The sequence below is a fragment of the Microbispora sp. NBRC 16548 genome (assembly GCF_030268985.1).
In the GTDB taxonomy this organism is placed as follows: Bacteria; Actinomycetota; Actinomycetes; order Streptosporangiales; family Streptosporangiaceae; genus Microbispora; species Microbispora catharanthi.
This window is the reverse complement of record NZ_BSSF01000021.1, coordinates 1-97,800: the sequence shown is the minus strand read 5'-3', so window position 1 is coordinate 97,800 and position 97,800 is coordinate 1. Positions and strand designations below refer to the sequence as shown.

Genomic DNA, 97,800 nt, shown 5'->3' with positions numbered 1-97,800 from the left:
CCACGAGCCGCCGGTAGAAGTCGAGCCCGCGCCGGTTCACCGGTCCGCGGCCGTCGGGCAGCACCCGCGGCCAGGCCACAGAGAATCGGTAGGCCCCCGCCCCCAGGTCTTTCATGAGATCGACATCCTCTTGCCAGCGGTGATAGTGGTCGCAGGCGAATTCACCCGACTCGCCCCCTGCCACCGCGCCGGGCACCCGGCAGAAGGTGTCCCAGATCGAGGGCCCCCGGCCGTCGGTGTCGACGGCCCCCTCGATTTGGTACGCCGCGGTGGCCGTGCCCCACACGAAGCCGGCGGGAAAGGTCCGCCGTATGGCGAGGCGTTCGTCGGTCGCCGTCATTCCCTGTTCGCTCCAGGTTCCGTGCCCGCTTCGATGAACAGCCCGGACACGGCAACAGGCCGTGCGGGCGATGGGACCGTTCCCCCGAAGGCCGCGGGACCCGCCGAGCCGTACGGCGGGCACACACGCGGGCAGACGGAGTTCCGCAGCGGACACCTGAACTCCCTCGCAGGAGAAAGGGAAGCGGCTGCGAGACACGACAGCGGCCGAGCCCGTGGCAACGAGAAAGCGCCGGCCGATGCTCGCCATCACACATAAGGGGACGGGGAGTTGTCAAGTCACGAAAACGTGACGGGAGGAAATTCCGATTACTGGTTGACGAGCTTCCCGGCGGTTGCCTATTTTGGGGAAACCGGTTGCATGAAACCGGTTACAGCGAGATGCGATAGCGTTTGGTCCGTGGCAACGATCAGAGAGCTGGCGCGCCTGTGCGGCGTGTCTCCGGCGACCGTCTCCCGCGTGTTCAACAACCCCGAGGTGGTGAACGCGAAGACCAGGGAGCAGGTCCTGCGGACGGCCCGCCAAATCGGCTACCTGCCCAACGAGTCCGCCCGCACCCTGGCCACCAAGAAGTCCTTCATGGTCGGCCTGGTGTGGGATACCGACCACCGCCGACCCGGCTGGCGGCACCCGTTCTTCCAGGAAATCCTCATCGGCCTGAAGACGGCGCTCAGCGGGCGCGGCTATCACCTCCTCATGCTCGCCACCAGCGGGGACACGAGCGGGGAGAGGACGGAAGACGCCTACGTGCGCGCCGTGCGCAGGCACAACCTGGACGGCGTCGTGATGATAGACAGCGGCACCTGGGATCCCTCAATGCGGCGGCTGTCCGAATCGGGCGTCCCCTGCGTCAGCCTCGACCGTCCCGTCGAGGGTTCCCGCGCCACATACGTGACCTCGGACAACGCGGGCGGCGCCCGCCTGGCCGTACGGCACCTGCACGAGCGGGGACGGCGAGCCATCGCCACGATCACCGGCCCGGCACACACGCGTCCGGGCGCCGAGCGGCTGCGGGGCTACCAGGACGAGATGTCCCGGCTGGGGCTGCCGCACCGTCCCGAGCTCGTGGTCGAGGGCGACTTCTACCTGTCGGGCGGCCACGCCGCGATGCGCCGCCTGCTCGAGGCGGACGAGCGGCCCGACGCCGTGTTCGTCGCGGGCGACGAGATGGCCGTCGGCGCGCTGCGCGCGATCGGGGAGGCCGGTCTGAAGGTGCCCGAGGACATCGCCCTGGTCGGGTTCGACGACATCGAGGTGGCCGCGCTCGTGCCGCCGGGCCTGACGACCGTCGCCCAGGACAAGGCCGGATTCGGCACCGCCGCCGCGGAGGCGGTGGTCTCGATGATCAACGGTGCGGACGCCCCGCCGCCCCGGATCCTGCCGACGACACTCGTCGTGCGCGGCTCCAGCACGCCCCCGCTCTGACCCCCTCCGCCCGCCCGTGGGCCGGAACACGCGCGCTGTCGCGGCCCAGGCCCCCCTCTCCGCCCGCCTGGGGCCGGACATCCGTGCCGGCCTGGGCCGCGAGCGGCACTGCCCGCGCGCTGAGCCGCACCGGACGCTCCCGCACGGGGTATCGCCCTCTCTGAGCGTTCTGGATCGCTGTGCTCCCGGAGGCGCTTATCGTGATGAGGCACCCATCACCCTTGACCCTCCGGGGGACTTCTGTGTCCGAGCAGTCCTGGCCTGTCCGCATCCGTGCCGAGTTCGCGCAGCGCGTCCTGGACCTGCGGCATCAGCATCCCGGGATCCTCGCCTCGCTGGACCAGCACATGACCGCCGTCAAGCACGCCATCGCGGAGCTGGGCGAGCGGGTCGGGCCGGCCTCCCTGCTCGCCTATCTGATCGGCTATTGGGACGGCGCGCGGGAGAAGGGCTGGCGGGCGCCGGGACCGGAGCAGCCGCTCGACTTCGCCACCCTCCGCATGACCGCGGTCTGCCTGCTGCTCGACGCCGCGGCCGAACCCGCCTGACTCCCCACCGCTTCCGGCACAGCGGCGGGGCGCCCCTCCCGGTGAGGGACGCCCCGCGCGACTGAAGGGCTCACCGGCGCGGCGACGGCGGCTCCTCCGGGGGATTCGGCCGGGAGGAGGTGGGCCGCGCCACCTCACCCGGCGCGTCCTGCGGCATCAGTGGGGTTCCGGGGGCGCCCGGAGGGACCGCGCCCGCCGGGGGGATGGGAGTCGTCGGCGCGCCCGGAGCGACCGGCGGCGTGCTCTCGGGGTACGCGGGCCGGCTCGCCCGCGCCTCCCCGGCGCCCTGCGCGCCCGGGATGTTCCCGCCGACGTTCTCCGGCCGCACGGCGCTCTCCGGCTGCGCGGTGTTCTCCGGCTGCGCGGTGTTCTCAGGCTGCGCGGTGTTCTCCCGGGACGCGGTGCTCTGCGGGTACGCGGTGGAGGCCGACTGGGCGAAGGCCCCCACCCGCTGCCGCGGCTGCTCGGGCCGCGGCACGGCGGCGGTCTCCATCGCGTCGGCGCGGCCACGGCTGTAGGCCGCGGCCTGGGCGCGGATGGTGTCGGTCTCGGCCTCGGCCCGGTTCAGCCAGTGCTCCCAGCGCTGCTGCATGGGCCGGACCAGGCCGCCGCCGACGCCGACGACGAGGATGCCGGCCATGGTGGCCAGGATCGCGATCAGCACGGGCGTCGTGACGGTGGTCGCGACCTCGATCTGGTTGAGCGCGGCGATGACGCCGAGGCCGATGATGAACACCGACGCGATCGTGGCCAGCGCCCGGCCGTACGACAGGGAGCCCAGAGCGGCGGTGACGATGTCCTTCACGGCCCTGGCGATGGCGGTCGCGACCACGATGATGACGATCGCCACGGCGGCCTTGGGCAGCCACGCCACCACTCCGGCGAGCAGGTCGCTGACGGGGTTGGGCCCGAAGACGGAGAAGGCGATCTGCAGCGTGATCAGCAGGATCGCGTAGTAGACGAGTTTCGCGAGCAGGTCGGACGCGTCGTACTTGCTGCGCGCCAGCGCCCGTCCCACGGCCCCGCGTTCGACCCACCGGTCGAACCCGACGCGTTCGAGTACGGCGTCCACAACCTTCCGCAGTGCCTTGGCGACCAGCCAGCCCACCACGAGGACGACGACGAATGCGAGGAACTTGGGGACGAACGTGGCGACCGACGACCAGGCGTCGGCCACTCCTCTTCCCCAGTCGACCGGAGCGGCCATGGGTCCTCCTGTTGAGAGCCTTCCACGACATACGAGGCCCACGGCTACCCGGTGATCCGCGTCTCATACCCGATCCGTGTCCGGCTCGGCACTCAAAGCTTCCCGTATGCTGTACGGTACGACGTACGACAGGAAGGGGCACATTCCGTGTACGAGCCGAGCAACGAGGAACTGAAGAGCGTCGAGGACTGGTTCGCCCAGTACGACGCGCTCGCCGAGCAGGGGGCGATCGAGCGGCTGGCCGACCTCGCGGTCTTCCCGATGAACCTGGCCACCGACGTGCCGGGCGGCTTCGCGACCGTACGGCAGTGGACGCGCGAGGAGTACGTCGAGGCGATGCGGGAGGCAATGGGCGGCGGAACGGCGGGGCTCGACCTGGAGTCGGCGAGGACGCCGCACTTCCTCAGCCCCAACCTGGTGTTCGTGGAGACCACGGCGACGATGACGGTCGAGGGCCGGCGGGAGAGCATGCACTACGGCGACCTGCTGGTGCGCACTGAGGACGGGTGGGCGTTCCAGACGATGGCACAGGGCGGCTGGGGCCACGGCTGGCCGCCCGCCCGGCGCGGCTGACCGGGCAGAGGGCCCGGAAAAGACAAACCGCCGACGCGACCGCGGCGCGGTCAGCCTTTCCCGTGTCGCGAAGGGACGGTGATGCCCGCCCGAAAGGGTGCCGCACCTGGCGGTCGAGGACTGGGACAGGCAGATCGACCTGAACATCAAGTGCGCCGGCCGGAGGCATCTGCGGCCGGCACAGCACAGACATGCGGGGTCGTGCCCGGCTGCGCCTCCCTGTTCCCGGTCGGCGCACAATCGATCAGCCATGGACCGCCAGGGTTCGGACGTAGGCGCGCCACCCCCCGTGCGTGGTGATGTCGGCCGCGCCCCGCAGCCCTTCCGGAGCGCAGAGGAAGCCGGGCACGTTCGTGCCGTCGGCCAGTTCGACCTGGCCCAACGTCATCGGGCGGGGAAGGGCCGTGAGCAGGTCGCCCAGCCCTTCGGCGGGAAGTTCCCACACCTCGCACTCGATGGCCGCGCCGTTATCGGGGACTCGGACGAGCCCGGGTTTGGGCGGGTCGGTGGTCAGGGCGTGCATCCGGTAGCGCGCGGCGGTCGTGGTGGTGGCCACCAGGCGGGCCCCGCGCATGGTGAGCTCGTGGTTGAGCGGTTGTCCTGACAGGTGCGCGCCGACCACGGCCAGGCGGGCGGCCGGCTGGAGCAGCCGGGCGATGGCGGCCAGGTCGTCGTCGGCGTGGGCCCGGCCGACCAGCATGACCCCGTACGGAAGCCCGTCCACCTGTCCGGCGGGTACGGCGAGTGCGCACATGTCGAAGAGGTTGACGAAGTTGGTGAAGCGGCCGAGGTCGCTGTTGACGCCGATGGGGTCGGCCGCGACCTGCGCCAGGGTGGGATGGCGGGGAGTGACCGGCAGGAGCAGGGCGTCGCGGTCGCCGAGCAGGGACAAGGCCCGCTCGCGCAGTGCCGCGAGCCGTTCCAGGTCGGCGAACAGGCGGTGGGCGGGCAGGTCGCGGGCCGCGGTGATGATGGAGGCGACAGTGGGGTCCAGGTCCGGGCCGCCTTTGCCGACGAACGCGCCGACGGCGGTGTAACGCTCGGCGACGAAGGCCCCCTGGTAGAGCAGCGCGGCGGCCTCCAGGAAGGGGGCGGGGTCGATCGGGTGGATCTCGACGCCTGCCGAGGCCAGCCTGCCGGCCGTGGTCTCGAACGCCTCGGCCCAGCCCGGGGCCAGCGTGCCGAGGCCGGCGGTGGCGGGCACGGCCAGCCGCCAGGGTCCGGGGCGGCGGGCCGGGCGGGACGCGGGCAGTGCGGAAGGGGCGGTCATGAGGGCCAGGGCCTGCTGGACCTCGGGGAGCGTGCGGGCGAAGACGCTGACGCAGTCCAGGCTCCGGCAGGCCGGGACCACGCCTTCGGCGGGGATCAGGCCGCGGGTGGGCTTGAGCCCCACGATGCCGTTGAAGGCGGCGGGGACCCGGCCCGAGCCCGCGGTGTCGGTGCCGAGCGCGAGGTCGGCCAGGCCGAGCGCGACGGCGACCGCCGAGCCCGAGCTGGATCCTCCGGAGATCCGGTCCGGGTCGGTGGCGGCGCGCACCGCGCCGTAGGGACTGCGGGTGCCGACCAGCCCCGTGGCGAACTGATCCAGATTTGTGGTGCCGAGCACGATCGCACCGGCCCCGCGGAGCCGAACCACGGCAGGGGCGTCGGCGTCCGGGCGGTAGGCGTAGGAGGGGCAGCCGGCGGTGGTCGGCAGCCCGGCCACGTCGATGTTGCCTTTCACGGCCAGCAGGCGGCCCGCGAGGGGAAGGTGCTCGCCGCCCGCCACCCGGACGTCCACGGCGGCGGCCTCGGCCTCCACCTCGGCCCGCGGCCGCAGGTCGATCCAGATCTCCGGACGGTCCGTCTCGGCGATCCGGGTGTAGGCCCTGCGGACCCGTTCCAGTGCCGTCTCAGCCACGATCACTCCTCAGCACCACCAGCGGGACGCCGGCCTCCACCTGGTCGCCGGGGCCGACCAGGACCCGTTCGACCACGCCGTCGGCGGGGGCCAGGACGGCGGACTCCATCTTCATCGCCTCCAGCACGATCAGCGGCTGCCCGGCGGCGATCCGCCGGCCGGGCGTGACGCTGATCTGCCAGACGCTCGCGGTGAGCTCCGCTTCCACCACCTGGCAGCCCGGTGGGAGCTCCAGCTCGGTCTCGGCCTGGCCTTTGGGCTGCTCCGCCCGGTCGAACTCGCCCGACGCCTGCCAGGCCGCCCGCTCGGCGGCGAAGGCGGCGGCCTGCCGTTCGCGGAAGGCCGCGATGGAGTCGGCGTGCTCGACCAGGAAGCGCTGGTAGTCGGCGAGCCGGAACACCCCTTCTTCGATCTTGGGTTCGATGCGCCCCGCCGCCAGGTCGGCGCGTAGTTCCAGCAGCTCTTCCGCCGTCACCGGGTACCAGCGGATGCGGTCGAAGAAGCGCAGCAGCCAGGGGGATCCGGGCTGGAACGCGCCGCGTTGCTGCCAGCTCGACCACACCTGCGTCGTACGGCCCACGAACTGGTAGCCGCCCGGTCCTTCCATCCCGTAGACGCACAGGTAGGCGCCGCCGATGCCGACGGAGTTCTCGGCGGTCCAGGTGCGGGCGGGGTTGTACTTGGTGGTGACCAGACGGTGCCGGGGGTCGAGCGGGGTGGCCACGGGAGCGCCGAGATAGACGTCGCCGAGCCCGAGGACGAGGTATTCGGCGTCGAAGACGATGCGGTGGACCTCGGCCACGTCCTCCAGGCCGTTCACCCGGCGGATGAACTCGATGTTCGACGGGCACCAGGGCGCGTCGTCGCGCACTCCCGCCATGTAGCGGGCGATGGCCTCCCGGGTGGCGGGGTCGTCCCAGGACAGGGGCAGGTGGACGACGCGGCTGGGCACCTCCAGCTCTCCGGTGGGCGGCAGACCGGCCTCGATGCGGAGCAGTTCGGCCAGCAGGTCGCGCTGAGAGAGCGCCGCCGGGTCGAGGTGGATCTGAAGCGAGCGGATGCCGGGGGTGAGGTCGACGACGCCGGGCAGGTCTCGGGCGGCGAGCGCCTCCGTCAGGGCGTGCACGCGCATGCGCAGGCCCAGATCGAGCTCCATCGGCCCGTACTCGACGAGGATGTTGTCGTCCCCGCTGCGCCGGTAGGTGACGCAGGGCCGCTCGCCGGTCTCGGGAAGGCGGTGAAGCACGCCGCCGTCGCCGGGGACGCCGATCGCGGGGGGCACGGGGACGAAGGTGACGGTGTCTCCGGGCCGCAGCTGCCCGAGTTTCCAGCGTTCGGAGCTGACGACGGTGGCCGGGCAGACGAACCCGCCGAGCGACGGGCCGTCGGGGCCGAGCACGACCGGCATGTCACCGGTGTAGTCCACGGCGCCCACCGAGTAGGGCGTGTCGTGGATGTTGGAGGGGTGCAGTCCCGCCTCGCCGCCGTCGAGGCGGGCCCAGCGCGGTTTGGGGCCGATCAGGCGGACGCCGGTGCGGGCGGAGTTGTGGTGGACCTTCCACTGGGCGGCGTAGAAGTCGCGGATGTCGTCGTCGGTGAAGAACTCGGGGTTGGCGTGCGGGCCCTCGACCACGCCGATCCGCCAGGCGTGCCCGAACTCGGGCCGCTCCCCTGTTTCGGCGCTGCCGGGGGCGAGGCGTCCCCCGTGCCTCAGGTATCCCCCGTGCTTGAGGGATCCGTGCAGGACGTCTCCGGCGCGCAGGGCCCGGCCGCCGTGGCCGCCGAACCCTCCGAGTGTGAACGTCGCGGCGCTGCCCAGGTAGGCGGGGACGTCGAACCCGCCCGCCATCAGCAGGTAGACGCGCAGTCCCGGCCCTTCGGCGGCGCCGATGTCCAGCATGCCGCCGGCGGGCACGGTGACCGGCTCCCACTGGGGGACGGGCGCGCCGTCCACCGTGACGGGTGCGGGCGCGCCGGTGACGCAGACGGTGGTGGTGTGGCTGAAGCGCAGCGCCGGGCCGCGCAACGTGCACTCCAGTCCGGGTGCGCCGGGGTCGTTGCCCAGGGCGGAGTTGCCGTGCCTGAAGGAGCGGTCGTCCATCGGTCCCGACGGCGGCACGCCCACCTGCCAGTAGCCGGTCCGTCCCGGCCAGTCCTGGACGGTGGTGAGGGTGCCGGGCCGCACCACCTCGATCCGGCGGGAGCCGTCGGTGAGCCCGGCAAGGGTGGCGGTGCCGTGCGTGGCCGCCCGCACGGAAGGATCGTCTACGGCGGCGCGCAGCAGCCCGAGGTTGGTCTCGACACCGTTGATCCTGGTCTCGGCCAGCGCCGCGGCCAGCCGGTCCAGGGCCTGTTCCCGGTCGGCGCCGTGCGCGACGACCTTGGCGAGCAGCGGGTCGTAGGCGCTGCTCACCTGCGTACCCGTCTCCACCCAGCCGTCCACCCGCACGCCCTCGGGGAAGGCGACGCGGGTGAGCAGGCCCGCGCTGGGCCGGTGGTCGCGGCTCGGGTCCTCGGCGTAGACCCGGGCCTCCACTGCGTGGCCGGCGGCCCCGGGCGGGGTCCGCAGGGCGGCGTGCACGTGGCTCGCGTCGCCCTGGGCCAGGCGCAGCATCCATTCGACCAGGTCGACGCCGTAGATCGCCTCGGTGACGGGGTGCTCCACCTGCAGGCGGGTGTTGACCTCCAGGAAGTACGGCTCGGCGCGCACCGGGTCGTAGATGAACTCGACGGTGCCCGCCGACCGGTAGCGCACCGAGGCGCACAGGCCTGCGGCGCTGTCGGCGAGTCCGGCCCGCACCAGCGGCGGCAGGCCGGGGGCGGGGGCCTCCTCCAGCACCTTCTGGTGACGCCGCTGCAGGGAGCAGTCGCGGTCGCCGAACGTGACGACGTTGCCCATGCCGTCGCCGAAGACCTGGACCTCGACGTGCCGGCCGCCCTCGACCAGGCGTTCCAGGAACAGCCCGGCCGAGGCGAAGCTCGCGGCGGCCGTGCGCTGCACGCTCTGCCACGCCTCGGCCAGCTCGCCGGCGTCGCGGCAGGCGCGCATGCCGATGCCGCCGCCTCCGCCGGTGGCCTTGAGCATGACCGGGTAGCCGACGTCCTGTGCGGCGCTCAGGGCCGCGTCCAGGTCGGGGAGCAGGCCGGTGCCGGGGAGCAGGGGCACGCCGGCCCGCTCGGCGGCGGCGCGGGCGGTGTGCTTGGTGCCGAACAGGTCGAGCTGCTCCGGGGTGGGTCCGACGAAGGCCAGCCCGGCGGCTTCGACCCGGCGCGCGAAGGCGGCGTCTTCGGACAGGAAGCCGTAGCCGGGGTGGATGGCGTCCGCGCCGCTGTCCAGGGCGGCGCGGAGCACCCGGCCGGCGTCCAGGTAGCTCTCCCGGGCGGGGGCGGGGCCGAGCCGTACGGCGTGGTCGGCCAGGCGGACGTGGGCGGCGCCCCGGTCGGCGTCGGAGTAGACGGCGACCGTGCGCAGGCCCAGGCGGCGAGCGGTGGCGATGACGCGGACGGCGATCTCGCCCCGGTTGGCGATGAGGAGGGTGTTCATCGGACCGTCATCCGCACGGGCGTGGGGTCGAAGCCGTTGCACGGGTTGTTGATCTGCGGGCAGTTGGAGATCAGGACCAGCACATCGGTCTCGGCCCGCAGCGTGACGGCGAGGCCGGGAGCGGAGATGCCGTCCACGATGCCGAGCGTGCCGTCGGGCTCGACCGGGACGTTCATGAACCAGTTGATGTTGCTGACCAGGTCGCGTTTGCCGAGCCCGTGGCGGCTGCCCTCGATGAGGAAGTTCTCGACGCAGGCGTGCTGGGAGTAGGTGTGGTGTCCGTAACGCAGCGTGTTGGACTCCTTGGAGCAGGCGCCGCCGACGGTGTCATGGCGGCCGCAGGTGTCGCCGACGACGGTCATCAGCGGGGTGTGCTCGTTGGACAGCAGCACGCTGCCGGTGGTGAGGAAGATGCTGCCCTGGGCGTGGATGGTGTCGGGGGCGCTGTAGCGGACGGCGGTGTCGTGCGCGTCGTACAGCAGGCAGTCGACGGCCTGGTTGCCGCCGAGGTCGGTGATGGTCAGCTCCTGCCCGGCCCGGATGATCGCCGACCAGGGGGCACGGGCGGGTACGGTCGCATCGAACACGGGCACATCGAGCGCGGGCACGTCGAGCGCGGGCACATCGAGCGTGGGACGTCGGGCACGGTCATCGGGTCACCTCGGCGGTGTTGAGGAAGGCGCGGCGGCCTTCGGGGCCGGCCTGCCACAGGGGGTCGCCGGGGCCGGTGGGCCGGGCGCGCCAGGCCAGGACTTCCAGCGGGGTGCAGGTGTAGGCGGGGCGGGGGTCGACGGGGTGGGCGGTGTTGGCGATGAGCACGGTCAGCGGCATCTCGGCGCGCAGGGTGACGGACGCCCCGGGCCCGGCTGAGCCGGTGAAGGTCAGGCCGCCGTCGGGGCCGACCCTGACCCCCTGGAAGAAGGAGATCGACGGGGGCAGGTCCCGGGGCTGGAGTCCGTGCTTGGCGGCGGCCAGCTTGAACAGCTCGCGCCCGGCGGGGGCGGGGCCGTGCGGGGAGCCGTCGCCGTAACGTTCGGTGTTGCGCCGAAGGGTGGAGGCCCCGCACATGGTGTCGTGGCGGCCGGAGGTGTCGGCGACCACGGAGGCCAGCACGCGGCCCTGGTCCGACAGCAGCAGGTGGCCTTCGCCGAGGTAGGCGTTCCACAGCACCTTGACGGTGTCGGCGACGTTGAGCCGTTCCCAGGGGCGGCCCTCGACGAAGAGCAGCAGGTGCGCGCAGGCGTCGCCGGCCAGGTCGGTGAGGCGCAGCTCGGTGCCCCGGGCCAGCACCTTGTGGGTGTAGCCGCCCCCGGCCACGGTTTCGGCCCACACGAGGTCGGCGGGGTCGACGCCGTCGGGCGGGGTGGGCCAGTCCGAGGCCGGGAGCACCGGCATGGTGTCGCTTGTGGTGCCTTCCTGTGCTCGGGCGTGCTCGCGCGCGCCGTAGGTCGTGCTGGTCGCCATGACGCGTTCTCCTCTGGGGGGTTAATTTCTGTCGCACGACAGAAATTAGGCGGCGTGTGTTTCCTCTCACGCGCCCCCGGGTTTCCCGCCTGTTACCGGAAGCGCACAGCCGCGGCGGCCGGTTGGAGGTGTGCGAGGATCGTGCGGTGAGTGCCCGTTCCACCGCGCCCGGTTCCAGCGCGTCCGGCTCCACCGCGTCCGGCTCCACCGCGCCCGGTTCCAGCGCGCGAAGGGTCGGCAGGCCGCGAGCCGTTGCGCGGCCGCGAACCGAGCTGAGCCCGCGGGAGGAGATCCTGGCGGCGGCGGCGGAGCTGTTCACGACGCACGGCTACGCCGCGACCTCGACGAGGGCGATGGCCGAACGGGCCGGGATCAGGCAGGCGTCGATCTACCACTATTTCGACGGCAAGGAGGACATCCTCGCCGAACTGCTGGAGAGCACGGTGCGGCCCTCGCTGGAGACCGCCGGCGCCCTGACCGGCGGTACGCCGGAAGAGCGGCTGTGGGAGCTGTGCCACTGCGACGCCAGGCTGCTCTGCTCGGGCCCGCACAACCTGGGCGCGCTCTACCTCCTGCCCGAGGTGCGCACCGAGCGGTTCGCCGCCTTCCGGCGCATGCGCGGCGAGCTCAAGGACACCTACGCGCGGCTGCTGGCGGCCACCACCGCCGGCGCGGCGCTGACGCCCGCCGACCGGGCGCTGCGCACCGATCTGCTGTTCGCGCTGATCGAGGGCGTCATCCTGATCCGCAGGGACGCCCCGGGCGAGATGGCCGCCGACGCCCTGGAGACGCTGGCGTCCGCCACCGCCGACGCGGCGCTACGCCTGGCCGGCGTTCCCGACCGGGATCTGCCCGACCTGCGCAAGACGGGCCGCGGGCCGGCGTAGCCGCCGGTAGAGCGCGCCCAGAGCGACGACCGCCACCAGGAAGAGCAGGGTGAACCACTGGAAGAACCAGTGGCCGGTGATCGGGGCGTACACCTCGGCCCTCGGCCAGGCCAGGTTGACCATCATCGCCAGGCCGTAGCAGAAGGCCAGCGCGTTGACCGGCAGGCCCCAGCGGCCCATGCTGAACAGCCGGCTGCCGTCCTCGTCGAACCCGCCCGGCGCCCCGCCCCGCCAGCCGCCGCGCAGGCGCTGGAGCAGCAGAGGGCCCGTCACCATCGCGTACGCCAGGTAGAGCAGCACGATGCAGGTGGTGCCGATGGCCAGGAACGCCTCGGGAGAGGCGAAGTTGAGCAGCAGGATGGCCGCCGCGGCCACCCCGGTGACCAGCGCCGGCCCGGTCGGCATCCCGGTGCGGCGCGAGACCCTGGACAACGCGCCCGATAAGGGCATCGCCCCGTCGCGCGCCATGGAGAACAACATCCTGGTGGCGGCCGTCTGGATCGCCATGGTCGCCACGGTGATCGCCAGCACCACGTCGGCCAGCAGCAGCTTGCCCACCCAGTCGCCCAGGCTGCTGGTGAGCACGTAGGACAGGCCCTCGGCGGCCAGCCTTCCGTCGGTCAGGCTGGGAGCGGCGAGCAGACCGGCGAACAGGATGAGTCCCCCGAGCACCCCGGCCGCCGTGAGCGCGGTCAGGATGGTCCGCGGGGCGACCCGCCGGGGGCTGCGGGTCTCCTCGCTCAGTTCGCCCGCGCTGTCGAACCCGATGAGGACGTACGCGGCGGTGAACGAGCCGACCAGCAGCGCGCCGATGGCCCCGCCCTGCCCGCCGGTGCTGAACGTGACGCCGGGACCGTGCTCGGCGTGGGTGAGCAGCAGCACGACGATGAGAATCGCGCCGACGATCTCGGCGGTGACGCCGATGCTGTTGATCCGGGCGAGAACGCGGTTGTCGACGACGTTCACGGTGGTGGTGAGCGCGAGCAGGACCAGGCCGAGAATCGCGGCGTTGGCCGCTCCCGTGGCGGTGGTGGGCGCGGGATCGCCGCCGACGAGCTGGAAGCCCGGCCAGATCGCGGGCAGCACCACCTGCAGGGCGAGCGCCGCGGCGGCGATCACGACGATCTGCCCGAGAATCATGATCCACCCGGCGAACCAGCCGAACGTCGCCGTGCTGAGCCGGGTGGACCACTGGTAGATGGAGCCGGAGATCGGATAGCGGGCGGCCAGCTCGGCGAAACACAGGGCGACCAGGATCTGTCCGGCCAGCACGACGGGCCAGGTCCAGAAGAAGGCCGGACCGCCGAAGGCGTACCCGAAGGCGAAGAACTGAAAGACCGTGGTCAGTACGGAGATGAAGGAGAAGCCGGCGGCGAAGGAGGCGTACCTGCCCATGCTGCGGTGCAGCTCCTGACGGTAGCCGAACGTCTGCAGGGCGCTCTCGTCGGTGGGAGGCGAGGAAGGGACGGTGACGGCCATCGGGGCTCCGGGCGCTGGGGGGATTTCTGTCGGTTGACAGTTATTTACGGGGCCGTCGTTTCCGCGTCGTCACGGGCACGTTCATCCGCCGTAACGCACTCCTCACCGCTCGCAGCGGCCCGCCGAGCCCTCGACGAGGGGGCGATGTGGTGCACTCCGGAGGGTTGTATAAGCTTCCTATGTAAATTCGGTTCCCGTCCGGAGGAACACCTGTGTCCGTCACCCCGAGCGCCGATCCCCCCGAGGAGTCCCAGGCGGTCGCGGCCGTCCTGGACGACCTCGCGGTGCTCGCCGTACGGCGGCTGTCCGCGCAGAGCGACCTCAGCCTCACGGCCGCGACGACCCTGTCGTACCTGGACCGCAACGGCCCGGAGCGGCTGAGCGTCCTGGCCGCGCGGCAGGCCGTCACCCAGCCGTCGATGACCCAGCTCGTGCAGCGCCTGGAGCGCGAAGGCCTGGTATGCCGGGCGGTCGACGACCTCGACGGCCGCGCGGTGCGGGTCAGCGTCACCGACGCCGGCCGGGCGCTGCTGGCCGAGCGGCGCCGGCGGCGCAGAGAGCGGCTCACCGAGATGCTCGGCACGCTGTCCCCCGGCGAGCTGCGTGAGCTGACGCGGGTCGCCGGCGAGTTCCTCCCCCTGCTTCGGCGCCTGCTCGAGGGCACGGCGGACGAGTAGGGATCAGGGCGCTCCCCCTCGCTAATTACCAGGAGGTCCGGTGAGCTCTGCTCATGCCCCTGTCTCCAACCCGTTCAAGCAGCCGAAGGCGGTGTGGGCCGTCGCCTTCGCCTGCGTGATCTCGTTCATGGGGATCGGGCTGGTGGACCCGATCCTGCCCGCCCTCAGCACGAAGCTGCACGCCACGCCCAGCCAGGTGTCGCTGCTGTTCACGAGCTACCTGGTCGTCACCGCCGTGGCGATGCTGGTCACCGGGTGGGTCTCCAGCCGGATCGGCGCCAAGCGCACCCTCATCGTGGGCCTCGCGCTGATCGTGGTGTTCGCCGCCCTCGCCGGGACGTCCGGCGGCATCGGCGGCATCGTCGGCTTCCGCGCCGGCTGGGGCCTCGGCAACGCCCTGTTCATCGCCACCTCGCTCGCCGTCATCGTCGCGTCGAGCAGCGGCGGCTTCGCCGGAGCGATCATCCTGTACGAGACCGCGCTCGGCGTCGGCATCGCGGTCGGCCCCCTGCTGGGCGGCGTGCTCGGCGGCATCAGCTGGCGCGGCCCGTTCTACGGCGTCGCGGTCCTGATGGCGATCGCGCTGATCGCCACCGTCACCCTGGTGCGTCCGACGCCCACGCCGGCGGCGAAGACCGGCATCGCGGCGCCGATCAAGGCCCTGCGTCACCGCGGCCTGCTCATCCTGGGCCTGACCGCGCTCTGCTACAACTGGGGCTTCTTCACCGTGCTGGGCTACGCGCCCTACCCGATGGAGCTCGACGAACACCAGCTCGGCCTCGTCTTCACCGGCTGGGGAATCCTCGTCGCGATCTTCTCGGTCTTCGGCGCCCCGCGGCTGCAGGCCCGCTTCGGCATCGCCCGCACGCTGTACGCCAACCTCGTGCTGTTCAGCCTCGACATCCTGGTGATCGCGCTGTTCACCGACAACCGGATCGCCGTGATCTGCGGCGTGATCGTGGCCGGCGTCTTCATCGGCGTCAACAACACGGTCACGACCCAGGCGGTCATGACCATCTCGCCCGTGGAGCGGCCCATCGCCTCCGCGTCGTACGGTTTCATCCGCTTCATCGGCGGTGGTCTCGCGCCCTTCGTCGCGGGCAAGCTCGCCGAGCACTTCGACAGCCGGCACGCGCCGTTCTACATGGGGGCCGCGGCCGTGCTCCTCGGCGCGGTCGTCCTCACCACCGCGCACCGGCAGCTCGGCGAGGCCGAGCGCGCCCAGGCGGCCGAGGCGGCCGCCGCCGACCCGGCCGCCGCGCGGCGGGAGGAACTGGAGGAGGAGGCCCTGGCCGAGGACCTCGGTTCGGCCACCTGATCGAGGCGCCGGGGGGGCCGGGCGCGGCGGCAGTCAGATCCGGGTGAGCAGGTCCGGGGTGAGCGCGGCGACCCCGGCGCAGCCGGAAAGGGCCAGGGTGAGATCGGTCTCCGCCAGCACGCAGCGGATCACATGCTCCACCCCCGCCTGGCCGTCCAGGCCCAGCCCGTACGCGTACGGACGGCCGAGCAGCACGGTCCTGGCGCCGAGCGCGAGCGCCTTGACGACGTCGTCCCCGGTGCGGATGCCGCCGTCGAACAGCACGGTGAGCCGGTCGGCCACGGCGTCGGCGACGGCCGGAAGGGCGTCGGCCGCCCCGATCGAGCCGTTGACCTGGCGTCCGCCGTGGTTGGAGACGACGACGCCGTCCACTCCGGCGTCGGCGGCCAGGCGGGCGTCGTCAGGGTGCAGGACGCCCTTCAGCACGATCGGGCCGTCCCAGTGCTCGCGCAGCAGCGCGAGGTCCGGCCACGTCTTGCCCGGGTCGCCGAACATCCCCACGAAGTGCAGTACGGCGGCGTTCGGGTCCTCGTGCACGGGCCGGGCGAGCCCGGCCTGGAACGCCGGGTCGGTGAAGTAGTTGGCGGTGCCGACGCCCCGCAGGAACGGCAGGTAGGCCTGGTCGAGGTCGCGAGGCCGCCAGGCCAGCAGCGGCGTGTCGAGGGTGACGACGAGCACGGTGAACCCCGCCGCCTTGGCCCGGGCGAGGAAGCTGAGGGTGACCTCGCGGTCCTTGCCCCAGTAGAGCTGGAACCACCGCTCGCCGTCCCCCATGGCCGCCGCGACGTCCTCCATCGGCGTGCTGGAGGCCGACGACAGGATGAAGGGCACGCCGGTCGCGGCGGCCGCGCGGGCGGCGGCCCGCTCGGCCTCCGGATGCATGATCGACAGCACGCCGATCGGCGCCAGTGCCAGCGGCGCGGGCAGCCGCCTGCCCAGCACGGTCACCGACAGGTCGCGTTCACGCACGTCGCGCAGCATCCTCGGCACGATCCGCCAGCGGTCGAGCGCCTCGCGGTTGGCGCGCTCGGTGCGCCCGCTGCCCGCGCTGCCGGCGACGTAGCCGACCGGACCCGGCCCGAGCCGCCTCTCGGCCATCTCCTCCAGCCGGGTCAGGTCGGTCGGCAGCCGGGGCACGGCCCCGGTCATGCCGCTGAGATAGATCTCGTACTGGAAGTCCGCCCAGCTCATCGCGCTCGCCCTCGCTCCGCTTCCACCCGGCCGTCGCCCCGGCGGCTCCTGCCGAACACATTATCGGGAACCGATCATCGGGCCCCGCGCGCCAGGTGGGGGTTTGCGGCGCGGGACGTGAGGCGTTCCCAGTTGCGGTGGGCGTCGCGGCCATCGGCCGGGAACAGACCCGGCGGCGGGTCGTCGAGGCCGCCGCCGGGTGGGTTCCGGCCCCTGGCCGGGGACGGCGATCAGCGAGGGCCGGGGGCGCGGCGGAAGGCGACGGGCTGGCTCTCGCGGCCCGGCACCACGAACCAGCACTCGCCCGTGCCCTCGCTCGCCAGCAGCGAGAAGAACGCGTCGACGACCGTCTCGACGTCGAGGATCGGGAACTTCAGCTCGTCCAGCAGCGCCTTGGCCTCGGCGTCGAGGATCGCCGTGTCCGCGAACGACGGGCACAGCCCCTGCACCCGGACGCCGAGGGGCTCCAGTTGTGGGCCGAGCGAGCGGACGAGCCCGACGACCGCGTGCTTGTTGGCCGCGTAGACGGGATCGGAGGGGATGCCCACGATCCCCGCCATGCTCGCGGTGGCCACGATCACGCCCCCGGCCCGCATCGCAGGCAGCGCGGCGTGCACGCCGAAGACGACGCCGTCGAGGTTGACCCCCATCGCGCGCCGGTAGCGGGCGAGGTCGAAGTCCTCGCCGAGCCCGAACCCCGAGGCGACTCCCGCGTTGAGGAAGGCGAGGTCGAGCCGCCCGTGCCGCTCGACCGCGAGCGCGACCGCGGCCTGGTTGTCCTCCAGCCGCGACACGTCGGTCCGCACGAACGCGGCGCCGATCTCCTCGGCGGTGCGCGCGCCGGCCTCGGCGTCGACGTCGGCCAGCACGACATGCGCGCCGTGCACGGCCAGGCGGCGGGCGACACCCGCGCCGATGCCGCCCGCGCCCCCGGTGACGAGCGCGACCTTGCTGGAGATGTCGTCGGTGTTCACAGCGGCAGTCCTCCCGTTGCGGCCCTGGTCGAGCCGGTGGCCCGGTACGCCTCGATGGTGCGCTCGGCGATGCGCATCTGGTGGATCTCGTCGGCGCCGTCCGCGAATCGCGCCCATCGCGCGTGCTGGAACATGTGCGCCAGCGGAGTGTCGGTCGAGTAGCCGAGCGCCCCGTGGACCTGGATGGCCCGGTCGACGATCCGGTTCAGGCTGTTCGCCACGAAGTGCTTGGCCATCGAGACTTCGGTGCGGAAGTCCTCACCCTTGTCGATCTTCGAGGCGGCGTGCAGGACCATGAGCTTGCACTGGTAGAGCTCCATGGCGGAGTCGGCGATCATCCACTGCACGCCCTGCTTGTCGGCGAGCGGCGATCCGTGGCTGAACCTGTCCAGCGCCCTGCCCACCATCAGGTCAAGGGCCGTCTCCGCCTGCGATATCCACCGCATGCAGTGCGCCAGCCGGGCCGGACCGAGGCGGTACTGGCCCAGCCGGTGGCCGTTGCCCCGCCCGCCGAGCACGGCAGAGTCCGGCAGGCGCAGGTCGGTGATGACGATCTCGCTGTGGCCGGTAGAGCCGTGCATGGTCTCGATCTCGCGTACGTCGTTCCAGCCGTCGGCGGGCAGGTCCACGAGGAAGGCCGTGTTGGCGCCCCGCGCGCCCTCCGGCAGGTCGAACTCGGTCTTGGCGATCAGGATGGCGAAGCCCGCCCTGCGGGCATTGGAGATGAACCACTTGTGCCCGTTGATCACCCACTCGTCGCCGTCCTTCACGGCGCTCGTACGGATGAGGGTCGGGTCGGAGCCGGCCACCTCGGGCTCGGTCATCGCGAAGCACGACATCTTCACGCCGTCGAGCAGCGGTCGCAGGTAGCGCTCCTTCTGCTCGTCGGTGCCCCAGTGGAGCAGCGTGTGCATGTTGCCCTCGTCGGGGGCCGCGCAGTTGAGCACCCACGGGCCGAGCCTGGTCTTGGCCGCCTCGGCCTGCACCATGGCCAGCTCGACGTGGCCGAGGCCCATGCCGCCCCATTCCTTGGGCATGTGCGGCAGCCAGAGCCCCTCCTGCTTGGCCCTGCGGCGCAGGTCGAAGATCGTGCGCAGGTACTCCTCGCGGGTGAGGACCTTCTCCTCGGAGTCCTCGAACGGCTTCACCGCAGGGATCACCGTCTCCTGGACGAACGTCCGCACCCGCGCGCGTATCTCCTCGTGCTCGGGAGCGAGCGTGAAGTCGATGGCCATGGCCCTCCCTCGGGCACGATAATGCGACTTACACGTCAAATAATGCGATCGCCTGAAATACCGTATCCTTTGGCCGTACGAGCGACAAGGGAGGCACGATGGCGGCGGAGACCACGGTCCGGAGGCTCGTGGACGCCGCGGAACGCCTGTTCGCCGAGCGCGGCATCGACGCGGTGTCGCTGCGCGAGATCAACGCCGCCGCCGGGCAGCGCAACTCCACCGCGCTGCAGTACCACTTCGGCGACCGCGCCGGGCTGCTGAAGGCGGTGCTCGCCAAGCACCGCCCGGAGATCGAGGCACGACGCCACCAGCTTCTGGACGAGTACGAGGCACGCGGCCCGCTGCCGCAGGCCGACGCCCTGCGTTCGCTCGCCGCCGCGCTCGTCCGCCCGGCCGCCGCCAAGCTGGCCGACCCCGACGGCGGGCGGGACTACCTGCGCGTCATGGAGCAACTGGTCCACCGCGTGCCGCCCAGCCTCCCCGAGGACGGCGGCGGCAGCATCGACCGCTGGCGTGAACTGGTCGCCCCCCTGCTTCCCGAGGCCGCCGTACGCCTGCACCAGCGCTTCATGGCGATCCGCATGACGTACGTCGAGCTGGCCCGCCGGGCGAGCGGCCCCCCGGCCCGGGACGACCGCCTGTTCACCAGCCATCTGATCGACGTGGTCTCGGCGGTCCTCGCGAGCGAGGTATCCGACGAGACCGCCCGCCTCCTCGCCGAACGCGAGCAGCGCCCCTGAGACCACAGCGCCCGGCCGAGGGAAACGCCTCTCCGCAGTGTCACCGAACCGCTTGACGGCACATCACGCCATGGCATCCAATAGTCACGGTCGGTGACAAGAGGTCCAGGGGACCTCTTCCCGGGCGACCGGGATAGCCGACCTCATTCATGCGGTGCCCCAGGGAGTCGCCATCGACGCCAGATGCGGCCGTGTGTGACTTTCAAACCATTTGCACGGCCGCCGTTCCAGATTGCGCTGCACCGCCCACAAGGCATAGTCGGCTACTTGAATACCCCACGTGCTTTGTGCGTCCCACACGCAGAGCACGACATCTCGATCTGCCGACAAATCCCGACAAACCTCAGCAAGCGCCTGCCGGGCGTTCATGACCCGTCGGTTCGCGGTAAGCGTAGCCACGATCACATACAGCGTGTCGCCCGGCTTACTGATAAGCGGCAGCAAACCCCTGAAATGCGCATACCACGCCAGTTTGTACAGCCAATATGATCGTTCGCGTACCGATGGATGAGCCCTGGCCTTGCACAGGAAGGTTACGTCGAGTCGCGGCCGTTGCCGCCCGACAAGATCGAAGACTTCATCACGCGTCGCACGCGAGTCGTCCTTCGCGTGGAGACCCCTGGGCAGTCGGACGCCGCGCCTCTCCAAATCACAGCGCAACCGCAAGCCCTCCCAGACCTCCCGGCCATGCTCTCCGCGAAAAATAGCGGTACCGAAGCCGAAATAAGCGCTCGCGCCGACCGTTCCGCCCATATCCATGTTACCGGTTTCGTCGGCATACATGTAGATCTCCGCCATATAGTCCACTCACTCTCAGCGATAGCGGAAATCTTCCCTATCACATGGATCACGATTGACCCGTGCAATAGGAAGCAGGCCGGCATGACGGTGGCGCGGAAGATCACTCGCTGGGCCGCGGGCGGCATGACCGTCGCCACCGCCACCGCCCTCACTCTGGTGCCCGCGGGGCCGGCGCAGGCGTATCCCAAGGGGTCGTGCGGGCAGTCGTACCGCAAGGTGGCCAGTTATCCGCTGACCCAGGGGGCCAAGGACGGGAAGTCGTACGGCACCGTCACGCTGTACCAGAGCCCCACCGCGCACGCGAAGTGCGCCATCGCCCGGGTGGCGCCCTCCTCCATCGGCAAGACGAGCTACCTGTACGTCGAACTCTTCGTGGACAGGAACCGGAACAAGAAGTACGACGGCCCGGACAAGGCGGCCGCCAGCGGCAGCGAGAAGTACAAGTGGTTCGCGGGCCCGGTGCACATCTACGGCGTCGACCACCGGTGCGTCCGGTTCGCCGGGGCGGTCAGGATCGGCTCCAAGCCCCTCGCCCGCGGCGGCACCCCGGCAGGCAAGTGGATGTACTGCGGCTAGACCCTCAACGCAGGGCGCGGGTGAGGGCGGAGACGCGCTCGGCACGGGCCCGGCGGCTGAGTGCCGCACGGGGCACGACGGTGTCGAAGCCGTGGAAGGCCCCCGGCCAGAGGTGGAACTCGACCGACACCCCGGCCCGGGCCAGCCGCAGCGCGTAGTCGGCGCACTCGTCGCGGAAGACCTCGAGCTCGCCCACGTCCACGTACGCCGGGGGAAGGCCGGACAGGTCGGCGGCCCGCGCGGGGGCGGCGTAGACCGGCACGTCCTCGCCTCCGGCGGCGTCGCCGAGCAGGGCCGCCCAGCCGAACCGGTTGGAGCCGCGGTTCCACGTCACGGCGTCCTCGAAGGAGCGGCCGGAGGTGGTGATCTCACGGTCGTCGAGCATCGGGCACAGCAGGAGCTGGAAGACGAGCGCGGGCCCGCCGCGGTCGCGGGCGAGCAGCGCGGTCCCCGCGGCGAGCCCGCCGCCGGCGCTCACGCCGCCCACCGCCAGCCGGCCGGCGTCGACGCCGAGATCAGCCGCGTGGGCGGCGGTCCAGGCGAGACCGGCGTGACAGTCCTCCACGGGCGCGGGATGAGGGTGCTCGGGTGCGAGCCGGTAGTCCACCGACACCACCACGCAGCCGACGCGACGCACGTACGACCCGGCACGGGCGTCGTCCGCCTCGGGGCTGCCGAGCACCATGCCGCCGCCGTGGATCCAGTACACCCCCGGCAGCGGGCCGTCCTGGGCGGCCGGCCGGTAGACGCGCAGCCGCAGGTCGCCGCCGGGGCCGGGGACGACCACATCCTCGACGCGGACTCCCTCGCCCACCGGCTGCGCCGCCACGGCCAGGCCTGCGGCTCGCCGGGCCCGCAGCTCCAGGAGGTCCTCGTACGTCGCGTCCGACAGGTTCGCGGACGCGGGCGGCTCCCGCTCGACGGCCGCCCTCAGCTCGGGGTCGAGGTTGGGGTGCATCCTCAGCCTTTCAGTCCCGTATGAGCCAGCCCCTCGATGAACTGCCGCTGCGCCACGACGAACACGACCAGCACCGGGATCGCCGTCATCGAGGCCGCGGCGAGCTGCACGTTCCACATCGGGCCGCCGTACGCGTCGACGAACTGCGTGAGCACCTGCGGCAGCGTGAACTTCTCCGGGGACGACAGGTACACGATCGGTTCGAGGTAGAGGTTCCAGGAATGGAGGAAGGTGAAGACGGCCACCGCGCCGAGGGCGGGCCGGGCCAGCGGCAACGCCACCCGGGCGAACGTGCCGAACCGCCCGAGACCGTCCACCCGGGCCGCCTCCTCCAGCTCACCCGGCAGGCTGATGAAGAACTGCCGCATGATGAACGTGGCCAGCACGCTCGGCGCGCCGAAGATCGGCACCAGGATCAGGGGCCAGTGGGTGTCGGTCAACCCCCACCCGTTGAACAGCTGGAACAGCGGCACGATCGTGACCTCGCTCGGGATGAGCAGGCCGAGCAGCACGACGAAGAACAGTACGTTCTGCCCGGGGAAGCGGATGCGCGCGAAGGCGTACCCGGCCAGCGCCGCGACCGCCATCGTGCCGGCGGTCACCACCAGCGCGATGTAGAGGCTGTTCCAGTACTGCTGCGCGAACGGCTGGAGCTGGAACACCTGCCGGTACGCGGTGACGTCCCACCGGCCGGGCAGCAGCGACGGCGGGAACGCGAAGATGTCGCCGACCGGCTTGAACGACGAGGTGACCATCCACCACGTGGGGAAGACGAACGGCACGCAGAGCACGCACAGCAGCCCGTACACCGCGGTCTTCGCTCTACGACTCATTGAAGACCCACTTCCTGCGCATCCGCCACTGCACGAGGGTGAGGGCCGCGACGATCGCGAACAGCACGACCGACAGGGTCGCGCCGTACCCGAAGTGGTGGAACTGGAACGCCTGCTGGTACAGGTAGTAGACGAGCACGGTGGTCGACATGCCGGGACCGCCCTGGGTGAGCACCGCGATCTGGGCGAACACCTGGAGCGACCCGACCACCGTGATGATCGACGTGAGCAGGATCGTGGGGCTGATCAGCGGGATCGTGATCCGCCGGAACCTGGTCCACGCGCCCGCGCCGTCGAGCTGGGCGGCCTCGTAGAGCTGCTTGGGCACGCCCTGCAGGGCGGCCAGGAACAGCACCATGTTGAGGCCCACGTTCTTCAGCACCTGCACGACGATCACCGAGACCATCGCGGTGGCCTCGCCGCGCAGCCAGTTCGGCCCGGTGACGCCGAACGCGCCGAGCACGCCGTTGATACCGCCGTTCGACTGGAGCAGGAACTGCCAGACGATCGTCCAGGCGACCAGCGACACCACGACCGGCGAGAAGAACAGCGCCCGGAAGAACGTCGTGCCGCGCAACCGCTGGTTGAGCAGCACCGCCAGCAGGAGGGCCAGGCTGAGGTTGAGCGCCACCAGGCCCACGGAGAACAGCGCGGTCGCCCACAGCACCGAGCGCAGGTTGGCGTCGCCGAGGAGCTTGGCGTAGTTGTCGCCGCCGGTGAACTGGAAGGTGCCGGCCAGCACGTTCCACTCGTGCAGGCTGTACCACCCGACGAGCGCCAGCGGCAGCAGCACGAACAGGACGCTTCCGGCGAGCTGGGGGGCGATGAACAGGTAGCCCGCGAGCACGTCCCGGCGGCGGGTGTTCCAGAAGGGGACCCCGCGGGTGGCGGCCCGTGCCGTCACCCGCGAGTCGATCTCCGTCACCGCCACGTCACGCGCCCAGCATCGGCTGGATCTTCGCGCAGACGCCGTCCAGCACGGTCTTGACGTCGGCGCCGGGCTGCCACAGCGGGTCAAGCGCCGCCCTGACGGTCTGCGCCAGCTCCGCCTGGCCCGCGTGGTTGGGCTTGACCACGCCCTTGGCGATGCCGTCGATCACCACGCGCTGCAACTGCTCGGGCTTGAGCAGCGGGTTGCTCTTGGCCAGCGTCTCCGAGGTGAGCTGGGCGGCCCGCGGCGGCGGGAAGTACGCCGCGAGCTTGGCGGAGTTGGCCGGGTCGGTGAAGAAGGCGAGGAAGTCGGCCGCGAGATCGGCGTGCGGGGAGTTCTTCAGCACGCCGATGCCGGCCTGCCCGAACACGGCGTACTCCCCCTTGGGCCCGGCCGGCAGCGGCACCAGGTCCCATTTGAACTTCGCGTCCTGCAGCAGCGACGCCCGGGAGATCTGGGTGATCGTCATGGCGGCCTCGCCGGCGAAGAAGTCCACGCTGGTCCCGGGACCGGGCAGGGCCTTGTCGGTGAAGATCGCCTTGTGCAGGGTCGTCATCGCCTCGACCATCTCGGGGCTGTCGAACTGGCAGGTCCTGCCGTCGTCGCTCCACGCCCTGGCGCCCCAGCCACCCCAGAACGAGGCCAGGTTGTCCCAGTTCTTGTAATCGAAGTCGCGGATGATCAGACCTCCCTTGCCCTCCTTCTTCGCCACCGCGGCGTTCATGGCCAGGGCCTCGTCCCAGGTCCACTTCCCGGCCTTGATCAGTTCCTCGGGGGTCTTCTGCCCGGCCGCCTTGAGCAGGTCCTCGTTGACGAACACGCCGAAGGGCGAGGTCGAGAACGGGTAGGCGTACAGCTCGCCGTCCTTCTCCCACAGCTTCGTCGCCGCGGGGGTCAGGTCGGCCAGGTCGTAGCCCTGCGCCTTGCCGAGCACACCCTTCAGCGGCACGAGCGCCCCGGAGGAGACGAAGTCGGGCGCCGAGCCCTCCAGGATCCAGGCGAGGTCGGGGGCCTTGCCGCCGGCGATCTGGGTGGTGAGCGTGGTGGTGTAGCTCTCGAACGGGATGGGGTCGAACTTGATCTCCCCGGCGTCCGGGTGCGACTTCCGGTATTCGGCCGCGATCTCGTTGAACAGCTTCAGGTGGGCCTCGTTGGAGGTCCAGATCGTCATGCGGAGCGGCTGCGGGCCGCTCGCCGCCGGCGCGGCGGCGTTCCCGCCGCCGCACCCCGTGGCGAGCAACGCGGCCGTCGCGAGGGCCGCCAGCCTCCCGAGTGGTTTCATCGTCGGTCTCCTTACCGTGCGTCCCCCGACGTTCGTGATTTTCAGTAGCCGGCGACCTGCGGCCAGCGGAGCTCGACGCCGTCGTCCGTCAGACGGCGCTGGTAGTCGTCGAGGAGGGTGTCGCCCTCGCGTACGGCGTGCGGGGTCGTGCCGCGGTCGAGGCAGAAGGCGGCCAGCGCGCCCGCCGCCTCGCCGATGTTCCACTCGACCGGATGCAGCCGGTACGCCCCGTTGGTGATGTGCGTGGTGCCGATGTTCTTGCCGGCGGGCAGCAGGTTGGTCGTCCGCCGGGGAATGAGCGCCCCGAGGGGGATCTCGAACGGCGAGCAGCCCACGTCGATGTAGTTGTCGCCGCCCGTGCTCGGGTGGAGGTCGATGCGGTACATCCCCACGCCCACGGAGTCGGCGTACCGGACCGCGCCCTTGTCGCCGCGTACGGCGAGGGACAGGTCCTGCTCGGCCACCGTGTAGAGGGCCCTGATGCGCCGCGACTCCCGGATGTAGGCGGCCTGGGCGAGACCGTCGGCACCACCGGTGACGTCGCCGCGCAGCCGCAGGCCGGGGTAGCCGGTGCCGCCGTCCGGCCGGGGCGCCTCGGTCTGCAGCCAGTAGAGGACCGACAGCGACAGCTCGCGGGCCGCGGCGAGGTGCCTGCCCGCGTCCGGGACGTCGATGACCGGCCCCTCGAGGTAGTCGATCATGGGCCAGTTGACGAGCGTGATGTCGCTGTCGTACGTGCCGGGGACGAAGTTGCGCCGGGCGGCGATCCTGCGGAAGGTCCACAGGTTGGCGTCGCCGGGACTGAGCCGCTGGTCGGCCACCACCGACAGCGGATCGTCGTCGGGGTTGGGGGTGAACGACCGCTCGACGATCTCCAGGGTGCGGGGGTGCGGGCAGCGCCACGACAGCAGCCGGTCGCCCCAGAAGGGCGGCTGATACTCCCGCCAGAACCCGTAGGAGGCGGGCCTGTCGATGGTGTGGTCGCCGTCGACGTGGTCGATCGCGAAGCACACCGAGACCGCCTGCATGTTGAGCGGCTGCGCCTCGGCGGGCGCGCTCGGCTCCCCGGTCTCGGCCTGCGACTCGAACCCGGTGACGTACTCGGTGCCGGTCATCGGCAGCAGTTCGCCGGTCTCGGTGGCGTCGAGCACGTACGGCGCCGTGACCGTGGTCCTGCCGCCGCCGTCGCGGTGCTCCACCGTCACGCTCGTCACCCGGTCGCCGTCCACCTCCGCGGCCACCGGCCGGTACGGCTGGAGCACCCGCAGCCGTCCTGACCCCCGGTAGGGCGCCAGCATCGCCTCGATGACGGCGACCGCGACCCTCGGCTCGTGGCACAGGCGGCTCACGTGTCCTGCGCCGGGGTTCAGCTCGCGCCAGGCCCGGGACCGCTCGGTCAGCGGATAGTGGTCCCGGTAGTAGCGCCGGATCCCGTCGCGCAACGCCCGGTAGCTCGCCGTCACGCCGAACCGCTCGACCCACGAGTGCTCGTCCGGCGGCACCGCCTGGCTGGTGAGCTGGCCGCCCAGCCAGTCGTGCTCCTCGGTGAGGACCACGGTGCGGCCGGCCCGCAGCAGGGCCAGAGCGGCGGCGACGCCGCCGAGCCCTCCGCCGACGACCAGCGCGTCCGCCGTTGTCTCGCTCACGTGCGATTACCTTCCTTCCTCGGACCGTGCGGGGGCGAGGGTCGATCCCTCCACGAACTCGCACGGCAGCAGTTCCTGGGGCGTTCCGCCGCGTTCGAGCACCTGGGCGAGCAGTTCCACGGCCCTGCGGCCCATCTCGCGCCGGGGGATGCGGAACCCGGTGAAGTCGATCTCGACGTGGACCGGCCGCGTGGGGGCGCCGAGCGCGAGGATCGACAGCTCGCCGGGCACGTCCACGCCGCGCTCCCTGGCGGCCTGCACGATCGCGACGCCGTCCGCGGACTCCTCCACGAACGCGGCGGTCACGCCCGCCGCGGCCAGGTCGTCGAGGACGTCCCCCGGCCCGCGATCGGCCACCGGCACGTGGATCCACTCCGTCCCGACGGCGGCGACCGCCTCGCGGAAACCGCGCATGCGATCGGCCGGGGACTCCGCGCCCGTCCCGGCGCCGACGTAGGCCAGCCGCCGGTGGCCGAGGCCGTACGCGCGCTCGACCAGCGCGCGTACGGCCGGCGGGTAGTCGGCCCCGACGTACGGCACCGGCCCGCCCGCGTCGTCGCGGCGGCCGACCGACACGAAGGGGATGTTCTCGGTCAGCAGGCGGGCCAGGTCGTCGCGATCGACCCTGCGGCCGAGCAGCACGCATCCGTCGGCCAGCCGGATGCGGCTGTCGGCGTTGAAGATCCGCCGCCGCTCCCCCGACGCCTTGGCGCTGGTGAACAGCAGCAGGTCGCAGCCGATCTCCTCGGCGCACTCCTCGATGCCGACGAGGAACGGGTGGTAGAAGTCGGCGCTCGCCGTCGGGAAGACCGCCTCGTAGGTGAACACGCCGAGGATGCGGTTGCGCCGCTCCGCGAGCCGCCGGGCGACCGGGTCGGCGACGTACCCGGTCTCGCGGATCACCCGCAGCACGCGCTCGCGGGTCTCGGGCGCGATCCGCACGTCCGCGTCGGACCGGTTGTTCAGCACCAGCGAGACCGTGGTCTGGCTGACACCGGCCATGCGGGCGATGTCCTGCTGGGTGAGGCGGCGGTTGGTCACCACGTGGGGTCCTGTCTGGTAATGCGCATTAGCGGAAGAGAGAACATCATTCTGGAAGCCGCGCATGCCCGCGTCAAGACGTGTTCATCCTGAAGTAATGCGCATTAGTCGCACGTGATGACGACGTCGACGCTGCCGTCGTGCGGGACGCGCAGCACGTGGATGAGCCGCCTGGCGTCGCGGAAGTACGTCGAGGAGCCGAAGCGCAGCGAGGCCGCGCGAGCCGTCCCCCAGCGGATCCGGATCAGCGCCGCTCCCCTGCGCACGTCGATCCCGTCGGCCGTCGCGGTGGTGTTCGCGTGATACGGCGCGGGCGTGCCGTCGGTGAAGACGAGGGTGTCGGTCGGCAGCAGGACGAGCGGGATCTGCTCGGTCGCCGCCCCGGACGCGCGGACGGCCCGGCGGACGGTGTCGCGCGTGACCGTCACCTCCGTGCGGATCGACCCGTCGGCGGCGCCGTAACGGATGCCGAACGTCCCCTCGCCCCTGGAGTGCTCGCCGGTCCACGGGGCGGTGCCCGGCTCGCCGGCGAAGTACTCGGCCGCCTGGTCTCCCGCGTTGTCCGGCACGCCGTTCGCCCGCACGGTGCCCCAGCAGCCCTGGTTGTTGTTGTTCAGGGAGTGCACGATCGTCCCGGCGTCCGGGTGCCACAGGAACGTCAGGCCGGTCCTGCCGTACGACGTCCCGCGGGTGCCGAAGTAGCCGCCGAGGTAGAGGCCGGGACGGCGGACGAACACGAAGTCCTGCCCCAGGTCGCTGCGGATCTCCACGAAGTGCTTCCACTTCAGGTACGGCAGGCTCCTGACCGCCTTGTCCTTCGCCTTCCTGGTGGGGAAGCGTTCGCCGTGGATCGCGTGGGCGAGGATGCGCGGCGAGGTGTCCTGCTTCTGGGCCGGGGTCACGGGGGCGGTGTCGGCCGCCCAGGCGGCCCGCGCGGCGGCCAGGTCCTCGCGGGCGCTCAGGAACGCCGCCAGCGCGGGCACCTCGGGCACGAACAGCGAGTTGAGCGCGGTGCGGTCGGGGTCGGGCCGCACGTCGTCGTAGAACCGGCTGCTGGTGCGCGTCGACGGCGCGATGTTGCTGATGTAGCCGCTGCCGTCCGGCTCGCGGACCAGGTTGTAGCCCAGCCAGTCGGCGAACCGCCCGGCCATCCCGGCGAGCGTCCGGTCGCCCGTCTGGTGGTAGGCGTCGGCCATCTCCGGCAGCATGACCTCGAAGTTGTAGTTCATGTCCATGCCGCGCTGCTCGTAGAAGAACCCGGCCGGGCTCTGGCCGTCCGCGGCGAGCCTGGCGATACCCTCCGCGAGGCGCCGGCGCAGCGCGGGATCGGGATCGAGGTTCAGGGCGAGTGAGGCCCCGGCCAGGCCCGAGGTGGTCTGGTTGGCGTAGGCCAGCGGCTTCTTCTGCCACACCTTGGTCGTCGCCGGGTCGAGGAACCAGGTCATCCCCCGGTGAAGAGCGGCTCTGATCTGCTCCTGGCGCTCCGGCAGCGCACCGGACCGCCGGAGGATGTCCAGGGTCTTGCTCAGGTAGCCCATGGCGAAGCCGGTGGGCGCCATGCCCCGTTCGTCGATGTCGTACTCCGGCCACGAGCCGTCGTCGTGCTGCAGGCCGAGGTAGTGGCCCAGCGCCGCGTCGAGCGCGGCGAGCAGCGCCGGGTCGCCGGCGTACGGGTTCCAGGGCCGGGCGTTCGCGTGGAACCAGGCCAGCGTGTAGACGTGCTCCTGGACCCGGGCGTTGTACGGCGCCGACGGAGTGCGCCACCAGCCCCCTTTGAAGAAGCCGTAGGTGGCCGGGTCGGCGTCCTCGATGTCGTTCACCATCGGCGCGAGGATCATCAGGTAGGGCGCGTAGCGCTGCTCGGTGGGGACGAACAGCCGGCGGTCCGGAGCCCCGGCGGGCAGCGCGGCCAGGTCCGGCAGCGGGCCCGTCGTCGCGGCGGCCGCCCGCCGGGCCCGGGCGGGCAGGGCGGCGAGGAGCATCGCTCCCCCGGCGGCGGCCAGCAGACCGCGGCGGCCGATCACGGGCAGGGCGGGATTGCGGTCCTTCTCGATGTCCTGGTTCATGGGGGGCGACTCCTCAGGGGCGAGGGATCCGGGGTCGGGGTGAGCGCGAGCGACATCACCGCATGTAGTCACCTGTCGCGGGTGCTAATGCGCATTAGTCGCGCTGAGACGACATACTGCGGGCTCGTCCGTCCTCCCGTCAACGGTGTAATAGCGGTAATAATGCGCATTAGCAGCGCAGCTCGGGCGCCCGGCCGGGCGTCACGGTGCGTGATGTCCTCTCCCGCCCTCACCGGACGGGGGTTTGCCCTGTTGGCGGATGGGGAGAGGAGGACAGCACCGCCGACGGACCGTTTACGGGCCGCCCGTTTCCGGTGCAGCCGTTGTCCGGTACGGCGCGTTCGTGCTCCGCACCCTGCGTGACCATCCGGAAGGAGACGCGACGGGCGTGAGCGTGGAGGGGTGAGGTGAGCGGGATACCGACGATCAAGAGCCTGGACGAGCTGACCGAGCTCGTCGAGCACCGGCCCGGGCTGTACCTGCGCTATTCCAAGGGCCCCGACGCCGACGCCGGCAAGCCGAGCATCGACTACGAGAGCCGTCTGGAACTGCCCGGCCTGTCGGTGACCGTGCTCGACGCCGAGCGCTGGTGGACCCTCCCGCTGCGTGACTGGCTGGCCCGTCAGATCTGCAAGTACACGCACCTGGCCGAGAAGGACGAGGACCGGCACGCTTGGGTGCTGGCCGGTCGTGTGGTGGCCCGCGGCCCCGACCACGAGCCGCTCGTCGACCAGGTCGAGCCGGTCGCGCGGCTCGACGACTCCGTGGTCGAGCAGGCGCGCGAGCACTACGAGAAGGTGTTCGACGCCGGCCGCGACTCCACCGGATGAGGCTCAGGCCCGGGCCTCGCGCGCGGTGGTTCTGCATGCCCCCGACGGGAACCGCACGCCTCTGTCCCGCGGCGCGGTCACGGGCGCGGCGAAGACGGAGCACAGGCGCGGTACGTGCACGCCGCGGATGTACCGCGAAGTCGTGATCGACACTGACACGTCGCCTGTGAGGGCGCTCCGCGGGGATCGTCCGCCCGGTAGCCTTGCAGGCCGGTGTGCCCGCTGCGTCCGCGGCCGCGGCCACAGGGGCCGATGCGTTCGGCAGTGCTTTATAAGCTTTCTTTCTCCTGTTCATGACGGTGATCGCGAGGGTGGACATGGTCGAGAGGGCAGGCACCGCGAAGCGTGCGCGATCAGCACGCGCCGCCGGCGGTGACCCCGAACTGGATCTGCGGCAGCTCCTGGCCGGCCTCACCGCCGTACGGGACGGCGACTTCGGCACCCGGCTCCCCGAGGACGGCGACGGCCTGCTGACGGAGATCGCGACGGTCTTCAACGGGATGGTCGACCAGCTCTCCCTGTTCACCTCCGAAGTGACGCGCGTGGCGCGGGAGGTGGGCACCGAGGGCCAGCTCGGCGGCCAGGCCGAGGTGCCGGGGGTGTCGGGCACCTGGAAGGACCTCACCGACTCGGTGAACGCGATGGCGGGCAACCTCACCAGCCAGGTCCGCTCCATCGCCGAGGTCACCACCGCCGTCGCCAAGGGCGACCTCTCCCAGAAGATCACCGTCGACGCCCGCGGCGAGATCCTCGAACTCAAGAACACCGTCAACACCATGGTCGACCAGCTCTCGTCCTTCGCCGACGAGGTCACCCGCGTCGCCCGCGAGGTCGGCACCGAGGGCCAGCTCGGCGGGCAGGCGCAGGTGCCCGGCGTCGCCGGAACCTGGCGCGACCTCACCGACTCCGTCAACTTCATGGCCGGCAACCTCACCAGCCAGGTCCGCTCCATCGCCGAGGTCACCACCGCCGTCGCCAAGGGCGACCTCTCCCAGAAGATCACCGTCGACGCCCGCGGCGAGATCCTCGAACTCAAGAACACCGTCAACACCATGGTCGACCAGCTCTCGTCCTTCGCCGACGAGGTCACCCGCGTCGCCCGCGAAGTGGGCACGGAGGGGCGGCTGGGCGGGCAGGCGCAGGTGCCCGGCGTCGCCGGAACCTGGCGCGACCTCACCGACTCCGTCAACTTCATGGCCGGCAACCTCACCAGCCAGGTCCGCTCCATCGCCCAGGTGACCACGGCCGTGGCCCGCGGCGACCTCTCCCAGAAGATCACCGTCGACGCCCGCGGCGAGATCCTCGAACTCAAGAACACCGTCAACACCATGGTCGACCAGCTGTCCTCCTTCGCCGACGAGGTCACCCGCGTCGCCCGCGAGGTCGGCACCGAGGGCCAGCTCGGCGGCCAGGCCGACGTCAAGGGCGTCTCCGGCACCTGGCGCGACCTCACCGACTCGGTGAACTTCATGGCCGGCAACCTCACCAGCCAGGTCCGCAACATCTCCCAGGTCGCCACGGCGGTCGCCAAGGGCGACCTGTCGCAGAAGATCACCGTCGAGGCCAAGGGCGAGGTCGCCGCGCTCGCCCAGACCATCAACACCATGGTCGACACGCTGAGCGCGTTCGCCGACGAGGTCACCCGCGTCGCCCGCGAGGTCGGCACCGAGGGACGGCTGGGCGGCCAGGCCGACGTCAAGGGCGTCTCCGGCACGTGGAAGGCGCTGACCGAGTCGGTGAACGTCATGGCCGACAACCTCACCGACCAGGTGCGCAGCATCGCCGAGGTGACCACGGCGGTCGCCAAGGGCGACCTGTCGCAGAAGATCCGCGTCGACGCCCGCGGCGAGATCCTGGAGCTGAAGGAGACCATCAACACGATGGTCGACCAGCTGTCCTCGTTCGCCGACGAGGTCACCCGCGTCGCCCGCGAGGTCGGCACCGAGGGACGGCTGGGCGGCCAGGCCACCGTACGCGGAGTGTCGGGCACCTGGAAGGACCTGACCGACTCCGTCAACGTGATGGCGTCCAACCTCACCAGCCAGGTGCGCTCGATCGCCCAGGTCGCCACGGCGGTCGCCAAGGGCGACCTGTCCCAGAAGATCACCGTCGAGGCCAAGGGCGAGGTCGCCGCGCTCGCCCAGACCATCAACACCATGGTCGACACGCTGAGCGCGTTCGCCGACGAGGTCACCCGCGTCGCCCGCGAGGTGGGAACGGAGGGCCAGCTCGGCGGCCAGGCCCGGGTGCCCAACGTGGCGGGCACCTGGAAGGACCTCACCGACAACGTCAACTCGATGGCCGACAACCTCACCAACCAGGTGCGCTCGATCGCCCAGGTCACCACGGCCGTCGCCCAGGGCGACCTGACCAAGAAGATCGACGTCGTGGCCCGCGGCGAGATCCTCGCGCTGAAGACGACCATCAACACGATGGTCGACCAGCTGTCCTCGTTCGCCGCCGAGGTCACCCGCGTGGCCCGCGAGGTGGGCAGCGAGGGACGGCTGGGCGGCCAGGCCGAGGTCGAGGGCGTGTCCGGCACCTGGAAGCGGCTGACCGAGAACGTCAACGAGCTGGCCGGCAACCTCACCCGCCAGGTGCGCGCCATCGCCGAGGTGACCAGCGCGGTCACCTCCGGCGACCTGACCCGGTCGATCACCGTCGACGCCGAGGGCGAGCTGGCCGACCTCAAGGACAACGTCAACTCCATGGTGGAGTCCCTGCGCGAGTCGACCAGGGCCAACCAGGAGCAGGACTGGCTCAAGACCAACCTCGCCCGCATCTCCGGGCTCATGCAGGGCCACCGCGACCTGTCGGCGGTCGCCGAACTGGTCATGAACGAGCTCGCCCCGCTGGTCAACGCGCAGCACGGCACCTTCCTGCTGGCCGAGGAGACCGCGGCGGGCGCGGAGCTGCGAGTGGTCGGCTGCTACGGCCACCGCGACACCTCGCGCCGCTACGCGTTCGGCGAGTCGCTGGTCGGCCAGGCCGCGCAGGCCAGGCGGACGATCCTGGTGGAGGACATCCCGCCGGGCTACCTGACCGTGTCGTCCAGTCTCGGCGAGACCGGGCCCGTCAACCTCATCGTGCTGCCGATCGTGGTCGAGGACCAGGTGCTCGGTGTGATCGAGCTGGCCAGCCTCGGGCGGTTCGCCAAGATCCACCGGGACTTCCTGGAGCAGCTCGTCGAGACGATCGGCGTCAACGTCAACACGATCGTGGCCAACGCCCGCACCGACGCGCTGCTGGCCGAGTCGCAGCGGCTCGCCACCGAGCTCCAGGTGCGGCAGGAGGAACTGCAGCGCTCGAACGCCGAGCTGGAGGAGAAGGCGGAGCTGCTGGCGCAGCAGAACCGCGACATCGAGACCAAGAACAGCGAGATCGAGCAGGCCCGTCAGGAGCTGGAGGACCGGGCCCAGCAGCTCGCCCTGGCGTCCAAGTACAAGAGCGAGTTCCTCGCCAACATGAGCCACGAGCTGCGCACCCCGCTCAACTCGCTGCTCATCCTGGCGCAGCTCCTCTCCCAGAACCCCACCCGCAACCTCACGCCCAAGCAGGTGGAGTACGCCAACGTCATCCACTCGGCCGGCACCGACCTGCTCCAGCTCATCAACGACATCCTCGACCTGTCCAAGATCGAGGCCGGCAAGATGGACATCACGCCGGAGCCGGTCAGCCTGCGTCAGCTGCTCGACTACGTGGACGCCAACTTCCGTCCGCTGACCACCCAGAAGGGGCTGCGGTTCGGGGTGACGGTGGCCTCCGACGTGCCGGCCCAGCTGCTCACCGACGAGCAGCGGCTGCGGCAGGTGCTGCGCAACCTGCTGTCGAACGCGGTCAAGTTCACCGAGGCGGGCTCGGTCGAGCTGCGCATCGAACGGGCGGCCGACGTGGACCTGCCGGACGCCGCCGGCCAGGAGATCCTGGCCTTCCACGTGGTGGACACCGGCATCGGCATCGCCGCGGAGAACCTCTCGCAGATCTTCGACGCCTTCCAGCAGGCCGACGGCACCACCAGCCGCAAGTACGGCGGCACCGGCCTCGGCCTGTCGATCAGCCGGGAGATCGCGACCCTGCTCGGCGGCGAGATCCGCGCGACCAGCACGCTGGGCGAGGGCAGCACGTTCACGCTCTACCTTGCGCTGGCCCACGTCGACGGCGCGCAGAGGGACGAACCCGGGGCGCGCGAGGAGGAGCCGCCGCTGGTCGCCCCGCACTCCATCGCCCCGTACGATGCGCCCGCGGCGGCGCAGACCTCGGGCGGCCGGGACGGCGGCAGGGCGGGGCGCCGCCTGCTGGTCGTCGAGGCCAGGCCCGGCGGCCTGCTGTCCATGCTGGCCCAGAGCGTCGCGGCCGACCTGCACGACACCCACGGGCCGGTCCAGGTGTCGACCGCGAGCGACGCCCACTCCGCGCTGTCGATGCTGCGGCAGGAGAGCGTCCACTGCGTCGTGCTCGATCTCGGCATGCCGCACGACGCCGCGGCCGACTTCCTCAAGGGGCTCGACTCCGATCCCGCGCTGCGCGCGCTGCCGGTGCTCGCGCACCACTCGCGCAAGCTGTCGCGCCCGCAGGAGGACCTGCTGCAGGTGCGCTCCCGCAACCAGCCGCTGGAGCGCCTGCCCAGCCTCGACGAGCTGCGCGAGCGGATCACGCTGCACCTGTCCGCCGAGGAGCCCGGCAGCGTACTGCCGCTCGTGCAGCCGGCCTCGGAGGAGGGCGCGTACGAGTTCGGGAAGGTCGACAGCGCGCTCGTGGGCCGCAAGGTGCTGGTCGTGGACGACGACGTGCGCAACGTCTTCGCGCTCACCACGATCCTCGAACTGCACGGCATGCAGGTGCTGTACGCGGAGGACGGCCGCAAGGGCATCGACGTGCTGATGCGCAACGACGACGTGGACCTGGTGCTGATGGACATCATGATGCCGGAGATGGACGGCTACGCCGCCACCGCCGCCATCCGGTCCATGCCGCGCTTCGCCCAGCTGCCGATCATCGCGGTCACCGCCAAGGCCATGCACGGCGACCGGGAGAAGACGCTGTCGTCGGGCGCGAGCGACTACGTCACCAAGCCGGTGGACGCCGAGGAGCTCATGGTCTGCATGCAGCGCTGGCTGGACCTGCCCGGCAACGGCGACAGGTAGGCGCGGCGCCTCAGGGCTGACGGGCCGGGCCCGGGGCCGGGCCAGAGGTGGGGACGGTGCGACCGCCCCGGACCCGCGCCGTCCGGCGCAGGTCCTCAAGCACCGCCCGGGCGGCCCGCCGGCCGGAGACCAGCGCGCCCTGGTGGGAGCCGGTGTCCCTGTGGTCGCCGCACACGTAGCGCCGGGCGCCCAGCCCCACGACCTCGAGGCTCACCGGGCGGCGCAGCGGCATCGGGGGCGGCATGGCGGGCAGGGCCGCCTCGATCGCGTAGGTGGCGACGTGCTCCCACGACGAGGTGTCGCCATAGACAGTGTCACCGTAAATCTCCGTGAGCCGGGCCCGCACCCGGGGCTCGTCCCGGTCCGTGTGGACGCCGAGGACCGAGGTGGAGATCAGGGCGCGGCCGTCGGCGGAATACTCGGGCGCGGCATCGGTGACCACGATCGTGTCGGTGATCACTCCCTTGGCGTCCACGACCAGCGTGGGCTCGCCGAGAGGCGAGGCAGGGGCGGCGTGGTAGAAGGTCGTGACCGGCCGCATGGCGGGCACCGGCAGGCCGGGCACCAGCCGTCCCGCGGTGGGCGGGTCCACCGCCACCACCACGGCGGCGCCCGGGATCTCTCCCCCGTCCGCGAGGGCCACGCCGTCGGGGGTCAGCGCGCTGACCTGCGTCTCCAGCGAGATCGCGTCCTCCGGCAGGCGGGCGGCGAGCTGAGCGGGGACCCGCTCCATGCCGAGGGCCGGCACGCCGATCCTGCCGCGGGAGAACGACCGCCACAGGAGGTGGAAGATCCTGCCGGAGGTCTCCAGCTCCCGCTCCAGCACGACTCCCGCGAGGAGGGGGCGGAACAGGTTCTCGACGATCTCGGGAGACGCGCCCCAGCGCCGCAGCTCGGCCAGGGTGGTGCGCTCGGCGCCGCCGCGCCGCCGTACGAGGGAGTCGGGGAGCAGCAGGTCGCGGGCGGTCACCGCGGCGAGCACCGCCTTGTCGAACGGCGTGCCCACCGGGGCGAGCAAACCGCTGAGCGCGTGCCGAGGGTGCCGCCAGGGCAGCACGACCCGCTCGCGCCGGCCGTCCCTGAAGATCATCGCTCCGTTGGTGAACCGCCGCAGGTCGAGTGCGCCGATGTCGAGGACCCGGCCGACCTCGGGGTAGCTGGTGTTGAAGATCTGGAAACCCCGGTCGAGCCGGAAGCCGTCCACGAGGTCGGTGCGGATCCGGCCGCCCACGCCGTCGGACGCCTCCAGAACGCGGACCGGCACCCCCTCCTGACGCAGGTGCCAGGCGCAGGCGAGGCCCGCGAGCCCCGCGCCGACGACGATCACCGTGGCGGGCTGTGGCATGAGCGGTTCTCCTCCCCGACCGGCCGCACGCGCGACGGCTCCCTTAAGGGACTTCGAACCGGAACGCCGGGGCGGATGCAGCGGCTCCGCACGAGCCTGGGGGCCGGGGTGAGAGGTCAGATCTGTGATCGTTCACAGATCCGTACGGCATACGGGAGTGAAAATTTCACCGATCGGCGCGCGATGTCGGGATGCAGGTGACGCCCCCAGGGCGGCTCCTACCAGCCGAGATCGACATACCCGGACGCCTCGGATGATTGCGTTCACATTGGTGAATCGGAGCTGATTGACCACACCGCCGGTCTCGCGTTGTGATGACGCACCCCGGCGCATCCCGTCGCACCGTACCCGCCGGGGCAGGTCCGACCCCGGAGGTCCCGCCTCGGAGAACCCCGATCACGTCCGTGCTTCCGGCGCCCTCACGGCCGAACGCCGCACCCCCATCGGCACCCCCTCATGGAGTTCCAGATGACCACACGACGAAGATCCGCTCTGGTCGCCGCCGTGGCCTCGGCCGCCGCGCTCGCGGGGGCCGGGGTCCTGCCGGCCCTGCCCGCCTCGGCTGCGGCGGGCTGCCGGGTGGACTACCAGGTGACCAACCAGTGGCAGGGCGGGTTCGGCGCCGCCGTCACGATCACCAATCTCGGCGACGCGATCGCCGGCTGGACGCTCACCTGGTCGTACACCGCCGGCCAGACCGTCACGCAGGCGTGGAACGCCACGGTCACCCAGAGCGGCGCGCAGGTCAGCGCGAAGGACGCCGGATACAACGCCTCGATCCCCACCGGCGGCACGGCGTCGTTCGGCTTCAACGGCTCGTGGAACGACTCGTCCAACCCCGTGCCCGCGAGTTTCGCGCTCAACGGCACCACCTGCACCGGCGGGGTCACGAGCAGCCCCACCGCGAGTCCCAGCGTGAGTCCCAGCGCGAGTCCCAGCGCGAGCCCGACCCAGTCGCCCTCCGCGAGCCCCACGCCCAGCCCCACCCCGAGCCCCACGCCCAGCCCTTCCGCGAGTCCCACGAGCATCCCCGCGGGCGCGCGGCAGATGGAGGACCTCAACCGCGGCCTGATCAGCGTGCGGTCGGGCAGCGGCAACCTGGTCTCCTGGCGCCTGCTCGGCACCGAGAGCATCGGCACGGGTTTCAACGTCTACCGGGGCTCGACGAAGCTGAACTCCTCGCCGATCACCAACTCCACGAACTACTTCGACTCCGGGGCCGCCGCCGACGCCACGTACACCGTGCGGGCCGTGGTGAACGGCGCGGAGCAGGCGGCGTCGGAGACGTCGCTGCGCTTCACCGGCGGTGACCACCTCGACGTGCCCATCCAGCCGCCGTCCGGCGGCACCACGCCCGACGGGGTGGCCTACACCTACAGCGCCAACGACGCGAGCGTGGGCGACCTCGACGGCGACGGACAGTACGAGATCGTGCTGAAGTGGGACCCGTCCAACTCCAAGGACAACTCCCAGTCCGGCTACACCGGCAACGTGTTCGTCGACGCGTACAAGCTCAACGGCACCCGCATGTGGCGGATCGACCTCGGCCGCAACATCCGCGCCGGCGCCCACTACACGCAGTTCCAGGTGTACGACTACGACGGCGACGGCAAGGCCGAGGTGGCGATGAAGACCGCCGACGGCACCAAGGACGGCACCGGGAAGGTCATCGGCAGTTCCTCTGCCGACTATCGCAACTCCTCCGGCTACGTCCTGTCCGGTCCCGAATACCTGACGATGTTCAACGGCCAGACCGGCGCCGCGATGTCCACGGTCAACTACGACCCGCCGCGCGGGACGGTCTCCTCGTGGGGCGACTCCTACGGCAACCGCGTGGACCGCTTCCTCGCCGCCACCGCCTACCTTGACGGCACCCGCCCGTCGCTGATCATGTCGCGGGGCTACTACACCCGTACGGTCATCGCGGCCTGGGACTTCCGCAACGGCTCGCTCGTCGAGCGGTGGAAGTTCGACTCCGACTCCGCCGGCAGCCAGTACACGGGGCAGGGCAACCACAACCTCGCCGTCGCCGACGTGGACGCCGACGGCAAGGACGAGATCGTCTTCGGCGCGATGGCGATCAACGACAACGGCTCGGCGCTGTGGAACACCCGCAACGGCCACGGCGACGCCCTGCACGTCGGCGACCTCGACCCGTCGCGCGCCGGGCTGGAGGTGTTCAAGGTGGACGAGGACACCAGCAAGCCCGCGGCGTGGATGGCCGACGCCCGCACCGGCTCGATCATCTGGAGCAACGCCTCCTGCGGCTGCGACAACGGCCGCGGCGTCTCCGACGACGTCTGGTCCGGCAGCCCGGGCGCGGAGTCGTGGTCGTCCGCCGTCAGCGGCGTCTACAACACCAAGGGGCAGAACGTCGGGCGCAAGCCGGGCTCGGCGAACTTCCTCGCATGGTGGGACGCCGACCCCGTCCGCGAGTTGCTCGACGGCACCCACATCGACAAGTACGGCACGAGCGGCGACACCCGGCTGCTGACGGCCTCCGGGGTGCACTCCAACAACGGCACCAAGTCCACCCCGTCCCTGTCGGCCGACCTGTTCGGCGACTGGCGCGAGGAGGTCGTCTGGCCGACGAGCGACAACACCGCCCTGCGGATCTACAGCACGACCACGGCGGCGAGCCGCCAGATCTACACGCTGATGCACGACCCGGTATACCGGGTGGCGGTCGCCTGGCAGAACACCGCCTACAACCAGCCGCCCCACACGGGCTTCTTCCTCGGGGACGGCATGGCGACCCCCGCCAGGCCGAACATCTATCTGAGGTGAGACCCCGGCGGCCGCGGACATACCTGGCGAGGTCCGCGGCCGCCGCGCCGAGCACGCCCCAAGCGCTCAGCCCGGGGCCTCCGTGAGACACAGACCGAGCTGGGTGTACAGCTCCAACTGGTCGAAGTACTCCCGGTGGGTCTTGATCTTGCCGTCCTCGACGAAGGACGCGCAGGTGCCGCGGAAGGTGACCGGGCGACCGGTCCCCTCCAGTTCGCGCCCGTTCGGCAGCAGGAGAGGCCCGAGGTGCGTGCCCGTGGCCGTCCACTCCACCATCAAGGGCGCTTCGCAGGTGACGGCTTCGTACCACACGATCAGCTGGAAGTCCGGAAAGCTCTTGAAGACCTGCTCGTACATCCACGCGATCTGCTCATGTCCCTCCGCCACACCGAAGGGCGAGACGAGGACGGCGTCCGGACTGAAGGTATCGAGCACGCCCTCCAGATCGTGTTCGTTGAGCGCGTCGGCCAGCTGGCGTTTCACAGCCCATGAATCGGACATGACGACAGTCCTTCGACGGTCGGTACGTAACGCAGGCCAACAACTTTAGCCAGAGGCCGGTCAGGCGCTGCCCACGATTACGTCGCCGGAGCACCACGAGCGGGTTCCGGTTCTCACACGGTCACACGGTTTCCGCACGGCGGTTCCGGCGGCGTCCCGTTGACTGCGCGTCGACGTCTCCAAGTCCCCGTCCTCCGCTTGACCTGCGCCTTTGTGGGTAGGCCAGTCACAGCGGAGGGCCGGGGGGGTGGCAGGATGCGATCGTCGATCAGTCTCGGCCGCGTGGGCGGGGTTCCGGTCGGGCTCAACATCAGCGTCGTCGTGATCGTCGTGATCCTGGTGATCGGGCTGGCCTTCGGCCGCTTCCCCATCGCCTTCCCCGGCCTCTCGACGGCGGCGTACGTGCTGGCCGCGGTGGTGTCGGCTCTGCTCTTCCTGGCCTCGTTGCTCGCGCACGAGCTGGCCCACGCGATCGTCGCCAAACGGCACGGGCTGGAGGTCAACGGCATCACGCTCTGGCTGCTCGGCGGGGTGGCGGAACTGCGCGGGGAGCCCCGCTCCCCCGGCGCCGACCTCAAGATCGCCGGAGTGGGGCCGCTGACCAGCGTCGTGCTCGGCGGCCTCTTCGCCCTCCTGTCCTGGGGGGTTTCGGTCATCGGCGCACCGCCGCTGATCAGCGGGATGTTCGGCTACCTGGCCGCGGTGAACGTGCTGCTGGCCGTGTTCAACCTGGTGCCCGCCGCGCCGCTGGACGGCGGCCGGGTGCTGCGCGCCTTCCTGTGGGCGCGCTGGCACGACCGCCTGCGGGCCGCCGTGGCCGCCGCCCGGGCCGGCCGGGTCTTCGGCTACGTCCTGATCGCGATCGGCTTCCTCAACCTCGTCTCCGGTCTCAGCCTCCAGGGGTTCTGGCTGGCCCTGATCGGCCTGTTCCTGGTGAACGCGGCGACCGCGGAGGAGCAGCAGACGCAGATCGACGCCGCTCTGCACGGGATCACGGTGGGTGAGGTGATGTCGCGTGATCCGGTCGTCGCCCACCCCGACGAGACCGTGGCCGGCCTGGTCGACCGGCTCGTGCTGCGCCATCACCTGTCCACCTATCCGTTGCGGGACGACGACGGCCGGTTCGCGGGACTGGTGACGCTGGGCCGTGTTCGGCGCGTGCCACCCGACGACCGCGTGATCACCAGGTTGCGGGAGATCGCGTGCCCGCCGTCGGACGTGCCCACCGCCCGCCCCGGCGACCAGCTCACGGAGTTGCTCCAGCGGATGAGCGGGAGCACGGACGGCCGGGCCGTGGTGCTCGACGACGACGGTCACCTGGTCGGCCTGGTCACCCCCACCGACATCAGCCGGACCATCCAGACGGTGGACCTGCGGGCGCGCGAGCCGTACCGGACGCCGCGCGGCGCCGACCTCGCCCCGCCGCCTCCCGGAGACCGCACCCCGGGCGGACCCTCTTCCGGCGGCCCTGCTCCCGGCGGCCCTGCTCCCGGCGGCACGGTCCCGCCGGCCGGTCGCCGCGACGCCGCCTGAACGCCGCCCCGACCCTGCGTCATCCGGTGCGGGTCATTCGGCCCGGGTCACTCGTCGGCGGGTTCCTCGACGTCGGCTGGTTCCTCGACGTCGTCGGGCGAGTCGGCGCCGGGGGCGTGCCAGTCGCCGGACGCGCCGCCGTCCAGGTCCGCTCCGGGCTCCACGTCGGGTGACTGCGCCAGCGGCGGCAGCCGGTCAGGGATCAGGTGCTCCGGCCCCGCGTTGTCCTTCGGCATGGCCTAGCCTCCTCCTCGGGCTGCTGCCTCTCCGTCTTCGCGTACCCCCGGGTGGCGCGGACATTCGGTCAGGTCGCGGGACGGGGCGCGGTAGCCGAAAACAGATGCGCGAGCCGTGTTGAAAGGGAGACCAGGGGTAGGCGGACGGGTGCGACCGGACCGGACAAAGTGGTCGTAACTGATAGAGGCAGGCTCTCAAGGAGGTGGGGATATGACGATCGTCGACGACACGGCGGTCGAACGGCGGCGGCTGCGGTTCGAGCGGGACGCGCTGCCGTACATCGACCAGATCTACGCCGGCGCCCTACGGCTCGCTCGAAACCCCGCCGACGCCGAAGACCTGGTGCAGGACGTCTACATGCGGGCCTTCAGCAACTTCCACCAGTTCCGCGAGGGCACGAACCTGCGGGCCTGGCTGTACCGCATCCTGACCAACACCTACATCAACACCTACCGGAGGCAGCAGCGGCAGCCGCAGCGGTCCGCGACCGAGGACGTGGAGGACTGGCAGCTCGCCGAGGCGGCCTCGCACACCTCGTCGGGGCTCAAGTCGGCCGAGGTGGAGGCCCTGGAGGGGCTGCCCGACTCCCGGGTGAAGCAGGCGCTGCAGGAGCTGCCCGAGGACTTCCGGCTGGCGGTCTACCTCGCCGACGTGGAGGGCTTCGCCTACAAGGAGATCGCGCAGATCATGGACGTCCCCATCGGCACGGTCATGTCACGGCTGCACCGGGGACGCCGGCAGCTGCGGACCAAGCTGGAGGACTACGCCGCCGAACTCGGCCTGCTCCGGTCGGCGAGCGCCGCCGCACGGGACGGCGAGAAGACCTGACTCAGGCGTCCTCGCGCTCGGGGTTCTCCAGCCGGAAGAAGTTGCTCGGGCTGCCGTCCTTGCGGTGCTCCTGGTAGATGAAGTTGAGCTTGCGCTCCTCGAACGTCGTGAACCACTCGTCCCAGGAGATCTCCTTCAGGTCGCCGCCGCCGTAGCCCGGGAAGTCGAACCGGAGAACCCCTGGACGGCCCTCGTGCTCGGTGCCGGGGACGGTGGCGGGTTTGGCGTCCCGCTCCTCGGCCCAGCGCCTGATCACCTCGTGGTCGGTCGTGATCAGGCTGCGTCCCGGGCGCTCCTCGTGCTCCCCCGAGGAGGCGATCTCCTGCTCGTACTTGTGCTCGCCGGTGACCGGGTGGTGCTGCTCGGACATCTCGACACCTCCCCCTCGTGCTCCCTACCCCGCGCCACCGGCCTTACCCTGCGGCCTTCCCGGGCAGCCGCACCCAGGCGGGGGACTCCTCCCCCGGCGCGTACGCGGAGCCGAGGCGCTTGCCCACCACACCGGGCAGGCCCTGCTCGGCCGCCGCCCGCCGCACCGCGTCCACCTCCCCGGGCCAGGACGGCGCCGTCTGCCAGCGCGGCCCGTCGACCGCGAGGTCCTCCAGGCCCGCACGGCGGCGCTCGAACGGCTCGTCCAGCAACGACCGGCCGTCGTCGTAGAGCAGGTCGTAGGCGACGTAGACGGGGGTGCCCGCGAACGTGACGACCTCGCCGTCGAGCACGGCGGCCCTGCTGCCGAACGCCTCGGCCAGCGGGCGCAGCCAGCGGTGCTCCCCGGTGACGTCCGCGCCGCCCGCGCCGCGCAGGGTGAGCCTGCCGCCCTCCACGTACGCGAGCGCCCGCGCACCGTCCCACCAGAACTCCCAGGCGTACGCCTCCGGGTCGCGCGGCACGCGGGCGCGGGTGACCGGCGTCATCGGCGCGAGCGAGGCGGGCGGAGGCGCCCACCGCCCGCTGGGCGGGTCCATCCGGTGGATCATCCAGTTGCGGCCCCGGGTCTGGAACAGCACGTAGCGGCCCGCGACCCGGGAGCCGCTCAGCACGATCTTGATCTCGCGGTCGCTCCACTTCTCGGTCGCGTAGTGGCCGCGGTCCCAGATCGTCATCGTGCCGCCGCCGTACTCGCCCTTGGGGATCTCGCCCTCGAAGCAGGCGTACTCCATGGGGTGGTCCTCGGTGTGAACGGCGAGGTGGTTGGTCGCGGGGTCGGGCGGCAGGCCCTTGGGGATCGCCCAGGAGACCAGCACCCCGCCGCGCTCCAGGCGCAGGTCCCAGTGCAGGGACCTGGCGTGGTGCTCCTGGATGACGAACGTGTCGTCCTCGCCCCGCGGCAGCGGCCCTTCGGCGGGGACCGGCTCGCTGGTGCGCGTCGCGTCGCGCTTGGCCCGGTAGGTCTCGAGTTTGTCCGCCATCCCACCGGTCCTACCCACGGCGTGGCTCCCCGTGGGTGACAGGCGTGTCACCTTGTAGCGACATGTCCGGTTAAGGACTTCGTGACCACTTGGTAATTAGGCATCACTATCGTCACCCAGCATGAGTTCAGCGATCAGGTTGACCGCGGGCGCCGGCGTCGTGGCCCTCGGTCTCCTCCTGCCCGGCACCCCCGCCACCGCGGCCCCGAGCCACACGGTCAAGATCACCGTCATGGCCAGTTCCGACATCCACGGAAACGCGCTCAACTGGGACTACTACAAGAACGCGGAGTACGACGACAGCGCGCACAACGACGTGGGCCTGGCGAAGATCTCGACGATGGTGTCGAAGATCAGGGCCGACCGCGGCGCCGACCACACCCTGCTGTTCGACTCCGGTGACACCCTCCAGGGCACGCCGCTGGACTACTACTACGCCAAGATCGAGCCGATCACCTCGACCGGCGAGGTCCACCCCATGGCGAAGGCCATGAACGCCATCGGGTACGACGCCGTGACGCTGGGCAACCACGAGTTCAACTACGGCCTGCCGCTGCTCGGCGCGTGGGTCAAGCAGATGAAGGCGCCGGTCCTCGGCGCGAACGCCGTCTCCGCCAAGACCGGCCTGCCGGCCTACCGGCCGTACGTCATCAAGACCATGAAGGTGAAGGGCGAAAAGCCGATCAAGGTGGGCGTGCTCGGCCTCACCAACCCCGGCGTCGCGATCTGGGACAAGGCGAACGTCGACGGCAAGCTGAGGTTCCTCGACCTCGTCGAGACCGCCAAGAAGTGGGTGCCGGTCATCCGCGGCCTCGGCGCCGACGTGGTCCTGGTCACCGCCCACGCGGGTGACAACGGCCTGTCGTCCTACGGCTCAGACCTGCCGGTGGAGAACGCCGCCGCCATGGTCGCCGAGCAGGTGCCCGGCGTCGACGCCGTCCTGTTCGGCCACGCGCACAACGACGTGCCGCAGCGCTTCGTGACCAACAAGGTCACCGGGCAGCAGGTGCTGCTGACCGAGCCCAGCAAGTGGGGCCAGCGCCTCAGCGTCGTCGACTTCACGCTCGCCAAGGAGCGCGGGAAGTGGACGGTGACCGGCAAGTCGTCCACCACGCTCAACACCAACACCGTGGCCGAGGACCCGAAGATCGTCGCGCTCGTGAAGGAGTCGCACGACAAGACGGTCGGCTACGTCAACAAGGTCATCGCCCAGTCCACCCAGGAACTGTCGGCGGCCGAGTCGCCGTACAAGGACACGCCGATCCTCGACTACATCCAGAAGGTCCAGACCGACCTCGTCGGCAAGGCCATCGCCGGCACCGCCGACGCCTCGCTGCCCGTGCTGTCGATCGCCGCGCCGTTCAGCCGCACCGCCGTGTTCCCGGCCGGGCCGGTCAGCGTCCGCGACATGGCCGGACTGTACGTCTACGACAACACGCTGCTCGGCATCAAGCTGAACGGCGCCCAGATCAAGGACTTCCTGGAGTATTCGGCGAAATACTTCGCCCAGGTCGCCCCGGGCGCGCCGATCGACCTCGGCACGCTCACCAACGCCGGCGGCACGCCCGACTACAACTACGACCAGCTCTCCGGCGTGACGTACGACATCGACATCTCCAAGCCGGCCGGCCAGCGCATCGTCGGCCTGTCCTACCAGGGCAAGCCCGTCACCGCCGACCAGCAGTTCGTCGTGGCCATCAACAACTACCGCCAGTCGGGCGGCGGCGGCTTCCCGCACGTCTCGACCGCCCCGGTGGTCTACAACGCCCAGGTGGAGATCCGCCAGGCGCTGATCGAGTACGCCGCCGCGAGCGGCACCATCGACCCGGCGACGTTCGCCGAGGCGAACTGGAAGCTCGTCCGCGACGGGGTCCCCGTCTTCGAGAAGTGACGAGCTTCTTCGGGTGACGAATGGGGGTGGTCCGCGTCCCGGGCCACCCCCTTTTCTACTGAGCGGTCGTACTCAGGCGATCCGGGTGATCCCGCTCATGCCCGCGCGCCGATCCGGCGGCGACACTGACGTGTCCGAACGCCGACGGAAAGGATGGCCGTGAGCAGAAGCGGGATCGTCTTTCTTTCGATCGTCTCCACGATCGCGGGGATCGTCCTGGTCTACGTGGTGGACGTACCACTGCCGGTGGTCGTCTCGCTGGGCTTCGGAGCGCTGTGCCTGCTCTGGCTGATCGTGCTCCTGACGGTGCCGTGGAACCTGTACTTCCAGGCCCATGCCCTGATCCACGAGATACGGGTCAGCCGCGAGCGCGGGGTGGAGGTCTCGCCGGAACGCGAGGCGGAGGCCCGCCGCATCGCGGTGCGCATGCGCAAAGCGGCCGTCGCCGCCCACCTGCTGTCGGCCGCCCTGCTCGCGGCCGTCACCTACTTCTCCGGCGAGACCGTCGGCTACTACTTCGCCGTCTTCTACCTGATCGCCACGTTCTTCAGACCGGCCGGGGCCTGGTTCTCCCACCTGCGCAACCGCATGACCACGATGCTGGAGGAGGTCCGGTATCCGCGCGAGGACGTCGTCACGCTCGTCGAGCGGGTCACAGCGCTGGAGGGGCGGGCCGAGGAGTCCGAGGCCAGGGCCGCCGAACTGGCCGAGCGCCTCGACACCCTCACCTCGGAGACGCGCGCCGGGTTCCACGCGGCCACGGCGCGCGGGGACGACCTCGACCGCCGGCTCGACGCCATGGGCAGGAAGTTCGAGGACTCCCTCAGCCGTCTCACCGACAACCAGGAGGTCCTGTCGGGCATCAAGGCGTTCCTCCGCCTGATCAGATCCGAGACCGGATAATTCCGATTTTGTGGACGGTCCTGCCACTGCCCGATACCCTCTGCCGGGTCGAGATTGTTGGATCTTCAACGACAGGCGGGGACGGCGTGGCACGCTCGTGGAGGGAGCTTCCCACGGGCCGGGTCGTGCACCTGCACGCGGGCGGGGACGTGCACCTGCACGGCGACCCGGACGCCGTCGCGCTGGCGGTCGAGCCCCTGCCCGATGACGCGCCCGCGCTGGTCACCTACGTGCCCCGCCCGGCCGGGACCCCCGCGGACGTGGTCGCCGACGTACTGGGGGAACTGGAGTCCGCCGCGCTGGCGATGTTCCCCGCCTGGCTGCCCGATGCGGACGGCATCACCGGATCCGGCGGCGCGGCCGTCCCCGCCGTTCGCGCCCTCGCCCTGCGTACGGGCTCCGCCACCAGGCACTTCGCGCCCTTCCTCGCCTACCTGGCGGAACGCGCCCTGCGCGGCCAGGCTCGGGGAGGCTTCCCGCCCGAGATCCGTGCCGCCGGGCTGGCCCGGGTGCTCCGCTCGGGCTATCGGCGGCCGGAGGCCGCGATCCTCGTACGGGTTCCCTCCGGGCTCTCGCCTGCCGCCGAGGAGGTGCTGGTCGCGGCGTGCGAATGGCTGGCCCACCACGGCGGGTTCGGTGTCTGGCTCATCGGGCCGCCGCTGCGCTCCGTCGACCGGATCGAGACCATGGCCGCCCCGATCCCCGAAGAGGTCGCGGCGCTCGCCCGCGAGATCACGTCCGGCGGTGCCGTGGAGTCTCCAATGCCGGCGCTGGCTTTCCCGCCTCTGGCCGGATCGCCGCACCCGGCCAGCACCGCCGAGCGGCGGTTGGAGGCGGCACTGTCGCCGTGCGCCTGGGCGGCGGGCCGCGAGTGGAACCAGCTCCACGCCTCAGGACCGCTCAGCAATCCGATCCGCGTCGACCTGCTCTGGCGCGCCGAGCGATGCGTGGTCGAGATCGACGGCCCCGAGCATCTCCGGCCGCTCCGCCTCGCCGCGGACAGACAGCGCGACCTGCGCCTCCGCCGGGACGGCTACGCCGTCCGCCGCTTCACGAACGAGCAGGTGCTGGAACGCCTCGGCACCGTGCTCGCCGAGCTGGAGCGCTTCCTCCACCAGTGCCGCCATGGAACGCTCGAAGGGTCACTCCATGCCTGACAAACCCTTGTCCTTCTCCGCGACCTGCGCCCTCCTGATCCTGATGGCGGAGGACCGGGAGATGTCCAATCCCGAGCTCAAGAAAAAGTACGGCGTCACCATCACGGGCAAGGAGCGGACCACCCTCAACGCGGGCAGATTCGTCACCAGCCGGAGAGCGGGGCGCTCTTTCAGCCATGTGGTGACCGACAAAGGCTGGCGCCACGCGTCGGAGCTCGTCAGGGACGGCATCGGCACGCCGGGCAACGGTTTCGCCGCGGCGGCGGTCAAGGCCCTCGTCGGCAACCTCCAGCGGCACATCGCCCGGAGCGAGAACAGCCTCGCCGAGATCTTCGGGCGGGAGGAGGACCTCGTCCCCGCGAACACCGGAGAACCGGTCGCGGAACCGCCCGCCTCCGAGCCGGCGGCAGCACCGATCGCACAGCCGTCGGCCGCGAGCGTGCCCGCGTCCGCGTCCGACGACGTCGAGACGATGATCCGCAAGGCGTACGCGCAGCTCGCCGACAAGCCGAACGCCTGGGTCAGCCTGACCCGGCTGCGCCCGTTGCTCGGCGATGCCCCCAGGGACGAGGTCGACGCCGCCTTCCGCCGGATGATCGGGCTGCCCGACGTACGCCTGGTGCCAGAGTCCAACCAGAAGATGCTCACCGACGAGGACAGGAGCGCGGCTGTCGTGATCGGGGACCAGGCCAAGCACCTCATCCTGATCGGAGCATGATGACGAGCGACGAACTCGACGCCCTCCGGGCCCTGCGGTTCAACTACACGCGGGTCGCCGACGACGTGTGGCGCCCGTTGCCGTTCCATGTCGAGGGGATGCATCGGGACGCCGCGCAGGTCATCCTCGACGGCCTGCTGGAGGCGGAGGAGAGCGTCGCCGCGAGCCCCATCGGCGTCGCGATACAGGGCCAGCGGGGGACGGGTAAGACACACCTCCTCGGCTGGGTGCGCGAGAAGGTACACGAAGAGGACGCCTACTTCTTCCTGGTCAGCCTGCTCGACGCGAAGGACTTCTGGGAGAGCGTGCTGCTCTCCATGCTCGACAGCCTCTCCCGGCCGCTGGCCGGGGACGGCAGTCAGCTGAGGGAACTCCTGTGGCGCCTCTGCGTGCTCGCCGAGGTGCCTCAGGCGGCACGCGGCCCGATCATCGGCGACGTCCCCCTGTCCCGGGCTGACCTGGATGCCTTCATCGACGCCCTGCGCCGATACGACCCGTACGTCGGCCGTGACGTGCAGGACACCGCACGGGCCCTCACCCTGCGGGCCTCGCATGGCCTGGCGGCGCAGGACATCGGTGACGCCTACCTCATCTCGGCGCCGCAGGGAGAGCCCGGCGAGCGCGCGGGATGGGGGTTCCGGACCGTCGAGAAGACACCGCAGGAGATCGTCCACGACCTGTCCAGACTTCTCGCACTGACCGGTCCCTCCGTCATCGCCGTGGACCAGGTCGACACGCTGATCGCCCAGTCCGCCACCCTCACCGGGGGAGGATCGGCGGAGGACCCGGAGCACCGCAGGACGATCGAACGCGTCGCGGGTGGTCTGATGACACTTCGCGAGGTGACCCACCGCACGCTGACGGTCCTGTCCTGCCTCCCCCTCACATGGACGTTGATCGAAGAGCATGCCACCGACACCGTCCAGGACCGCTTCCGGATGACCCTGCCGCTGGGGACGATCCCGGACGCGAAGACGGGCCGGGCGCTGATCGAGAAGCGGTTCAGTGCGCAGTACGGGGCGGTCGGGTTCACGCCGCCGTATCCGACCTGGCCGGTGAAGCCTGAGGCGTTCGAGGAGGCGAACCAGTACACGCCTCGCCAGTTGCTCATCCGGATCGACACGCATGTGCGGTCATGCCTGGCGAGCGGGCAGGTCGCGGAGCTGGAACGGCTGACCGGCTCCCAGCCGGCCAAGGTCGTTCCCACCGAGCAGCGCCCGGGACCTGGACCCGACTTCGGCGAGCTCGACAGGCGCTTCGCGGAGTTGCGGCAGCGGGCGGACGTGGTGGAGGCGCTGGACCCGATCACGGAGGACGCCGTGATGCCGGGACTGCTGTCGGCCGGGCTGTCCGCCTGGATCGCCGAGCAGGGCGAGGACGGACGCCTGTTCGCCCAGGACCCGCCTCCGAGCACGAAGCCGCCCCTGCACGCCCGCCTGCGGCGGACCCTGGACGAGGCGACGGAGAACGAGGCCCACTGGTGTTTCCGGGCCGTCTCCGCGTCCCATCACACCGCCGCGCTCAACCGACTGAAGGCCGCGTCCACGGCGGCCGGGCTCGACGATCGGATACCCGCGCGCAAACTCTTCGTGCTCAGGAACCAGGGCTGGGCGAAGGGACCCGCCACTCAGGAGGCCCTGGCCGCCTTCGAGCAGGCGGGGGGCCGCGTCCTCCAGGTCGAGGAGAACGACCTGAGGATCTTCTCGGCTCTTCGCACCCTGCTGACCGAAAACCCGGCGGACCTTCAGGCATGGCTCGTCTCCCGCAAGCCGACGAACGAGGTGAAGCTGTTCGCCGAGGCGCTGAGCGACGCGGCCGTTCCGCGCGTCTCCGGAGCCGGGAGCGGGAGGTCCTCGCGGCCGGCCCGGTCGCCGGACCGCCCCCGGCGCACCGCCAATCCCGAGCGGCGTCTGCTCCACCGGGAGGCGGTGCCAGGACTCAAGCCGCTGCCGGTGACCGACGCGCCGTCCCCGGCCTCCGGTGGTACACCTTCCGCGGCCCTCGACACCGCGCCGCCACCGGCCCCCGACACCGCGCCGTCACCCGCATCCGACACCGCGCCGTCCCCGGCTTCCGGCGATGTGCCGGAACGTGCCGGTGCGAGCGTCGCGTTTCCCGGCGGCGTAACCCTCGGCCCGGCCGTTCCCGATCTGCAGGTCTGGCCGCCTCTGCCCTCCCCCGAGGCATCGCCGGTCGAAGCGCCGTCCGCGGAGGTGCCGGCCGTGGAGACGCCGGTCGCGGAGGTACCGGCTGCGGAGGTACCGGTCGAGGCGCCCTTCGCGGAGATGCCGGCAGCGGAGGCGGCCGTTCCTCGTCCGCGCAGGCCGCTGCCGGCGGACGAGGCCCCGGCCGCTCCGTACCTGACGATCGGGGCGGCGACCTCGGACGACCGGCCGGTGCGGATTCCGCTGGAGACCCTGCGCAAGCACGCGGCGATCTTCGCCGGCTCGGGCTCCGGCAAGACGGTGCTGATCCGCCGCCTCGTGGAGGAGTGCGCCCTTCAGGGGGTCTCGGCGATCGTCCTCGACGCGAACAACGACCTCGCGCGGCTCGGCGACCGGTGGCCGGAGCCACCGGCGGAGTGGGGCGAGGGCGACGCGGCCAGGGCCGACGACTACCTGGCGAACACCGACGTGGTCGTCTGGACTCCGCGCAAGGAGTCGGGACGCCCGCTGAGCTTCCAGCCACTGCCCGACTTCGCCGGCGTCGCCGACGACCCGGACGAGTTCGGCGAGGCGGTGGACGCCGCCCTCGCCGCGCTCGTGCCCCGGGCGAAGCTGGAGGCCAAGACGGCCAGGGCCCATCTCGGCCAGGCGGTGCTCCGCGAGGCCGTCGCCCACTACGGACGGCGCGGCGGCACGGGACTGGGCGGCCTGATCGCCCTGCTCGACGACCTTCCTGACGGCGTGAGCAGTCTCGAAGGCGCGCCCAGGCTCGCGACCGAGATGGCCCAGCACCTGAGGGCGGAGACGATCAGCGATCCCCTGTTCGCGGGGACCGGGACGCCTGTCGATCCGGGCGTCCTGCTGACGCCGCCGGAGGGCAGGCGGGCCCGCGTCTCGGTGATCAGCCTCACCGGCATGGCCTCCGACGCCCAGCGGCAGGGCTTCGTCAACCAGCTGCAGATGGCGCTGTTCTCCTGGATCAAACGGCATCCCGCCGGAGACCGGCCGCTCGGCGGGCTGTTCGTGATGGACGAGGCCCAGACGTTCGCGCCGTCAGGGACGGCGACCGTGTGCACCCAGAGCACGCTCGCCCTCGCCGCGCAGGCCCGCAAGTACGGCCTCGGGCTGGTGTTCGCCACCCAGGCGCCGAAGGGCCTGCACAACCGGATCACGGGCAACGCCGCCACCCAGTTCTTCGGCCTGCTCAACGCGCCGGCCCAGATCACGGCGGCGCGGGAGCTGGCCAGGGCCAAGGGCGGCGACGTCCCCGACGTGGCGCGGCTGCGGTCCGGCCATTTCTACGCGGCGTTCGAGGGCGGGTCGTTCACGAAGGTCCGTACGCCGCTGTGCCTGAGTCACCACCCGAGCAGCCCCCTGACGAGCGAGGAGGTCGTGGCCCGGGCGAACCGGTCCTGAATGAGAGCGCGCGGAGCCGGCGCCGTCCTCGGACGCGACGCCGGCTCCGCTGCACCGGTGATCAGTCCGCGGCGTCTTTCCGCTGCTCTGCCCTGGGAATCCGGCTGGGCGGGGTGACCGGCCGGCCGTAGAGGATCGATACCCAGGCGTTGGTGAGAACGTCGACGAGGACCTCCTCGTCGTCGAACGGGGGGACACCGGCCGCGGCCAGATAGTAGAGCCGCTCACCCATCCAGGTCAGCGACGCGGCGACGGCGCGCACGTCCATGTCCCCGAGCCGCCTGCGGGCCTGGGGGTCGGACTCGATCCGGGCCACGGCGGCGTCGGTGAACAGGTTCATCTGTTCCAGCCAGAGAGTTCGCAGCCCCTCGTCCGAGCCCTGGCTCTCCACGATCGCCATGAGGACGCCCGCGTTGTCGCGCCACAGCCGGGCACCGTCCCGCACCCCCGCACGCAGCGCGGCGACGGGGTCCTGCGACCCGCCGATCCACGGGGCCGCGGCCTGCTGTCCCTGCGCCACGGCCTCGCGCACCAGCTCACCGAGCACGGCCTGCTTGCTCGGGAAGTAGAAGTAGAAGCTCGCCCGGGAGACCTCCGCGGCGGTGAGGATGTCGGCGACGCTGAGGGTGTCGAAGCGGCGCTCCCGCAGCAGCTCGCGGGTCGCGGACAGGATCCGCTCCCGCAACCCGGTGGACGCCGGCTCCGCGGCCGATCTACGGGCAGGCTGCGCGCCGGGCTTCGAAGGCATGCCCCTCAGGATATCGACGTGCTGTACGGACGCCTTGTACAGACACAATGTCCAGACACAGTGTATGGTGCCCTTCATGACACATTCAGACATCGGCATGAGGTACCGCACCCTGGGCACGAGCGGTCTTCGGGTGTCCGAACTGATCCTGGGCGCGATGACCTTCGGAGAGCAGGGCGGGGTCGGCGCGCCGGCGGCGGAGTGCCGGCGGATGCTCGACCTGTATGCCGAGGCCGGCGGCAACATGATCGACACGGCCGTCAACTACCGCGACGGAGCCAGCGAGGAGATCCTCGGCGAGCTGCTCGAGGGCAGGCGCGAGTCGTTCGTCCTCGGCACGAAATACACCGTCTCCCGCGACCGCTCCGACCCGAACGCCGGGGGGAACCACAGGAAGAACCTCCGGGCCTCCCTGGAGACCAGCCTGCGCCGGCTGCGTACGGACTACCTCGACCTCTATTGGGTGCACATGTGGGACCGTGACACGCCCATCGAGGAGACCATGCGCGCGCTGGACGACGCCGTCCAGGCCGGCAAGGTGCTGTACGTGGGGATCTCCGACGCCCCGGCCTGGGTCGTGGCCCGCGCCAACACCCTCGCCGAGTGGCGCGGCTGGAGTCCCTTCATCGGCCTGCAGGTGCCGTACAGCCTGCTGCAACGTGACGTCGAACGGGAACTGCTCCCCATGGCCGAGTCCCTCGGGCTCGGCGTCACGGCGTGGAGCCCGCTCGGCGGCGGGGTGCTGTCCGGCAAGTACACGCTGTCCGGCGAGCACACCCGCCCGGACGGGGCCGTGCCCACGGGACGGCTGAAGGCCGAGTCGCTCTCGGCCCGCGACCACGCCGTCGCCCGGGCCGTGCAGGAGGCCGCCGACGACCTCGGCGCGACCCCGGCACAGGTCGCGATCGCGTGGACGATGAGCCGCTCTCCCGCCGTCCATCCGATCGTCGGGGCGCGTTCCGCCGAGCAGCTACGTGACAATCTCGCCGCCGCCGGCCTCGCCCTCCCCCCTGAAGTGCGCACGCGCCTGGAACATGCCACCGAGTTCACCCTCGGATTTCCCGGCGACTTCATCGCCCAGACCTCGCCGTGGGTGTTCGGCGCCGCACGCGTCGACCCCCCTTCGGGCGCAATCCGGAGATGAGGGCCGGGTCGGCGCTTGCGGCCCTCTTCGTTCTCCGGCCCGGCGTCGCCGCCCGTGTCCTCCTACCGGCGGAAGGCGGCGGCACCGGCGGCGGCGATCGCCACCGACAGGACCACGACGACCGTGAGCGTCCCCAGGGGGTTGCGGTGCCGTACGGGCGCGATCGCGCGCATGGCCGGCACGCGGGCAACCGGTGACCTCGACGGCGACGGGGTGGGCCGCGGCGTCACACGAGGGCGGGGGGACGGCACCGCCACGGGCGGCCGGGGCGCGACCGCCACCCGATGCGGAAAGTGACGGGGCGCCGGTGCGGGCTTCTCGGGAGCCGGCGCCGGAGGCTCCGGGGAGGGTGCCGGCGGTGGGACGGGCGTCGGCGGCGTGCAGCCGGGCCCTCCGATGCCGACCTCGGCGTGCAGGTCGACGATCACGTCGACGTCGACGCAGACGCCGACCCGCAGGCCCGGTCCATCCGGATCGTCGGCCGTGGAAGACGCGCCCGCGGCTGCCCGCACCGGCGCGGGAAGCGCGGCGGCCGACGTGGCCCAGGTCAGGGTGGCCCAGGTTAGGGTGGCACAGGTCAGCACGGCACCGGCGCGGACGAGCGCGACGGCCACGCGCGGACCCGCCGTCCTGCCCATGTCAGCGGCCCTCGGGGATCCGCTGGAACTCGTGCAGGGCGCTCACGAACGCGTCGGGCTTCACCGCCAGGCCACCGCTGAAGGGGTGGGAGATGTTCCAGGCGAGATAGACGCCGACACCGAGCAGGACCGCCATCGCCGTCAACGGCACGAGCGTGAGCCCCCGGGGACGGGCCCCGGCCAGGAACGGGAAGACGACGACGAGGACGCCCGTGAGGACCGTCAGCAGCATGACGCCGGGAGGCAGCGCGGTGCCCGCGTCGGCGGCGCGCTGCCTGCGGGCGGCGAACAGGTCCGCCATCCGCTCCAGCACCGCGTCCTTGGCATCGCGCGCCGCGTCGGTCGTGACCGGCAGTTCGGTCACGCGGGCGCGCAGCGACTCCAGCCGCGCCGTCCCCTCGGTGCCGAGGCGCCCGGCCGCCATCTGCGGCCACTCGTCCTCGAGGACGTATCTCGCGTACTCGCGCAGTCCCTCGCGCACCTGGGCGGCGTCGGGGGCGGGGAGCGGCGCGGCGGCCCAGTAGGCCTCCACGAGCGCCTGGGTCTCCGAGTAGGTGTTCTGCCGCGCCGAGTCGGCCGAGGTCCACGGCACGACGATCGCGATGGCGAACACGAGCAGGAACAGCGAGGAGAGCATCGACCCGGCGTGACCGGCGGACGCGCCGCCGGGGTCGCGATCGTCGGTGCCCCGGCCCAGCGCGCGGAACAGAAGGGCCGCCACGGCCACCAGCCCGACGGCCGCCGCGACCGCGAGTACGCCCATGAGCATGTCATCTCCACAGACACTTTGCTGATTACTGGTAGTGACATGACTATCACAAAAAGTAACCACTGACCAGCGAAGACGGGCAAGTGACGGCGCGGCCTGCCCCGGCGGGCGGGAGGGGTCGTGGCAGGATCGGCGCGGAGGTGAGCGCATGCGCGTGGTGATCGCGGGCGGACACGGGAAGATCGCCCTTCGGCTGGCACGCCTGCTGAGCGGGCGGGGCGACGCGCCGGTGGGGCTGATCCGCAACCCGGACCAGGTCGCGGACGTGGAGGCGGCCGGCGCCGAGGCGGAGCTGTGCGACCTGGAGCGGACCACGCCGGAGAAGGTGACCGAGATCCTGCTGGGAGCCGGAGCCGTCGTCTTCGCCGCCGGGGCGGGACCCGGCAGCGGCGCCGCGCGCAAGTTCACGGTGGACCAGGGCGCCTCGGTGCTGCTCGCCGACGCGGCCGAACGGGCCGGCGTGTCCCGCTTCATCCAGATCTCCTCGATGGGCGCGGGATCGCCGCCCGCGCCGGGGAGCGACGAGGTCTGGGCGGCCTACATCACCGCGAAGACGGCCGCGGAGGAGGACCTGCGCGCCCGCCCGCTCGACTGGACGATCCTGCGGCCGGGGCGGCTCACCGACGGGCCGGGGACCGGCCTGGTGACGCTGGCCGATCCGCCGCTTCCCTCCGGGGCGGTGCCGCGCGACGACGTCGCCGCCGTGATCGCCGCGCTGATCGACGCCCCGGAGACGCGGCATCGCGTCCTCGAACTCATCGGCGGAGGCGTGCCCGTCGCCGAGGCCGTACGGCTCGTGCTGATGCGGTGACGGAGAAGGGCCTCCCCGGGACCGTTACTCATATCGGCCCCAGATGACAAGAGGCGCTAAATACCCAATTAGGCACTAAGCCATCTCGTTGCGGAAAAATCCCGTATTTGGGGGGTTCGTGCACCTTGACGACTTTTTCGGGGTGACAAAGACTTCCCTCGACCTCGCGTGATCCGTTCCGGGCTGACCCCCCTTCCCGGACGGCACGCCAGATGGAGGAAACTCGATGAGGAGCTCTCCCCGCAGGGCGCGGCGCTACGCCGCCGCACTCGCACTCCCCCTGGCGATCACCCTGAACGCCCTCCCTGCGCTCGCCGGTCCCTCTCCCGATCCGGTCCCGCCCGACCGGGCGTCCAGCACCACGCAGAACGGCGTCGCGCTGATGCGCGTCGTCGTCGCCGACCAGTCGGGCGTGGACAAGCTGGTTGCCCTGGGCGTCGACCTGGCCGAGTACAGCAAGCCCGTCGACGGCGGCATCGAGGTGCACGCCGTGCTCAGCCCCGACGAGGCGCGGAGCCTGCGCGACCAGGGCTTCGACGTCCGCGACGCCATCTCCGACCAGAGCGACTACGCCGCGAACCTGGCCGAGCGGCGCCAGGCTCTGGCCTCCGCGTCGGCCGACGCGACCGAGACCGACACGCTCACACCACTGCGCGCCGAGTGGTTCACCAGCCTCGACGACCAGCGTTTCCTGTCGGTGGAGGTGAAGACGAGCGCGACGGACGCCCAGACCGTGCTCACGGCCACCTGGGACAGCGGCCCCGGCACCGCCCCCGACTCCGGCGGCACGGCGACGATGTCCCGCTTCACCGACGCCGGGCAGTACATGTACCACCGGTTCAACTCGCCGCTGCCGATCACGGCGGCCCCCACCAAGGTCACCATCACCAGTAACCGGGGCGGCTCGATCACCGTGCCGGTGACGAAGTGGCTGGGCGAGCCGCGCAAGGCGCCGAGCAAGCACTACGTGCAGGACTTCGTCGACCACTACATGGACCCCACCGAGGTCACCGGCCGGATCGTGGCGCTGTCCAAGGAGTTCCCGAAGATCTCGGAGATCGTCGACCTCCCGAACAAGACGAACGGCTACCGCCGCCAGGCGCAGGCGCAGTTCGGCACGGGCTCGGGGAGCGCGCTGGCGAGCACGTTCTACGTGACGTCCAAGGCGTACGGCAGCGAGGGCGGCAACGACGTCGGCGTCGCGCTGGTGAATCCCGGGACCGCCTCGGCCCCGCTTTCCGTCGCCGTCAACGGCAAGGACGTGGTGGTCAACCTGGCCACGGACGCCTCCGGCACGGTCACCAGCACGGCCTCCCAGGTCGTCGCCGCGCTGAACGGCAGCTCCGCCGCTTCGGCACTGCTGACCGCGAGCCTCTACCGGACCAGCACGGGCACCGGTGTGGTGGCGGCGGCCCCGGCGACGAAGCTGACCGACAACCTGAAGGCGCCGGCGAGCGTCTCGCGTCAGCCGTTCCAGATGAAGGCGCTGCGCATCGGCAAGAGCCGGAACGGCTCGAAGACCGGCGTGTTCCTCTACTGCCAGGAGCACGCCCGCGAGTGGGTGACCCCGATCACCTGTGTGGAGACCGCCGAGCGGCTGCTGCGCAACTACGCGCAGGACCCGGACACCAGGAAGCTGGTGGACGATCTCGACATCTTCATCGTGCCGACGATCAACCCCGACGGCGCCCACTACTCGATGTACGACTACAACATGCAGCGCAGGAACATGGTCAACTACTGCGCCGCCGACGCGGCGGACCCGGGGCGGCGCAACTCCTGGGGCGTCGACCTCAACCGCAACTTCTCGGTGGGCAGCGTCCGCGACGGATACAACGGCGGCTCGACCACCTGCACCAGCGACACCTTCGCCGGGCCGGCGGAGCTGTCGGAGCCGGAGACACGCAACGAGGTGTGGCTCACGGAGAAGTTCCCGAACATCAAGTTCGCGATGAACACCCACTCCTACGGCGGCTACTTCATGTGGCCTCCCGGGGCGTACAAGACCGCCGGACGGGAGACGCTGCCGCGGACGGACCTCGGCACGGAGGAGTACTTCTGGAACGCCTCCACCCACATCCTGTCCGCCGTCCAGGGCTGGCGCGGCACGGCCATCTGGCCGGGACGCACCGGCCCGGTGATCGACGTGCTGTACTCGGCGGCCGGCAACAGCGCCGACGAGTTCTGGTACAACAAGGGCATCATCGGCTGGGACTTCGAGGTCGGCGCCGACGTCTACGACCAGGCGACCAAGCAGTACCTCGCCGTCGGCTTCCAGCCTCCGTTCGAGGAGGGCCACGAGGAGGCGATGGAGTTCTCCAACGGCCAGATCGGCATCCTCGAGGTCGCCCGCGCCTACGACAAGGACAAGCAGCGGCCCGATTCGACGCTCGTGGTGACCGACAGGACCGACACCTCGACGACGTTCACCTTCACCGTGGACGAGCCGGCGAACGTCTACTACACCCTCGACGGCAGCCGGCCGACGCTGAGCTCGCCCAAGCTGACCTCTTCGGGCATGCGTGAGGGCGCCGCGAAGATCTCGATCGACAAGACCACCGAGGTGCACTGGTTCGCCATGGACCTCGCGGGCAACGTCGAGAAGAACTACAAGCCGGACGGCAACGGCAGGAACTACAGCAAGGAGACCGTCACGGTCGGCGGCAACCGCTGACCGTCGCGTTCCACGGTGGCCGCCGGCCGGGGACTTCCCCGGCCGGCGGCCACCGTCGCTCGTCCCGGCGGGATGGTTCGGGACGAGGTGACACAGGGTTAGGAAATCCTGACGTAGCGGATTGTTGACCGGGCGGTCAATCAGGCACACCGTCGGGTCATAGGTCACCTCTCCCCGTACGGAGGCACGGATGGATCTCACGAGATCGTTGTCCGACATCGTCGCCCTCGTCGCCGGGCTGGTCGCGGTGCTCGCACCGTTCTTCTGGGCCGACGCCCAGGCGGCCACGCAGCCACTGCTCATTCTCGGCGCCCTGCTCGTCGTCTCCGCCCTGTGGTCCATCCTGGGCGCGGGCGGCGCCAGCTCCTGGGTGACCGCGGCGTTCGGCGCCCTGCTGTTCGTCTCCCCCTGGGCGTTCGGCTTCGACGGCGACTCCGCCTCGGCGTGGACCGCCTGGATCACCGGCGCCGTCACCGTCGTCGTCGGCCTGCTGACCGTCCTGCAGGTGCGCGGCCGCACGACCGTCGCCGCCTGACCCCCACCCGCCCCACATCGCGTGCGGCCCCGCCGCCTGTCGCCCCTCCGGCGACCGGCGGCGGGGCCGTACGCCTTTCCGGCCTTTCCGGTTCCCACGGTCGGCAGGAGCGATAAACAGGGGCCTCACCTGCGCCTGGACCAGAGTCGCGCTTATCACCCCGTAGGCGATATGTCGCCCCTTGACTTTGGCGCGATCTCCGCTCAATCTGTTGCGTATAGCGCTTCCTGTTCCATCTTACGAAACCGGAAACCTCCGCATGATTCCTGCGTGCCCCCTCGCCGCCCTGCCCAGGGGTGAGGCCCTCCGAATCGAGACAGATCCCCCGATCGCCGTCTTTCACACCGAGGACGGTGAACTGTACGCGGTGGACGACACCTGCACCCACCAGGACGCCTCGCTCGCGGACGGGTGGCTGGAAGGATGCGAGGTGGAGTGCCCCCTGCACGCGTCGCGCTTCGACCTGCGCACGGGCCGGGTGGACGCTCCTCCCGCGAAGCTGCCGGTGCGCACCCACCAGGTGGTGGTCCGGGACGAGACCGTCTACGTCGTGCCGTCGGACCTGCCGCCGAACCTCCCGCCCGGCGTCCGCACCGGTTCGGCCTGAGACGTCGTGAGGGTGCCGTGAAATCCGTCGCCATCGTCGGCGCGTCGCTCGCCGGGCTGTCGGCGGCCCGCGCGCTGCGCGCCCAGGGCTTCGGCGGGCGCCTGACGATCGTCGGGGCCGAAGCGCACCGCCCCTACGACCGGCCCCCGCTGTCCAAGGAGTTCCTCGCCGGCCAGATGACGACGGTGGACCTCGCCCTGGAGGGCGACGGCGAGGACCTCGACGCCGAGTGGCGCCTGGGCGTCGCCGCGACCGGGCTGGAACAGGGCCGGTCGCTGCGGATCGCGCTCGCCGACGGCTCCACGGTCGAGGCCGACGGCGTGGTGATCGCCACCGGCGCGGTCGCCCGCACCCTCGGGGGCGATCTCTCCGGCGTGCACACGCTGCGTACGATCGAGGACGCGACGGCCCTGCGGGCCGATCTCGACACCGCCCGGAGGCTCGTGGTGATCGGGGCGGGCTTCATCGGCGCCGAGGTCGCCTGCGTCGCCCGCACGCTCGGGCTCGACGTGACGATCGTCGAGGCGGCGCCCGCGCCGTTCGCCCGCGCGGTCGGGCCCGAGATGGGCACCGCGCTCGCCGGGCTGCACGAGGCGCACGGGGTGCGCCTGATCTGCGGCGCCGCCGTACGGACGCTGACGGGCGAGGGCCGCGTCGACGGCGTGCTGCTGGAGGACGGGCGCCGCCTGGACGCCGACGTGGTGCTCGTCGGCATCGGCGCGCGGCCGGCGGTGGACTGGCTCGACGGCAGCGGGGTGAAGGTCGGCGACGGCGTCGTCTGCGACACCGGCGGCGCGACGAGCGTGCCGGGAGTCGTCGCGGTCGGCGACTGCGCCGCCTGGTTCGACCCCGCTCTCGGCGCCCACCTGCGTGTGGAGCACTGGACCGGCGCGGCGCGGCGTCCCGCGACGGCCGCGCAGACGCTGCTGTCCGGCGGCTCCGCCGTTCCGGACGCCCTCGCGCCGCCCTACCTGTGGTCCGACCAGTACGGCATGCGCGTGCAGTTCGCCGGGCACACGCTGCCGGGAGACGAGGTGAGCGTCGAGGAGGGCGACCTCGCGTCCCGCCGCTTCCTGGCCGTCTACCGGCGGGAGGGCCGCACGGTCGCGGTGCTCGGCGTCGACCAGCCGCGCTCGTTCACCCGGTGGCGGCGCCGCGTGAACGAGCGCGCCGGGGCACGATGAGCGCCGTCGCGTCCCGCCGGGGACGTCCCGCCGGCGCCGTGTCTTCCGTTATCGGGTCCCCCGATACCGGGCGTGCGGTGACCCCGGTCACCCGGCGTGGCCGAGACGGTGGCTGATGTCGGCGGCGCCCGCGACGAGCACGGGCGCGAGCTCGCGCATGCGCTCCTCGCTGAACCGGTAGGCCGGGCCGGAGGCGCTGACGGCCGCCACGACCTCGCCCTCGTGGGAGCGGATGGGCGCGGCGATGGCGTTCAGCCCGATCTCGTACTCCTCCACGGTGACCGCGTAGCCCCGCCGCAGCGCCTCGTCGAGCTGCCGCCGCAGTTCGGCGGCGTCGGTCACCGTGGCCGGGGTGAAGCGCTCCAGCCCGGCGGCGGCGATGAGCCGTTCGCGGCGCCGCTCGTCGAGGTGGGCGAGCAGGACCTTGCCGCTCGACGTGGCGTGCAGGGGGGTGGGCTGGCCGACCCAGTTGTGCGCGGTCACGGCCGCCTGGCCGCGCACCTGGTCGAGGTTGATGGCGTAGTGGGACCGCGCGACGGCGATGTTGACGGTCTCGCCGATCTCCTCGGCGAGCCGCCGGCACACCGGGCGGCTCTGCTGGACGAGGTCGAGGCGCGCGGCCACCCCGGCGGCGAGCCGGACGATGCCGAAGCCCAGGCGATACTTGCCGCGGTCCTCGGCCTGCTCCGCCAGGCCGCGGGCCTCGAGGGCGCCGAGGAGCCGGAACGCGGTGGACTTGTGGACGCCGATCTCCGCGGCGACCTCGCTCACGCCGGCCTCGCCGCGCTGGGAGAGGATCTCCAGGATCGTCACGGCCCGGTCCACCGACTGGACGCCGCCGCTCCCCTCGGACCGCGCGGCGGCCTCGTCGGCCCCCACGAGATCGGGGTCCGACGCGTGACGTTGCGAATGCTGCACTCTATTGCGCATATCAATATCATCCTGCCCGGGAGGCGGACATGTATGACTTTGTCATCGTCGGTGGTGGATCAGCGGGGAGCGCTCTCGCGAACCGGCTGTCGGCCGACCCCTCGAACCGCGTGCTCGTGCTGGAGGCGGGCCGTCCCGACTACCTGTGGGACGTGTTCATCCACATGCCGGCCGCGCTGATGTTCCCCATCGGCAGCCGGTTCTACGACTGGAAGTACGAGTCCGAGCCCGAGCCGCACATGAACGGCCGGCGCATCTACCACGCCCGGGGGAAGGTGCTCGGCGGGTCGAGCAGCATCAACGGCATGATCTTCCAGCGCGGCAACCCCATGGACTACGAGCGCTGGGGCGCCGATCCGGGCATGGAGACCTGGGACTTCGCGCACTGCCTGCCGTACTTCAAGCGCATGGAGAACTGCCTGGCCGCCGACGCGTCGGATCCGCTGCGCGGGCACGAAGGACCGCTGGTGCTGGAGCGCGGCCCGGCCAGGAATCCGCTGTTCAAGGCCTTCTTCGAGGCCGTGCAGCAGGCGGGCTACCCGCTGACCGACGACGTGAACGGCTACCGCCAGGAGGGCTTCGCGCCGTTCGACCGCAACGTACGCCGCGGGCGCCGCCTGTCGGCCGCCCGGGCCTACCTCCACCCGGTGATGAACCGCCCGAACCTCACGGTCAAGACCGGGGCGTTCGTCACGAAGGTCCTCTTCGAGGGCAAGCGCGCGGTCGGCGTCGAGTTCGACGGCAAGCGGGTGCGGGCCGGGGAGGTCATCCTCTGCGGCGGCGCGATCAACTCCCCGCAGCTCCTGCAGCTCTCCGGCGTGGGCGACGCCGACCATCTGAAGGCGCACGGCGTCGACGTGGTGCACGACCTGCCCGGTGTCGGCGAGAACCTCCAGGACCACCTTGAGGTCTACATCCAGTACGCCTGCAAGCAGCCGGTCTCGATGCAGCCCGCGATGAAGTGGCGCAACCGGCCGATGGTCGGCGCCCAGTGGCTGTTCCTGCGCAAGGGCCCCGGCGCGACCAACCACTTCGAGGCCGGCGGCTTCGTGCGTGGCAACGAGGACGTCGACTATCCCAACCTGATGTTCCACTTCCTGCCGGTCGCCGTGCGCTACGACGGCAGCGCGCCAGCCGGCGGGCACGGCTACCAGGTGCACATCGGGCCGATGTACTCCGACGCCCGCGGCTCTGTGAAGATCAAGAGCGCCGACCCCCGTGTGAAGCCCGCGCTGCGGTTCAACTACCTGTCCACCGACCAGGACCGCCGCGAGTGGGTCGAGGCCGTACGGGTGGCCCGCGACATCCTCAACCAGCCCGCCATGGACGGGTTCAACGGCGGCGAACTGTCCCCCGGCGTGGAGGTCGAGACCGACGAGCAGATCCTCGACTGGGTGGCGAAGGACGGCGAGACCGCCCTGCACCCCTCCTGCACGGCGAAGATGGGCGTCGACGAGATGTCCGTGGTCGACCCGCTGACCATGGGGGTGCACGGCCTGGAGGGCCTGCGCGTCGTGGACGCCTCGGTCATGCCGTACGTCACGAACGGCAACATCTACGCGCCGGTGATGATGGTCGCGGAGAAGGCGGCCGACCTGATCCTCGGTAACACTCCCCTGGCCCCCGAGCCGGCGGAGTTCTACCGGCACAGGAAGGACGCCTGACATGAAGGACCTGTACATCGGCGGGCAGTGGCGCGACGCGGCCGAGGGCGGCCGGCGCGAGATCCACTGCCCGGCCGACGGACAGCATGTGGCCACCGTCGCGGAGGCCGACCGCGCCGACACGGAGGCCGCGATCGCGGCGGCCCGGCGGGCGTTCGACGAGGGCCCGTGGCCGCGCACGCCGGAGCGGGAGCGCGGGGCGTTGCTGCTGCGGGTGGCCGGTCTGCTGGAGCGCGACAAGGCCGAGATCGCGCGGGCGGAGTCGCTGGACACCGGCAAACGCCTGGTGGAGAGCGAGTACGACGTCGACGACGTGATCGCGAGTTTCCGCTACTTCGGCGGGATCGCGGGCACCGACGCCGGGCGGGTGGTCGACACCGGCCGCGCCGATGCGATCAGCCGGGTGGCGTACGAGCCGGTCGGGGTCTGCGGCCTGATCACGCCGTGGAACTACCCGCTGCTGCAGACCTCCTGGAAGGTGGCGCCCGCGCTGGTGGCGGGGAACACCTTCGTGCTCAAGCCGAGCGAGCTGACCCCGTCCACCGCGATCCTGCTGATGCGGCTGCTCGAGGAGGCGGGCCTGCCGCCGGGCGTGGGCAACCTGGTGCTCGGGGCCGGCGCGGAGGCAGGCGCGCCGCTGGCCGAGCACCCGGACGTCGACATGGTCTCGTTCACCGGCGGGCTGGCGACCGGGCGGTGGATCATGGCCTCGGCCGCGCGGACGGTCAAGCGCGTCGCGCTGGAACTGGGCGGCAAGAATCCCAACATCGTGTTCGCCGACGCGGACTTCGACACCGCGGTCGACTTCGCCGTGACCGCCGTCTTCCTGCACTCGGGGCAGGTCTGCTCGGCCGGTGCCCGGCTGCTGGTGGAGGACTCCATCCACGAGAGGTTCGTAAACGCGGTGGTGCGCCGGGCCGAGCGGATCAGGCTGGGCGGGCCGTTCGACCCCGAGGCCGAGACCGGGCCGCTGATCTCGGCCGGGCACCTGGCCAAGGTCGAGGCGTACGTCGAGGCGGGGATCGCCGAGGGCGCGAAGCTGCGCTGCGGGGGGCGGCGCCTGGAGGGGAACGGATACTTCTTCCCGCCGACGGTGCTGGACGGCTGCCACCGCGACATGCGGGTGGTCCGGGAGGAGTCGTTCGGGCCGGTGCTGACGGTGGAGCGGTTCTCGGGTGAGGACGAGGCCGTCGCCCTGGGCAACGACACCGACTACGGGCTGGCCGGAGCCGTGTGGACGACGGACGCGGGCAAGGCGCAGCGGGTGGCCGGGCGGCTGCGGCACGGCACGGTGTGGATCAACGACTACCACCCGTATGTGCCGCAGGCGGAGTGGGGCGGGTTCAAGCAGTCCGGCGTCGGCCGGGAGCTCGGCCCGACCGGCCTGAACGAATACCGCGAGATCAAGCACATCTGGCAGAACACCGATCCCCGCCCCCAGCACTGGTTCCGCCCCTGAATCAGTCGTCCCGCCCGTGCGCGGCGAGGAACTCCCCGATGCGCGCGTCCATCTCGGGCGGCGCCGCGAGGGGAAGGGTGTGATGGGTGGCTCCGGGCAGCACGGCCGTCTCCACGCGGGGCAGGAGCGCCGCGGCGGAGGCGGCCACCCGGCCGATGTCGTGTGCCCGGCTGTGCTCGGCCAGGAGAAGCAGCACCGGGAGCCGCAGCGCCCACAGCGCCTCCGGGCCGGGACGCGGACCGGTCAGGGGGCGGGCGGCGGGGAAGGCGGCGGCGCGGTCGTAGAGGCGGAGCCACGTCTCGTCCAGCGCCGCGCGCCGGGTCTCCCATTCGAGGAACGCGCGGCGCCGCCCTGCGGTCGGGCGCAGCAGCATCGGCAGGGCCCGCAGCAGGTAGCGGCGGGAGAACCCGGTGAAGCAGTTCGTCGGGTCGACCAGGACCAGCGCCCTCACCCTGCCGGAAGCGTGCGCCGCGTAGTGCAGGGCGCTCCACGCGCCGTAGGAATGGCCGCACAGGGACACCGTCGAGGTGCCCGATGCGTCGAGCACGGTGTCGAGCACGGCGTCGAGCACGGTGTCGAGCCAGGCCATCTGGTCGCCCAGCGTCCGGATCGCCCGCTCGCCGGCGACGCTGCGTCCCGCCTCGCCTACGGTGTCGACCGCATGCACCCGGTAGGCCGTGCCCAGCGCCCTCGCCGTATCGGACCAGACGGTCGAGGTGGTCCCGCCGCCGTGGAGGAGGACCACCGGCGGCGCGTCCGCGGGGCCGACGGAGTTGACGTGGGTCGTGCCGTAGGGCGTGCGGATCTCGGCCGACTCGGTGGAGGCGGGCCAGCGCGCCGCCAGGACGGCGTCGTAGGCCGCGAGAAACGCGTCGTCGATGGTCGTCAAGACGCCTCCGTAATGTCTCGCTGAGCGATAATCTCGTTGAGCGAGATAATAGGCGGAGGAGGGGCTGCCATGGCACCAGGGGTGGCACGTGAGCGCGAGAGCCCGGAGATGGAGATCTTCCATCTGCTGCGGGCGGTCGCGGTGGAGTACGGCCTGCGGCAGGCGGAGTTCGCGGCCGAGCACGGCATGCACGTCACCGACGTGCGGGCGCTCATCTGCCTGCTGGACGCGGAGCGGGCCGGAATCGACGCCACCGCCGGTCTCCTCGGCGCCGGGCTGGGCCTGAACTCGGCGGGCACCACGGGGGTCGTCGACCGGCTCGAACGGCTCGGCCTGGTCAGCCGGGTCCGCGACGTCAAGGACCGGCGCCGGGTCCTGCTGAGAGTCGAGGACCGCGCCAAGGAACTGGGCTGGAGCTACTTCGGCCCGCTCATCGACAGCACGGTCGGGGTTCTGTCGGGGTTCGACGAGCGGCACATGGCCGCGGTGCGGCTCTTCCTCCAGACGGCACTGGACGCGTTGACGACGGAAGACCCATGACCGTCGGCCGCGCCCCTGCGGCGGGGGCATGCTGGGAAGCATGGAGGTGTCCGTACGCTTCTCGCCCGAGCTGTGGATCTTCCTCGCACCGCGCAACCGGCGGCCCGAGGTGCTCCTGCCGTACGACGGGACGTCCTCGCTCGGCCACCTGATCGAGTCGGCGGGCGTTCCGCTGACCGAGATCGGCGAGCCGCTCGCCGGAGGCCGCCCGGTCGGCCGGTCGCACCGGCCGGGCCCGGACGAGGTGGTGGAGGTGCCGGCCGTGCCCAGGCCGCAGGCCGTGCCGGGCTGCCGGTTCGTCCTCGACGTCCACCTGGGAACGCTGGCGCGGCGGCTGCGACTGGTCGGCCTGGACACCGCCTACCGCAACGACATGGACGACGACGCCCTGATCGAGCAGGCCAACGCCGAGGACCGGGTGCTGCTCACACAGGACCGGGGCATCCTGCGGCGCCGGTCGCTGCGGCTCGGCGCGTACGTGCGCGGCGCCCGGCCGGACGACCAGTTCCTCGACGTGCTCGGCCGCTTCCGGCCGCCGCTGGCTCCGTGGACCCGCTGCACGGCCTGCAACGGGCGGCTGGCGCCGGTCGGCAAGGAGGAGGTGGAGGACGCGCTGGAGCCCGGAACCCGGCGCAGCTACGACGAGTTCGCCCGCTGCCTCGCCTGCGGCCGGATCTACTGGCACGGCGCCCACGGCGGCAACCTGGCCGCGGTCGTCGACCGCGCCCTCCACTTCGTACATCTCGGGTAGCGGTTGAGTCTCCAGTAGGGGGAGGCGCGAGGGTGGGGGCATGGACGGCGACGCGCTCTACGCGATCGGTGAGCTGGCCCGGCGGACCGGATTGACGGTCAAGGCCATCCGGTTCTACTCCGACTGCGGGATCGTGCCGCCCACCGGCCGCAGTCCGGCCGGCTACCGCCTCTATGACAACGACGCCCTCGCCCGGCTGGAGCTCGTACGGACGCTGCGCGACCTGGGGATCGACCTCCCCACGATCCGCAAAGTCCTGGACCGGGAGACCACGCTCGCTCAGGTCGCGGCGGCGCACGCCGAGGCGCTGGCGACGCAGATCCGGGTGCTGCGCCTGCGGCGCGCGGTGGCGACGGCGGTGGCACGGCGCGGCTCAACCCCCGAGGAGATGGATCTCATGCACAGACTCGCCAGGCTTTCCGAGGACGAGCGCCGGCGCCTGGTCGACGGCTTCCTCGACGCCGCGTTCGGCGGCCTGGACGCCGACCTGACGGGAATCAGGCGCACGATGACCCCGGAGTTGCCCGACGACCCCGAGGACGAGCAGGTCGAGGCGTGGATCGAGCTGGCCGAGCTGGCCGCCGACCCGGAGTTCGGCGCGCTCATGCGGCGCGTCGCCGAGCAGCACCTGGCCGACCGCGTCCGGGGAGAGGGTCCGCGCCCGGACGCGGTGGCGATGGTCCGCGACCACGTCGCCCCCGCACTCGCCGCGGGCGTCGAGAGCGCCTCACCTCGGGCCGACGCGATCGTCGCCGCCGTGACCGCACGGTATGCCGGCCTCGTCGGCCACCCGGACGACGCCACCCTTCGGCGCCGGCTGCTCACCCTGCTGGAGACCGCGAACGACCCGCGCAGGGAGTCGTACCTCCGGCTGCTCGCGGTGGTCAACGGCTGGCCGCCCCCGGACCCGCTGACCCCGGCCCTCACCTGGTTCATCGACGCGCTGAGAGCCCGCTCCGACCGGTGAAGGAACATCTGTCGGCGCCTTCTGGCACGATCACGCCGACGGATCCGCACCCTGCTCCGGAGTGTCCCTTGAACGACGACCGCCCTGCCCCCGCCGAGATCTTCTCCCACTACCTGAAGCTGCTGCGGGATGAACCATGGCTGGAGGTGGCCATGTGCTGGACGGTCGTCGTCCCGCACGACCACCGGCCGTTCCCCGTCGCCGACGCCGGAGCACGGGTGAGCGGCGGAACCCGGCACGAGGCGCACGAGGCCGCGCCGTTGGAAGCGCTTCCTTACGACCACGGGGTCCATCCGATGCTGGTGGAACCGGTCGGATCGGCCGTGATGCTGTTCGAGAACAACGGGTTCCTGGGCAGCCTGCCCGAGGTGCTGCGGCGGCTCAGCCGCGACGGCCGGGTGTGCGGTGTCTACTGGAACGTGGAGGGCGGCAACAAGCTCAGCTACGCGGCCGACGGCCGGGTCCTGGTCGACCTCGACGCGCTGTTCTGGGATGAGTGGGCGGGCGACGACTTCGCGGTTCTGGAGCCCGAGCTGCGTGCCATGACCGAACTGCTCTCCGAGGACGAGGACGACTGGCAGGCCGCCGCGATGACCGTGGTGGAGCTGGTGACCGGTGTGCGGCTGACCGGCGAGTGGCTCACCGAAGCCCATCCGTACGTCACCTTCCGCTGGCCCGTGGCCTCGGAACCTCTCGTCCGAGGACGCTCCGCATAGGCGGCGCGCATCCCCAGGGGGCTCCGTCGGCTACGCCTCGTCTTCGGCGTCGTCGATCGGACGGCCGAACGTGACCGCATCGCGGACGACAGCGGGCACGGTGGAGCGAAGAGGCGCGTCGGGGCGCAGGCCGAGCGCGTCGTTGACCGTCGAGAAGGCCAGGCGGAGCGCCACGAACGCGGTGATCGTGAAGATCTGCGAATCGTCGAATCCGGCGTCGCGCAGCTCCTGCACATCCGCCGCGGTGGTGCCGTTGGGGTCGCGCGCCACCTTACGGGCCCACGCGGCCATGGCCCGCTCACTGTCGTCCAGGCCGTCGTCGACACCCTTCAACACTCCCGCGGCGGTCTCCGCACCGGCCGCCTGCGCCAGCCTGTTTCCCCACATGAGCGAGCAGTAGGAATCGCCGAACGCCGACGCGAACGCGGCGACGAGGACGGAGCGCTGACGCGGGCTGAGGCGGTCCCCGGCGTTCACCTGCCGCAGCAGGGCGAACAGCCCGGTCACCGTCGCCGGCTGATAGGCCCACAGGCGTGAGACGCTCATCACGTAACCCACCTCGGCGACGTCCTCGTCGAAGATCTGCTGGGCCTCGGCGGTGACGTCGGGGATGCCGAGAAAACCGATTCTGTCCATGGTCTCTTTTTCACGGGTCGCCGGCTCGCTTGCAAGGCCAGCGTCGCGGTTCTCCGGCCCCGGCTCATCCGTGCGACGCACGGATCCTCGTACGGACGAGGTCTCCGTGTCGCCGGCTTCGTATCGCCGGGCGCCCGTGCCGAAGGACAATGCGTGCATGACGCGCCAAGGGGACGGCCTGCCCGATCGGCTGGCTCGCGCCGGGGTCACCGGTCGCGAGGCCGAGATTCTCTGGGCGGTCGCCGAACGGCTGCGTAACCGCGAGATCGCGGAGCGGCTGCACGTCTCGGTGCGCACTGTGGAGAGCCACATCGCCGCCCTGCTGCGCAAGCTCGGCGCCGCGGATCGGGCGGCGCTGGCCGAGACGGGTGCGCGACTGCGACGTGCCGCCCGCGCCGGCACCGCTCTGCCCGCGCCCCTGACCAGCCTCGTCGGCCGGACGGACGAGACGAGCGAACTCGTCGCACTGCTCGGCACCCATCGCCTCGTCACGCTCATCGGCCCTGGCGGTGTCGGCAAGACGCGGCTCGCGCTGCATGTAGCCGAATCCGTATGGGCCACGGCCCTTGCCGACCGGTTCCCCGGCGGCGTACGGCTGGCCGACCTCGCTCCGGTGGCGCCGGAGTCGGCCGGCGACACCTTCGCGCGGGCGCTGGGCGTCGTGCCGGAGCCGGGATGGCCGCTACGCGACATCCTGCGGGAGGTCGCCGCGGGTTCGGGTTGCCTGCTGCTCGCCGACAACTGCGAGCACGTCGTCGCGGAGGCCGCCGAGATCGTCGCCGACCTGCTCGGCGCCGGCGGCGCGCTGCGGGTGCTCGCCACCAGCCGCGAACCGCTCGGCATCCCCGGCGAGGTCGCCTACCAGGTGCAGCCGCTGCACCTGCCCGCTCCGCACGCGTCCGAGCGAGCCGAGAGCATCGCGCCCTACGACGCCGTACGCCTGCTCGTCGACCGTGCGACGGCCGCATCGCCCGGCTTCGCCCTCACCGACGCCGTCGCCCCGGCCGTCGCGGCGCTGTGCCGGCGCCTCGACGGGCTGCCGCTGGCCATCGAACTGGCCGCGTCGCGGCTGCGCACCTTCGGGCCGGTCGAACTCGTGGAGCACCTCGACCAGCGCTTCGAGCTGCTGTCCGCCGGAGCCCGTACGGCTCCGCCGCGGCACCGCGCCCTGCGCAGCACCATCGACTGGAGCTACCAGTTGCTGGACGACGGCGAGCGGGCCTTGTTCGATCGGCTCGGCGTGTTCCCCGCCGACTTCGACCTGGCGGCCATCGTGTCGACGTGCGAGGGCGAGGATCTCGGCGGCGAAGCCGTGATCACGCTGCTGCCCAGGCTGGTGGACAAATCGCTCGTCTCCACTGTGGAGCGCGGCACCCGGCGCTACCGGCTGCTCGAGACGATCCGGGCGTACGCCGCCCAGAGGCTGGCCGACTCGGGTGGTGAGCCGGCCACCAGGCGCCGTCACGCCGCCCACTATCTCGCCTTCGCGGAACGGGCGGCCGAGCGGTTACGCACCTCGGACCAGCGCGTCTGGCTCGACCGTATGACCACGGAGCAGCCGAATCTGCACGCCGCGCTGGCATACGGCATCAGCACCGGCGACGTCGAGTCCGCGTGGCGGATGATCGCCGCGCTGCAGCGGTTCTGGGACGTCACCGGACGGCGCCGCGAAGCCCACAAGTGGATCCGGGAGGCGCTGGCCGTCGCCGACCCGCCCGCCACTCCCGCCGTCGTCGCCGGACTCACCGAGGCCTGCCTGGTCCTGGACTCCCGGGACGCTCGCGCCGCGTTCGACCTGGCCCGCAAGGCGGCGAGCCTGGCCGCCGGCCTCGACGATCTCACCCGCGCCAGGGCGGCACGCGCGGTCGGAATGAGCGCGACCTGGATCCAGCCCGAGCTGGTCGCCCCGGCCCTGCGAGAGGCGCTTGCCGGGTTCGGCGACGAGCATCCGTGGGACAGCGCGCTGACGATGCAGGGGCTCGCGGTCACCACCGCCGACCTGAGCCGGGCGCTCCGGTGGGGACGAGACAGCGCGACGTTCTTCCGCAGGGCCGGGGATCAGATATGCGCGGCCAACACCTTGTACCTCATGGCGCAACGGTCGATATCCGCCGGCATCGCCGACGACGAGGTGCACGGATGGCTCACCGAGAGCCGCGCGCTGGCCGAGGCCGCCGGCAGCGAGGCGGACATGGCGCACGCGACGGTCGGCTTCGGGCAGTTGGCGTGGCTGCGCGGCGACCACGACCGGGCCGCCGAGCTCATGAGCGAGTGCCTGCCCACCCTGCGCCGGCTCGGCGACCGCCGCTGCACGGGTCGCGCTCTGTACATGCTCGGCCGGCGGGCCCACGAGAAGCAGGAGCCGGCCCGGGCCGAAGAGCTGTTACGCGCCAGCGTCGAGGCCATCGCGCTCGCCGGCCAGTCGTTCGTGCTCGTGTCGGCGCTCGAGGCGCTGGCGGCCGTGTACGCCGCGCAGCAGCGCCCCCGCAGCGCGGCCGTGCTTCTCGGCACGGCCCACAGCGTGCGCGAGGCGGCCGGCGCGCACATGCGCCCCCCGCAGCCGCCCGGCCAGGAGCTGCGCCACACCCTCGTACGGGTCCTGGGCGCCGGGTCCTTCGACAGCGCCCACGCTCAAGGGGAGCGCCTGTCGCCGACGGCGGCGCTGCGGCTCGTACCGTTCGACGAACACCCCCTCCTCACGAGGCCGTGACGCCGCCTCCCACGCGGCGCAGCGCCTCGGGCGTGAGGTCCTTGAGGGTGGGATACCCGTCGACGGCCATGATGAGGTCCGCCTCGGCCAGTATGGAGCGCAGCACGTGCACGACACCGTCGACGCCGCCGACCGCCAGCGCGTACGCGTACGGACGGCCGATCCCCACCGCGGTGGCGCCCAGCGCCAGCGCCTTGATGACGTCGGCGCCGCTGCGCACACCCGAATCGAACAGGACCGGCAGCCCGTCGGCGGCCTCGACCACGCCGGGCAGGCACTCCAGGGCGGGCAGTCCTCCGTTGGCCTGCCGTCCCCCGTGGTTGGAACAGTAGACGGCGTCCGCGCCGTGGTCCTTGGCGCGACGGACGTCCTCGGGATGGCAGATGCCTTTGAGCATCAGCGGCAGCCTGGTCTGCGACCGCAGCCAGTCAAGGTCGTCCCACCTGAACGGCCCGCCGAAGATCGGCAATCGGCGCACGAACGCCTCGGTGGCGTCCTCGCCGGGTCGCAGTCCCTTCCGGAACACCGGGTCGCTGGTGTAGTTGCTCAGGCATCCGCTGGGCACCTGGGGATAGTTCGAGCCGCGCAGGTCCCGCGGCCGCCAGCCGGTGACCCAGGTGTCCAGGGTGACGGCGATGCCCTTGAAACCCACCGCCTCGGCGCGGTGCACCAGGCTCGCGGCCAGGTCCCGATCGGGCGGCGTGTAGAGCTGGAAGAAGCCGGGCGTGTCGCCGAGCGCCGCGGCCACGTCCTCCATCGGATCCGCGGAAAGCGTCGCCGCGAAGAACGGAACGTTGGTGCGAGCGGAGGCTCGCGCGCATGCGAGGTCGCCGTGGTCGTCCTGGGCGCACACCCCGATCACCCCGATGGGCGCCATGAACACCGGCGAGGGCAGCCTTGTCCCGAACAGCTCGATCGACATGTCGCGCTCGGCGGGGGCGACCAGCATGCGCGGATACAGGCCCCAGTGCGTGAACGCCTCGCAGTTGGCCCGCTGGGTGTGCTCGTCACCGGCGCCGCCGGCCACGTACCCCCAGACCTTCGGCCGCATCGCGGCCGACGCCCTGTCTTCCAGCTCCGCGAAGGTCATGGGATACGGCGGCTGATGGCCGGTCTGTCCCTGGGCGTACAGCTCGTCCTGGTACTTCGCGAAACTCATACGTGCGCGTTACCCCTGGCAGGGTCCACTACCCGAGTCGAGCGGCTAAGCGACGGCCAAGTATGCGGAAAAGAGCCGAGGGCCCGCCCGCAGCGTGGCGGAAGCCGCAGGCGCGCCCGGTGGACGGCGAGGGTCAGGAGGCGACGGAGTAGGAGGTGAGCTCCTTCTCGAACCAGTCGATGGTGCGGCGCAGGCCGGTGACGGGGTCGACGCGCGGACGCCAGCCGAGCCGCTCCTCGGCGAGCGAGGTGTCGGGACGGCGGACGGCAGGGTCGTCCACCGGCCGCTCGACGAACCGGATCGGGGAGGACGAGCCCACCAGGCCGCGGATCGTCTCCGCCAGCTCCGCCATCGACATCTCGGCCGGGTTGCCGATGTTCACCGGCCCGGCGAAGTCGCTCTCCGCGAGCGCGAGCACGCCGTTGATCGTGTCGTCCACGAAGCAGATCGAGCGCGTCTGGCCGCCGTCGCCGGTCACGGTGATCGGCTCGCCCAGCAGCGCCTGACGGATGAACGTGGGGATCGCCCGGCCGTCGTGGGGCCGCATCCGCGGGCCGTACGTGTTGAAGATCCGCACGATCGCCGTGTCGGCGCCCCGCGAGTTGCGGTAGGCCGTGGTCAGCGACTCGGCGAACCGCTTGGCCTCGTCGTACACGCTGCGCGGCCCGACCGGGTTGACGTTGCCCCAGTACGTCTCCTTCTGCGGGTGTTCCAGCGGATCGCCGTACACCTCGCTGGTGGAGGCGAGGACGAACCGCGCGCCCTTCTCGGTGGCGAGGCCGAGGGCGTGCAGCGTCCCCATGCTGCCGACCTTCAGCGTCTCGATCGGATGGCGCAGGTAGTCGGCGGGGGACGCGGCCGAGGCGAAGTGCAGCACCAGGTCGACCTGGCCCGGCACGTGGACGAACCCGGTGAGGTCGCACTCCACGAGCCGGAACGCCGGCCGCCCGATCAGATGCTCCACGTTGCGCGGCGACCCGGTGAGGAAGTTGTCCAGGCAGACGACCGCCGCACCACGCTCCACCAACCGTTCGCACAGGTGGGAGCCGAGGAACCCGGCTCCCCCGGTGACCACGACACGGGATCCCTTCACCGCACTCCCACCCCTCGCAACCTTCTGACGGCGTCGAGCACCTCGGGCACCCCGATCTCGAGCAGCCCCTCCGACGGCAGGTCGCCGTGCGGGTCACCCCTGCGTCCGGCCCACAGCGCGATGTGCGGGCGGCCCGGCGGAGGCCCCCACAGTGCGGGCGGCACCGGGCCGTACAGGATGACCGAGGGCGTGCCGACGGCGGTGGCCAGGTGCGACATGCCCGTGTCGCCGCAGACGACGAGCGCCGCGTGCGCCGTCAGCGCGGCGAGCTCGGGCAGGTTCGTACGGCCGGCCAGCACGGACTCCTCCGGCAGACCGGCGAGCGCGGCGACGTGCCGGGCGAGCGCGATCTCGGTCACGCCGCCGGTGACGACGACCCGGTGGCCCTGGCCGGCCAGTTCTGCCGCCACCCGGGCGAAGCGGTCCGGCGGCCACTGCCGTGCCCGGAACGCCGCCCCCGGGTGGATGATCACCTCACCGCCGGCGAGCGGGCTCGGCCCCGGGTCGCCCAGTGCGAGGTCCTCCGGGTCGGCCGCAATCCCGTACCACTCCAGCAGGGAGCACCACCGCCGTCTCTCGTGCGTCTCCGGCTCCCAGGGCGGCCCGTCCGGGCCCGGCACCAGGTCGTGGGCGTGCGTGAGCAGACGGCCCGGCCGGGTGCGGCGCAGCGCCTGGATGCTCTCCGGGCCGCTGCCGTGCAGGTTGACCGCGACGTCCGGCGACTCGTACGGCACCGGCCCGGGGCCGGACACGTCGAGCAGCTCGTCGACGCCGCCGATCAGCGGCAGCAGCCCGCCGAGGTAGGCCGGGGTGGCCAGCACGAGGTGGTGCTCCGGGTGCGCCCGCCGCAGCGCCCGCAGCGCGGGCACCGAGGTCAGCAGGTCGCCGAGCCCGAGCCCGCGCAGGGCGAGCAGGACCGGTCTTCGCGGATCTTCTAGGGCCATGACGTCTCCGTGGAGGCGCACACGACCAGCTCCCTGACCTCGCAGCCCCGCGGCTGGCCGAGCGCGAACAGGATCGCCGAGGCGACGTCCTCCGGCTGGTTCAGCCGGGCGTCGGGGCCGGGCTTGTACTGGTCGGGGCGGTCGTTGAAGAAGTTCGTCTGCATGCCGCCGGGGATCAGCAGGGTCACTCCCACCTGCCCGGCCAGCTCGGCGGCCAGGGCCCGGGTGAAGCCCACGACGCCGAACTTCGAGGCGCAGTAGGCCGTCGCGTCGCTGAGCGCCCGCACCCCGAGCGTGGAGGCGACGGTGACGACCTTGCCTCCCGACTGGCGCAGATACGGCAGGGCCGCCCGGACCACCGCGGCGGTCCCGAGCAGATTGACCCCGATCACCCGTTCCCACTGCTCGGCGGCCACGTCCTCCAGCCGTCCGCAGGCGTCGATGCCCGCCGCCGTCACGACGCCGTCGAGCCCGCCCGCCCGGTCGGCGAGCTCGCGCACGGCCCGCTCGGCCTGCTCGCGGTCGGCCAGGTCGGCCCGCACGTGGTCGAACCCGCCGTCCGGCTCGTTCACGTCCACGACCAGCGGCCGTCCGCCCGCCTTGGCCACCGCCATGGCGGTCGCCCGGCCCAGGCCGGACGCGCCACCGGTGATCAATACGTTTCCCACCATTGAGGTCGATCCCTTCGATAGGCGGCCGATGTCACGAAGCGGCTCGGGCGGCGGCGATCAGGCCGGTGGTGGAGTAGCCGGGCACGGTCGGCAGGATGACGACCTCCCCGCCGGCCCGGCGTACGGCCTCGGCCTCCGGCATCGACCGCTCGTCGTAGTCGCCGCCCTTCACCCACACGTCCGGGCACAGGCGCTCGATGACCCGCGACGGCGTGTCCTCGTCGAAGACCGTCACCGCGTCCACGCAGCCGAGCGCGCGCAGCACCTCGACCCGGTCACGCTCGCTCACCAACGGCCTGCTCGGTCCCTTGAGCCGCCGGATCGAATCGTCGGAGTTCACGCAGACCACCAGGGCGTCGCCTAACGCCCGGGCCCGCCGCAGCAGGCTCACATGCCCGGCGTGCAGCAGGTCGAAACACCCGCCTGTCGCGATCAGGCGGCCCCCGGCGGCGCGTACGGCGGCGGCCACCTCGAAGGCGGACGCGCCGGGCGCGAACGGCACCGGCGATTCCGCGGCAGGGCGCGGCAGGCGCAGCGCGGCGGCCCCGCCCTCCTCCACGAACCTGGTGGCCTCGCCGACCGCGCGGGCGACGGCGTCCTCGGTGGACGCGCCGTCCGCCAGTGCGAGCGCCGCCGCCGCGGCGAAGCGGTCGCCCGCGCCGCAGGCGTCCGTGCCGGACGCGACGTGCGGGACGGGGACCGGCCCGAACCTGCCGCCGCGGCGGGCCAGCATCGCGCCGCGCTCCCCCAGTGTGATCGCGACGGCCTCGGCGTCGAGGTCGCGCACCAGCCTGCGGGCGGTGCGCTCCGGCGAGACGTACGGCTCCTCGCACATGCCGCGGGCCTCGGCCTCGCTGGGCGTGACCAGCGCGCATCCCGGCACGGGCAGCGACCCGCGGGGATGGGGGTCCCAGACCAGCGGCACGTCGAGGCCGCGCAGCGGCTCGCGCAGCAGGTCTGCCACGCCGCGCCCGTAGTCGGCGACCAGGACCGCGCTCGCCGCGGCGAGGGCGTCGGCGGCGCGGGCGAACGCGGAGGCGGAGGCCACCTGGCCGGGCCGGCCCAGCGCCCGCCCGTCGCCGGTGTCGATCCTGACCAGCGTCTGCCCGCGGGCGCGGACCCGCGTCTTACGCACGGTCGTGCCGCGCAGCGGCAGCCGCACGATCTCGACGGCAGGCGACAGCAGCCCCTCCAGGCAGCGGCCGGAGGGGTCGTCGCCCATGGCGGTGATCAGCACCACCCGCGTGCCGTCGCGGGCGGCCAGCAGCGCCGCGAGCCCCGCGCCTCCCGGTCGATGGTGCTCCGCCTGCCCCTCCACGACGGGGACGGGTGCGTCGGGGGCCAGCCGGTCGGCGGTGCCCTCGACGTCGACGTCGAGCAGGGAGTCTCCGACGATGACAAGTGGTCCGCTCACGCGACCGCCTTCTCGATCACGTCACAGAGCATGTGGATCACCGTGAGATGCACCTCCTGGATGGTCGCGGTGTCGTCCGCGGGCACGGTCAGGGCCTCGTCGCACAACTCGGCGAGCGGGTTGGGCCCGGGGCCGGTCAGCGCCCAGGTCGTCAGGCCGCACTCGCGGCCGGCCTCGGCCGCCTCGGTCACGTTGCGGCTCGTCCCGCTGGTCGACAGGCACATCAGCACGTCGCCGGGGCGGCCGTGCGCCCGCACCTGCCGCGCGTACAGCTCGGCCATGCCGAAGTCGTTGCCGATGGCGGTCAGGGACGAGGTGTCGCCGTGCAGCGGGATCGCGGCGTACGGCCGCCGGTCGGCTCGGTAGCGCCCGACCAGTTCCGCTGTCAGGTGCTGCGCCTCGGCGGCGGATCCGCCGTTGCCGCAGGCGAGCAGCCGTCCGCCGCCGCTCAGCACGGCCGCGAGCTTGTAACCCCAGGCGTGGATCTTGGGCGTCTCCGGGTCCACCGCCGTCAGCGCGGTGCTCAGCCGGGCCAGATGAGGATGCATCGCTCAGCCTCCCGCGGCGGCGAGGGTGCGCAGGCACCCGCCGACCAGGTTTCGGTACACGGACTCGGTCTGCTCGGCGATCCTGGGCCAGCCGTAACGGGCGCGGGCGCGCCGTGCTCCGGCGGCCGACAACGCCGCCCGCAGGCCGGGCCGGATCAGCAGATCGCACAGCGCGCGGGACAGCGCACGCGGCCGCCGGGGCGGCACGAGCACGCCGCATCCCTCGACGGTGTCGAGGTGGCCGCCGACCGCCGAAGCGACCACCGGCACCCCGCAGGCAAGGGCCTCCAGGGGCACCATGCCGAACGGCTCGTACCACGGGACGGTCACCAGGACGTCCGCGGAGCGCATGAGGGCCGGCACCTCGGCCCGGCTCACGCTGCCGATCAGCCGGACCCGGTCGCCGAGGCCGAGGCCGTCGGCCAGCGTGCGCAGCCGCGTGCTCTCCTCGTCGCCCGGGTCGCCGCCCGCGATCACGAGCTCGGCGCCGGGCACCTGCCGCATCGCGCGGACGACGGTGTCCACCCCCTTGCGCGGCACCATGCGGCCGATGCTCAGCACCCGGGGCCGGTCGCCGCGCGGGGCGGCCGGGCCGTCCGCGCGGAACAGGCCGAGGTCGACGCCGCACGGCACGACCGCGATCCGGTCGCGCGGCACGCCCATCACGACGAGTTCGCGCACCTCGTCGGAGCAGGTCGCGATGACCGCGACCGCCCGGCGGCCGATGTCGCGCTCGATCGCGAGCCGGCTCGGCGGGCTGGTGTCGGCCTCGCCCTGCCAGCGCCGCTTCACGGTGCCGAGCGCGTGGTAGGTCTGCACGACCGGTATTCGAAGAGGCTCCGCCGCCGTCAGCGTGGCCAGCCCGCTCATCCAGAAGTGCGCGTGCGCCACGTCGGGCGGCTCGGCCTTCCACCTGCGGGCCAGGTGCTCCCCGAACTCGGGCATGTGCGGCAGCAGTTCGTCCTTGGGCAGCGGCTCCGCCGGTCCGGCCGGCACGTGCTCGACGGTGACGCCGGGTGCCATGGGCACGGCCTCCGGCTGGTCGGGGGAGGTCCGCCGCGTGTGCACGACGACCTCGTTGCCCCGTTCGGCCAGGGCCACGGCCAGCGCCGCGACGTGCACGTTCTGCCCGCCGGCGTCCACACCGCCGAGGGTCGCCAGCGGGCTGGCGTGCTCCGACACCAGGGCGATCCTCATGGCACCCTCTCCTTCACCGCCTCTTCGGCCGGTATGAGGCGGCGCACCGCGTCGACCACCTGCTCACCGCCGACCGAGGTCAGGCACGGATGACCGGGAATGGGACAGATCCTCGCCCTGCTCCCCCGGCAGGGGGCGTCCTGGTCGCCGAGGACCACCGTGGGCACGCCGTACGGCGCCCAGCGGGCGGTGGGCACGACCGGCGCGAACAGGCTGACCACGGGCGTGCCGACGGCGGCCGCGAGGTGGGCGGGGCCGGTGTTGGCGGCGACCACCGCCGACGCCCCGGCGAGCACGGCGGCGAGTTCGGCGAACGTGGTCGCCCCGCCCAGATCGAGCGTGGGGCCGGAGACGATCGCGGTCAGCGCCTGCTCACCCGGACTGCCGGTGACGACGACCCGCTCGCCCGCGGCCAGCAGCGCCTCGACCGCCTCCGCCCAGCGCTCGGCGGGCCACGCCCTCGCCGGCGCGGTCGTGCCGGGATGCACCACCACGTAGCCGGGCGGGCCGGTGAGGTGCTCCACATCCGGCAGCGGACCGCGCACGGCGAGCCGCCCGTCGTCGCCCGGCGGGAGGTCGAAGCCGGCGGCGCGGGCGAGGCCGAGCATGCGCTCCGGCTCGGGGACGTCCACGCTCTCGTCCACGAGGTGACGCACGTCGAGCAGGGAGCCGGGGTAGTCCTCGCTGATCGCGGCGATCCGCGGCACTCCGGCCAGCCGCAGCAGCAGGGCCGTCGGCAGCGCCGACTGGTGGAAGGACGTGAAGATCACGGCCACGTCCGGGCCGACGGCGCGGACCTGCTCCAGCAGGCGGGCCGCGTGCTCGGAGGTCATCGGCATCCGGTCGGGGTCGATCCAGGGGGCGCGCCACTCCAGGACGCGGTCGACGCCGGGCAGCAGTTCGGCCGCGGCCCTGCCGTGCGGGCCGGCGAGCATCACGACCTCCCGCGCCCCGGCGGCGACGGCGCGCACGGCGGGTCCCGCGAGCAGCACGTCGCCCGCGTTGTCGGGCCGCACCACCAGAGCGGTCCCGATCACGAACGCCTCCCCGTCGTGCCCGTCCGTACCTTCACCTCGCCTCTGATCCGGTGTGCGCAGGCCACCGGAGGGATGACCACGCTGGTCGCGGCCATGCGCGCGATCTCCTCCGGCGTACGCGGGCCCGGGGCGATGCGCGCCCAGGCGAACTCGGCGGTGAGGCCGAGCCAGGCCAGTCCCGCGACGGCGGCCGGTCGCCTCCGGCACCCCCCGGTGGCGGCGAGCGCGAGCGCGAGCAGGCCCATGCCGGTGGTGAGTGCGTGCCGCTTGAGCCTGCCCGGGTGGCCGCCGATGGCCGCCCGCCAGTCGCGGCCGTGCACGTGCCGCATGAGCGCGTCGGACGCGTTGCCGCGCTGGAAGCGCACGCTGGACCAGAAGCCGTCGTCGCGCACCGGGTGGCGGGTCAGGCGTTCGCCCTTCACCAGGGCGAACCCGGCCTGCTCGACGCGCAGCGCGAGGTCGGCGTCCTCCCGGTAGGCCCCGGGGAAGCGCTCGTCGAATCCGCCGGTCGCCTCCAGGGCCGTCCTTCTGTAGGCCATGTCGGCGGTGATCCAGTCGGCGCCGGCCAGCCCGGCGGTGTTGCGCTCGGCGTCGGTCGGGCGGCGGCCCGCCGGCAGCGGCACCTCCAGCCGCCCCTGGCTCCCGCCGACGTTCTCGGACAGGCGGGCGAGGTCATCCGTCAGCGCGCGGGCCCAGCCCGGGCCCGGCACCACGTCGTCGTCGAGGAACACCACCCACGGCGTCGTCGCGGCCCGCCATCCGGCGTTGCGCGCGGCGGCCGGGCCGCGCCCGCCCGACCTGAGCACGCGTACGTGACCGGGCACCGGCAGCGGGTCCCGGCCTGCCCCCCGCCGGTCGTCCACCACGATCACCTCGGGACCGGAGCCGACGGCGGCGAGCGTGGCGGCCAGGCTCGGGCGCCCGATCGTCGGGATGACGACCGTGACGGCAGGTCCCGTCTGGTTCCGCGCGGGGGCCTGCGCCTCTGTGTGCGGCTCCCCGGTGGGAGCCGTGTTCGTTCCCCGGGTCATCTCAGTCGTCATCCGGCGAACACCGCCCCCCTGCGCACGACGTACGGACCCAGGACGAGCACGTCCACCGGGGCCGAGCCGAAGCACTCCAGCGCGTCGCGGGGGTCGTCCACCATCGGGCGGCCGGCCGTGTTGAGGCTCGTGTTGACCACCACCGGCAGCCCGCTGCGCGCCTCGAACTCCTCGAGCAGCCGGGCCAGCAGCGGGTCGCGGCCGCGCTCGACGGTCTGGATCCGGGCCGTGCCGTCGACGTGCACCACCGCGGGGATCCGGTCGCGCCACTCCGGCCGCACGTCGTGGACGAACAGCATGTACGGGCTCGACATCGGGCCCCTGCCGAAGATCATGGGGGCGCGTTCCGCCAGCACCATCGGGGCGATGGGGCGGAACTGCTCGCGGCCCTTCACGTCGTTGAGCCGCTCGGTGTTGCGGGGGTCGCCGGGGTGGGCGAGCAGGGAGCGGCGGCCGAGCGCGCGGGGGCCGTACTCGGCGCGTCCCTGGAACCAGGCGATCACGCGGTCGGCCGCGAGCTCGGCGGCGACGGTCGCGGCGAGGTCGGCGGGGCGCTCGTACGGCACGCGCGCGACGTCGAGCCAGGCGCCGAGCTCCTCGTCGGTCCAGCCCCGCCCGAGGTCGGCGCCGGGCATCGGCGTGACGGGGTCGCCGTTCGCCTGCGCGAGGTGCAGCGCACCCCCGAGCGCGGTGCCGGAATCGCCCGCCGCGGGCTGCACCCACACCTCCTCGAACGGACCCTCGGCGAACAGGCGGGTGTTGGCCACGCAGTTGAGCGCCACTCCCCCGGCCATCGTGAGATGGCGCGCCCCGGTGCGCTCATGCAGCCACGTGGCGAGGTCGAGCAGCACCTCCTCCAGGCGGATCTGCACGCTCGCGGCGAGGTCGGCGTGGTCGGCCGTCCACTTCTCACCCTTGCCGAGCGCCTTGGCGTAGACGCTCCAGTCGATCGGCTCGACCCGGAACCCGCCGTCGCCCGTGGGGTGGATGAGCTCGCGCATCTCGCGCAGGAAGCGCGGCTCGCCGTAGGAGGCGAGGGCCATCACCTTGTACTCGTCGCTCGACCGGAGGAAGCCGAGGTGCTGGGTGAGGTCCTCGTACATCAGCCCGAGGGAGTGCGGCAGCGCCTGGCTCGCCAGGACGGTCAGCTCGCCGTCCCGGTAGTGCCCGGCCAGGTGAGAGACGGCCTCGCCACGGCCGTCGCAGACCAGTACCGCCGACTCGCGGTAGGGCGCGGCCAGCCCGGCCGACGCGGCGTGCGCGATGTGGTGGGGGACGAACCGCACCTGGGCGGCGTCGAGCCCGGGCAGCGCGGTGGCCAGGAAGTCGGGGGCGCGGCGTGCGTAGGTGGTGCGCAGGTCCTCCCAGCGCTCGTCCTGCCCGGGCCCTCCGGGCACCACGAGCTCGGGGTCGTAGGAGTAGGCGACGCCGTCGAGGTCCTCGGGCCGCAGCCCGGCCTGTTCGAGGCACCACGCGGCGGCCAGCTCCGGCAGCTCCCAGGAGGAGAACGGGACCGGGCGCTTGCCGTGCTTGCGGCGGCTGAAGCGCTCTTCCTCCGCTGCGGCGACCACCTCACCATCCACGACCAGCGCGGCGGCTGGATCATGAAAAATCGCGTTTATCCCCAAGAACCGCATCGGTTTCCCTCCGTGGCGCAGTGGGGGTCTGGTTACCGAGAGAAGCGGCCCTAAACACTGCTTTGCGGAGAAGTCAACGTGAGTGGGGGATGCACTCAATAACTACTACTCTGCGTAGCAATGAGCCTGTGTTTGCCGATCTGCCCTACGGGTAGCCCGGCGGGCGATTCGTGCAGGAGGTTGCTCGTGCCACAGGCCGCCCGTCCGCCCGCCGCGGTGCTTTTCGACCGTGACGGAACGCTGATTCACGACGTCCCTTACAACAGTGATCCCGAGCGCGTGGAGCCCGTCGCCGGGGCCCGGGAGGCGCTCGACCGGCTGCGCGCGGCGGGCATCCCGGTCGGGATCGTGACCAACCAGTCGGGGGTCGCCAAGGGCCTGATCGCCCCGGAGGCCCTGCGCGCCGTGAACGACCGGGTGGACGCCCTGCTCGGCCCCTTCGACGTGTGGGAGATCTGCCGGCACGACGACGGCGACCGCTGCGACTGCCGCAAGCCCGCGCCCGGTCTCGTGCTGCGCGCGGCCCGTCGGCTCGGCGTCCGTCCGGAGGACTGCGTGGTGATCGGCGACATCGGCCGGGACGTGGAGGCGGCCCGCGCCGCCGGCGCCCGGGGCATCCTCGTGCCGACCCCGGTGACCCTGCCGGAGGAGGTGGCGGCCGCCCCCGAGGTGGCGTCCGACCTCGCCGCGGCGATCGATCTGGTGCTCGGGGGAATTCAGCTCACAGCTGAGGATGAAGAGGGCATGACCAGGGCAGGTGGGTGAGGCGCCCGCGGGCGGAGGGCACGGTGTTCCGAGGTCGGCAGAACGACGGACGGGGAGCGACGCGATGAAGATCATGGTCTGGCATGTCCACGGGTCGTGGACCACCTCTTTCGTGCATGGGCGGCACGACTATCTGGTGCCGCTCACCCCCGACCGCGGCCCCGACGGGCGGGGCCGGGCCGACACCTATCCCTGGCCCGGCAGCGTACGGGAGGTCCCGTACGACCGGCTGGCGGGCGAGGACGTCGACGTGGTCGTCTACCAGCGGCCGCACGAGCTCGACCTGGCCCGCGAATGGCTGGGGCGCGACGTGCCCGGCGTCTACGTCGAGCACAACACGCCCGCGGGGGACGTGCCCAAGACCCGTCATCCGCTGGCCGACCGCGACGACATCCCGATCGTCCACGTCACCCACTTCAACGACCTGTTCTGGGACTCCGGCCGCGCCTCCACCCATGTCATCGAGCACGGGGTCGTCGACCCCGGCTACCTCTACACGGGCGAGCTGGCCCGTGCCGGCGTGGTCGTCAACGAGCCGATCAGGCGCTGGCGGGTGGCGGGCACCGACCTGCTGCCCACGTTCGCCGCGACGGCCCCGCTCGACGTGTTCGGCATGAAGGTGACGAACCTGCCGTCCAAGCTCGGCCTGGACGGGGAGATGGAGGTGTTCGAGGACCTGCCGCAGGCCGCCATGCACGCCGAGCTGGCCCGGCGCCGGGTCTACCTGCACCCCTACCGCTGGACCTCGCTCGGACTGTCGCTGATCGAGGCCATGATGATCGGCATGCCGGTCGTCGCGCTCGCCACCACCGAGGCCGTGGAGGCGGTGCCGCCGGAGGCGGGGGTCGTCTCGACCAAGCTGCCGACGCTGCTGCGGGCGCTCGACCGGTACGCCAACGAGCCCGAGCTCGCCGTCCAGGCGGGCAAGGCGGCCCGCTCGGCCGCACTGGCCCGCTACAACCTCGACCGCTTCCTCGCCGACTGGGACAGGCTGCTCGGCTCGATCGTCCCGGGATGACTCTCATGCGGCCGCGCTACTGATGTCTTCCTGGGGAAGGCCTTACCCCTCGATGAGACCGGCCGGTCTCCCTGCCGACGTACGCTTCAGGGAGGCGAGGGGGAGCCATGCCCGATCCTCGGGAGATCCATGACGCTTTCGCGGAGGCGCTCCGCGCGCACGACAACAGGCGTCTTCTGGACTGCTTCCACCCGGACGCCGTTCTCGTGACCCCCGTCGGCATGGTCGAGGGGCACGAACAGATCGAGTGGTATTTCGGCCAGTTCTTCTCCACCGTGCCCGACCTGACGACCAGGGTCACCACGACGCTGGTCCACGGTGACACCGTCGCCGTCGAATGGGTCACGTCGGGGAGCCAGGCGGGAGTAATGCTGCTTCCGGACGGCACCGAGATCCCCGGCACCGGCCGCCCCGTCTCCTGGACGGGGTGCGGCATGTGGACGGTGGAAGACGGCAGGTTCGCCACCGGGCGCATCTACTACGACCAGTTACACGCTTACATGTCGTTGGGCTGCCGGCTCGTACAGACCGAGCCCGCCCATCCGCGCGACCAGGGGACCCGAGCCGAATCGCGCTCCGGATCCGTCCGCCGGCTTCTCCGCAGACTCGCCGGCCGGTGACCGTCCCTGCGAGGCGCGCTCGCGCGCCGCTGAAGACGGCGACAGCGCAAGAGCAGCAGCGTGCCGCCGAAGGCACCTACACCGAAGGCGCCGACCTGCTCCGGCGGATGGGACCCAGGTGCGGCTCGGGGGTCCAGGAGCAGCGAAACCGCACCAGGTAGCAACGGCTCGTGCAGGTTCCGCTCCGGCGGAACGCGCGGCCCGTCGCCCTAACCTGACGGCGTCATGAAGCGACCGTGCTCCAACCTGGAGGTGCACATGCGCAAACCGCCGGGTTGTCGCGGTGCGGGCCGAGATCGGCCACCCAGGAGCGCGGCATGCTCAGCCCGCAGCGCGTCAGCCTCGTCTAACGAACTTCGTAGTGGTAGCCGTCGATCCCCCACCAGCACTGGCCGGTAGTCAGGTTGTAGTACGTCCCTGTGACCCATCCGCTGTAGGCCCACGGGGCCCACTTGCACTGGGCGACAATGCGGATGCTTCCGCCGGAGACCGTGCAGTCGGCGATCATCTGCCCGTTGCCGTTGTCCCTCCAGTTCCAGCAGGACCCGGAGGCGGCGGAGGCCGGCGTGGACGTCACGCCCAGCGTCACGGCCGCGGTTGCGGCGACCGCGAAGGTAGCGATGAGTTTCTTCACTCCTGAGCCTTCCTTGATCGGGGTCATTACGAGATCTTTTTAAGTGCCGAATTGTCCAAGCCGAAGCGATCTGGACAATTCACTGCAGCCCGTTGTCCAGACGTACGAAACGCAGTTGTCCACCTCGGCAAGGAGGGATGAGCCATCGGACGGCGCATGCGGGCCCTGGATCCGACCAAGGGACCGGTCGAGCGATTCGCCTGCGAGCTACGGGCGCTACGCGCCGCCGCGGGTGAGCCCCCTTTTTGGAAGATGGCGCGGCGTTGCGAGGTCTCCAAGAGCGCGCTCGCCTCAGCGGTGGCGGGGTACCAGCTGCCTTCTGAGAAGGTGGTGCGGAATTTCGTGCTCGCCTGCGGGGGAGACTGGCCACGCTGGCGAGAGCGATGGATGCAGGCAGTCGCCGCAGCCGTCCGCGATCCCGGCGACGCGGAACGGCGAGGTGGCGCCCTGGTGCCCGTCACGATCCTGCTGCCCGTACCGGCGGAACATGGCGAGCTCGCCGGGGATGAACCTTCCGGCGAAAACCGGATCTCCGTCGGTTTCGCACTGGTCCATGACGACGGTACAGGCGGCCGTAAGCGGCGTGCTTGGCCATGGGCGATCGCGGGGGCGGCAGCGACCGGAGTCGCGGTCTCGGCCGCATTGATGATCTACTCCTCGTCCCTGCGCGAAGCCACGATGCACGCCTCCCCCTCCGCCTCGGTGTCGATGCTGCGCATCCTGGACGGTACGGACCCGACGGTCGCCGGCTGCCGAACGGACAAGGTCATCCTCAGCTCCGCTCCGGTCCTCCTCCAGCACACTGCCCGGCTTCGCGGTCGGCGCCTGGCCGCGGGCACCAAGGTAGGGACCATCAATCTGATGTATTCGGCGCGTTGTGCCGGGGCCTGGCCCTGGTTCAACCCCACGCCCGGGCTTAACCCTGATCCCAACGACACCACGGTCGGCCAGCTCACCGTCGAAGGCATCCGCCCGGCCGACAACACGACGAACCTCTGGAAAATGGGTCACATCGACTCCGCCTACGGCAACCTGCTCCTCACCGGCATGGGATGTGTGCGGGCGAGCGCCCGTCTGGACATGGTCGGCCAGAACGTCTTCGCCACGGGTCAGACCGACTGCCTGCCGCGGGTGTGACAGCCACAGAGGTGGGCCAGCCGCCGAGGCTGCACCCGGCGGGCGCCAAGGCGACGCACAGGCGGAAGCAGACCGGCGCCGCGTGCCTTCCCATCACTGGACGGCCGCCGAAGTGATCAGAACCTGGAGGCACAGCGGGCCCCATAAGCGACCGAACTACACGAGGCATACCGGGAACTCGGCCCACCTTGATTGTTTACCGAGAACGGGGCACCCCGAGGGCAGGTGATCCGGTCCGGGTGGGAAAAGGCTCCTCATGATGCGCAACCTGGTGAACGGCGCCGTCGGCGGCGCGCTCGCGACGGCCGTGTACAGCGCGATGCTGATGGCGGCGGACAGGGCCGGCCTGCTGGAGGAGCCGCCTCCGCGGCGGTTCGCGCGGCTGACCCTTTCCGGGCGGGACAAGCCCAGGAGGGGCGAGAACGTGCTCGGGACGATCGCGCACTTCGCGTTCGGCTCCTCCTCCGGCTCCGTGCTCGGCCTGCTGTCGGCCGGACAGCGGGTGCCCGTCCCCATCGGCACGGCGTACGGGTTGCTGGTGTGGTACTTCGGCTACCAGGGCCTGGCGCCGAGCATCGGCGCGTATCCGCCCGCGCCGAAGGACCGCGCGGGACGCCAGGCCGCACTTCTGGCGGGACACCTGCTGTGGGGCACCGCGCTCGCCGTCGCGCTCAACCGGCTGCGGACCGAGAAGGCGCCGTCGACCGCCGAACTCGCGCCCCGCGTTCGCGAGCAGGTCCGGCGCGTCATGCCCACCCCCGAGCCGGTCCCGGCGCGGTGACGTTCACCAGAACCCGACCTCCGGATACTCCGCCGACGGCCCGTCGAGCAGGGGCCGCCGCTTGTCCTTCAGGTGCGTGTCGAGGAAGGCGGTCACGTATTCCCGAGTGATCGTGAGGGAGCGTTCACCGTCGATCGGATACGCCGGCATGCCGAGCTGCGGCCCGAGCACCGCGTAGTCGACGAAGCTCACGTGCTCGGCGCCGGTGACGGTGAGCCAGCGCTTCCACGTGCCGGTGACGTGGGGCCAGAACAGGTCCCACGACTTCGGCCGGCCACTGGTGACCGGCTGCTGCCGGGGGTTGCCGATCATCATGAACGGCTTGGTGACGGGCTCGGCAGGGGTGGCGGGGTTGTAGGAGCGTCCAGGTTGACCGCGGCCTTGATCCGGTCGTTCACGGGCAGCAGGTGGGCCGCGCTCTGGCCGCCGACCGAGTGCCCGACCATCGCGATCCTGCTCTCGTCGATCAGCCGGTTCCAGCGCCTGGCCCGCTCCAGCCGGTCCAGCACGAAGGTCGTGTCCGCCGCGCGCACCCGGGCGACCTTCTCCCCCAGCTCGGGGGTCTGGCCGCCCGCACCCGCCTGGAACGTGGCGGTCCTGCCGTCGGGGAACGTGGTGGCGACCGACTCGTAGGTGTGCTCGATGCCCGCGACCACGTAGCCCCGGCTCGCGAACTCCTCGGCCAGCGAGGTCAGCGTGGCCCGCGGCATGGTCATGCCGGCGGAGCGGGCAGAGCCGGCTTGGGGGCGGGAGTGCCGCCGGTGACGGGAGCCAGGGCGATCACGCGGGCGATGAACATGTTCTTCATGGCCGTCACCCTGCCGGGCGGCGCCGCCGCACCGTCCCCTGCGAAGGTCACGCGGCGTGCGCGACTTTCGTAGGGGGTCGCTCCCCCGGCCGCCCAATAGCCTCTGACCATGACCTCTACCGGTTCGGGCATCCTGGATCGGGCCTTGCCGTGGGCGCTCGGGAGCGCGGTCTTCGTGCTCTGCGCGGGCTCCGCGTCCGGCTGGGCCGGCGTCGCGACGACCGTGCCCGCCCCGGTGGCCCTGGCGGTCGCCGCGGCATCGGCGGGTGCCACGGTCGTGGCCAGGCGTTCGGTGTGGCCGGTGACCGTGGTGGCGGCCGTCGCCTACGTCTGGCTCGCCATGTGGCCGCCGGCGGTCGTGGCCTCCTATTACGCGGGCCTTCACCTGGGGCGCCGTCGGGCTCTGTGGCTCTACGCGGCCGGTGCGTCCGCCGTGTGGGCGCTGGGCGGAGTCGTCTCCCACCTGAGCGGCGGCCACCGGGCGCTGGCGATGGGCTCTTCGCCCAACGTGCTCATCCTGGGCGGCGCGCTGGTCGGGCTTCCGCTGGTGGCCGGGTTGTGGAGCCGTGCCAGGCGGCAGGTGCTCGACGCCATGCGCGAGCAGGCCGAACAGCTGCTGCGGGAGCAGGTCCTGCGCGCGGAGCAGGTACGCGCCCAGGAACGCGCCCGCATCGCGCGAGAGATGCACGACGTGGTCGCTCACCGGGTGTCGCTGATGGTCCTGCACGCCGGGGCGCTGGAGGTCGGCGCGCCGGACGAGCGTACCGCCCAGGCGGCCGCCCTGATCAGCGACGTCGGCAGGGAGGCACTGCACAACCTGCGCGAGGTGCTCGGCGTCCTGCGCTCGCCGGACGCCTCCCGCGACCCGCAGCCCACGCTGGCCGACCTCGACCGGCTGCTGGAGCAGTCTCGCGCCCTCGGCCTCGTGGTCAACCGGCGTGACGAGGGCCCGGCCCGCCCTCTGGGGCACTCGGCGGAACGCACCGCCTACCGGGTGGTCCAGGAGGCGCTGACCAACGTGCACAAGCACGCACATGGCGCCGAGACCGATGTGGTCGTCCGCTACCTGCCCGCCGAGCTGGAGGTCCTCATCCGCAACGCGACGTCCCCCGCGGGCGAGGGGTTCCCCGGATCCGGCTGGGGACTGGTCGGCCTGCGCGAGCGCGTCGAGCTACTCGGAGGCACCCTGGAGGCCGGCCCGCACGGAGGGGGTTTCCAGGTGCTGGCGAGGATCCCCGCCGCATGATCCGCGTACTGATCGTCGATGACGAGGCACTGGTCAGGTCGGGGCTGCGGATGATCCTGGAGTCGGTGGGCGACATGGTGATCGTGGGCGAGGCCCGTGACGGCGAGGAGGCGATCGGCGCGGCCACCCGGCTCAGGCCCGAGGTCGTGCTCATGGACGTCCGGATGCCCGGCATGGACGGCCTGACCGCCGCGGCGCGGCTCCTGCGCACCGCCGGCGCCCCCAAGGTGGTGATGCTGACCACCTTCGACCTGGACGAGTACGTCCACGAGGCGCTGCGTCTCGGCGCCGTGGGGTTCCTGCTCAAGGACACCCCGCCGCGTGAGCTGATCGCCGCGGTCCGCACGGTCGCCGCGGGGAACGCGATGCTCTCCCCCGTCGTCCTGAAGAGGCTCATCGGCTCGTTCGTCCACAAGGCGCCCTCGCGTGCCGAGGTCGCGCGCGAGCGGCTCGCCGCGCTCACGGCCAGGGAGGAGGACGTGATCAGGGCGTTGGCGCGCGGCCTGTCGAACGCCGAGATCGGACGGGAGCTGAAGCTGTCGGAACCGACGGTGAAGGCGCACGTGAGCCGGCTGCTCGCCAAGCTGGGCCTGGCCAACAGGGTGCAGGCCGCGATCGTCGTCCACGACGCCGACCTCGCCTGACGCCGGCGCTTTCGCATACGAAAGTAGGGGCTGACGCCCGCCGATCGTCCGATGTGCCCTGACCTGCTGAGTGTCTAGCTTCATGGCGTGTCGGCCCTGACCTCTGTGCGGGATGGGCCCGCGTCCGATCCGGGACCTCCCGGATGTCCCCGACGCTCCTCGGCCGACACGGTGTACCCAGTGCCCCAACGATCGGAGTCACGCTGATGTCGCACGCGATCCTCGACCTGGTCCAGCAGGTGATGTCATCGCCTTGGTTATACGTGGCGCTGTTCGCCCTGGCGCTGCTCGACGGCTTCTTCCCGGTCGTGCCGGCCGAGACCTCGGTGATCACCGCCGCGGTGTTCGCCGCGTCGGGCGAGACCAACCTGGCCCTGGTCATCGTGGTCGCGGCTCTCGGCGCATGCGCGGGTGACCACATCTCCTACCTGATCGGCAGCAGGTCGGCGGGCAGGCTGCGGGAGAAGAAGCCGTTCGTCTGGGCGCGGAACGCGCTGGCCGAGCGGGGCGGTCTCGTCCTGGTCGTGGCGAGATACATCCCCGGTGGCCGCACCGCGACCACGCTCACCATGGGCGCCGTACGGCATCCGCTGCGCTCGTTCACGTTCTTCGACGCGATCGCGGCGGGCTCGTGGGCGGTGTACTCCGGGCTGATCGGCTTCTTCGGCGGGATGGCGTTCGAGAACGACCCGATCAAGGGCCTGTTCCTCGGCCTCGGCATCGCGCTGTCGATCGCCGTGATCGTCGAGCTGGTGCGATGGCTCAGGAAGCGACGCGCCACCCGGCTCTCCCCCGAGCGTCTTCCCACCCCGTCATTGGGGGAAGAATGTGATCTCGTGTCCGCCGCCGATTCAAGGCAGCGCTGACGAACCGAGGAGGAGCAGATGAGCAAGCTCGATGAGAACGCCGTAGCTCTGCTGAAGGAACCGGTCCACGCCTGGGTGACGACCATCCGGCCGGACGGATCGCTGCACAACACCGTGGTGTGGGTCGACGTCGACGGAGACGAAGTGATCTTCAACACCGCCGTGGGGCGGGCGAAGGAGCGGCACCTGCGAAACGACCCCCGGGTGTCGGTCAGCGTGCTCGACCCGGAGAACGCCTTCCGCTTCGTCAGCGTCTCGGGCACCGCCGAGCTGGAGCTCGAAGGCGCGGACGCGGTCATCGACGGCCTGGCGAAGAAGTACCTCGGGGTGGACGCCTACCCCTACCGGCAGCCGGGAGAGCAGCGCATCACCGTGCGCGTCGTTCCCGAGAAGGTCGTCTCCAGCGCCGGCCGCTGACCGGGGCTCTCCGGAGCGGCGACGAGGACCCGCTCACACGGCGGCGCGCAGGTAGGCGAGCACGGCGAGCACCCGGCGGTGGTCGTCGGCGTCCGGAGGCAGGTCGAGCTTGGCCAAGATGCTCGCGATGTGCTTGGCGACGGCCGCCTCGGAGACGAACAGCGCGCGGGCGATCGCGGCGTTCGACCGTCCTTCCGCGACGAGGGCGAGCACCTCGCGCTCGCGTGGCGTGAGCCGGGCCAGCGGGTCGCGGCGCCCGCGCAGCAACTGCCGGACGACCTCGGCGTCGATCACCGTGCCGCCGCCCGCGACCGTCGTCACCGCGTCGGCGAACTGCGTGACGTCGCCGATCCGGTCCTTCAGCAGGTAGCCGACGCCGCCCCCGGCCGAGGAGCGGGTCTGGTCGAGCAGTTCGGCGGCGTAGGTCTGCTCGACGTACTGGCTGAGCACGAGCACCGCGAGGGACGGCCGCGCCGCCCGCAGCTCCAGCACGGCCCGCAGGCCCTCGTCGCTGAAGCCGGGCGGCATGCGCACGTCGGCGACGACGACGTCCGGGTCCTGCTCGGCGGCCGCCGCGATCAGCGCGGGGGCGTCGCCGACGGCCGCGACGACGCTGTGCCCGAACCGTTCGAGCAGGCCGGCGAGGCCCTCCCGGAGCAGCACCGAGTCTTCGGCGATCACCACTCGCACGGGATCTCCGCCCTCACCGTGGTCGGGCCGCCGTACGGGCTCTCGACGGTCAGCGTGCCGCCGACGGCCGCCACCCGGTCGGCGAGCCCGGTCAGGCCGGTGCCGCGCGCCGGGTCCGCTCCCCCGCGCCCGTCGTCGGCGATCTCCAGCACGAGCCTGCCCCTGCGCAGCCGGCCGCGCACCACGCAGGAGCCGGCCCCGCTGTGCTTGGCTACGTTCGCCAGCGCCTCGCAGGCGACGTAGTAGGCCGCCGCCTCCGCCCGCTCGGGCAGCCGCCGGTCCAGCTCGACGTCCACCTCCGCGGGCACCGGCGACCTGCCGGCCACGTCGCGTACGGCGGCGGGCAACCCGCGGTCGGCGAGCACCTGTGGATGGACACCGCGGATCAGCTCGCGCAGCTCCGCGAGCGCCTGCCCGGCCAGCTCGCGCGCCTCGTCGAGCCGCACGGCCGCGGGCGAGCCCGGCGGCAGGTCGAGCCCGGCCAGGCCCAGCTTCATCGACAGCGCGACGAGCCGCTGCTGCGCGCCGTCGTGCAGGTCGCGCTCGATGCGGCGGCGCTCGGCCTCGAAGGCGTCCACCAGCCGCGCCCGGGAGCGTGCGATCTCCCGCATCTCGGCCTCCTGCGGGACGAGCATCGCCCGCGCCATCGCCGCCCTGGCGCCCGCCCAGGCGGCGATCGTGTACGCCGCGACGGGCACCAGCAGCAGCCCGACGGCCGAGCCGACGAAGGTCTCCCCCAGCGTGGCCTCGCCTTCGGGAGCGGTCGGCTGCACGACCGGGGAGAGGATCAGCACCACCGGCCCGGCGATCGCGGCCGCCACCACCAGCAGGTCGACCCACCAGAGCGCGAGCAGCGCCACGAGGGCGTGCCCCGCCTCCCGCCACCCCGGCCACCAGCCGTCCGGCAGTCCGCGCACCGGCTGCCGGTCCGCGAGGCGCAGCCGCCACCGCTCGAACCGGGCCAGGGGCGCCAGCAGCACGGCGGCCACCACGAGGGACAGCGGCGCGGCGAGCAGGCCGCCCACCGCACGGACGGGCGCCAGGACGGCGGCGAACGCGACGCCGGGGACGACCCCGGCCAGCAGGTACGCCAGGGACCTCCACGGCCAGGCCGAGGCCAGGAAGCGCTGGGGCGGTCCGCTGAGCGCGTCCAGCGCGGTCCGGGGCACAAGGGTCACAGGGGCGGGGACGAGGAGCGGGGTGGCCACGGCACCGACGCTAACCGCTGGGCGCGCCGGTGTCGGTAGTGCTGGGGATACCCCTGGTCCTCGCCCCAGTGCCAATGCCTCGCGGGCCCGCCGCCGGTTGGCTGAGCCACATGACACAGACAACCGGGCAGGCGGTCCTGCTCGACTCGGTCCAGGTGGTGTACGGCACCGGGCCTGGCGCGGTGACCGCTCTCGACGGCGTGACCCTCGGCTTCGGCCAGGGGACCTTCACCGCCGTGATGGGGCCCTCGGGCTCCGGCAAGTCCACGCTGCTGCACTGCGCCGCCGGGCTCGACCGGCCGACGTCCGGGACCGTGCTGATCGGCGGCACCGACCTCGGCCCGCTCAGCGAGAAGGGGCTCACCCTGCTGCGCCGGGAACGGGTCGGCTTCGTCTTCCAGGAGTACAACCTGGTCGACGCGCTCACCGCCGAGGAGAACGTGGCGCTCCCTCTTCGCCTGGCCGGGCGCCGCCCCGGCCCTGACGAGGTGCGCGACGCGCTCGCCGAGGTCGGCCTGGAGCGGCGGGCCGGGCATAGGCCCGCCGAGCTCTCCGGCGGCGAGCGGCAGCGGGTGGCGATCGCCCGCACCCTCATCACCCGGTCGAAACGAACCGAGCCGGCCGTGCTCTTCGCCGACGAGCCCACCGGCGCGCTCGACAGCGCCGCGTCCCGCGTGGTCATGGAACTCCTGCGCGCGCTGGTCGACGCCCACGGGCAGACCGTCGTCATGGTCACGCACGACCCCGCCGCCGCTGCGTACGCGGACCGGGTCGTGCTGCTGGCCGACGGCCGGCTCGCCGGGGAGCTGGGCCGGTCGAGCGCCGCCGAGATCGCCGCCCGCATGGCCCTGCTGGAGGAGGCATGCTGAGCTTCTCCCTGCTCGGGCCGGCCGGAAGGGGCCGGTGGACCGGGCTCGCGGGCACCTTCGTCGCGCTCTGCCTCGGCGCCGCGGTCCTCACCGCGAGCGCGCTGCTGCTGACGTCCGCGGGCCCGCGGGTGCCCGCGCGGTACGCCGCCGCGTCCCTGCTCGTACGCGCCCCCGGCGTGCCCGGCGACGACAACGCCTTCGCCGAGAACCGGCCCTGGTCTCCGGAGACGGTGGAGGCGCTGGTCCGCGCGCTGACGTCGGTGCCCGGCGTCGCGGCGGCCGTCCCCGATCGCGCCTTCTACGCCCAGGCCGTCGTCGGGGGCAGACCGGCCGGCGCGCACGAGGCACGAGGCTGGAGCACCGCGGCGCTGGCGCCGCACCGGCTGGTGGCGGGCAGGCCGCCCGTCCGCGCCGGAGAGGTGGTGCTCGGCCGCGCGCCCGGGCTCGCGCCGGGCTCGCCCGTCACGCTGCTGACCGCCAGAGGACCCGCGCCGTACACGGTCAGCGGGCTCACCGACGGCCCCGGCCCGTACGTCTCCGACGGCGAGGCCGCGCGCCTCGGGGGCGGGGTCCGCGTCATCGGACTGCTCACCCGGCCGGGGGCCGATCATGCCGCTGTGCGGGCTGCCGTGCGGCGTGCCGTACCCGGCGTCGCCGGCGGGTCCGGGCAGGTGCTCGCCGGGCCGGACCGGGCGGCGGCCGAGCCCGCGGCCGACGCGCGGACCCGCTGGATCGGCATGCAGGTGCTTACCGCGATGGCGCTGCTCGGCGGGTTCGTGTCGGTGTTCGTCGTGGCCTCCACGTTCGCGTTCCGGGTCACCCAGCGGCGCCGGGAGTTCGGCCTGCTGCGGGCGGTCGGCGCGACCCCGCGCCAGGTGCGGCTGATCGTGTACGGCGAGGCGCTCGCCGTGGGAGCCGTGGCCGCCGCGGTCGGGGCGCTGCTGGGCGCGGCCGTCGCGCCCGCCGTGGGCGGGGTGCTCGTCGCGGCGGGCTTCGAGCCCGAGTCGTTCGGCGTGCGGTTCGCCCCGCTGCCCGTGGCCGGAGCGGTCGCGGCCGGGATCGCGGCGGGCCTGCTCGGCGCGTGGTCCGCCTCGGGCAGGGCCGCCCGGGTCCGCCCGCTGGAGGCCCTTCGCGACCACACGGCGGGCGGCACGCCGATGACCCGCCTGCGGTGGATCGCGGGCGTCGTCTCGGTCGCGGGCGGCCTGGCCCTGGCGGTGGCGAGCGGGTCCGCGGACGAGGACGCCCTGGTGAACGACGTCCTGCTCGCCGCGATGGCGCTGATCGCCGGGCTCACCCTGCTCGCGCCGGTCGTCCTCCCGCCGCTCGTCCGCGTCCTCGCGTGGCCTGTCTCCCGGCCGGTCGTGGGCATGCTGGCCGGGCGGAGCGCGATGACGGCCGTGCGGCGCACCGCCGCCACGGCGGCCCCGGTGCTGCTGACGGTGGGCTTCGCCGTGCTCGTCACCGGCATGGTGCGCACGACCGCCGCGGCGTACACGGCGGGGCGGGCGGCCGGCACCCCCGCCGCGGCGGTGCTCGTGCCCGACGGCGCACCCGGCCTGTCGGACGCGGCGCTCGCGGCGGCGTCGGCCCCCTCGGAGATCACGGCCCCGCTGCCCACCACCGTGTACGGCGACCGGCCGCTCGCCGCGCTGGGCGACGGTCACCTCGCCGGGGACGAGACGGCGGTCGCGGAATGGGTCGCCCGGGACCACGGCTGGCGCAAGGGAGACGTCGTGCCGCTCACCTTCGAGGACGGCAGGGCCGTGCGCCTGCGGATCGCGGCGGTCCTGCCCGGCGCGCCGGCGGAGGTGCTGGTCTCCAGGGACACGGTCCGGGCGCACGACCCGTCGGCGCTGACCCCCGAGGCGTACGTGTCCCGGCCGGCCGGAATGGTCTTCCCGGGGGCGAGGACGGTGAGCGTCGCCGACCGCGCGGCCGGCGACCAGGCGGAGGAGGACCGGCTCGTCTGGCTGTTCACGCTCCTGCTGGTCGGGGTCTCGGCCGGTTACTCGGGCCTGGCGATCGTCAACACGCAGGTCATGGCGGCGTCGGCACGCGCACGCGAGTTCGCGGTCCTGCGTCTGTCCGGCGCGACGCGGCGGCAGGCGACCGCGGCGGCCGCGGCCGAGGCGGCGCTCGTCACCGGGATCGGCACCGTGCTCGGCCTCGCCGTGGCCGTCCCCGCGCTGCTCGGAATGCGCGCCGGGCTGGCGCAGAAGTCCGGCGCGGCCGTTCCGCTGGTTATCCCCTGGCCCACGGTCGCGGCCGTCGTCGCCGCCTGTCTCGTCCTCGCGGCCGGAGCGAGCACTTTCACAGGAAAAACACCTTTCACTTCAGGAAAGGCGTCGTCTAGATGATTGATTCCAAGCCCTCCGGCTGGGTCAGTGGTCGTATGCGATCAGCGACCGTTTGACCGGCTGACCGGTCCTGTCGTTGTGCCAGATCACGCAGGTCAGGGCCAGGATCCGGATGACCA

86 protein-coding genes are annotated in these 97,800 nt (G+C 72.0%); 42 read left to right on the top strand and 44 right to left on the bottom strand.

Going from position 1 to position 97,800, the window contains the following annotated elements; translation table 11 throughout:
- Positions 1 to 340: family 1 glycosylhydrolase (locus QSK36_RS38625; protein ID WP_285785811.1), on the bottom strand; the 340-nt coding region annotated here is incomplete at its 3' end.
- A 399-nt stretch (positions 341 to 739) separates the two neighbouring features.
- Between QSK36_RS38625 and QSK36_RS38620 the strand changes: the two genes are divergently transcribed.
- Both QSK36_RS38620 and QSK36_RS38615 read left to right on the top strand, forming a co-directional pair.
- Positions 740 to 1,765, top strand: coding sequence for a LacI family DNA-binding transcriptional regulator (locus tag QSK36_RS38620; RefSeq protein WP_285785810.1), 1,026 nt, complete (start codon positions 740 to 742; stop codon positions 1,763 to 1,765).
- Positions 1,766 to 2,007: 242 nt separating this feature from the next.
- Positions 2,008 to 2,313, top strand: a complete 306-nt coding sequence (locus QSK36_RS38615; protein WP_139576746.1) for a DUF6401 family natural product biosynthesis protein — start codon at positions 2,008 to 2,010, stop codon at positions 2,311 to 2,313.
- Between the two features lie 70 nt (positions 2,314 to 2,383).
- Here QSK36_RS38615 and QSK36_RS38610 read toward each other — a convergent pair whose 3' ends face one another.
- Positions 2,384 to 3,520, bottom strand: coding sequence for a mechanosensitive ion channel family protein (locus QSK36_RS38610; protein WP_285785809.1), 1,137 nt, complete (start codon positions 3,518 to 3,520; stop codon positions 2,384 to 2,386).
- Between the two features lie 147 nt (positions 3,521 to 3,667).
- Between QSK36_RS38610 and QSK36_RS38605 the strand changes: the two genes are divergently transcribed.
- Entirely contained in the window at positions 3,668 to 4,093 is a 426-nt protein-coding gene (locus QSK36_RS38605) for a nuclear transport factor 2 family protein (protein WP_285785808.1), read from the top strand.
- Positions 4,094 to 4,337: 244 nt separating this feature from the next.
- Here QSK36_RS38605 and atzF read toward each other — a convergent pair whose 3' ends face one another.
- The 4 genes from atzF to QSK36_RS38585 are packed head-to-tail and all read right to left on the bottom strand — an operon-like array spanning position 4,338 to position 11,001.
- Positions 4,338 to 5,993, bottom strand: coding sequence for an allophanate hydrolase (gene atzF / locus QSK36_RS38600; protein ID WP_285785807.1), 1,656 nt, complete (start codon positions 5,991 to 5,993; stop codon positions 4,338 to 4,340).
- Complete coding sequence (locus QSK36_RS38595; RefSeq protein WP_285785806.1) at positions 5,986 to 9,537, bottom strand: 5-oxoprolinase/urea amidolyase family protein; 3,552 nt, start codon at positions 9,535 to 9,537, stop codon at positions 5,986 to 5,988. The genes atzF and QSK36_RS38595 overlap by 8 nt, the downstream gene beginning before the upstream one ends.
- The gene (locus QSK36_RS38590) at positions 9,534 to 10,160 is read right to left on the bottom strand and encodes an urea amidolyase associated protein UAAP2 (RefSeq protein ID WP_285785805.1); all 627 of its coding nucleotides are present in this window, start codon (positions 10,158 to 10,160) and stop codon (positions 9,534 to 9,536) included. Before QSK36_RS38590 ends, QSK36_RS38595 begins: the two co-directional genes overlap by 4 nt.
- Positions 10,161 to 10,185: 25 nt before the next feature.
- Positions 10,186 to 11,001, bottom strand: coding sequence for an urea amidolyase associated protein UAAP1 (locus QSK36_RS38585; protein WP_285785804.1), 816 nt, complete (start codon positions 10,999 to 11,001; stop codon positions 10,186 to 10,188).
- A gap of 146 nt (positions 11,002 to 11,147) precedes the next feature.
- On the opposite strand from QSK36_RS38585, the gene QSK36_RS38580 reads away from it, so the two are divergent.
- Positions 11,148 to 11,888 carry a TetR/AcrR family transcriptional regulator gene (locus QSK36_RS38580; protein ID WP_285785803.1) on the top strand — a complete coding sequence of 247 codons (741 nt, stop codon included), beginning with the start codon at positions 11,148 to 11,150 and terminating at the stop codon, positions 11,886 to 11,888.
- On the opposite strand, the gene QSK36_RS38575 is transcribed toward QSK36_RS38580, so the two are convergent.
- Positions 11,820 to 13,367, bottom strand: a complete 1,548-nt coding sequence (locus QSK36_RS38575) for an amino acid permease (RefSeq protein ID WP_285785802.1) — start codon at positions 13,365 to 13,367, stop codon at positions 11,820 to 11,822. The two genes, QSK36_RS38580 and QSK36_RS38575, sit on opposite strands and share 69 nt — an antisense overlap.
- Before the next feature lie 212 nt (positions 13,368 to 13,579).
- Here QSK36_RS38575 and QSK36_RS38570 point away from each other — a divergent pair, with 212 nt between their 5' ends.
- Together QSK36_RS38570 and QSK36_RS38565 are read left to right on the top strand one after the other, a co-directional pair.
- Complete coding sequence (locus tag QSK36_RS38570; protein ID WP_220505638.1) at positions 13,580 to 14,044, top strand: MarR family winged helix-turn-helix transcriptional regulator; 465 nt, start codon at positions 13,580 to 13,582, stop codon at positions 14,042 to 14,044.
- Positions 14,045 to 14,084: 40 nt separating this feature from the next.
- Positions 14,085 to 15,362, top strand: coding sequence for an MFS transporter (locus QSK36_RS38565; protein WP_285785801.1), 1,278 nt, complete (start codon positions 14,085 to 14,087; stop codon positions 15,360 to 15,362).
- Positions 15,363 to 15,395: 33 nt separating this feature from the next.
- Here the strand turns inward: QSK36_RS38565 and QSK36_RS38560 are convergent, their stop codons facing one another.
- The 3 genes from QSK36_RS38560 to QSK36_RS38550 form a co-directional block, all read right to left on the bottom strand.
- Positions 15,396 to 16,553 carry a lactate 2-monooxygenase gene (locus QSK36_RS38560; protein WP_183544573.1) on the bottom strand — a complete coding sequence of 386 codons (1,158 nt, stop codon included), beginning with the start codon at positions 16,551 to 16,553 and terminating at the stop codon, positions 15,396 to 15,398.
- A gap of 230 nt (positions 16,554 to 16,783) precedes the next feature.
- Positions 16,784 to 17,527 carry an SDR family NAD(P)-dependent oxidoreductase gene (locus QSK36_RS38555; protein ID WP_285785800.1) on the bottom strand — a complete coding sequence of 248 codons (744 nt, stop codon included), beginning with the start codon at positions 17,525 to 17,527 and terminating at the stop codon, positions 16,784 to 16,786.
- Entirely contained in the window at positions 17,524 to 18,762 is a 1,239-nt protein-coding gene (locus QSK36_RS38550; protein ID WP_285785799.1) for an acyl-CoA dehydrogenase family protein, read from the bottom strand. The genes QSK36_RS38555 and QSK36_RS38550 overlap by 4 nt, the downstream gene beginning before the upstream one ends.
- 98 nt (positions 18,763 to 18,860) lie before the next feature.
- Here QSK36_RS38550 and QSK36_RS38545 point away from each other — a divergent pair, with 98 nt between their 5' ends.
- The gene (locus QSK36_RS38545; protein WP_285785798.1) at positions 18,861 to 19,502 is read left to right on the top strand and encodes a helix-turn-helix domain-containing protein; all 642 of its coding nucleotides are present in this window, start codon (positions 18,861 to 18,863) and stop codon (positions 19,500 to 19,502) included.
- A gap of 147 nt (positions 19,503 to 19,649) precedes the next feature.
- On the opposite strand, the gene QSK36_RS38540 is transcribed toward QSK36_RS38545, so the two are convergent.
- The gene (locus QSK36_RS38540; RefSeq protein WP_285785797.1) at positions 19,650 to 20,300 is read right to left on the bottom strand and encodes a DUF3800 domain-containing protein; all 651 of its coding nucleotides are present in this window, start codon (positions 20,298 to 20,300) and stop codon (positions 19,650 to 19,652) included.
- Between the two features lie 84 nt (positions 20,301 to 20,384).
- On the opposite strand from QSK36_RS38540, the gene QSK36_RS38535 reads away from it, so the two are divergent.
- Complete coding sequence (locus QSK36_RS38535) at positions 20,385 to 20,879, top strand: hypothetical protein (RefSeq protein ID WP_285785796.1); 495 nt, start codon at positions 20,385 to 20,387, stop codon at positions 20,877 to 20,879.
- A gap of 4 nt (positions 20,880 to 20,883) precedes the next feature.
- Here the strand turns inward: QSK36_RS38535 and QSK36_RS38530 are convergent, their stop codons facing one another.
- The 7 genes from QSK36_RS38530 to QSK36_RS38500 form a co-directional block, all read right to left on the bottom strand.
- Positions 20,884 to 21,837, bottom strand: coding sequence for an alpha/beta hydrolase (locus QSK36_RS38530; RefSeq protein ID WP_285785795.1), 954 nt, complete (start codon positions 21,835 to 21,837; stop codon positions 20,884 to 20,886).
- Positions 21,838 to 21,839: 2 nt separating this feature from the next.
- Positions 21,840 to 22,670 (bottom strand): carbohydrate ABC transporter permease, encoded by an 831-nt coding sequence (locus tag QSK36_RS38525; RefSeq protein WP_182900284.1) that lies wholly within the window; start codon positions 22,668 to 22,670, stop codon positions 21,840 to 21,842.
- Complete coding sequence (locus QSK36_RS38520) at positions 22,660 to 23,601, bottom strand: carbohydrate ABC transporter permease (RefSeq protein WP_220505640.1); 942 nt, start codon at positions 23,599 to 23,601, stop codon at positions 22,660 to 22,662. Before QSK36_RS38520 ends, QSK36_RS38525 begins: the two co-directional genes overlap by 11 nt.
- A 1-nt stretch (position 23,602) precedes the next feature.
- The gene (locus QSK36_RS38515; protein WP_285785794.1) at positions 23,603 to 24,883 is read right to left on the bottom strand and encodes an ABC transporter substrate-binding protein; all 1,281 of its coding nucleotides are present in this window, start codon (positions 24,881 to 24,883) and stop codon (positions 23,603 to 23,605) included.
- A 41-nt stretch (positions 24,884 to 24,924) separates the two neighbouring features.
- On the bottom strand, positions 24,925 to 26,529 hold the full coding sequence (locus QSK36_RS38510) for an FAD-dependent oxidoreductase (protein WP_285785793.1): 1,605 nt from the start codon (positions 26,527 to 26,529) through the stop codon (positions 24,925 to 24,927).
- 6 nt (positions 26,530 to 26,535) lie between these two features.
- The gene (locus tag QSK36_RS38505) at positions 26,536 to 27,573 is read right to left on the bottom strand and encodes a LacI family DNA-binding transcriptional regulator (RefSeq protein ID WP_221264122.1); all 1,038 of its coding nucleotides are present in this window, start codon (positions 27,571 to 27,573) and stop codon (positions 26,536 to 26,538) included.
- A 101-nt stretch (positions 27,574 to 27,674) separates the two neighbouring features.
- Positions 27,675 to 29,636 (bottom strand): hypothetical protein, encoded by a 1,962-nt coding sequence (locus tag QSK36_RS38500; RefSeq protein ID WP_285785792.1) that lies wholly within the window; start codon positions 29,634 to 29,636, stop codon positions 27,675 to 27,677.
- Positions 29,637 to 30,043: 407 nt separating this feature from the next.
- Between QSK36_RS38500 and QSK36_RS38495 the strand changes: the two genes are divergently transcribed.
- Both QSK36_RS38495 and QSK36_RS38490 read left to right on the top strand, forming a co-directional pair.
- Positions 30,044 to 30,466: a DUF6098 family protein gene (locus tag QSK36_RS38495; protein ID WP_285785791.1), complete on the top strand. Its 423-nt coding sequence runs from the start codon at positions 30,044 to 30,046 to the stop codon at positions 30,464 to 30,466.
- 293 nt (positions 30,467 to 30,759) lie between these two features.
- A complete protein-coding gene (locus tag QSK36_RS38490; RefSeq protein WP_285785790.1) occupies positions 30,760 to 35,610 on the top strand; it encodes a HAMP domain-containing protein in 4,851 nt (1,616 codons plus the stop codon).
- 10 nt (positions 35,611 to 35,620) lie between these two features.
- Here QSK36_RS38490 and QSK36_RS38485 read toward each other — a convergent pair whose 3' ends face one another.
- Positions 35,621 to 36,955, bottom strand: coding sequence for an NAD(P)/FAD-dependent oxidoreductase (locus QSK36_RS38485; RefSeq protein ID WP_285785789.1), 1,335 nt, complete (start codon positions 36,953 to 36,955; stop codon positions 35,621 to 35,623).
- A 468-nt stretch (positions 36,956 to 37,423) separates the two neighbouring features.
- Between QSK36_RS38485 and QSK36_RS38480 the strand changes: the two genes are divergently transcribed.
- Positions 37,424 to 39,742: a rhamnogalacturonan lyase family protein gene (locus QSK36_RS38480; RefSeq protein ID WP_285785788.1), complete on the top strand. Its 2,319-nt coding sequence runs from the start codon at positions 37,424 to 37,426 to the stop codon at positions 39,740 to 39,742.
- Positions 39,743 to 39,808: 66 nt separating this feature from the next.
- Here the strand turns inward: QSK36_RS38480 and QSK36_RS38475 are convergent, their stop codons facing one another.
- Positions 39,809 to 40,243 (bottom strand): ester cyclase, encoded by a 435-nt coding sequence (locus QSK36_RS38475; protein WP_285785787.1) that lies wholly within the window; start codon positions 40,241 to 40,243, stop codon positions 39,809 to 39,811.
- A 255-nt stretch (positions 40,244 to 40,498) separates the two neighbouring features.
- Here QSK36_RS38475 and QSK36_RS38470 point away from each other — a divergent pair, with 255 nt between their 5' ends.
- Positions 40,499 to 41,776 (top strand): site-2 protease family protein, encoded by a 1,278-nt coding sequence (locus QSK36_RS38470; protein ID WP_285785786.1) that lies wholly within the window; start codon positions 40,499 to 40,501, stop codon positions 41,774 to 41,776.
- Between the two features lie 47 nt (positions 41,777 to 41,823).
- Here QSK36_RS38470 and QSK36_RS38465 read toward each other — a convergent pair whose 3' ends face one another.
- On the bottom strand, positions 41,824 to 42,012 hold the full coding sequence (locus QSK36_RS38465; RefSeq protein ID WP_285785785.1) for a hypothetical protein: 189 nt from the start codon (positions 42,010 to 42,012) through the stop codon (positions 41,824 to 41,826).
- 211 nt (positions 42,013 to 42,223) lie between these two features.
- Between QSK36_RS38465 and QSK36_RS38460 the strand changes: the two genes are divergently transcribed.
- Positions 42,224 to 42,841, top strand: a complete 618-nt coding sequence (locus QSK36_RS38460) for a sigma-70 family RNA polymerase sigma factor (protein WP_139576789.1) — start codon at positions 42,224 to 42,226, stop codon at positions 42,839 to 42,841.
- A gap of 1 nt (position 42,842) precedes the next feature.
- Here the strand turns inward: QSK36_RS38460 and QSK36_RS38455 are convergent, their stop codons facing one another.
- Both QSK36_RS38455 and QSK36_RS38450 read right to left on the bottom strand, forming a co-directional pair.
- Entirely contained in the window at positions 42,843 to 43,211 is a 369-nt protein-coding gene (locus QSK36_RS38455) for a hypothetical protein (protein ID WP_183539996.1), read from the bottom strand.
- A gap of 43 nt (positions 43,212 to 43,254) precedes the next feature.
- Positions 43,255 to 44,253, bottom strand: a complete 999-nt coding sequence (locus QSK36_RS38450) for a DNA polymerase ligase N-terminal domain-containing protein (protein WP_285785784.1) — start codon at positions 44,251 to 44,253, stop codon at positions 43,255 to 43,257.
- Positions 44,254 to 44,374: 121 nt separating this feature from the next.
- Between QSK36_RS38450 and QSK36_RS38445 the strand changes: the two genes are divergently transcribed.
- From QSK36_RS38445 to QSK36_RS38425, 5 genes are all read left to right on the top strand, one after another.
- Positions 44,375 to 46,144 carry a 5'-nucleotidase C-terminal domain-containing protein gene (locus QSK36_RS38445; RefSeq protein ID WP_183540000.1) on the top strand — a complete coding sequence of 590 codons (1,770 nt, stop codon included), beginning with the start codon at positions 44,375 to 44,377 and terminating at the stop codon, positions 46,142 to 46,144.
- Between the two features lie 159 nt (positions 46,145 to 46,303).
- Positions 46,304 to 47,047, top strand: a complete 744-nt coding sequence (locus tag QSK36_RS38440; RefSeq protein ID WP_285785783.1) for a hypothetical protein — start codon at positions 46,304 to 46,306, stop codon at positions 47,045 to 47,047.
- An 86-nt stretch (positions 47,048 to 47,133) separates the two neighbouring features.
- Positions 47,134 to 48,204, top strand: a complete 1,071-nt coding sequence (locus tag QSK36_RS38435; RefSeq protein WP_285785782.1) for a DUF559 domain-containing protein — start codon at positions 47,134 to 47,136, stop codon at positions 48,202 to 48,204.
- Positions 48,197 to 48,922 (top strand): hypothetical protein, encoded by a 726-nt coding sequence (locus tag QSK36_RS38430; protein WP_285785781.1) that lies wholly within the window; start codon positions 48,197 to 48,199, stop codon positions 48,920 to 48,922. The genes QSK36_RS38435 and QSK36_RS38430 overlap by 8 nt, the downstream gene beginning before the upstream one ends.
- Positions 48,919 to 52,503: a helicase HerA domain-containing protein gene (locus QSK36_RS38425; protein ID WP_285785780.1), complete on the top strand. Its 3,585-nt coding sequence runs from the start codon at positions 48,919 to 48,921 to the stop codon at positions 52,501 to 52,503. The genes QSK36_RS38430 and QSK36_RS38425 overlap by 4 nt, the downstream gene beginning before the upstream one ends.
- Before the next feature lie 61 nt (positions 52,504 to 52,564).
- On the opposite strand, the gene QSK36_RS38420 is transcribed toward QSK36_RS38425, so the two are convergent.
- Positions 52,565 to 53,251 (bottom strand): TetR/AcrR family transcriptional regulator, encoded by a 687-nt coding sequence (locus QSK36_RS38420; protein ID WP_183540008.1) that lies wholly within the window; start codon positions 53,249 to 53,251, stop codon positions 52,565 to 52,567.
- A gap of 97 nt (positions 53,252 to 53,348) precedes the next feature.
- Here QSK36_RS38420 and QSK36_RS38415 point away from each other — a divergent pair, with 97 nt between their 5' ends.
- Positions 53,349 to 54,395, top strand: a complete 1,047-nt coding sequence (locus tag QSK36_RS38415; protein WP_183540923.1) for an aldo/keto reductase — start codon at positions 53,349 to 53,351, stop codon at positions 54,393 to 54,395.
- Positions 54,396 to 54,457: 62 nt separating this feature from the next.
- Here the strand turns inward: QSK36_RS38415 and QSK36_RS38410 are convergent, their stop codons facing one another.
- Both QSK36_RS38410 and QSK36_RS38405 read right to left on the bottom strand, forming a co-directional pair.
- The gene (locus tag QSK36_RS38410) at positions 54,458 to 55,033 is read right to left on the bottom strand and encodes a hypothetical protein (RefSeq protein ID WP_285785779.1); all 576 of its coding nucleotides are present in this window, start codon (positions 55,031 to 55,033) and stop codon (positions 54,458 to 54,460) included.
- Between the two features lies 1 nt (position 55,034).
- The gene (locus QSK36_RS38405) at positions 55,035 to 55,802 is read right to left on the bottom strand and encodes a bestrophin-like domain (protein ID WP_183540012.1); all 768 of its coding nucleotides are present in this window, start codon (positions 55,800 to 55,802) and stop codon (positions 55,035 to 55,037) included.
- Positions 55,803 to 55,950: 148 nt separating this feature from the next.
- Here QSK36_RS38405 and QSK36_RS38400 point away from each other — a divergent pair, with 148 nt between their 5' ends.
- The 5 genes from QSK36_RS38400 (at position 55,951) to QSK36_RS38380 (ending at position 61,613) form a co-directional block, all read left to right on the top strand.
- On the top strand, positions 55,951 to 56,613 hold the full coding sequence (locus QSK36_RS38400) for an SDR family oxidoreductase (protein ID WP_285785778.1): 663 nt from the start codon (positions 55,951 to 55,953) through the stop codon (positions 56,611 to 56,613).
- A 226-nt stretch (positions 56,614 to 56,839) separates the two neighbouring features.
- Complete coding sequence (locus tag QSK36_RS38395; protein WP_285785777.1) at positions 56,840 to 59,287, top strand: M14 family zinc carboxypeptidase; 2,448 nt, start codon at positions 56,840 to 56,842, stop codon at positions 59,285 to 59,287.
- 190 nt (positions 59,288 to 59,477) lie between these two features.
- Positions 59,478 to 59,822, top strand: coding sequence for an SPW repeat domain-containing protein (locus tag QSK36_RS38390; protein ID WP_139576801.1), 345 nt, complete (start codon positions 59,478 to 59,480; stop codon positions 59,820 to 59,822).
- A gap of 259 nt (positions 59,823 to 60,081) precedes the next feature.
- The gene (locus tag QSK36_RS38385) at positions 60,082 to 60,429 is read left to right on the top strand and encodes a bifunctional 3-phenylpropionate/cinnamic acid dioxygenase ferredoxin subunit (RefSeq protein ID WP_079315939.1); all 348 of its coding nucleotides are present in this window, start codon (positions 60,082 to 60,084) and stop codon (positions 60,427 to 60,429) included.
- A gap of 17 nt (positions 60,430 to 60,446) precedes the next feature.
- Positions 60,447 to 61,613 (top strand): NAD(P)/FAD-dependent oxidoreductase, encoded by a 1,167-nt coding sequence (locus QSK36_RS38380; RefSeq protein ID WP_285785776.1) that lies wholly within the window; start codon positions 60,447 to 60,449, stop codon positions 61,611 to 61,613.
- 87 nt (positions 61,614 to 61,700) lie between these two features.
- Here the strand turns inward: QSK36_RS38380 and QSK36_RS38375 are convergent, their stop codons facing one another.
- Positions 61,701 to 62,543, bottom strand: a complete 843-nt coding sequence (locus tag QSK36_RS38375) for an IclR family transcriptional regulator (RefSeq protein WP_285785775.1) — start codon at positions 62,541 to 62,543, stop codon at positions 61,701 to 61,703.
- A gap of 29 nt (positions 62,544 to 62,572) precedes the next feature.
- On the opposite strand from QSK36_RS38375, the gene betA reads away from it, so the two are divergent.
- Together betA and QSK36_RS38365 are read left to right on the top strand one after the other, a co-directional pair.
- On the top strand, positions 62,573 to 64,207 hold the full coding sequence (gene betA / locus QSK36_RS38370; protein ID WP_285785774.1) for a choline dehydrogenase: 1,635 nt from the start codon (positions 62,573 to 62,575) through the stop codon (positions 64,205 to 64,207).
- A 1-nt stretch (position 64,208) separates the two neighbouring features.
- Entirely contained in the window at positions 64,209 to 65,666 is a 1,458-nt protein-coding gene (locus QSK36_RS38365) for an aldehyde dehydrogenase family protein (RefSeq protein ID WP_285785773.1), read from the top strand.
- 1 nt (position 65,667) lies between these two features.
- Here QSK36_RS38365 and QSK36_RS38360 read toward each other — a convergent pair whose 3' ends face one another.
- Positions 65,668 to 66,555: an alpha/beta fold hydrolase gene (locus QSK36_RS38360; protein WP_285785772.1), complete on the bottom strand. Its 888-nt coding sequence runs from the start codon at positions 66,553 to 66,555 to the stop codon at positions 65,668 to 65,670.
- 69 nt (positions 66,556 to 66,624) lie between these two features.
- Between QSK36_RS38360 and QSK36_RS38355 the strand changes: the two genes are divergently transcribed.
- The 4 genes from QSK36_RS38355 to QSK36_RS38340 all read left to right on the top strand — a co-directional run bounded on the left by QSK36_RS38355 (position 66,625) and on the right by QSK36_RS38340 (position 69,529).
- On the top strand, positions 66,625 to 67,095 hold the full coding sequence (locus tag QSK36_RS38355; protein ID WP_285785771.1) for a MarR family transcriptional regulator: 471 nt from the start codon (positions 66,625 to 66,627) through the stop codon (positions 67,093 to 67,095).
- Between the two features lie 40 nt (positions 67,096 to 67,135).
- Complete coding sequence (locus QSK36_RS38350; protein WP_285785770.1) at positions 67,136 to 67,846, top strand: Mut7-C RNAse domain-containing protein; 711 nt, start codon at positions 67,136 to 67,138, stop codon at positions 67,844 to 67,846.
- Positions 67,847 to 67,886: 40 nt separating this feature from the next.
- Positions 67,887 to 68,813 carry a MerR family transcriptional regulator gene (locus QSK36_RS38345; RefSeq protein WP_285785769.1) on the top strand — a complete coding sequence of 309 codons (927 nt, stop codon included), beginning with the start codon at positions 67,887 to 67,889 and terminating at the stop codon, positions 68,811 to 68,813.
- A gap of 68 nt (positions 68,814 to 68,881) precedes the next feature.
- Positions 68,882 to 69,529: a DUF6461 domain-containing protein gene (locus tag QSK36_RS38340; protein WP_285785768.1), complete on the top strand. Its 648-nt coding sequence runs from the start codon at positions 68,882 to 68,884 to the stop codon at positions 69,527 to 69,529.
- A gap of 30 nt (positions 69,530 to 69,559) precedes the next feature.
- Here QSK36_RS38340 and QSK36_RS38335 read toward each other — a convergent pair whose 3' ends face one another.
- Entirely contained in the window at positions 69,560 to 70,165 is a 606-nt protein-coding gene (locus QSK36_RS38335) for a carboxymuconolactone decarboxylase family protein (protein ID WP_285785767.1), read from the bottom strand.
- 157 nt (positions 70,166 to 70,322) lie between these two features.
- Here QSK36_RS38335 and QSK36_RS38330 point away from each other — a divergent pair, with 157 nt between their 5' ends.
- Entirely contained in the window at positions 70,323 to 72,875 is a 2,553-nt protein-coding gene (locus QSK36_RS38330) for an ATP-binding protein (protein WP_285785766.1), read from the top strand.
- Here QSK36_RS38330 and QSK36_RS38325 read toward each other — a convergent pair.
- The 10 genes from QSK36_RS38325 to QSK36_RS38280 all read right to left on the bottom strand — a co-directional run bounded on the left by QSK36_RS38325 (position 72,862) and on the right by QSK36_RS38280 (position 83,618).
- Positions 72,862 to 74,034 (bottom strand): alpha-hydroxy-acid oxidizing protein, encoded by a 1,173-nt coding sequence (locus QSK36_RS38325; protein WP_183540037.1) that lies wholly within the window; start codon positions 74,032 to 74,034, stop codon positions 72,862 to 72,864. The genes QSK36_RS38330 and QSK36_RS38325 overlap by 14 nt on opposite strands.
- Before the next feature lie 133 nt (positions 74,035 to 74,167).
- Positions 74,168 to 75,127 (bottom strand): UDP-glucuronic acid decarboxylase family protein, encoded by a 960-nt coding sequence (locus tag QSK36_RS38320; RefSeq protein WP_285785765.1) that lies wholly within the window; start codon positions 75,125 to 75,127, stop codon positions 74,168 to 74,170.
- Positions 75,124 to 76,071 (bottom strand): glycosyltransferase family 9 protein, encoded by a 948-nt coding sequence (locus QSK36_RS38315; RefSeq protein WP_285785764.1) that lies wholly within the window; start codon positions 76,069 to 76,071, stop codon positions 75,124 to 75,126. Before QSK36_RS38315 ends, QSK36_RS38320 begins: the two co-directional genes overlap by 4 nt.
- Entirely contained in the window at positions 76,062 to 76,742 is a 681-nt protein-coding gene (locus QSK36_RS38310) for an SDR family oxidoreductase (protein WP_285785763.1), read from the bottom strand. Before QSK36_RS38310 ends, QSK36_RS38315 begins: the two co-directional genes overlap by 10 nt.
- Positions 76,743 to 76,773: 31 nt before the next feature.
- The gene (gene rfaE2, locus QSK36_RS38305) at positions 76,774 to 78,156 is read right to left on the bottom strand and encodes a D-glycero-beta-D-manno-heptose 1-phosphate adenylyltransferase (protein WP_183540041.1); all 1,383 of its coding nucleotides are present in this window, start codon (positions 78,154 to 78,156) and stop codon (positions 76,774 to 76,776) included.
- Positions 78,153 to 78,704 (bottom strand): D-sedoheptulose-7-phosphate isomerase, encoded by a 552-nt coding sequence (locus QSK36_RS38300; RefSeq protein ID WP_030512289.1) that lies wholly within the window; start codon positions 78,702 to 78,704, stop codon positions 78,153 to 78,155. The genes rfaE2 and QSK36_RS38300 overlap by 4 nt, the downstream gene beginning before the upstream one ends.
- A 3-nt stretch (positions 78,705 to 78,707) precedes the next feature.
- On the bottom strand, positions 78,708 to 79,901 hold the full coding sequence (locus QSK36_RS38295) for a glycosyltransferase (RefSeq protein WP_285785762.1): 1,194 nt from the start codon (positions 79,899 to 79,901) through the stop codon (positions 78,708 to 78,710).
- On the bottom strand, positions 79,898 to 80,938 hold the full coding sequence (locus tag QSK36_RS38290) for a glycosyltransferase family 9 protein (RefSeq protein ID WP_285785761.1): 1,041 nt from the start codon (positions 80,936 to 80,938) through the stop codon (positions 79,898 to 79,900). Before QSK36_RS38290 ends, QSK36_RS38295 begins: the two co-directional genes overlap by 4 nt.
- The gene (locus QSK36_RS38285) at positions 80,935 to 81,981 is read right to left on the bottom strand and encodes a glycosyltransferase family 2 protein (protein WP_285785760.1); all 1,047 of its coding nucleotides are present in this window, start codon (positions 81,979 to 81,981) and stop codon (positions 80,935 to 80,937) included. The genes QSK36_RS38290 and QSK36_RS38285 overlap by 4 nt, the downstream gene beginning before the upstream one ends.
- Entirely contained in the window at positions 81,978 to 83,618 is a 1,641-nt protein-coding gene (locus QSK36_RS38280) for a carbamoyltransferase family protein (protein ID WP_285785759.1), read from the bottom strand. Before QSK36_RS38280 ends, QSK36_RS38285 begins: the two co-directional genes overlap by 4 nt.
- Positions 83,619 to 83,804: 186 nt before the next feature.
- Here QSK36_RS38280 and QSK36_RS38275 point away from each other — a divergent pair, with 186 nt between their 5' ends.
- The 3 genes from QSK36_RS38275 (at position 83,805) to QSK36_RS38265 (ending at position 86,021) form a co-directional block, all read left to right on the top strand.
- A complete protein-coding gene (locus QSK36_RS38275) occupies positions 83,805 to 84,383 on the top strand; it encodes a D-glycero-alpha-D-manno-heptose-1,7-bisphosphate 7-phosphatase (protein WP_285785758.1) in 579 nt (192 codons plus the stop codon).
- A 64-nt stretch (positions 84,384 to 84,447) separates the two neighbouring features.
- Positions 84,448 to 85,401, top strand: a complete 954-nt coding sequence (locus QSK36_RS38270) for a glycosyltransferase (protein WP_183540046.1) — start codon at positions 84,448 to 84,450, stop codon at positions 85,399 to 85,401.
- 107 nt (positions 85,402 to 85,508) lie between these two features.
- Positions 85,509 to 86,021 (top strand): nuclear transport factor 2 family protein, encoded by a 513-nt coding sequence (locus tag QSK36_RS38265; RefSeq protein WP_285785757.1) that lies wholly within the window; start codon positions 85,509 to 85,511, stop codon positions 86,019 to 86,021.
- Positions 86,022 to 86,367: 346 nt separating this feature from the next.
- Here the strand turns inward: QSK36_RS38265 and QSK36_RS38260 are convergent, their stop codons facing one another.
- Positions 86,368 to 86,655, bottom strand: coding sequence for a hypothetical protein (locus QSK36_RS38260; RefSeq protein WP_285785756.1), 288 nt, complete (start codon positions 86,653 to 86,655; stop codon positions 86,368 to 86,370).
- 156 nt (positions 86,656 to 86,811) lie between these two features.
- Between QSK36_RS38260 and QSK36_RS38255 the strand changes: the two genes are divergently transcribed.
- On the top strand, positions 86,812 to 87,792 hold the full coding sequence (locus tag QSK36_RS38255; protein ID WP_285785755.1) for a hypothetical protein: 981 nt from the start codon (positions 86,812 to 86,814) through the stop codon (positions 87,790 to 87,792).
- 256 nt (positions 87,793 to 88,048) lie between these two features.
- On the top strand, positions 88,049 to 88,573 hold the full coding sequence (locus tag QSK36_RS38250; protein ID WP_183540048.1) for a DUF6789 family protein: 525 nt from the start codon (positions 88,049 to 88,051) through the stop codon (positions 88,571 to 88,573).
- A gap of 3 nt (positions 88,574 to 88,576) precedes the next feature.
- Here QSK36_RS38250 and QSK36_RS38245 read toward each other — a convergent pair whose 3' ends face one another.
- Positions 88,577 to 88,888 carry a hypothetical protein gene (locus QSK36_RS38245; RefSeq protein WP_285785754.1) on the bottom strand — a complete coding sequence of 104 codons (312 nt, stop codon included), beginning with the start codon at positions 88,886 to 88,888 and terminating at the stop codon, positions 88,577 to 88,579.
- Entirely contained in the window at positions 88,885 to 89,289 is a 405-nt protein-coding gene (locus tag QSK36_RS38240) for an alpha/beta hydrolase (RefSeq protein ID WP_285785753.1), read from the bottom strand. The genes QSK36_RS38245 and QSK36_RS38240 overlap by 4 nt, the downstream gene beginning before the upstream one ends.
- Before the next feature lie 201 nt (positions 89,290 to 89,490).
- Here QSK36_RS38240 and QSK36_RS38235 point away from each other — a divergent pair, with 201 nt between their 5' ends.
- The 4 genes from QSK36_RS38235 (at position 89,491) to QSK36_RS38220 (ending at position 92,554) form a co-directional block, all read left to right on the top strand.
- Positions 89,491 to 90,627 carry a sensor histidine kinase gene (locus QSK36_RS38235; RefSeq protein WP_285785752.1) on the top strand — a complete coding sequence of 379 codons (1,137 nt, stop codon included), beginning with the start codon at positions 89,491 to 89,493 and terminating at the stop codon, positions 90,625 to 90,627.
- Positions 90,624 to 91,271: a response regulator gene (locus tag QSK36_RS38230; protein WP_285785751.1), complete on the top strand. Its 648-nt coding sequence runs from the start codon at positions 90,624 to 90,626 to the stop codon at positions 91,269 to 91,271. The genes QSK36_RS38235 and QSK36_RS38230 overlap by 4 nt, the downstream gene beginning before the upstream one ends.
- A 206-nt stretch (positions 91,272 to 91,477) precedes the next feature.
- On the top strand, positions 91,478 to 92,137 hold the full coding sequence (locus QSK36_RS38225) for a DedA family protein (protein WP_285785750.1): 660 nt from the start codon (positions 91,478 to 91,480) through the stop codon (positions 92,135 to 92,137).
- A gap of 18 nt (positions 92,138 to 92,155) precedes the next feature.
- Positions 92,156 to 92,554, top strand: coding sequence for a PPOX class F420-dependent oxidoreductase (locus QSK36_RS38220; protein ID WP_285785749.1), 399 nt, complete (start codon positions 92,156 to 92,158; stop codon positions 92,552 to 92,554).
- A 33-nt stretch (positions 92,555 to 92,587) separates the two neighbouring features.
- On the opposite strand, the gene QSK36_RS38215 is transcribed toward QSK36_RS38220, so the two are convergent.
- Together QSK36_RS38215 and QSK36_RS38210 are read right to left on the bottom strand one after the other, a co-directional pair.
- Positions 92,588 to 93,244: a response regulator gene (locus QSK36_RS38215; RefSeq protein ID WP_183540058.1), complete on the bottom strand. Its 657-nt coding sequence runs from the start codon at positions 93,242 to 93,244 to the stop codon at positions 92,588 to 92,590.
- Complete coding sequence (locus QSK36_RS38210) at positions 93,232 to 94,452, bottom strand: sensor histidine kinase (protein WP_285785748.1); 1,221 nt, start codon at positions 94,450 to 94,452, stop codon at positions 93,232 to 93,234. The genes QSK36_RS38215 and QSK36_RS38210 overlap by 13 nt, the downstream gene beginning before the upstream one ends.
- 110 nt (positions 94,453 to 94,562) lie before the next feature.
- Between QSK36_RS38210 and QSK36_RS38205 the strand changes: the two genes are divergently transcribed.
- On the top strand, positions 94,563 to 95,321 hold the full coding sequence (locus QSK36_RS38205) for an ABC transporter ATP-binding protein (RefSeq protein ID WP_285785747.1): 759 nt from the start codon (positions 94,563 to 94,565) through the stop codon (positions 95,319 to 95,321).
- Positions 95,315 to 97,681: an ABC transporter permease gene (locus tag QSK36_RS38200; protein WP_285785746.1), complete on the top strand. Its 2,367-nt coding sequence runs from the start codon at positions 95,315 to 95,317 to the stop codon at positions 97,679 to 97,681. The genes QSK36_RS38205 and QSK36_RS38200 overlap by 7 nt, the downstream gene beginning before the upstream one ends.
- Positions 97,682 to 97,800: the final 119 nt, after the last annotated feature.

Coding starts and splice junctions, on each gene's coding strand:
- QSK36_RS38610 (WP_285785809.1), bottom strand. CDS start 3,520: ATGGCCGCTCCGGTCGACTGGGGAAGAGGAGTGGCCGACGCCTGGTCG.
- QSK36_RS38595 (WP_285785806.1), bottom strand. CDS start 9,537: ATGAACACCCTCCTCATCGCCAACCGGGGCGAGATCGCCGTCCGCGTC.
- QSK36_RS38585 (WP_285785804.1), bottom strand. CDS start 11,001: ATGGCGACCAGCACGACCTACGGCGCGCGCGAGCACGCCCGAGCACAG.
- QSK36_RS38575 (WP_285785802.1), bottom strand. CDS start 13,367: ATGGCCGTCACCGTCCCTTCCTCGCCTCCCACCGACGAGAGCGCCCTG.
- QSK36_RS38560 (WP_183544573.1), bottom strand. CDS start 16,553: ATGAGCTGGGCGGACTTCCAGTACGAGATCTATCTCAGCGGCATGACC.
- QSK36_RS38550 (WP_285785799.1), bottom strand. CDS start 18,762: ATGGCCATCGACTTCACGCTCGCTCCCGAGCACGAGGAGATACGCGCG.
- QSK36_RS38545 (WP_285785798.1), top strand. CDS start 18,861: ATGGCGGCGGAGACCACGGTCCGGAGGCTCGTGGACGCCGCGGAACGC.
- QSK36_RS38540 (WP_285785797.1), bottom strand. CDS start 20,300: ATGGCGGAGATCTACATGTATGCCGACGAAACCGGTAACATGGATATG.
- QSK36_RS38535 (WP_285785796.1), top strand. CDS start 20,385: ATGACGGTGGCGCGGAAGATCACTCGCTGGGCCGCGGGCGGCATGACC.
- QSK36_RS38530 (WP_285785795.1), bottom strand. CDS start 21,837: ATGCACCCCAACCTCGACCCCGAGCTGAGGGCGGCCGTCGAGCGGGAG.
- QSK36_RS38525 (WP_182900284.1), bottom strand. CDS start 22,670: ATGAGTCGTAGAGCGAAGACCGCGGTGTACGGGCTGCTGTGCGTGCTC.
- QSK36_RS38515 (WP_285785794.1), bottom strand. CDS start 24,883: ATGAAACCACTCGGGAGGCTGGCGGCCCTCGCGACGGCCGCGTTGCTC.
- QSK36_RS38500 (WP_285785792.1), bottom strand. CDS start 29,636: ATGAACCAGGACATCGAGAAGGACCGCAATCCCGCCCTGCCCGTGATC.
- QSK36_RS38490 (WP_285785790.1), top strand. CDS start 30,760: ATGACGGTGATCGCGAGGGTGGACATGGTCGAGAGGGCAGGCACCGCG.
- QSK36_RS38485 (WP_285785789.1), bottom strand. CDS start 36,955: ATGCCACAGCCCGCCACGGTGATCGTCGTCGGCGCGGGGCTCGCGGGC.
- QSK36_RS38480 (WP_285785788.1), top strand. CDS start 37,424: ATGACCACACGACGAAGATCCGCTCTGGTCGCCGCCGTGGCCTCGGCC.
- QSK36_RS38475 (WP_285785787.1), bottom strand. CDS start 40,243: ATGTCCGATTCATGGGCTGTGAAACGCCAGCTGGCCGACGCGCTCAAC.
- QSK36_RS38470 (WP_285785786.1), top strand. CDS start 40,499: ATGCGATCGTCGATCAGTCTCGGCCGCGTGGGCGGGGTTCCGGTCGGG.
- QSK36_RS38465 (WP_285785785.1), bottom strand. CDS start 42,012: ATGCCGAAGGACAACGCGGGGCCGGAGCACCTGATCCCTGACCGGCTG.
- QSK36_RS38460 (WP_139576789.1), top strand. CDS start 42,224: ATGACGATCGTCGACGACACGGCGGTCGAACGGCGGCGGCTGCGGTTC.
- QSK36_RS38455 (WP_183539996.1), bottom strand. CDS start 43,211: ATGTCCGAGCAGCACCACCCGGTCACCGGCGAGCACAAGTACGAGCAG.
- QSK36_RS38450 (WP_285785784.1), bottom strand. CDS start 44,253: ATGGCGGACAAACTCGAGACCTACCGGGCCAAGCGCGACGCGACGCGC.
- QSK36_RS38445 (WP_183540000.1), top strand. CDS start 44,375: ATGAGTTCAGCGATCAGGTTGACCGCGGGCGCCGGCGTCGTGGCCCTC.
- QSK36_RS38430 (WP_285785781.1), top strand. CDS start 48,197: ATGCCTGACAAACCCTTGTCCTTCTCCGCGACCTGCGCCCTCCTGATC.
- QSK36_RS38425 (WP_285785780.1), top strand. CDS start 48,919: ATGATGACGAGCGACGAACTCGACGCCCTCCGGGCCCTGCGGTTCAAC.
- QSK36_RS38420 (WP_183540008.1), bottom strand. CDS start 53,251: ATGCCTTCGAAGCCCGGCGCGCAGCCTGCCCGTAGATCGGCCGCGGAG.
- QSK36_RS38415 (WP_183540923.1), top strand. CDS start 53,349: ATGAGGTACCGCACCCTGGGCACGAGCGGTCTTCGGGTGTCCGAACTG.
- QSK36_RS38410 (WP_285785779.1), bottom strand. CDS start 55,033: ATGGGCAGGACGGCGGGTCCGCGCGTGGCCGTCGCGCTCGTCCGCGCC.
- QSK36_RS38405 (WP_183540012.1), bottom strand. CDS start 55,802: ATGCTCATGGGCGTACTCGCGGTCGCGGCGGCCGTCGGGCTGGTGGCC.
- QSK36_RS38400 (WP_285785778.1), top strand. CDS start 55,951: ATGCGCGTGGTGATCGCGGGCGGACACGGGAAGATCGCCCTTCGGCTG.
- QSK36_RS38395 (WP_285785777.1), top strand. CDS start 56,840: ATGAGGAGCTCTCCCCGCAGGGCGCGGCGCTACGCCGCCGCACTCGCA.
- QSK36_RS38390 (WP_139576801.1), top strand. CDS start 59,478: ATGGATCTCACGAGATCGTTGTCCGACATCGTCGCCCTCGTCGCCGGG.
- QSK36_RS38385 (WP_079315939.1), top strand. CDS start 60,082: ATGATTCCTGCGTGCCCCCTCGCCGCCCTGCCCAGGGGTGAGGCCCTC.
- QSK36_RS38375 (WP_285785775.1), bottom strand. CDS start 62,543: ATGCGCAATAGAGTGCAGCATTCGCAACGTCACGCGTCGGACCCCGAT.
- betA (WP_285785774.1), top strand. CDS start 62,573: ATGTATGACTTTGTCATCGTCGGTGGTGGATCAGCGGGGAGCGCTCTC.
- QSK36_RS38365 (WP_285785773.1), top strand. CDS start 64,209: ATGAAGGACCTGTACATCGGCGGGCAGTGGCGCGACGCGGCCGAGGGC.
- QSK36_RS38355 (WP_285785771.1), top strand. CDS start 66,625: ATGGCACCAGGGGTGGCACGTGAGCGCGAGAGCCCGGAGATGGAGATC.
- QSK36_RS38350 (WP_285785770.1), top strand. CDS start 67,136: ATGGAGGTGTCCGTACGCTTCTCGCCCGAGCTGTGGATCTTCCTCGCA.
- QSK36_RS38345 (WP_285785769.1), top strand. CDS start 67,887: ATGGACGGCGACGCGCTCTACGCGATCGGTGAGCTGGCCCGGCGGACC.
- QSK36_RS38335 (WP_285785767.1), bottom strand. CDS start 70,165: ATGGACAGAATCGGTTTTCTCGGCATCCCCGACGTCACCGCCGAGGCC.
- QSK36_RS38330 (WP_285785766.1), top strand. CDS start 70,323: ATGACGCGCCAAGGGGACGGCCTGCCCGATCGGCTGGCTCGCGCCGGG.
- QSK36_RS38325 (WP_183540037.1), bottom strand. CDS start 74,034: ATGAGTTTCGCGAAGTACCAGGACGAGCTGTACGCCCAGGGACAGACC.
- QSK36_RS38315 (WP_285785764.1), bottom strand. CDS start 76,071: ATGGCCCTAGAAGATCCGCGAAGACCGGTCCTGCTCGCCCTGCGCGGG.
- QSK36_RS38310 (WP_285785763.1), bottom strand. CDS start 76,742: ATGGTGGGAAACGTATTGATCACCGGTGGCGCGTCCGGCCTGGGCCGG.
- QSK36_RS38300 (WP_030512289.1), bottom strand. CDS start 78,704: ATGCATCCTCATCTGGCCCGGCTGAGCACCGCGCTGACGGCGGTGGAC.
- QSK36_RS38295 (WP_285785762.1), bottom strand. CDS start 79,901: ATGAGGATCGCCCTGGTGTCGGAGCACGCCAGCCCGCTGGCGACCCTC.
- QSK36_RS38285 (WP_285785760.1), bottom strand. CDS start 81,981: ATGACGACTGAGATGACCCGGGGAACGAACACGGCTCCCACCGGGGAG.
- QSK36_RS38280 (WP_285785759.1), bottom strand. CDS start 83,618: ATGCGGTTCTTGGGGATAAACGCGATTTTTCATGATCCAGCCGCCGCG.
- QSK36_RS38270 (WP_183540046.1), top strand. CDS start 84,448: ATGAAGATCATGGTCTGGCATGTCCACGGGTCGTGGACCACCTCTTTC.
- QSK36_RS38265 (WP_285785757.1), top strand. CDS start 85,509: ATGCCCGATCCTCGGGAGATCCATGACGCTTTCGCGGAGGCGCTCCGC.
- QSK36_RS38255 (WP_285785755.1), top strand. CDS start 86,812: ATGCGGGCCCTGGATCCGACCAAGGGACCGGTCGAGCGATTCGCCTGC.
- QSK36_RS38250 (WP_183540048.1), top strand. CDS start 88,049: ATGATGCGCAACCTGGTGAACGGCGCCGTCGGCGGCGCGCTCGCGACG.
- QSK36_RS38245 (WP_285785754.1), bottom strand. CDS start 88,888: ATGATGATCGGCAACCCCCGGCAGCAGCCGGTCACCAGTGGCCGGCCG.
- QSK36_RS38240 (WP_285785753.1), bottom strand. CDS start 89,289: ATGACCATGCCGCGGGCCACGCTGACCTCGCTGGCCGAGGAGTTCGCG.
- QSK36_RS38235 (WP_285785752.1), top strand. CDS start 89,491: ATGACCTCTACCGGTTCGGGCATCCTGGATCGGGCCTTGCCGTGGGCG.
- QSK36_RS38230 (WP_285785751.1), top strand. CDS start 90,624: ATGATCCGCGTACTGATCGTCGATGACGAGGCACTGGTCAGGTCGGGG.
- QSK36_RS38225 (WP_285785750.1), top strand. CDS start 91,478: ATGTCGCACGCGATCCTCGACCTGGTCCAGCAGGTGATGTCATCGCCT.
- QSK36_RS38220 (WP_285785749.1), top strand. CDS start 92,156: ATGAGCAAGCTCGATGAGAACGCCGTAGCTCTGCTGAAGGAACCGGTC.
- QSK36_RS38205 (WP_285785747.1), top strand. CDS start 94,563: ATGACACAGACAACCGGGCAGGCGGTCCTGCTCGACTCGGTCCAGGTG.
- QSK36_RS38200 (WP_285785746.1), top strand. CDS start 95,315: ATGCTGAGCTTCTCCCTGCTCGGGCCGGCCGGAAGGGGCCGGTGGACC.